The 112,863-nt window shown below is 72.1% G+C and carries 111 protein-coding genes (2 of these 111 cut by a window edge); 75 read left to right on the top strand and 36 right to left on the bottom strand.

Annotated elements, in window-relative coordinates:
* From BM339_RS50765 to BM339_RS23105, 3 genes are all read left to right on the top strand, one after another.
* Positions 1-1,779, top strand: partial view of a serine/threonine-protein kinase gene (locus tag BM339_RS50765; RefSeq protein WP_075022173.1) — the 3' portion only. 30 nt of this gene lie to the left of the window's left edge; 1,779 of the gene's 1,809 nt are visible here — the last part of the coding sequence; its start codon lies beyond the left edge, outside the window; its stop codon occupies positions 1,777-1,779.
* A gap of 74 nt (positions 1,780-1,853) precedes the next feature.
* A complete protein-coding gene (locus BM339_RS23110; protein ID WP_021598736.1) occupies positions 1,854-2,342 on the top strand; it encodes an MSMEG_6728 family protein in 489 nt (162 codons plus the stop codon).
* Positions 2,343-2,393: 51 nt separating this feature from the next.
* Positions 2,394-3,608, top strand: coding sequence for a PP2C family protein-serine/threonine phosphatase (locus BM339_RS23105; RefSeq protein ID WP_075022266.1), 1,215 nt, complete (start codon positions 2,394-2,396; stop codon positions 3,606-3,608).
* On the opposite strand, the gene BM339_RS23100 is transcribed toward BM339_RS23105, so the two are convergent.
* The 4 genes from BM339_RS23100 to BM339_RS23085 all read right to left on the bottom strand — a co-directional run bounded on the left by BM339_RS23100 (position 3,609) and on the right by BM339_RS23085 (position 6,670).
* Positions 3,609-4,583, bottom strand: a complete 975-nt coding sequence (locus BM339_RS23100) for an alpha/beta hydrolase (RefSeq protein WP_244938696.1) — start codon at positions 4,581-4,583, stop codon at positions 3,609-3,611.
* Between the two features lie 182 nt (positions 4,584-4,765).
* Positions 4,766-6,115, bottom strand: coding sequence for a hypothetical protein (locus BM339_RS23095; protein WP_075022172.1), 1,350 nt, complete (start codon positions 6,113-6,115; stop codon positions 4,766-4,768).
* Positions 6,112-6,351, bottom strand: a complete 240-nt coding sequence (locus tag BM339_RS23090) for a hypothetical protein (RefSeq protein WP_021598732.1) — start codon at positions 6,349-6,351, stop codon at positions 6,112-6,114. Before BM339_RS23090 ends, BM339_RS23095 begins: the two co-directional genes overlap by 4 nt.
* A 97-nt stretch (positions 6,352-6,448) precedes the next feature.
* Complete coding sequence (locus BM339_RS23085) at positions 6,449-6,670, bottom strand: hypothetical protein (RefSeq protein WP_021598731.1); 222 nt, start codon at positions 6,668-6,670, stop codon at positions 6,449-6,451.
* A 217-nt stretch (positions 6,671-6,887) separates the two neighbouring features.
* Between BM339_RS23085 and BM339_RS23080 the strand changes: the two genes are divergently transcribed.
* From BM339_RS23080 to BM339_RS23065, 4 genes are all read left to right on the top strand, one after another.
* Positions 6,888-7,424 carry a ferritin-like domain-containing protein gene (locus BM339_RS23080; RefSeq protein ID WP_075022171.1) on the top strand — a complete coding sequence of 179 codons (537 nt, stop codon included), beginning with the start codon at positions 6,888-6,890 and terminating at the stop codon, positions 7,422-7,424.
* Between the two features lies 1 nt (position 7,425).
* Positions 7,426-8,394: a TIGR03557 family F420-dependent LLM class oxidoreductase gene (locus BM339_RS23075; protein ID WP_075022170.1), complete on the top strand. Its 969-nt coding sequence runs from the start codon at positions 7,426-7,428 to the stop codon at positions 8,392-8,394.
* Positions 8,395-8,482: 88 nt separating this feature from the next.
* The gene (locus tag BM339_RS23070; RefSeq protein ID WP_075022169.1) at positions 8,483-10,159 is read left to right on the top strand and encodes a serine/threonine-protein kinase; all 1,677 of its coding nucleotides are present in this window, start codon (positions 8,483-8,485) and stop codon (positions 10,157-10,159) included.
* 345 nt (positions 10,160-10,504) lie between these two features.
* Positions 10,505-10,987 (top strand): hypothetical protein, encoded by a 483-nt coding sequence (locus tag BM339_RS23065; protein ID WP_021595052.1) that lies wholly within the window; start codon positions 10,505-10,507, stop codon positions 10,985-10,987.
* 89 nt (positions 10,988-11,076) lie between these two features.
* Here BM339_RS23065 and BM339_RS23060 read toward each other — a convergent pair whose 3' ends face one another.
* A complete protein-coding gene (locus BM339_RS23060; protein WP_075022168.1) occupies positions 11,077-13,362 on the bottom strand; it encodes a PA domain-containing protein in 2,286 nt (761 codons plus the stop codon).
* Positions 13,363-13,491: 129 nt separating this feature from the next.
* Between BM339_RS23060 and BM339_RS23055 the strand changes: the two genes are divergently transcribed.
* A complete protein-coding gene (locus BM339_RS23055) occupies positions 13,492-14,430 on the top strand; it encodes a helix-turn-helix domain-containing protein (protein ID WP_177287758.1) in 939 nt (312 codons plus the stop codon).
* 6 nt (positions 14,431-14,436) lie between these two features.
* Here BM339_RS23055 and BM339_RS23050 read toward each other — a convergent pair whose 3' ends face one another.
* The 4 genes from BM339_RS23050 to BM339_RS23035 all read right to left on the bottom strand — a co-directional run bounded on the left by BM339_RS23050 (position 14,437) and on the right by BM339_RS23035 (position 18,216).
* Positions 14,437-15,015: a DEAD/DEAH box helicase gene (locus tag BM339_RS23050; protein WP_337959926.1), complete on the bottom strand. Its 579-nt coding sequence runs from the start codon at positions 15,013-15,015 to the stop codon at positions 14,437-14,439.
* A 24-nt stretch (positions 15,016-15,039) separates the two neighbouring features.
* Positions 15,040-17,436 carry an NB-ARC domain-containing protein gene (locus BM339_RS23045; protein WP_075022166.1) on the bottom strand — a complete coding sequence of 799 codons (2,397 nt, stop codon included), beginning with the start codon at positions 17,434-17,436 and terminating at the stop codon, positions 15,040-15,042.
* On the bottom strand, positions 17,433-17,846 hold the full coding sequence (locus BM339_RS23040) for a hypothetical protein (protein ID WP_083597840.1): 414 nt from the start codon (positions 17,844-17,846) through the stop codon (positions 17,433-17,435). Before BM339_RS23040 ends, BM339_RS23045 begins: the two co-directional genes overlap by 4 nt.
* A 118-nt stretch (positions 17,847-17,964) precedes the next feature.
* Positions 17,965-18,216: a DUF397 domain-containing protein gene (locus BM339_RS23035; protein ID WP_075022264.1), complete on the bottom strand. Its 252-nt coding sequence runs from the start codon at positions 18,214-18,216 to the stop codon at positions 17,965-17,967.
* A gap of 252 nt (positions 18,217-18,468) precedes the next feature.
* Between BM339_RS23035 and BM339_RS23030 the strand changes: the two genes are divergently transcribed.
* Positions 18,469-19,797, top strand: coding sequence for a helix-turn-helix domain-containing protein (locus BM339_RS23030; RefSeq protein WP_218163728.1), 1,329 nt, complete (start codon positions 18,469-18,471; stop codon positions 19,795-19,797).
* 488 nt (positions 19,798-20,285) lie between these two features.
* Here the strand turns inward: BM339_RS23030 and BM339_RS23025 are convergent, their stop codons facing one another.
* On the bottom strand, positions 20,286-20,489 hold the full coding sequence (locus BM339_RS23025; RefSeq protein ID WP_021595060.1) for a DUF397 domain-containing protein: 204 nt from the start codon (positions 20,487-20,489) through the stop codon (positions 20,286-20,288).
* Positions 20,486-21,160 carry a DUF5753 domain-containing protein gene (locus tag BM339_RS23020; RefSeq protein ID WP_075022164.1) on the bottom strand — a complete coding sequence of 225 codons (675 nt, stop codon included), beginning with the start codon at positions 21,158-21,160 and terminating at the stop codon, positions 20,486-20,488. Before BM339_RS23020 ends, BM339_RS23025 begins: the two co-directional genes overlap by 4 nt.
* A gap of 328 nt (positions 21,161-21,488) precedes the next feature.
* Here BM339_RS23020 and BM339_RS23015 point away from each other — a divergent pair, with 328 nt between their 5' ends.
* Genes BM339_RS23015 through BM339_RS23005 form a run of 3 tightly spaced genes read left to right on the top strand, consistent with a single transcriptional unit; the run spans position 21,489 to position 22,197 of the window.
* Entirely contained in the window at positions 21,489-21,689 is a 201-nt protein-coding gene (locus BM339_RS23015) for a hypothetical protein (protein WP_143118561.1), read from the top strand.
* Entirely contained in the window at positions 21,686-22,000 is a 315-nt protein-coding gene (locus BM339_RS23010; protein WP_075022163.1) for a hypothetical protein, read from the top strand. The genes BM339_RS23015 and BM339_RS23010 overlap by 4 nt, the downstream gene beginning before the upstream one ends.
* On the top strand, positions 21,997-22,197 hold the full coding sequence (locus tag BM339_RS23005) for a hypothetical protein (RefSeq protein ID WP_075022162.1): 201 nt from the start codon (positions 21,997-21,999) through the stop codon (positions 22,195-22,197). The genes BM339_RS23010 and BM339_RS23005 overlap by 4 nt, the downstream gene beginning before the upstream one ends.
* 14 nt (positions 22,198-22,211) lie before the next feature.
* Here the strand turns inward: BM339_RS23005 and pglX are convergent, their stop codons facing one another.
* A complete protein-coding gene (gene pglX, locus BM339_RS23000) occupies positions 22,212-23,630 on the bottom strand; it encodes a BREX-2 system adenine-specific DNA-methyltransferase PglX (RefSeq protein ID WP_143118559.1) in 1,419 nt (472 codons plus the stop codon).
* Between the two features lie 113 nt (positions 23,631-23,743).
* Between pglX and BM339_RS22995 the strand changes: the two genes are divergently transcribed.
* From BM339_RS22995 to BM339_RS22975, 5 genes are all read left to right on the top strand, one after another.
* Positions 23,744-25,237: an SbcC/MukB-like Walker B domain-containing protein gene (locus tag BM339_RS22995; protein WP_075022160.1), complete on the top strand. Its 1,494-nt coding sequence runs from the start codon at positions 23,744-23,746 to the stop codon at positions 25,235-25,237.
* Positions 25,234-26,493 (top strand): TIGR02679 family protein, encoded by a 1,260-nt coding sequence (locus BM339_RS22990; RefSeq protein WP_256255422.1) that lies wholly within the window; start codon positions 25,234-25,236, stop codon positions 26,491-26,493. Before BM339_RS22995 ends, BM339_RS22990 begins: the two co-directional genes overlap by 4 nt.
* Positions 26,494-26,626: 133 nt before the next feature.
* Entirely contained in the window at positions 26,627-27,874 is a 1,248-nt protein-coding gene (locus BM339_RS22985) for an alpha/beta hydrolase (protein ID WP_021595071.1), read from the top strand.
* 7 nt (positions 27,875-27,881) lie between these two features.
* Complete coding sequence (locus BM339_RS22980) at positions 27,882-28,436, top strand: hypothetical protein (protein ID WP_075022159.1); 555 nt, start codon at positions 27,882-27,884, stop codon at positions 28,434-28,436.
* Between the two features lie 98 nt (positions 28,437-28,534).
* Positions 28,535-29,380: a VOC family protein gene (locus BM339_RS22975; RefSeq protein ID WP_021595073.1), complete on the top strand. Its 846-nt coding sequence runs from the start codon at positions 28,535-28,537 to the stop codon at positions 29,378-29,380.
* Here BM339_RS22975 and BM339_RS22970 read toward each other — a convergent pair.
* On the bottom strand, positions 29,307-29,990 hold the full coding sequence (locus BM339_RS22970) for a TetR/AcrR family transcriptional regulator (RefSeq protein WP_021595074.1): 684 nt from the start codon (positions 29,988-29,990) through the stop codon (positions 29,307-29,309). The two genes, BM339_RS22975 and BM339_RS22970, sit on opposite strands and share 74 nt — an antisense overlap.
* A gap of 140 nt (positions 29,991-30,130) precedes the next feature.
* Between BM339_RS22970 and BM339_RS22965 the strand changes: the two genes are divergently transcribed.
* From BM339_RS22965 to BM339_RS50760, 5 genes are all read left to right on the top strand, one after another.
* On the top strand, positions 30,131-31,339 hold the full coding sequence (locus tag BM339_RS22965) for a YncE family protein (protein WP_075022158.1): 1,209 nt from the start codon (positions 30,131-30,133) through the stop codon (positions 31,337-31,339).
* Between the two features lie 133 nt (positions 31,340-31,472).
* Entirely contained in the window at positions 31,473-32,213 is a 741-nt protein-coding gene (locus tag BM339_RS22960; protein WP_024935403.1) for a PIG-L deacetylase family protein, read from the top strand.
* Positions 32,210-32,908, top strand: coding sequence for a 4-carboxy-4-hydroxy-2-oxoadipate aldolase/oxaloacetate decarboxylase (locus tag BM339_RS22955; protein ID WP_021595077.1), 699 nt, complete (start codon positions 32,210-32,212; stop codon positions 32,906-32,908). Before BM339_RS22960 ends, BM339_RS22955 begins: the two co-directional genes overlap by 4 nt.
* Positions 32,905-33,948: a 4-oxalomesaconate tautomerase gene (locus tag BM339_RS22950; protein WP_021595078.1), complete on the top strand. Its 1,044-nt coding sequence runs from the start codon at positions 32,905-32,907 to the stop codon at positions 33,946-33,948. Before BM339_RS22955 ends, BM339_RS22950 begins: the two co-directional genes overlap by 4 nt.
* Entirely contained in the window at positions 33,945-34,151 is a 207-nt protein-coding gene (locus tag BM339_RS50760) for a hypothetical protein (RefSeq protein WP_218163737.1), read from the top strand. The genes BM339_RS22950 and BM339_RS50760 overlap by 4 nt, the downstream gene beginning before the upstream one ends.
* A 22-nt stretch (positions 34,152-34,173) precedes the next feature.
* Here the strand turns inward: BM339_RS50760 and BM339_RS22945 are convergent, their stop codons facing one another.
* Positions 34,174-34,935 carry an NAD(P)-dependent oxidoreductase gene (locus BM339_RS22945; RefSeq protein ID WP_075022157.1) on the bottom strand — a complete coding sequence of 254 codons (762 nt, stop codon included), beginning with the start codon at positions 34,933-34,935 and terminating at the stop codon, positions 34,174-34,176.
* An 81-nt stretch (positions 34,936-35,016) separates the two neighbouring features.
* On the opposite strand from BM339_RS22945, the gene BM339_RS22940 reads away from it, so the two are divergent.
* Together BM339_RS22940 and fusA are read left to right on the top strand one after the other, a co-directional pair.
* Positions 35,017-35,637 (top strand): GntR family transcriptional regulator, encoded by a 621-nt coding sequence (locus BM339_RS22940; RefSeq protein WP_021597377.1) that lies wholly within the window; start codon positions 35,017-35,019, stop codon positions 35,635-35,637.
* Positions 35,638-35,755: 118 nt separating this feature from the next.
* Entirely contained in the window at positions 35,756-37,765 is a 2,010-nt protein-coding gene (gene fusA, locus BM339_RS22935; RefSeq protein WP_075022156.1) for an elongation factor G, read from the top strand.
* Positions 37,766-37,817: 52 nt separating this feature from the next.
* On the opposite strand, the gene BM339_RS22930 is transcribed toward fusA, so the two are convergent.
* The gene (locus BM339_RS22930; protein WP_075022155.1) at positions 37,818-38,741 is read right to left on the bottom strand and encodes a LysR family transcriptional regulator; all 924 of its coding nucleotides are present in this window, start codon (positions 38,739-38,741) and stop codon (positions 37,818-37,820) included.
* 113 nt (positions 38,742-38,854) lie between these two features.
* Between BM339_RS22930 and BM339_RS22925 the strand changes: the two genes are divergently transcribed.
* From BM339_RS22925 to bsaP, 7 genes are all read left to right on the top strand, one after another.
* Positions 38,855-39,721 (top strand): FAD binding domain-containing protein, encoded by an 867-nt coding sequence (locus BM339_RS22925; RefSeq protein ID WP_021597374.1) that lies wholly within the window; start codon positions 38,855-38,857, stop codon positions 39,719-39,721.
* Complete coding sequence (locus tag BM339_RS22920; RefSeq protein WP_021597373.1) at positions 39,718-40,194, top strand: (2Fe-2S)-binding protein; 477 nt, start codon at positions 39,718-39,720, stop codon at positions 40,192-40,194. Before BM339_RS22925 ends, BM339_RS22920 begins: the two co-directional genes overlap by 4 nt.
* Entirely contained in the window at positions 40,191-42,575 is a 2,385-nt protein-coding gene (locus tag BM339_RS22915) for an aerobic carbon-monoxide dehydrogenase large subunit (RefSeq protein WP_021597372.1), read from the top strand. The genes BM339_RS22920 and BM339_RS22915 overlap by 4 nt, the downstream gene beginning before the upstream one ends.
* The gene (locus BM339_RS22910) at positions 42,575-43,360 is read left to right on the top strand and encodes an XdhC family protein (RefSeq protein WP_075022154.1); all 786 of its coding nucleotides are present in this window, start codon (positions 42,575-42,577) and stop codon (positions 43,358-43,360) included. The genes BM339_RS22915 and BM339_RS22910 overlap by 1 nt, the downstream gene beginning before the upstream one ends.
* Positions 43,361-43,449: 89 nt before the next feature.
* On the top strand, positions 43,450-44,271 hold the full coding sequence (locus BM339_RS22905) for an SCO6745 family protein (protein ID WP_024935404.1): 822 nt from the start codon (positions 43,450-43,452) through the stop codon (positions 44,269-44,271).
* 69 nt (positions 44,272-44,340) lie between these two features.
* Positions 44,341-45,705 (top strand): acetyl-CoA carboxylase biotin carboxylase subunit, encoded by a 1,365-nt coding sequence (locus BM339_RS22900; protein WP_075022153.1) that lies wholly within the window; start codon positions 44,341-44,343, stop codon positions 45,703-45,705.
* Between the two features lie 9 nt (positions 45,706-45,714).
* Entirely contained in the window at positions 45,715-45,915 is a 201-nt protein-coding gene (gene bsaP / locus BM339_RS22895) for a biotin synthase auxiliary protein BsaP (RefSeq protein ID WP_256255421.1), read from the top strand.
* A 33-nt stretch (positions 45,916-45,948) separates the two neighbouring features.
* Here the strand turns inward: bsaP and BM339_RS22890 are convergent, their stop codons facing one another.
* Both BM339_RS22890 and BM339_RS22885 read right to left on the bottom strand, forming a co-directional pair.
* Positions 45,949-47,610, bottom strand: a complete 1,662-nt coding sequence (locus tag BM339_RS22890) for an acetolactate synthase (protein WP_083597839.1) — start codon at positions 47,608-47,610, stop codon at positions 45,949-45,951.
* A 52-nt stretch (positions 47,611-47,662) separates the two neighbouring features.
* The gene (locus tag BM339_RS22885; protein WP_024935406.1) at positions 47,663-48,442 is read right to left on the bottom strand and encodes a hypothetical protein; all 780 of its coding nucleotides are present in this window, start codon (positions 48,440-48,442) and stop codon (positions 47,663-47,665) included.
* A 102-nt stretch (positions 48,443-48,544) separates the two neighbouring features.
* On the opposite strand from BM339_RS22885, the gene bioD reads away from it, so the two are divergent.
* Both bioD and bioB read left to right on the top strand, forming a co-directional pair.
* Entirely contained in the window at positions 48,545-49,276 is a 732-nt protein-coding gene (gene bioD / locus BM339_RS22880) for a dethiobiotin synthase (RefSeq protein WP_024935407.1), read from the top strand.
* Positions 49,273-50,268: a biotin synthase BioB gene (gene bioB, locus BM339_RS22875; protein WP_075022150.1), complete on the top strand. Its 996-nt coding sequence runs from the start codon at positions 49,273-49,275 to the stop codon at positions 50,266-50,268. Before bioD ends, bioB begins: the two co-directional genes overlap by 4 nt.
* 228 nt (positions 50,269-50,496) lie before the next feature.
* Here the strand turns inward: bioB and BM339_RS22870 are convergent, their stop codons facing one another.
* Both BM339_RS22870 and BM339_RS22865 read right to left on the bottom strand, forming a co-directional pair.
* Entirely contained in the window at positions 50,497-51,300 is an 804-nt protein-coding gene (locus BM339_RS22870; protein WP_021600120.1) for a GntR family transcriptional regulator, read from the bottom strand.
* A gap of 36 nt (positions 51,301-51,336) precedes the next feature.
* On the bottom strand, positions 51,337-52,512 hold the full coding sequence (locus BM339_RS22865) for an 8-amino-7-oxononanoate synthase (RefSeq protein WP_075022149.1): 1,176 nt from the start codon (positions 52,510-52,512) through the stop codon (positions 51,337-51,339).
* A 75-nt stretch (positions 52,513-52,587) separates the two neighbouring features.
* Between BM339_RS22865 and BM339_RS22860 the strand changes: the two genes are divergently transcribed.
* Positions 52,588-54,273: a sensor histidine kinase gene (locus BM339_RS22860; RefSeq protein WP_024935409.1), complete on the top strand. Its 1,686-nt coding sequence runs from the start codon at positions 52,588-52,590 to the stop codon at positions 54,271-54,273.
* A gap of 60 nt (positions 54,274-54,333) precedes the next feature.
* Here BM339_RS22860 and BM339_RS22855 read toward each other — a convergent pair whose 3' ends face one another.
* Together BM339_RS22855 and BM339_RS22850 are read right to left on the bottom strand one after the other, a co-directional pair.
* A complete protein-coding gene (locus BM339_RS22855) occupies positions 54,334-54,588 on the bottom strand; it encodes a WhiB family transcriptional regulator (RefSeq protein ID WP_021598588.1) in 255 nt (84 codons plus the stop codon).
* A gap of 292 nt (positions 54,589-54,880) precedes the next feature.
* Complete coding sequence (locus BM339_RS22850) at positions 54,881-55,822, bottom strand: diacylglycerol/lipid kinase family protein (RefSeq protein ID WP_024935410.1); 942 nt, start codon at positions 55,820-55,822, stop codon at positions 54,881-54,883.
* A gap of 89 nt (positions 55,823-55,911) precedes the next feature.
* Between BM339_RS22850 and BM339_RS22845 the strand changes: the two genes are divergently transcribed.
* Entirely contained in the window at positions 55,912-56,460 is a 549-nt protein-coding gene (locus BM339_RS22845; protein WP_177287756.1) for a hypothetical protein, read from the top strand.
* A gap of 62 nt (positions 56,461-56,522) precedes the next feature.
* On the opposite strand, the gene BM339_RS22840 is transcribed toward BM339_RS22845, so the two are convergent.
* The 3 genes from BM339_RS22840 to BM339_RS22830 form a co-directional block, all read right to left on the bottom strand.
* Positions 56,523-57,281, bottom strand: coding sequence for an RNA polymerase sigma factor SigF (locus BM339_RS22840; protein WP_024935411.1), 759 nt, complete (start codon positions 57,279-57,281; stop codon positions 56,523-56,525).
* Positions 57,282-57,346: 65 nt separating this feature from the next.
* Positions 57,347-57,775, bottom strand: a complete 429-nt coding sequence (locus tag BM339_RS22835; RefSeq protein ID WP_024935412.1) for an ATP-binding protein — start codon at positions 57,773-57,775, stop codon at positions 57,347-57,349.
* Between the two features lie 350 nt (positions 57,776-58,125).
* Positions 58,126-59,064, bottom strand: coding sequence for a sugar kinase (locus BM339_RS22830; RefSeq protein ID WP_218163727.1), 939 nt, complete (start codon positions 59,062-59,064; stop codon positions 58,126-58,128).
* A gap of 92 nt (positions 59,065-59,156) precedes the next feature.
* On the opposite strand from BM339_RS22830, the gene BM339_RS22825 reads away from it, so the two are divergent.
* From BM339_RS22825 to BM339_RS22765, 12 genes are all read left to right on the top strand, one after another.
* Positions 59,157-59,930: a phytanoyl-CoA dioxygenase family protein gene (locus tag BM339_RS22825; protein ID WP_075022147.1), complete on the top strand. Its 774-nt coding sequence runs from the start codon at positions 59,157-59,159 to the stop codon at positions 59,928-59,930.
* Positions 59,930-60,976 (top strand): DUF4432 family protein, encoded by a 1,047-nt coding sequence (locus BM339_RS22820; RefSeq protein WP_075022146.1) that lies wholly within the window; start codon positions 59,930-59,932, stop codon positions 60,974-60,976. Before BM339_RS22825 ends, BM339_RS22820 begins: the two co-directional genes overlap by 1 nt.
* Entirely contained in the window at positions 60,973-61,764 is a 792-nt protein-coding gene (locus BM339_RS22815; RefSeq protein ID WP_075022145.1) for an SDR family NAD(P)-dependent oxidoreductase, read from the top strand. The genes BM339_RS22820 and BM339_RS22815 overlap by 4 nt, the downstream gene beginning before the upstream one ends.
* Positions 61,765-61,879: 115 nt before the next feature.
* Positions 61,880-63,193, top strand: coding sequence for a DUF5005 domain-containing protein (locus BM339_RS22810; protein WP_083597838.1), 1,314 nt, complete (start codon positions 61,880-61,882; stop codon positions 63,191-63,193).
* A gap of 134 nt (positions 63,194-63,327) precedes the next feature.
* Positions 63,328-64,281 (top strand): alpha/beta hydrolase, encoded by a 954-nt coding sequence (locus BM339_RS22805; protein ID WP_075022144.1) that lies wholly within the window; start codon positions 63,328-63,330, stop codon positions 64,279-64,281.
* A 32-nt stretch (positions 64,282-64,313) separates the two neighbouring features.
* Entirely contained in the window at positions 64,314-65,030 is a 717-nt protein-coding gene (locus tag BM339_RS22800; protein ID WP_021596973.1) for a FadR/GntR family transcriptional regulator, read from the top strand.
* Between the two features lie 143 nt (positions 65,031-65,173).
* The gene (locus tag BM339_RS22795; RefSeq protein WP_075022260.1) at positions 65,174-66,445 is read left to right on the top strand and encodes an ABC transporter substrate-binding protein; all 1,272 of its coding nucleotides are present in this window, start codon (positions 65,174-65,176) and stop codon (positions 66,443-66,445) included.
* Positions 66,446-66,494: 49 nt separating this feature from the next.
* Positions 66,495-67,418 carry a carbohydrate ABC transporter permease gene (locus BM339_RS22790; protein WP_244938694.1) on the top strand — a complete coding sequence of 308 codons (924 nt, stop codon included), beginning with the start codon at positions 66,495-66,497 and terminating at the stop codon, positions 67,416-67,418.
* Entirely contained in the window at positions 67,415-68,242 is an 828-nt protein-coding gene (locus tag BM339_RS22785; RefSeq protein WP_021596970.1) for a carbohydrate ABC transporter permease, read from the top strand. The genes BM339_RS22790 and BM339_RS22785 overlap by 4 nt, the downstream gene beginning before the upstream one ends.
* Positions 68,243-68,272: 30 nt before the next feature.
* Positions 68,273-71,539, top strand: a complete 3,267-nt coding sequence (locus tag BM339_RS51575; protein ID WP_256255419.1) for a glycoside hydrolase family 38 N-terminal domain-containing protein — start codon at positions 68,273-68,275, stop codon at positions 71,537-71,539.
* Positions 71,540-71,556: 17 nt separating this feature from the next.
* The gene (locus BM339_RS22770; protein ID WP_021596967.1) at positions 71,557-72,792 is read left to right on the top strand and encodes an enolase C-terminal domain-like protein; all 1,236 of its coding nucleotides are present in this window, start codon (positions 71,557-71,559) and stop codon (positions 72,790-72,792) included.
* Between the two features lie 10 nt (positions 72,793-72,802).
* A complete protein-coding gene (locus BM339_RS22765) occupies positions 72,803-73,273 on the top strand; it encodes a GNAT family N-acetyltransferase (RefSeq protein ID WP_075022143.1) in 471 nt (156 codons plus the stop codon).
* Between the two features lie 53 nt (positions 73,274-73,326).
* Here BM339_RS22765 and sodN read toward each other — a convergent pair whose 3' ends face one another.
* The gene (gene sodN, locus BM339_RS22760; protein WP_024935419.1) at positions 73,327-73,728 is read right to left on the bottom strand and encodes a superoxide dismutase, Ni; all 402 of its coding nucleotides are present in this window, start codon (positions 73,726-73,728) and stop codon (positions 73,327-73,329) included.
* A gap of 185 nt (positions 73,729-73,913) precedes the next feature.
* Between sodN and sodX the strand changes: the two genes are divergently transcribed.
* Positions 73,914-74,300, top strand: coding sequence for a nickel-type superoxide dismutase maturation protease (gene sodX / locus BM339_RS22755; protein WP_021596964.1), 387 nt, complete (start codon positions 73,914-73,916; stop codon positions 74,298-74,300).
* On the opposite strand, the gene BM339_RS22750 is transcribed toward sodX, so the two are convergent.
* Both BM339_RS22750 and BM339_RS22745 read right to left on the bottom strand, forming a co-directional pair.
* Positions 74,297-74,416 carry a DUF397 domain-containing protein gene (locus tag BM339_RS22750; RefSeq protein WP_021596963.1) on the bottom strand — a complete coding sequence of 40 codons (120 nt, stop codon included), beginning with the start codon at positions 74,414-74,416 and terminating at the stop codon, positions 74,297-74,299. The genes sodX and BM339_RS22750 overlap by 4 nt on opposite strands.
* A gap of 4 nt (positions 74,417-74,420) precedes the next feature.
* Entirely contained in the window at positions 74,421-75,278 is an 858-nt protein-coding gene (locus BM339_RS22745) for a helix-turn-helix domain-containing protein (RefSeq protein ID WP_075022141.1), read from the bottom strand.
* Between the two features lie 120 nt (positions 75,279-75,398).
* On the opposite strand from BM339_RS22745, the gene BM339_RS22740 reads away from it, so the two are divergent.
* From BM339_RS22740 to BM339_RS22715, 6 genes are all read left to right on the top strand, one after another.
* Entirely contained in the window at positions 75,399-75,788 is a 390-nt protein-coding gene (locus tag BM339_RS22740; RefSeq protein WP_177287755.1) for an ATP-binding protein, read from the top strand.
* A gap of 96 nt (positions 75,789-75,884) precedes the next feature.
* Positions 75,885-76,775 (top strand): ABC transporter ATP-binding protein, encoded by an 891-nt coding sequence (locus BM339_RS22735; protein WP_024935420.1) that lies wholly within the window; start codon positions 75,885-75,887, stop codon positions 76,773-76,775.
* Positions 76,772-77,791: an ABC transporter permease subunit gene (locus BM339_RS22730; RefSeq protein ID WP_075022139.1), complete on the top strand. Its 1,020-nt coding sequence runs from the start codon at positions 76,772-76,774 to the stop codon at positions 77,789-77,791. Before BM339_RS22735 ends, BM339_RS22730 begins: the two co-directional genes overlap by 4 nt.
* A gap of 78 nt (positions 77,792-77,869) precedes the next feature.
* A complete protein-coding gene (locus tag BM339_RS22725; protein ID WP_218163726.1) occupies positions 77,870-78,388 on the top strand; it encodes a hypothetical protein in 519 nt (172 codons plus the stop codon).
* An 80-nt stretch (positions 78,389-78,468) separates the two neighbouring features.
* Complete coding sequence (locus BM339_RS22720) at positions 78,469-79,614, top strand: sensor histidine kinase (RefSeq protein WP_244938693.1); 1,146 nt, start codon at positions 78,469-78,471, stop codon at positions 79,612-79,614.
* Positions 79,611-80,267 carry a response regulator transcription factor gene (locus BM339_RS22715; protein WP_075022136.1) on the top strand — a complete coding sequence of 219 codons (657 nt, stop codon included), beginning with the start codon at positions 79,611-79,613 and terminating at the stop codon, positions 80,265-80,267. The genes BM339_RS22720 and BM339_RS22715 overlap by 4 nt, the downstream gene beginning before the upstream one ends.
* Before the next feature lie 53 nt (positions 80,268-80,320).
* Here BM339_RS22715 and BM339_RS22710 read toward each other — a convergent pair whose 3' ends face one another.
* Positions 80,321-81,511 (bottom strand): NAD(P)-dependent malic enzyme, encoded by a 1,191-nt coding sequence (locus BM339_RS22710; protein ID WP_021596834.1) that lies wholly within the window; start codon positions 81,509-81,511, stop codon positions 80,321-80,323.
* Positions 81,512-81,869: 358 nt separating this feature from the next.
* Between BM339_RS22710 and BM339_RS22705 the strand changes: the two genes are divergently transcribed.
* The 4 genes from BM339_RS22705 (at position 81,870) to BM339_RS22690 (ending at position 85,561) form a co-directional block, all read left to right on the top strand.
* Positions 81,870-82,778 (top strand): ABC transporter substrate-binding protein, encoded by a 909-nt coding sequence (locus BM339_RS22705; RefSeq protein WP_021596833.1) that lies wholly within the window; start codon positions 81,870-81,872, stop codon positions 82,776-82,778.
* A gap of 4 nt (positions 82,779-82,782) precedes the next feature.
* Complete coding sequence (locus BM339_RS22700) at positions 82,783-83,694, top strand: amino acid ABC transporter permease (RefSeq protein WP_021596832.1); 912 nt, start codon at positions 82,783-82,785, stop codon at positions 83,692-83,694.
* Between the two features lie 80 nt (positions 83,695-83,774).
* Positions 83,775-84,527, top strand: coding sequence for an amino acid ABC transporter ATP-binding protein (locus BM339_RS22695; protein WP_033331957.1), 753 nt, complete (start codon positions 83,775-83,777; stop codon positions 84,525-84,527).
* Positions 84,528-84,592: 65 nt separating this feature from the next.
* The gene (locus BM339_RS22690; protein WP_021596830.1) at positions 84,593-85,561 is read left to right on the top strand and encodes a zinc-binding dehydrogenase; all 969 of its coding nucleotides are present in this window, start codon (positions 84,593-84,595) and stop codon (positions 85,559-85,561) included.
* Positions 85,562-85,595: 34 nt separating this feature from the next.
* Here the strand turns inward: BM339_RS22690 and BM339_RS22685 are convergent, their stop codons facing one another.
* A complete protein-coding gene (locus BM339_RS22685; RefSeq protein ID WP_021596829.1) occupies positions 85,596-86,315 on the bottom strand; it encodes a PadR family transcriptional regulator in 720 nt (239 codons plus the stop codon).
* A 95-nt stretch (positions 86,316-86,410) separates the two neighbouring features.
* Here BM339_RS22685 and BM339_RS22680 point away from each other — a divergent pair, with 95 nt between their 5' ends.
* Entirely contained in the window at positions 86,411-87,607 is a 1,197-nt protein-coding gene (locus tag BM339_RS22680; protein ID WP_177287754.1) for an RNA-guided endonuclease InsQ/TnpB family protein, read from the top strand.
* Between the two features lie 39 nt (positions 87,608-87,646).
* Here the strand turns inward: BM339_RS22680 and BM339_RS22675 are convergent, their stop codons facing one another.
* From BM339_RS22675 to BM339_RS22660, 5 genes are all read right to left on the bottom strand, one after another.
* Positions 87,647-88,501 (bottom strand): DUF4097 family beta strand repeat-containing protein, encoded by an 855-nt coding sequence (locus tag BM339_RS22675; RefSeq protein WP_256255418.1) that lies wholly within the window; start codon positions 88,499-88,501, stop codon positions 87,647-87,649.
* A 59-nt stretch (positions 88,502-88,560) separates the two neighbouring features.
* Entirely contained in the window at positions 88,561-88,737 is a 177-nt protein-coding gene (locus BM339_RS49990; RefSeq protein ID WP_021596826.1) for a DUF6104 family protein, read from the bottom strand.
* Positions 88,738-88,804: 67 nt separating this feature from the next.
* Positions 88,805-92,530: a multifunctional oxoglutarate decarboxylase/oxoglutarate dehydrogenase thiamine pyrophosphate-binding subunit/dihydrolipoyllysine-residue succinyltransferase subunit gene (locus tag BM339_RS22670; RefSeq protein WP_024935426.1), complete on the bottom strand. Its 3,726-nt coding sequence runs from the start codon at positions 92,528-92,530 to the stop codon at positions 88,805-88,807.
* A 185-nt stretch (positions 92,531-92,715) separates the two neighbouring features.
* Positions 92,716-93,387, bottom strand: a complete 672-nt coding sequence (locus tag BM339_RS22665; RefSeq protein WP_021598472.1) for an AIM24 family protein — start codon at positions 93,385-93,387, stop codon at positions 92,716-92,718.
* A 61-nt stretch (positions 93,388-93,448) separates the two neighbouring features.
* Positions 93,449-94,357, bottom strand: coding sequence for a glutathione S-transferase family protein (locus tag BM339_RS22660; RefSeq protein WP_075022135.1), 909 nt, complete (start codon positions 94,355-94,357; stop codon positions 93,449-93,451).
* A 73-nt stretch (positions 94,358-94,430) separates the two neighbouring features.
* Between BM339_RS22660 and BM339_RS22655 the strand changes: the two genes are divergently transcribed.
* A complete protein-coding gene (locus BM339_RS22655; protein WP_075022134.1) occupies positions 94,431-95,114 on the top strand; it encodes a DedA family protein in 684 nt (227 codons plus the stop codon).
* A gap of 14 nt (positions 95,115-95,128) precedes the next feature.
* Here the strand turns inward: BM339_RS22655 and BM339_RS22650 are convergent, their stop codons facing one another.
* A complete protein-coding gene (locus BM339_RS22650) occupies positions 95,129-96,196 on the bottom strand; it encodes an NAD(P)H-dependent amine dehydrogenase family protein (protein ID WP_021598469.1) in 1,068 nt (355 codons plus the stop codon).
* A 247-nt stretch (positions 96,197-96,443) separates the two neighbouring features.
* Between BM339_RS22650 and BM339_RS22645 the strand changes: the two genes are divergently transcribed.
* Positions 96,444-97,346, top strand: coding sequence for an SDR family oxidoreductase (locus tag BM339_RS22645; RefSeq protein ID WP_021598468.1), 903 nt, complete (start codon positions 96,444-96,446; stop codon positions 97,344-97,346).
* Positions 97,347-97,350: 4 nt separating this feature from the next.
* Positions 97,351-98,148 carry an enoyl-CoA hydratase/isomerase family protein gene (locus tag BM339_RS22640; protein ID WP_021598467.1) on the top strand — a complete coding sequence of 266 codons (798 nt, stop codon included), beginning with the start codon at positions 97,351-97,353 and terminating at the stop codon, positions 98,146-98,148.
* A 55-nt stretch (positions 98,149-98,203) separates the two neighbouring features.
* Here BM339_RS22640 and BM339_RS22635 read toward each other — a convergent pair whose 3' ends face one another.
* A complete protein-coding gene (locus tag BM339_RS22635) occupies positions 98,204-99,046 on the bottom strand; it encodes a sirohydrochlorin chelatase (RefSeq protein WP_083597849.1) in 843 nt (280 codons plus the stop codon).
* Between the two features lie 349 nt (positions 99,047-99,395).
* On the opposite strand from BM339_RS22635, the gene BM339_RS22630 reads away from it, so the two are divergent.
* From BM339_RS22630 to BM339_RS22570, 13 genes are all read left to right on the top strand, one after another.
* The gene (locus tag BM339_RS22630; RefSeq protein ID WP_075022132.1) at positions 99,396-101,915 is read left to right on the top strand and encodes a sensor histidine kinase; all 2,520 of its coding nucleotides are present in this window, start codon (positions 99,396-99,398) and stop codon (positions 101,913-101,915) included.
* Positions 101,912-102,358, top strand: coding sequence for a roadblock/LC7 domain-containing protein (locus tag BM339_RS22625; protein ID WP_021600264.1), 447 nt, complete (start codon positions 101,912-101,914; stop codon positions 102,356-102,358). The genes BM339_RS22630 and BM339_RS22625 overlap by 4 nt, the downstream gene beginning before the upstream one ends.
* Positions 102,359-102,361: 3 nt before the next feature.
* On the top strand, positions 102,362-102,745 hold the full coding sequence (locus BM339_RS22620) for a DUF742 domain-containing protein (protein WP_021600263.1): 384 nt from the start codon (positions 102,362-102,364) through the stop codon (positions 102,743-102,745).
* The gene (locus BM339_RS22615) at positions 102,726-103,400 is read left to right on the top strand and encodes a GTP-binding protein (RefSeq protein WP_021600262.1); all 675 of its coding nucleotides are present in this window, start codon (positions 102,726-102,728) and stop codon (positions 103,398-103,400) included. Before BM339_RS22620 ends, BM339_RS22615 begins: the two co-directional genes overlap by 20 nt.
* 117 nt (positions 103,401-103,517) lie before the next feature.
* Complete coding sequence (locus BM339_RS22610; RefSeq protein ID WP_075022131.1) at positions 103,518-106,103, top strand: nitrate- and nitrite sensing domain-containing protein; 2,586 nt, start codon at positions 103,518-103,520, stop codon at positions 106,101-106,103.
* Positions 106,100-106,543, top strand: coding sequence for a roadblock/LC7 domain-containing protein (locus tag BM339_RS22605; RefSeq protein WP_021597609.1), 444 nt, complete (start codon positions 106,100-106,102; stop codon positions 106,541-106,543). Before BM339_RS22610 ends, BM339_RS22605 begins: the two co-directional genes overlap by 4 nt.
* Position 106,544: 1 nt before the next feature.
* Positions 106,545-106,940, top strand: a complete 396-nt coding sequence (locus BM339_RS22600) for a DUF742 domain-containing protein (protein ID WP_033333650.1) — start codon at positions 106,545-106,547, stop codon at positions 106,938-106,940.
* Positions 106,921-107,529: a GTP-binding protein gene (locus BM339_RS22595; protein WP_024936315.1), complete on the top strand. Its 609-nt coding sequence runs from the start codon at positions 106,921-106,923 to the stop codon at positions 107,527-107,529. The genes BM339_RS22600 and BM339_RS22595 overlap by 20 nt, the downstream gene beginning before the upstream one ends.
* A gap of 207 nt (positions 107,530-107,736) precedes the next feature.
* The gene (locus BM339_RS22590) at positions 107,737-108,924 is read left to right on the top strand and encodes an ROK family transcriptional regulator (protein ID WP_021597612.1); all 1,188 of its coding nucleotides are present in this window, start codon (positions 107,737-107,739) and stop codon (positions 108,922-108,924) included.
* Between the two features lie 18 nt (positions 108,925-108,942).
* Positions 108,943-110,460: a sugar ABC transporter ATP-binding protein gene (locus tag BM339_RS22585; protein ID WP_021597613.1), complete on the top strand. Its 1,518-nt coding sequence runs from the start codon at positions 108,943-108,945 to the stop codon at positions 110,458-110,460.
* On the top strand, positions 110,457-111,503 hold the full coding sequence (locus tag BM339_RS22580) for an ABC transporter permease (protein WP_021597614.1): 1,047 nt from the start codon (positions 110,457-110,459) through the stop codon (positions 111,501-111,503). The genes BM339_RS22585 and BM339_RS22580 overlap by 4 nt, the downstream gene beginning before the upstream one ends.
* 83 nt (positions 111,504-111,586) lie before the next feature.
* Positions 111,587-112,654: an ABC transporter substrate-binding protein gene (locus tag BM339_RS22575; protein ID WP_075022130.1), complete on the top strand. Its 1,068-nt coding sequence runs from the start codon at positions 111,587-111,589 to the stop codon at positions 112,652-112,654.
* 81 nt (positions 112,655-112,735) lie between these two features.
* Positions 112,736-112,863 carry the 5' end (the start) of a Gfo/Idh/MocA family protein gene (locus BM339_RS22570; protein WP_021597616.1) on the top strand. 1,012 nt of this gene lie beyond the right edge of the window, so the window shows 128 of its 1,140 coding nt (coding positions 1-128); its start codon is at positions 112,736-112,738; its stop codon lies beyond the right edge, outside the window.

The following is a 112,863-nucleotide window of genomic DNA, read 5'->3' as shown; positions in this document are numbered from 1 at the left end:
GACCGTGAACTGGGACGCGGGGCGCAGGGACGGGTCGTCCTCGCCCGGCACGCGGAGTCCGGGACGCCGGTCGCCATCAAGTACCTCGCTGAGGGGGACGCCGCGGCGATCACCGCGCTGCGAGCCGAGGCGCAGATGCTCGGCCGGCTGACCAGCCCGTACGTGGCGCGCCTCTTCCAGTTCGTGGAGAGCGACCAGGGCGCGGCGATCGTGATGGAGGCGGTCGACGGCGTGTCCCTCAAGGAGGTGCTGCGCGAGCACGGGACCCTGGCCCCGGAGGCGGCGCTGCTGGTCCTGAAGGGCTCGCTGCTGGGGCTCGCGGCCGCCCACGCCGTCGGGGTCGTCCACCGCGACTACAAGCCGGCCAACGTCGTCGTCCGGTCCGACGGCCTGAGCAAGCTGGTCGACTTCGGCGTCGCCGTCCTCGCCGGGGAGGGCTCGCGCTCGGGGACGCCCGTGTACATGGCGCCCGAGCAGTGGCGCGGCGACCCCGCCACCCCCGCCACCGACGTCTACGCCGCGACGTGCGTGTTCATGGAGTGCGTTACCGGGCACCGGCCCTTCGTGGCGTCCGAGCCGGCGGCGCTGATGAACCAGCACCTCAACGTGCCGGTCGACGTGAAGGACGTCCCCGACCCGCTGCGGCCCCTCGTGCTGCAGGGGCTGGCCAAGAACCCGGGGGAGCGGCCGCCCGGCGCCGCGGCGTTCGTGACCTGGCTTGAGAACACCGCCGCCGCCGCGTACGGGAGCGACTGGGAGCAGCGCGGCGTCCGCTCCCTGGCCGCCGCCGCGGTCGCCCTGGCCGCCCTGTTCCCGCTGGGCGCGCTCGCCGTCGCCCCGGGGGCCGCCGCCACCACGGCGGGCGCGACCACGGCGGGCGCGGCGTCCGCCTCCGGAGCCGGCGGGACGGCCGGCGGCGGGACGGGCGCCGGGGCCGCCGTGAGCAAGGGGTTCCTCGCCACCGCGGCCGGCAAGGGCACCATGGCCGCCGCGGGCGTCGCCGTGGTCACCGCGACGGCGGGCGGCGCCGTGTACGCGGTGCAGGACCGCAAGGAGCCGCCGCCCCGGCCCGTCGCGGTCGTCCGGATGGCCGCCGACAACCGCACGCTCAGCAATCCGGAGATCCAGATCCAGAACGCGCAGTTCGCTACGGTCAGCGGCCTGAAGGACGCCGCGCTGCAGCGCCGGATCAACGCCGAGCTGCGCGGCCCCCTGGACCGCCTCATCGCCATGTCGCGGCGGATCTCGACCACCTTCGGCTGCAAGGGGAACCCGGTGAAGATACGGACCGAGGCCCGGCTCGGGCTGCGCGGGCCGCGGCTGGTCTCCGTACGCTACTTCCAGGTCACCGACAACTGCCTGCAGGCCGACGGGTCGCCCGGCGGCGAGGTCGTCACCGTGGACCTGCGCACCGGCCGCAGGCTCACCGCCCGGGACGTCTTCACGCCCGCGACGCTGACCGGCGCGGGCGTCGCCCGGCTCCAGTCGCTCGTGCGGCAGCGTTCGTACAAGAGGTTCGAGCGCAAGTGGTCGGACTGCTCTGCCGACGGCCGGTTCAAGCTCGCCGAGTTCTCCCCGACCGAGGGCGGTCCCGAACCCACGCCGCCCCGCCTGAGCGCGTTCTTCACACCCGCCGAGTTCCAGCTCGCCTACCTGGCCGGTGGCAGCGACGGCTGCGGCGACATGAGTTTCGGCGGCTCCTACGCGAGCGTCCGGTCCCTGCTGAAGCCCGAGATCGCCGCGATGCTGCCCAAGAACCCGTCGCCGGCGCCGTCCTGACGGTCGCCGGCCGCCGGCACGTTCCGGTGCTCACCTGCGGGTATGTAGCGGGCTGGAGCACCGAGGGGGCGGTCATGCAGACCTTCTTACCGTATGCGGACTTCACCGCCACGGCGGACGTTCTCGACCCGCGCAGGCTCGGTAAGCAGCGCGTCGAGACCATCCAGGTGCTGCGGGCGCTGACGGTGCCGGGGTACGGCTGGCGGCACCACCCGGCGGCGCGGATGTGGACGGGCTACGAGGAGGCGCTCGTCCGGTACGGCCTGGAGATCTGCGACCGCTGGTGCGGGCTCGGCCACGGCGACACCTGCGCCGGGACGCTGGTGGCGGACCTGTCCGAGAGAACGGGGGTGCGGCGCCCGCGGGACCAGGACGGGCTCGCCGTGGCGGGAGACCTGCCTCCCTGGCTCGGCGACCCGGCGTTCCACCGCAGCCACCGTTCGGCGCTCGTCCGCAAGGATCCGGTCTTCTACCGCTCCCGTTTCCCGGACGTGCCGGACGACCTGCCCTACGTCTGGCCCGCCTCGGACCGGCGGCCACATGGGAAACCCGCAGGTGGGTAGAGGGTCAGGATACGGAACCGTCCGCGAGCGAGGATGTGGGGCGGCGAGCCCATGCTGAGGGAGTTGCTGGCGGCCAGCCATCTGATGTCGATGGAGCAGCTACCGGGAGCGGTGTCCGAGCACGCCGCGAAGGTGGGCCTGCACGACGTGGAGATCTATGTCGTCGATCTCCAGCAGACGGTGCTGCGCCGGCTGCCCGGCACGCCGTCCGCCGTGGGGCCGGACGCCGGTACCGAGACCGACCTCCAGATCGACAGGACGGTGGCGGGGCGGGCGTTCCAGACGGTGCAGACGGTGGCGGGACAGGCGTTCCCGGACGGGACGGCCCGGTACTGGGCGCCGATCCTCGACGGCACCGAGCGCATCGGCGTCCTGCGGGCCACGCTGCCGCAGGACGACGAGCGGGCCCGGCAGGACGTCGAGTACCTCGCCGGCCTGGTCGCCCTGATGATCGTCAGCAAGGGGCCGTACAGCGACACCTACGCCCGGCTGGTCCGGACCCGCGAGATGACGGTGTCGGCCGAGATGCAGTGGCGGATGATGGCGCCGCTGAGCTTCGCCAACGACCAGATGGTGATCGGCGCCGCCCTGGAGCCGGCCTACAAGCTCGGCGGCGACGCCTTCGACTACGCCCTGGCCGGCGACATCGTGCACCTCAGCGTGTTCGACGCCATGGGCCACGACACCGCGTCCGGCCTGACGTCGAACCTGGCGGTGGCGGCGGGACGCAACCTCCGGCTGCAGGGCGTGCCCCTGCGGGACGTCGGGCGCGCCATCGAGGAGATCCTGCTCGAACAGGACTCCTCCGGCCGGTTCGTGACCGCGGCGCTGGCGGACCTGGACCTGCGGACGGGCATGCTCTCGTGGGTCCTGCACGGGCACCCGGCGCCCGTGATCATCCGGGGCGGCCGGTGGGTCACCTCGCTGCGCTGCGAGCCGGGCCACCCCCTCGGCACCGATCTCGGGGTGAGCGCCGAGGTCTGCGAGGAGCAGCTCGAACCGGGGGACCGCGTTCTGCTCTACACCGACGGCATCGTCGAGGCCCGCGACCCGAACAAGGACGAGTTCGGCCTCGCCCGGTTCATCGACTTCATCATCCGCCACAACGCCGGCGGGCTGGGCGTCCCCGAGACGCTCCGGCGCCTCACCCACAGCATTCTGAGGCACCATGCCGGACGCCTGGACGACGACGCGACCGTCCTCGTCCTCGAATGGCACGGCACGTCCGGGCGCGAGGACGCGGGCGCGCCCGTGGTCGCGACCTGATCAGCCGGGGAGACCGAGGGACCTCATCAGCGCCGGGTACGCCTCGTGCAGGTCGCGCTGCCAGTACGGCCAGTCGTGCTGCCCGTCGAAGAAGCGCGTGGTCACCGGGACGCCCTCGTCGCGGAGCCGCTTCACGAACGCGTGCGCGTTGGCGTGGGCGGCGGCCTCCACCGGGTCCGTGAACGGCATCCCGCCGAGGGAGCCGGCCTTCCCGTTGCCGCTGGCCACCCACAGCCGGACGCCGCGCAGCCGCCCCGCGAGGTCGGCCGGGTTGTGCGCGTGCCAGATCGCGGCCTGGTGGTCGGGGTGGCCCCACACCCGCCGCCAGTCGGTGCCGGGGCAGGAGAAGGACGGCCCCCAGCCGGTCGAACCGTCGCCGGGCTCGTGGCCGTGCAGGGTGTCGACGTACCCGCTGAACGCCGCCGCGGCCCGGAACATCCCTGGGAAGCGGGCCGCGTACAGCATGGCGCCGAGGCCGCCCATGGAATTGCCGGCGACCGCGCGTTCCCGTCCGGCGCCGTAGTCCCGTTCGAGAATGTGCCGCAGTTCGGTCATGTGGAACGTCTCCCATCGCGGGGATCCGCCGCGGCCGTAGTTCCACCAGTCGGAGTAATTGCCGCACCGGCCGCCGTTCGGCATGACGACGATCAGCTCGCTCCGGGCGGTGAGGTCGGCGACGTCGGTGTCGCGCGTCCAGGCGGTGTGGTCGTCGACGCCGCCGTGCAGCAGCCACAGGACGGGCCAGGTGCGTCCGGCGTCCCTCGACCAGCCGCGGGGCAGGAGGAGCCGGACCTTCTCGCGGCGGTCCATGGCGGGGGACCCGATGGTCAGGTCCACGGTGCGGGGCGCGACCGCCGTCTCGGCGACGACCTCGGCGCGGGGCGCGGCGGAGGCCGTGGACCGATCCACGACGGCGCCGGGAGCGAGCAGGGCGAAGGCCCCCAGCCATACGGCGGGGGTACTGCGGCGGAGCAATGCGGGGCCTTCCGGAAACACCGGCGGGGGATGGGCCGGCCTTTGCAGGAAAAAGGAGAGGCGCGGTCAGCGCTTTTCTCTTCTCACCGGAATGGATTCCCGCGGGCCGGCCGCCCCAAGCATTTCGTCAAAATTGTATAAAATGCATTTCCCGGCCGGTCGGTGCGCGCCCGGCGGTCCGCTCAGGCCCGGGAGGCGGTCTCCTGGACGGGCGCGTTGACGAAGCGGACGGCCCGCCGCACCAGCCAGCTCGCCATCATGTAGAGGATCAGCAGCACGCCCGCCAGCGGGAGCGCCAGCAGCAGGATCTGGAGCCCGGAGGTGAGCAGTTCGAGCGGGCTCGCCCCGGCGGACGCGGAGGCGGCGAGCCGGCGCATCATCCACCAGTCCTTCATCACCAGGTTCGGGATCTGCGTGACGATGAGGCCGATCTGGACGGCCAGGAGCGGGACGATGGTCAGCACCCAGGCCGTGACGAAGACCTGCGGCCAGCGCTTGAGGTCGCGGAGCCGCTCGTCGGCCGGGCGGCGCAGGAGCGTCCGGCGCAGGATGGGGCCGATGTACTTGAACAGGTCGGGGATGCCGATCAGGTCCGACATGATGTAGTACCCGTCGAACCGCAGCGTCGGCAGCAGCTGCTGGATGATCTCGATGTTGACGTAGAGCACGGCGACGAGCAGCGGCTCGTACCCCGTCGCCAGGTAGAGCAGGATCAGCCCGGCGACGAAGAGCCCGTTGAAGTAGACGCCGGCCAGGTCGGCGCGGAGCCGTCCGGCGCGGCCGAGCCGGTACGACTCGGTGATGTCGGTGTAGAACGCGGGCCACACCAGGTAGATGCCGCACCCCATGACCCCCGGGCGGACGCCGCCGTAGCGGCAGGCGGCCGCGTGCCCGACCTCGTGGAAGGCGCACGACAGCACCCCCAGCGCCATGATCAGCAGGATGCTCACCGGGGCGAGCAGGGTCTGCTGGAGCGCCTCGGCGATCGACCGCGTGGTCAGCACCCACACCTCGCCGGCGATGACGCCGGCCACCGCGACGGCCACGATCAGCGGCTTGAACAGCCAGCCGAACAGCCCGGCGACGAACCAGGTGACCGACTCCGGGAAGACGGCGACCTTGAACTTCAGCCCGAGGAACGGGTCGGCCTTGACGACGGGAGGCGGGGTGCCGTCGCTGTAGGTCGTCACGCCGAGCGGGGCGAGCTTGTGGTCGACCAGGTAGACGAGCTGCTCGGCGGTGAGCCGGGCGCCCGCCTGCTCGCTGACCGCCGCGGCCACGGTGTCGAGCGCGGCCGTCACGTCCTTCGTCCCGGCCAGCTCGCGGTGGTCGTGCAGCGCCTTGGCGACGAGGAACAGCAGCGGCGGCAGCCGGACGAGCTGGCGGTTGGGCAGGCAGACCAGCTGGGGCGGCTCGCGGTAGCCGGAGTTCTTGAACTCGCCGGCGAACTCGGCGCCGTCGGCGATCGTGGGAAGGGTGAGCGCCGCCGGAGCGCCGGCGCCGCCGGTGGCCTGGTCCGCGGGGGTGCTCATGACCCGTGGTGGACCACGACGGGGAAGCACGTCACCGTGGTGCGCTCGGCCTCCGCGAGCAGCCCGGTGTCGAGCACGCCGGACGTCCCGGCCGAGTGGGTGTACTGGCAGGCGTACACCGCGTCGAGGTCGCCCCCGTGGCCGGCGGCCGACAGCAGCAGCCGCCCGGGGAGCACCTCGCCCGACAGCCTGTCGAGGTCGGCGTAGCTGAGGGTGTGAGGGTTCGTTGTGCTCATCGGTTCGCTTTCAGATCGTCCGGAAAGAGGGGGAAGGGCTGGCGGGAATCACCAGCCCTTCCGTGCGGGCGCGAGCCCGCGATCATGCTCGGTCTAGTCAGCCGACCGTGGCGCCGCTGCAGGCGACGGTGGTGGTGTTCGGGCCCGCCAGGAGCAGCTGGCCGAGGCTGCCGCTCTGGTTGACGACGTTGGTCGCGCAGTTCGGCACGATCGAGTGGCCGCCGTTGCCACCACCGACGAGGAGGGTGGACAGGACGGCGCGCTCCGGCAGGACCTCGCCGGTCAGCTCGGCCAGCTCGGTGTAGCTGTAGGACTTCATGTGGTTCCTTTTCTTCCTTGTCACGCCCGGATTCCAAGGTGGATACCGGATGTCCTTCCCCGCCCCGATCGGAGCGGGTAGCTCTACGTATAGCAGATGTCACTGGCCGTAGCCAAGCGCCCGTTGATCAGCGGCTCCGCGAGCGGGGGGCGGAGGCATGAGCGGCTCCTGCCGGGTAGGGACGCCTACGTCCTGGCCCGATGGGAGGAGTGGGAGAATGGCCGAGAGCAGCTTCAGCATCGACGTCGCGGCGATCCGGGACCGCGCCCGCCAGAAGATGGCGGACGGCCCGGTGACCGCGGGGTACGGCAGGAGCCCCGAGGAGGTCATCGGCGTCCTCAACGACGTCCTGGCGACCGAGATCGTCTGCTGGATGCGGTACGCGCAGCACGCGATCAGCGCGACCGGGATCGACCGCGCGCAGGTGGCCGCCGAGTTCGGCGAGCACGCCGACGAGGAGCGCGACCACGCGATGCGCGCCGCGGAGCGGATCAGCCAGCTCGGCGGCGACCCCGACTTCGACCCCCGGACGATCGCCGCGCGGTCCCACACGACCTACGTGACCTTCGACGACGGCGACCTCAGGGGGATGCTCCAGGAGAACCTCGTCGCGGAGCGGATCGTCATCGAGTCCTACCAGGAGATCATCCGCTGGCTGGGCGACGGCGACGTCACCACCCGTCGGCTGATGGAGCAGATCCTCGCCGAGGAGGAAGAGCACGCCGACGACCTCATGGACCTCCTGGGGAACTGACATGGAATTCGGGTACACGCTGCTCTGCGAGCAGACACCGCCGAAGCAGCTCGTCGCCGACCTCGTCGAGGCGGAGGAGGCGGGCTTCGCCTACTCGGTCATCTCCGACCACTACTTCCCCTGGCTGGAGGACCAGGGCCACTCCGCCTACGCCTGGTCGGTGCTCGGCGCCCTCGCCCAGGCCACCCACCGCATCCCGCTGATGACGTTCGTGACCTGCCCGATCATGCGCTACCACCCCGCCGTCGTGGCCCAGAAGGCCGCCACGATGGGCGTGCTGTCGGACGGCCGGTTCACGCTCGGCCTCGGCGCGGGGGAGAACCTCAACGAGCACGTCGTCGGGCGCGGCTGGCCGTCGGTGGACGTCCGGCACGAGATGTTCGCCGAGGCCGTCGAGATCATCCGCGCGCTGTTCACCGGCGACTACGTCAACTACCGGGGCCGGCACTTCACCGTCGACTCGGCGAAGCTGTACGACCTGCCCGACGAGCCCGTCCGCATCGGCATGGCCGCCTACGGGCCCCGCGCGGGACGGCTCGCCGCGCGGCACGCCGACCTGCTGATCTCCGACCAGCCCGTGGAGGGCACCGTCGGCGTCTTCCATGCCGAGGGCGGGGCGGGAAAGCCCGTCTACGGCCAGATCCCGGTCTCCTACGGCCGCGACCGCGACGAGTGCAAGGAGCGCGCGCACCGCATCTGGAGGTTCTCCGTCCCGGCCTGGAAGGTCATGGCGGAGCTGCCGGGCCCGGTGAACTTCGAGGCGGCGGCGAAGACCGTCCGGCCCGAGGACGTCGCCGAGTCGGTGCCGTGCGGCGACGACGTGGACGACTACCTGGAGGCCGTCCGGCAGTGGGCGGACGCGGGCTTCACCCACATCTCCTTCTGCCAGTCCGGCGCCGACCACCAGAAGGACTTCCGGACGTGGGCGGAGGCCGACCTCCTCCCGGCGCTGCGCGAACGCTTCGGCTGACCGCCGGTCTCCCGGAGGGGCGGGGAGCGAGATCATTTATCCAATAAGGTTGCGTAACCCGCTCCCGCCCCTCCAGGAGTCACCCCCGATGCCGGAGACCGAACCCCTGACCCCGGACGACCCCACCGCCGTCGGCCCCTACCGGCTGTCCGGGCGGCTCGGCATGGGCGGCCAGGGCGTCGTCTACCTCGGCCACGGCGCCGACGGGGTTCCCGTCGCGGTGAAGGTGCTCCGCGCGGAGCTGGCCTCCGAGCCGCGCGTCCGGGAGCGGTTCACCAAGGAGATCGCCGCGGCCCGCCGGGTCGACCCGTTCTGCATCGCGCAGGTGCTCGACGCGTCGCTGGACGACCGCCGCCCCTACATCGTGACCGAGTACGTCGAGGGGCCGTCGCTCCAGCAGGCCCTCCAGCAGGCGGGGCCGCGGGACGGCGCCGCGCTGCGGCGGCTCGCGGTGGCGACCGCGACGGCGCTCGCCGCGATCCACGAGGCCGGGGTCGTGCACCGCGACTTCAAGCCGTCCAACGTCCTGCTCGGGCCGGACGGCCCGCGGGTCATCGACTTCGGCATCGCCCGGGACGTCGAGTCGCCGCTCACCGTGACCAGCAGCATCATCGGGACGCCCGCGTACATGGCGCCCGAGCAGTTCGCCGGCGACCCGGCGGGCCCGCCCGCCGACGTGTTCGCGTGGGGCTCGGTGATCGCCTGCGCCTCCACCGGGAGGCCGCCGTTCGGCGCCGACACCTTCCCCGCGATCATGCATCGCGTCCTGCAGGGCGAGCCGGACCTCGGCGACATGCCGGAGCCCCTGCGCGCCACGGTGACCGCGTGCCTGGCGAAGGACCCGGCCCGGCGCCCGGCGATGCAGGCGGTCCTGCTGCGCCTGCTGGGCGCCCAGACCCAGGCGACGGGCCCGGCCGACGCGCGGACGGTGGTCGACCCGCCGCGTCCCGCTCCCGCTCTTGCTCCTGCTCCTGCTCCCGCTCAGGCTTTCGCGGCGCCGGCGGCGAGGCCCGCGGCCGCCCCGATGCCCGGGGCGCCGCACACGGTCGGCGACGGCGGCCGGAAGGGACGGGCGTCCGCCGGACGCCGTCCCGTCGTCCTTCTGGGGGCGGGCGCGGCGGCCCTGGTGGTGGCGCTCCTCGCGGGTGCCGCGGTCTGGACGTTCTGGCCGGACGCGTCCGGGGCGGAGGAGCGCGACCAGGCCGGCTACACGGGCACCAACCCGCAGGGGCGCACCGGGCCCGGCGGGGTGGACGCCACCGGCGGCGGGGCGACGACCGGGCCCTCGGGCAGTCCGTCCCCGTCGGGCACCGCGTCCACGCCGGGCCGCGGGAAGGGCGGTTCGTCCGGTCCCTCGAAGCCCGGCTCGGGCTCCGGCTCGGGCAGCGGCTCGGGCGGCGGGAACTCCGGCGGCGGTTCGGACGGCGGCTCGGGCGGGAGCGGGGGCGGCGGCTCCGGCTCCGGCGGCGGCACGAGCGGCCCGACCGCCCGGATCGACTACTTCACGGTCGGCACCGGCGCCGCCTGCGAACCCAGCCCCGTCGACCTCCGGTACCGGATCACCGGCAGCCGGAACCCGACGCCGATCAAGTTCAGCATCTACTTCGACGGCCGGCTCGGCGACGGCCACCCGATCTCGTGGGCCGCGGAGCCGTCCTTCTCCAGCGGCGGCGCGCAGTCGGAGTCCAAGGGCACCCACAGCTACCGGATGGTCCTCATCAGCCCCAGCCACCAGGAGATCACCCGCACCTTCAAGGTGTGCTGAGCCCGGGAACGGCGACCGCCGCCGCTGGAAAACGGCGACCTTAATGGTAAATTACGGACAGGTTCGGGTAATTGCCGCGGCCGGTCCGCCGTCGAGGGAATGAGAGATTTTGATCAGGTATTGACCGGATGGTGGCCGTTGTCTATCTTCCAAGTAGAACGCGTTCTACTTGGAAGTCGGAACCGTGCGTCGACGCGGACACGGCGGTTCCCGGCTCCCGGCCCTCGACTCACGACCGCAGCGCCGTCCATTGGCCACGGGCGGTGCCGCGCGCGGATTCGGGGGCGTCCCACCCCATTCCTTCGGGTGCAGGCGCGACGCCCACCGTTCGAAATGAGGACTCCCTTGTCCCGCACCACGAAGACGGCCGCGCTCGGCTCGGCCTTCGCCGCGGCGGCCCTCGCCGTCGCCGTGACCGCCACCCCCGCCCTGGCCTGGACCGCCGGCGACTTCACGGCCACCCTCAACGGGACCATGACGATCGACGCGGGAATCCCCGCCTCCTGCACCGGCTCCACGCTGTCCGGCACGATCGCCGAGGACGGCGCCCTGTCCATCACCTCGGCGTCCGTCGAGGGCTGCGGCGTGACCGTCACCCCGCAGAACCTGCCGTGGAGCGGCAGCCTGAACGACGGGGTCGCCACCATCAGCGGCTTCTCCATGAGCGCCATCGGCTGCACCTACGCCGGCAGCATCACCGGCGGCTTCACCGGCACCGACCTCCCGGTCACCGCCACCTTCACCGAGCAGACCGTCAACAAGACCAGCGGGTTCTTCTGCCCGTCCTCCGCCACCATCACCGCCGCCTACGACTTCGCGCAGGCCTGATCGGGGGACCCGGCCGGCCCGACGTCAGCCGAGCCGGTCCCCGCGCCGTGACCCCGGCGGTCCCCGCCGGGGTCACGGCCCCGCGGCCCTCAGCGCAGCTCGTAGGCGCGGACGATCTCCTGGGCGACCGTGCTGCCCGCGGCGTCCTCGGCGTTGACCCGGAGCGACACCGTTCCCTTTCCGTGGAGCCGGGCGATGCCGTTCCTCAGCGGCACGGCCGTCCACGTGGCGCCGTCGTCGAACGACGTCTGAAGCGTCAGGCGCTTCAATCGCGCGGGCGAGTCGTCCTGCCGGTCGACCTTCAGCTTCAGCGTCCGAGAACGGGTTCTGTTCCGCAGGTCCAGATCGGCTTCATAACCGACCTGGAGCAGCGGCAGAACGGTCGTGTCGGTGGTGTGCGCGGAATGGAACGTCCAGGACGTGTTCGTGCGCGTGGACTGCCGCGCCCAAAGGGCGGTATTGGCGAAGTTCCATTCCACCCGGTACTCGGCGTCGTCCGGCGTCGTCGCCAGGGTGCCGGTCACGCGGTTGGGCGTCTGGGCGATCAGCGTGCCGTCCCGGTAGACGCGGAAGTCGGTGACGAAGCCGTCCGGGAACGAGCTGGAGTACGCCCCGGCGAAGTTGTCCGCGGCGTCCACCAGCCCCATGCTGAAGCGGATCCCGTCACCGTTGCGGGCGATCGGTGCCTGCGGATTGACCCCGCCTGCGAGCGGGCCCTCGAACCACGTTCGCGTACCCCGGTAGCCGGGCTTGTACGCGGACGCCGGACCTCCGCTCAGCATGACGTGCGGGATCTTCGGCGTGGGGAACGCGTGGTTGTACGGCTGTTCCGGCGTGGCGGCCATGGCGGACCACGTCGTCTTCGGGTCCGCGGAGACGTACTCCACGCGCGTCCTGGGGGCGCCGGTGAACGGCTGGGCGTAGGCGATCGAGAGCTCCTCCCAGGGACGCAGGCTGTAGCGGGCCGTGGTCATGGAGCCGGTGCCGTGGTAGGCGTTGTCGAGCCGCGCCAGGTCCCGGGTACGCGCGACGTAGTGCAGGTTCTTCGACACCCGCCCCGTCTCCGGGAACACGAGGTCGTACTGGTACGGGCTGTCCACGACGCCCGCCGCCGTCACGACGGTGTTGTTCCGGCGTAGGAGAGCACGTCCTTCTTCTTGGGAGAGACGCACGGTCGGAACCTTCAACTGCGTTCCGTAGCCGCCCGGGTCGTCGTTCACGCCCGGCTTGTCGTTGTAGACGGCCACCATGCGGGCGCCCGCCTTCGCGGCCCGGTTGGACAGCTCGGCGACGGGCACGCCGTCCCTGCGCTGGACGAGCGCGAGCCGGCCGCGGAGATCGGCGCCGGGCCGGTCCCCGTCCGCGACGCGCATGCTCGTCCTGCCGTCCAGGCGGGGGAGCTGGTCCGAGGTGTCGCTGAAGTAGCTCGCGGGGTAGTACATCGGGTCCAGCGAGCGGCCCCGGGCCCGCATCGTGATGGCGGGCGCCTCCAGCCGCCACCGGGTGTACGCCTCGAACGTCCCGGAGCGGACCTTCGCGGTCGGCTGCAGGAACACCCGCTCCTCCAGCTTGGCGTTGCTGTTCATGTAGACGCCCTCGTTCACGGCCTGGCCGCGCTCCGTGCCGCGGGTCCACATCAGGTGGCTGATCGCGCCGAGGTTGGCCTTCGTGGCGTGTCCGGGCGTCCGGACCGTCACCTCCTCCGCCTTGCGCGCGTCGAGGACGATCTCGGTGTCCCCGGTGATCTCGATCTCCGGGTAGCCGACGAGGCTGAAGTTGAGCGGCTTTTCGGAACCGGTGCTCGACGCCCACGACGGCATGGTCTTGATGACGCCGAGCACGGAGTACGTGCCGGGCCGCAGCAGGACGCAGCCGGAGTCCTCCCAGCGGGCGTCGGTGCACGGCCCGTCCGGGTTCCCGGGCAGCGGCCGGTGCGCGTTGCCGAGCGCCGCGTCCGCGACGTTCAGGAAGCCGGCCGTGCCGAGCCCCGGCCGCCCGTCGCGCGCGATGCTCTTCACGCGCACGGCGACGAGCTCACCGGACGCCCTCGGCGCCGGCGCGGCCGGGCGGCGGCGCTCGTGCAGCGCCGTCACGTTGTAGCGCTCCGGGTCGTCGGTGAGCCGGTCGTCCGGGACGACGTACAGGTCACCGCCGCCGTGCCTGACCGAGAACGCGGGATCGCGTCCCGGACCGGGCGTCACCGTCGTGCCCCTGCCCTCGACGTGGACGGTGTCCCCGGTGGGCAGCGTGACGTCATAGGCTCCGCTCTGCCCTCGCAGGGCGGAAGCCGGACCGGCGTCCGCCTCCGCGGGCGCGACCGGCACCAGGACGCCGAACCCCAGGGCTCCCAGAGCGGCTGCGGTCTTCAGCCACATGGCCATCCCTCCCCATAAAGTGGATCTTGATTGTCGTTTCGGTGATCACCGAGATCCAAGGGGCGGGGATGGCGGCTTCCGCCATGGCGGGAACCCGCCAAACGGACGGAAGACCTCTACATTTGGGACGTGTCCGATTCGCCGTTGCTGGAGGGACTCGGCGTCACCGCCGCCGAGGAGACGGCCTACCGCGGCCTGCTCCGCGAGGGCCCGTCCACCCTCGCCGGCCTCGCCGCGCGCCTCGGCACGTCGGCCGCCGCCGTGCGCCGCCTCCTGCCGCGCCTGGAGGAGCTCGGGCTCGTGACCCGCCTGGCCGGCCGCCCGCTCCGCCTCCTGGCCACCCCGCCCCACGTCGCCGTGGAGGCCCTGGTCGCGAGCCGCCAGGAGGAGATAGCCCGCACCCGCGCCGCCATCGGCCCCCTCCTCGCCGAGGCCGCCCCGCACCCGGAGGAGCTCGTCGAGGTCGTCAGCGGCCGGGCCGCCGTGGCCCGCCGCTACCTGCAGCTCCTCCAGGGCGCCCGCGAGGAGCTGATCGTCCTGGTCCACCCGCCGTTCGCCACCGACGTCACGATCTCCAGCGAGGAGCAGGAACGCACGATGCGCCGCGGCATCCGGGTGCGCGGCATCTACGGCCCCGAGGCGTTCGGCGAGCCCGGAGCGCTCGACCGCGTCCGCCGCGCCGTCGCCTCCGGCGAGCAGGCCCGCCTCGGCGCCGTCCCGATCAAGCTGGCCATCGCCGACGGCCGCACCGCGATGCTCCCGCTGACCTCCGAGCACGCCAGCTCGGTCGACAGCTCCCTCATCGTCCACCCCTCGGCCCTGCTGGACGCCCTGGTCTCCCTCTTCGAGGCCCTGTGGCGCGGCGCCCTCCCGCTCCCCGGTGAGGACGCCCCGGACGACGCCGTCCTCACCCTCCTCGCCGCGGGCCTCACCGACGACGCCATAGCGCGCCGCCTCTCCATCAGCACCCGCACCGTCCAGCGCCGCGTCCGCGACCTCTGCGACCGCCTAGGCGCCCGCACCCGCTTCCAAGCCGGCGCCCTCTACACCCACCACCTCGACCCCTGAGATTGCTCAGAGCAGGCGACAGGGCTCGCCGAGGACGATCTCGGCACCAGGCAGGTCGGCCAGCCGTGCGGAAAGCGTCGCCTCCGCGAGCCGCTTGGCGACCGATCCGACGTGGTCGAGTTGTACCTCCCCATCCGGCGCGGGCCCGGGGCCGTCCGTGAAGACCGGGTGCGGGTCCGGGCGGGCGGGCAGGTTCACGCCCGGCGCGATGACCTGGCCGGGGCGGCGGGACGAGCCTTGCAGCCAGCGCAGCAGTGCGTCCGGGTTCCCGACGGTCGCGGACAGGCCGACGCGCTGGACTGGGCGGCCGGTGAGCCGCGCCAGCCGCTCCAGGACGGCCAGCAGGTGCCAGCCCCGGTCGTCGCCGGCGAACGCGTGAACCTCGTCCACCACCACGGCCCGCAGCCCGGAGAACCAGCGGCGCTGATCGACCTTCGTGCTGACCAGCATGGATTCCAGTGATTCCGTCTCCAGTCGCGGCAAAAGGTTGTTGAGCAACGCCTTGAGCGGCGCCAGATACAGCAGGGGCGGCGCGGCCCACGACTCCGCCGCCATCCGTGTCAGCAGCGGGAGCAACCCGCTCAACCGCCCTCAACCTCGGGCGCGTGTTCAGCGGCGCCTGCGGTTCCTGGCCACCGCCGCGAGTTCGATCTTGATCAACCGGCGGCTCTCCTCGGCGTGGGCTTCGTCGCCGGTGTCGTGGAGCCCGGCGAGGGCGGTCCGCCAGATGGCGGTGGCGGCTTCGGGGTCGTCCAGGGCGAGTTTCTCCCGGGCCTGGCGGTCGAGGGCACCGGACCGGTTGAACGGCTGGTCCGCGTGGCCGAAGCATTCCGCTGCCAGCGCGAAGTACTCGTCGGCTGCGGCGTGCTCCTCCCGCCGGGAGCAGAGGTCGGCCAGCTCGTACGCGAGGCGTCCGGCCATGCCGGGGTTGAAGACGTGCTGGGTCTTCTCGAACAGGAGAAGTCCTTCCTCCCAGGCGTCCTGGGCATCGGCGTCGCGGTCGAGGGCACGGTATGCCTGGCCGAGCATCAGCAGCGTTCTGGGGGCGTGGGCGCGTACCTCGTCGTTCCGGCACAGCGTCCGGCAGCGTTCGAGCCGCTCGGCCGCGTCGGCGTGGCGGCCGGCGCCGGTCAGAGCCTTGGCGAGCAGTGTGAGCAGCGGCACCTCCTGGAGCGACGGAAGGTTCTCCCACACCGTGGTCATGGGGGAGAGCAGGTCGATCGCCTCTCTGTACCGGCCACGATCCACCAGCGCCTCAGCGTGGAACTGGTCGGCGACCTGCCCGGCGATCGGGTCGTCCATGGCGGCGCCGATGGCCTGGGCAGCCGCGATCTCCCGTTCGGCGTCGTCCGGACGGCCGCTCAGCCGGTACATCTGGGCGAGCCGGTAGTGGATGTTGCAGGCCAGGCCCGGCGCCTCGGCGGCATCCACGAGTTCCGCGGCCTGGGTGAAGGCCGCGGTCGCCGCGTCTCCGTCGGACTCCCTGAAGACGCGGTAGTCGCCGAGCCGTTCCAGCAGCAGAGCCTGGTCGTTGCGGTCGTCCAGGCGCCGGGCCGCCGCCAGGCCGAACTCGCACGCCTTCTCCCAGACGGCCCACATGGCGCGGGACTCGGCGATGACGGTGACCGCGTAGGCCATCGATACCGTGTAGGGGTCGAAACCGCGATGGTCGCTGTAGCCGAGCAGGCCGATGAGGGCGTCCTCTTCGGCGTCCAGCCAGGCCCGGGACTCCGCCGGCAGCGGCGGCGGCGAGGAGGGAGCGCCGGACATCCCGGCTACGGCGCCGGGGAACAGGCTTCGCAGCACCATGTTCATCTTGTCCCGATGCCAGGTGAACATCGCCTCCAGCGCCGGGTCGTCGTCGCCGTGCTTGGGGGCCAGTTCGATGGCCAGGAGCCGCATCAGGTCGTGCGTGCGGTAGCGGCCGGGCTCGTCGGCGGACTCGATGAGCCGGTCCAGCAGGAGCCGGCCGAGGAGATCGTCGGCGTCGGCCGCGGATATGCCCATCAGCGCGGCGGCCAGGTCCGTCCCGAACGTCGGGCCGGGAGTCGCCGCCAGCTGGCGGAACAGCCGGGCGGCGTCGGCGGGCAGGTCCCGGTAGGACAGCTCGAAGGAGGTGCGGACGTCCAGGTCGTGGATCCGCAGCCTGCTCAGCCGGCTGCGGACGTCCGAGAGCCGCTCGGCGAGGTGGCCGGGCGTCCAGTCGGTGCGGGCCCGCAGCTGCGCGGCGGCGATGCGCATCGCCAGCGGCAGCCGCCCGCACGCCTCCACGATCCGCTGGGCCGCCGCCGGATCCGCGGCCACCCGGGCGGTCCCGCCGATCGCGCCGAGCAGTTCGAGGCTCTCCTCCGGGTCGAGGAGCCCGAGGTGGCAGACGGCGGCCCCGGCCAGCGCGGGCAGCGGGTTCCGGCTGGTGACGATGACCAGGCTGGACGTTCCGCCCGGCAGCAGCGGTCGTACCTGGCTTTCGGAGGTGACGTCGTCCAGGATCACCAGGACCCGGCGACCGGCCAGGAGGGAGCGGAACGACGCCGCCTGCTCGGCCGGGTCCGCCGGGACGTCGCCCGGGGACTTGCCCAGCGCGCGCAGGAACCCGGGGAGCACCAGTTCCGACGTGAGGGCTCCGTCCTGAGCACGCATCGCGCCGTTGAGCTGCCCGTCCGGAAAACGGGCGGCGAGGTCGTGCGCGAGACGCAGCGCGAGCGCCGACTTGCCGACCCCCGCCAGCCCGGAGATCACCACGGGTGGACGGTTCGCCGTCTCGTCGGAGCACTGCGCCAGCAGGTCGCGCAGCTCGGCTCCGCGGCCGGTGAAGTCGGCGGGCGCCGGCGGGAGCTGCCGGGGGACGGCTGGTTCGGGCGCGGGCAGCTGGACGGTCACTCCGCTGTTGTCACCGGTGACCGCCACGCCGATGTCCCCGCCGGCCGCTACGGACTTGCCGCCGATGGCCTGGACTCCCGGGTCGGCGCCGGTGCCCTGCCGTCGTCGGCCGCGCCCGCGGGTCATGGCCGGGTCTCGTCGCCGGTGACGGCCTCGTGGATGTCGCCGCCCGCCGCGACGCTGCCGTCACCGCTCGCCCGGACGGGACCCGCTGGTCCTGCGGATCCCGGGCTCGCCCGCGGTGCCGGGGCGGGGCCGGTTTGGACGCGGTCACCGGTGACGGCGCGTCCGATGCCGCCGCCCGCCGCGACCGACCGTGCTCCCGACGCCTCGACGGAGGAGCCGTCCTCGGGCGTCCGGGACAGCACGTAGACGGACACGGCCGTCCCTGCCAGCCCGGCGAGCGCCCCGACGACGCTCGCGGTCTTGTCGGCGGTATCCAGGTCCACCGCGACGACCAGGACGACCAAGCCCACCGTGACCAGGCCGCATAAACCGGTGGCCAGCCCTGCAACGATCCTTGTCCGAGCCGTCATGAACCCATGGTGCCCCGAAGCTCCGCCGTCTCCGCTAATGGACAGAGCGGCATGGTCATTCCGGTCCGTCCCGATGGGGCCCGTTCCAGGCGGTGCATCACGACTGGAACGTGACCCCCTAGACGGTGAGGTCGTCGTTGCCCTGTCTGATGTAGCCGAGCAGGGCATGCCAGTGCGGAAGGGGGACGGCGATGATGGGCCCCGTGGCGTTCTTGCTGTCGCGGATCCCGATGGTGTGGCCGGCCGGGTCCAGGACGGCCACTTCGACGCAATCGTTGCCGCTCATGGACCGGCGGCTCTTACGCCAGGCCGTTAGAGGAGCAGGGCGTTCAGTTCTGCCGAGTCGGCCTGCTGGGTCCAGGGTGGACATGGGGATCAGAACCTGCCTTTCTTGTACGCGCGTGAGGAGGACCCACTGCCGCACCGTCGTCCGCGTGACCGGGTCGGTAGACCGCCGGAACGGCGGCGGAGAGTGGTTCAGGGCCATTGGATCGCCGGTCGGCACGGCTGGGCGGCCGACGTGCGCAGGCCGCGCAAGTGTGCAGATGGTGCACATTCCTCTGGGCAGCTCAAGCGTGGTCACGTACCGTGCCGAGCGAGGCGTGTCCCCGGGGAGCCTGTGATGGTGCCCGTCAAATCAGACCGGTTCTGGCGCTCGGCCATGGTGCGGGCGCTGATCGATGCCCACGATCTCGGCGCTTTGATCCGGCTGGCGCGCGAGCGTCGCGGCTGGAGCCAGCAGGAGCTGGGGAAGGCCGCCGGGTTCTCCCGGTCGACGGTGTCGCGATTGGAGACCAGCCGTACCGCCATCACCGATATGGCGAAGTTACGGCTGATCGTCGGCGCGCTGGAGATTCCACCCAGCGTGTTAGCCGAGCTTCTCGGGCTTGCAGAGGCTTCTGCGGTTACGGTGGTCACTAATGTGGCCACTGCGGCACTGGAGGACCCCATGCGCCGTCGCTCATTCGTCGCCGCCGGACTGGCCGTTCCGCTGTCGGCCTTGGTCCCGATGGACAAGGTGCTGGCGGCGGCGTCCCCGCCCGCGCTGCCGTTGAACCGGCAGCAGATCATGCGGCAACTGATGCAGGCCCGGCGGTTGTGGCACGCCGGTGAGCTGAACCGGCTGCTGTCCGAGCTGCCCGAGCTCCTCGCGACCGCAGGTCACGCCGCAGGCGAGACGCAGGACTCCGCCGGGTTCGTTCTCGCCGGCGCCTGCTACGACCTGGCGGCCGAAGCGCTCAACAAGGTCGGCGCGAACCGGCAGGCCCACACCGCGGCGGACTGGGCCGCGCTGCACGCCGACCGATCCGAGGACCCGGTCGCGATGGCCGCGGCCGCACGCACCCGGGGAATCGTGCTGCGGCACGAAGGGCAGCACCAGCTCGCCGAGCAACTCACCCTGCAGGCGGCCGCGCGGGTCGCCCGTGCCGGACTCGCCGACCCTGCGCAGGCCCGAACGTACGCGCAGATGCTGGCGACGTCCGCCTACAACGCGGCGCTCGCCGACGACCGCGACCGAGCGCTTGAGATGATCGAGGACGCCTGGCAGGCCGTGATCCGCCTCCCTGAGCAGCAGCCCCCTGGATGGGCGCTGTCGGCCCGTTTCCCCATCGACCGTGCGCAGGTCTCCCTCTACAAGGTCGGGGTGCGCTGGGCGCTCGGTGACGCGGGTGAGGCTCTTGCGGCGGGCCGGGACCTGCGCCCGGGAATGTTCCCGACCCCCGAGCGCAGAGCCCGGCTGCACACCGACATGGCCCGCGCGGAATGGCTACGCGGTCGCCCGGAACAGGCGACTCAGCGGCTGCTGGCCGCGCACGCCCAAGCACCGGCGGAAATGGCGGGACGACCCGCCATCCGCCGGATGGCGGTGCAGATGGTGCAACGGCATCCGCGGGTACACGGCGCCCGCGAACTGGCCGCGATCGTGCGGCCGGACACCAGGGCACGGTAAGGCTGTCAGCCAACCGCGTTTCCTAGCCTGCTGCCTGGCGGAGGGCCCACGTCTAACCGGCTCCCCGTTCATGGCCGGGATCCAGACCGAGGTGAGGCATCCGCTGTGTGCGATGGCGCTGACCAAGGTGCACACGTCCACGCGCTGCGGCAACTCGCTTGCCAGGACAAGCATCCGCTGGCCGAGGCGGTATGCAGGGACACGCGAACACGACCGCACCCGAGTGAATCTTGACGCTGAGGGGCAGTGGGAGTTGGACAGCCGGATGAGGCGCAGGGCGTTAACGCACACCGGGGCCGTGCCGGGCGGAACGCTCGCAGTCCCAGGTGTGGTGGGGCGGGTATGAGGCGACCATCCGTTGACGGGATGGGTGGGATTCAAACGCCGTGATTATGGGGGCAGGCCAGTCATCACCGAGCAGATCTTGAAAGCGACGAACCCCCGGCCGAGAGGTGGCCGAGGGCTCTGGGGTGTAAGCGCAGAGGGCGTCAGGCCAGGTCGTGCTGGCTGCTCTTGACGTCGCTAGTGAAGGCGGCCCAGGCTGCGCTACTGAAGGTCAGATTCGGCCCATGGGGATCCTTGGAGTCCCGTACCCCCACCACGGTAGCCAGATCCGCCACCTCGACGCATTCACCGCCCTCGTGAGCGCTACGGCTGCTCTTGCGCCACTGGACGTGTGTGATGTCACTCATAGACTCTCCATCACTGTCGATATCAAGGCTCGCGACTCCTCTATGGGCAGCGCGTAAGCCTTCAGCAACTCGTACCGTACGACATAGCTCGTCACACGCGTAGGCTTCTCGAAGAGCATGCCTTCACCTGCCGACTCGGTGTATGCGATGTTCGTGCCGTCGTTGAAACCCAGGATGGTGAAGCTTCCCGCAAGGCCAGCGTGGTAGCCAGCGCTCCATGGAACCACGTTGAGCATGACGTTGGAACGGCGGCCGCACTCCAGCAGGTAGGCGAACTGGTTTCGCGTGATGTCCCGACTCCCGATCACACGGTGTAGCACGCTCTCGTCGAGAGTGAGCCAGATTCGAGGTGCGTTCTGTCCGGTCATGATCTCACGTCGTTCCATGCGTTTCTGAATCAGTTCCTCCGCTACGGATTCCTCGACGTCGCGGAAGATCGAGCGGGCGTAGTCCTCGGTCTGGAAGAGTCCGCTGAGCAGGAGTGCGTTGTAGACGTGGATCGAATCGGCCTTTTTCTCGCGCGCGTTGTACTCGGTGAAGCCAGGGGGGAGAATGGGCTCGATCTCGATGTCACCAGCGAGCTTCCATAGGCGGTAGAAAATGCCGTCCGTTTTGAAGAAGGTGTCGAGGTCGTGAGCGCTTTGCTCGGACACCTTGCGCCCGCTCTCCATGGTGCTGATTCATTGGGGTGTGCAGCCGAGCGCATCCGCTAGTTGCTTGCCCGTGAGTTCAGCCTCTTCGCGCTTTCCGCGGAGTTCGGTGCCGAAGAAGATGCGCGCTCGATTTTCACCCATGAAAAGCCTCCGGGGGTCAACCTGGGGAGCATGGTTGAGTTGATCTTGGCTCGACTTGACCGTCGGTGTGGAACGGTCACTACCGCACTTTTACCCGGACAGGGAGGCTGTTTGCAAGCTTTTCAGCGAAACGACAGAAAGTGAGGTCCTCGGGATGTCCAAGAGGTCGGTATCGAACGATTTTGCGATGGCGCGAATTTCCTTAATGCCCGATTGGCGCGGTGCGCGATCGCGCGACGGCTTCGTGGCGCGGCGACTCGCCGAGCTGAGCCACTACCAGGTCCTCAACGGCTGCCTTCCCGAGGTGCAGGCCCGGGACGAAGGCGAGTTGTGGCTGCTCTGCGACGCCCAGACGCGCTTGTACGAGCGGATCGCCCTTGCGGAGTCCACGAGGAGGTGGCCGTGAGTGTCCCCGAGCACGAGTCCCCGGCCGTCGAGTCGTACGTCAGGCTGAAGGCCCTGGGGATGCATCTCAAGGCGCACGGTTTCACGGTCGACTACGTGGCCGGGGGGTTGGTCGTCCGCAACACGACCTCCACGGCGCGGAGTTTCTGCGGCGCTGAGGGGATCTCTGGCGACACGATCATCCGCCGCCCGCACGACAAGGACGAGGGCCGGTACTGGTTCTTCACCTCGTGGCAGCAGCCCATAGCCGAGTCCGAGCGCATCACCGACGCCTTGGTGATGATCAAGGGCTACCTGGGAGCCTCCGCGTGAAGGCCACCGACGACGGAGCATGGCGACACGACCCGGCCGCGCACCTTGCCGAACTGAGGCGAGAGTTCCCGACCTTCGGCATCATCGCCGACCCGGAACGCCCGATCTGGATGGCAGTCCGAGGCGACGACCTGTTCATCAGGGCAACAGACGCCTTCGTCCTCCGCCAGCGGCTCCAGGAGATATCGAACTGTTGAGCCTGGCCGGCCGCCTACTCATCCGCCTTCTTCTTGCCCGGACCGCGCCCCCGGCCCTTCTTCGGAGGCCGCCACTTGGCGAGTTCATCCCGAGACAGGCCGGGGTACCGCTCCACCTGCTGCTGGAGGTAGCCCTCGTAGGCGACGGCCGGGCTCAACCCGGTCTCCGGATCCACCTCGCTATACCACTGCTTAACCCAGGGCATCACTTCGTCCAGCCCAGCCAGCAACGGCATAAGCCGCTCAAGCTCCCACCCATCCCGAGTGGTCCGCTCCTCAATGAGCGTCACAAGCGCATGAGCCTGCTCCGCGTGATCCCAACCTGCCCACCCAAGAAGCAGCGTCTTGTCCCCATCCGGGCTAGCCCCCGGGTACGAGATGAACCGCTCCTTGGGAACATCGAGCTTCCCCCGATTCCGCCAGTACGAGTTCTTGACGAAGTCCGCGCTCGTGTACTTAGGCGGAACCTTGATATCGAGCCGTTCCCCGGTCTTGTCTTCCAGCCGCTGCAACCGCCACGTCTCTTCCCACTGCGTCCGCTTACGCAGCCCAGAGTCTTTGTAGCGCAGTGCCGGAATGAACGGCACATGCTCAGCATCCAGGATTTCTTCCAGGGCGTCGATCAGCTCAACTTCCTCACCCGCATACAGCCGCGCGACCGACACGAAGTCCGCGTCATCTTGAAGCCGGTCAGCCAACCGCCCTACCGTCATCATCCTCGGCCGGTCTGTGCCGCTCTCATCCGAAGAGAACCACAACCCCCGGTCCTCACTCCGGTCGAGCAACCAGTTCCGAAGAGCATCTTTCTCCTGTTTCTCCCAGGATTCGGACGCCCATCGACGTTTGTATTCCGGTCGCTCGATCAGGCCAATGCTTTGCGGGAGCTTCTCGATCGTCTCAATGCGCTTCTCGATTACACGGCGATACTCCTCTGGCCAGTGCTCCGGAACCTTCGTGGTCGGCATAGATCCATGCCGTGCAAACCATTGCGTCTCGACTTCGCCGGCAGCCATCTTCCGCGCCAAGACGATCTCGAAGGCCCGCTCACCCAACTCGATCCCAGGCACTGACTTTGGATCAGCGGCCAGTTCAGCCGCCTCCTCCTCGGTGAGGAGCCCATAGAGTCGATATACTTCCCAATCCAGTTCTTCTTGAAGGGCGACCATCTTTCGATGGAGAGATGACCACCTCTCGCGTGACCTTCTTAGTAGATCGGCGTGTAGGATCTCTTTGTTGGCAAGGTGTTCAGGTGTGCTTTTTCGACGTTCTTGTGCGAGGGAATTAAGTGCTGAACTGATTCGCTCGGCATGCCCTAGTGGGAGCGGAAAATTTGCCAGCTTTGTGCCAGTGAATTCATGAAAGCGCGGTCGCCCAGCGCGGCGACGAGCTGAAACGTGCCGAGGAGCGGCTGCGCGGACGCGAGTCGGCCGCATCCGCCGCGCTACGCGCGCTCACCGCGCTCGGCGCCGAGAACGGCCTGCCGGTCGGCGAACCGGCGCTGGACGCACTGGCCGGCGCGGTTCGCGACTTCCGGGAGAACGGGCACGTGTGGCTCCAGCACTGCGAGACGCTCCGCTCCGCCGAAGCGCGCGCCGCCGCCGCGGCGCGAACGGCCGGCGACTACGAGGCGACCGCGGCCGAATCCGCGGACCGCGCCCAGGACGCCGCCGACGAGGCCGCCGAGATGAGGGAGAAGCTCGAGGCCATCGATGACTCGATCGGCGTCGAGCATCGGCAGGTGCTGGAGAATCTGCGGAAGGCCAGGGCCGAGGCCGACGAGTGCGAGACCCGGTGCGGGACGCTCCGCAGCGCCCTGCTCGAACTCGAGAAGCGCATCGGCCGACTGGAGGAGGCCGTCGAGGTCGCGGAGAGGGCACGGGACGACGCGGTCGCCGCCCGGGACCAGGCCGCGGCCCGGTTCCGGCATCTGGTCACCGGCCACCTGGCCGACGATGCCGCGCTCGATGTGCGGCTCGACCCGGACGGGGGTGTGAAGGCCACCCTGGAGGGCGCGCGTTCGGTCGCCGCTTCGCTGCCGACCCGCACGCCGTACGAGCCGAGGAACGTCCGGGAGGCCGAGCACCATCTGTCCGAGGCGATGCACCGCGCGCGTGATGTCCTCGCCGATCAGGCGGACCTGGAACTCGCACCGGACGAGGACGTCCAGGTGCTCACGGCGACCATGAACGGGGTGCGCGTCGGCGCGGCCGAGCTGAACACCGCCCTGCGCGCGGAACGCGACCGGCGGCGCCAGGACATCACCGACAAGGAGCGCGGCCTGTTCGACCGGACGCTCGCCGGTGACACGCGCAGGCACCTCGCAGACCGCATCCGGCAGGCGACGGAGCTCGTGGACGGCATGAACCGCCGCCTGGAGCGGGTGCGGACGGCCTCGCGGGTCGCGGTGCGGCTGGTCTGGCAGGTCGATCCGCAGCAGAGCGCCGGGATACGCGCGGCGCGCGACCTGCTGCTCCGCGACCCCGCCCGGCTGGGCGGCGCAGACCGGGAGGCGCTCTACCGGTTCTTCCGGGACCGGGTGGAGGAGGCGCGGGCGGCGAACACCGCGGCGAGCTGGGAGGAGCAGCTCATGGAGGTCCTCGACTACACCGCCTGGCACCGGTTCACCGTCCGGCTCGAACGCGGGGACGGCAAGGGCTGGCAGGACCTCACCCGCAAGCTGCACGGCGCGCTGTCCGGTGGGGAGAAGGCGATCGCGCTGCACCTGCCGCTCTTCGCCGCTGTCGCCGCCCACTACCAGACCGATCCACACTGTCCGCGCTTCATCCTGCTGGACGAGGTGTTCGTCGGTGTGGACACCGCCAACCGCGGCCAGGTCTTCGACCTGCTGGTGAATCTCGAACTCGACATGGTGCTGACGTCCGACCACGAGTGGTGCGACTACCGGGAACTCGACGGCATCGCCATCCACCAACTCGTCACCGGTGCGGACGGCGATGGCGACAACGCCGTGACGACGGCGCGGTTCATCTGGGACGGCCACCGGACCGTACCCGTGGACGAGGAGGGCGTCTCCTGGTGAACATTCCGGAACGGCTCCGCGCCGCGGATCTGAAGCCTTTGTGGGCAACCCTGCACAAGCGCTTCTCCACAGGAACCGCGGTCAGCCGTATCACGGTCCAAGGGCTGGACCGCGACCAGCGGGCGGCCGTGGCCGACCTGCTCGGGATGGACCGCTATCCGCCGTCCACGGTGACGCTCTCCCTGACCCGCTTGGACACCGTCCTGCATGAACTCACCGGGTCCGATGCGCGGGCCCTCACGGAGGCGATCTGCGGACCGATCGGTGACCGGGCGCGTGACAGGCGGGAACGGGAACGCGAACGCGGCGCCCTGTGGGACTGGTTCGCAGGGCATCCGGTGGTCACCGGAGAGCCGGCATTGTCCGGATGGGTCGAGGAGGTGCGACGTCAGGGCCTCGTCGGCGGGTCTGTGGCGTCCACGCGCGACCTTCTCGAACGTGCGCTCAAGGTGCTGGCCGCCCTGCCGTCGGACGGCACGCCGCTCCAGGTCTTCGCGACCGGCTTGTTCGGTGACTCGCATGCGCTGGACGACGGCAAGCGCCTCTCCAGACTCGTTCAGCGCGCTCAATCATTCCGCTTTGGCGTCGAGCCGCCGCGCGACGCCCAGGAACGCAGGGCCCTGTGGGAACGCTCGGGGGTGGAGTGCGACGCCCTTTCCACGACCGTCCTCGTCGCAGGGCTCCGGCCGGCGGGCGACGGTGTCCTCGCGCGGACGCTGCGGATGTGGGCGGATGCGGGGCACGCCTCCGTCGTGACGCTCCAGCAATTGCGCGACTCGCAGGATCCCCGTGTGGAGGCTCCCGATGTGTGGGTGACCGAGAATCCCACGGTCGTCGCCCTGGCGGTGCGGCGGTTCGGTGACCGCTGCCCACCGCTGGTGTGCTCGTCGGGCTGGCCGAACAGCGCCGCCATGCGGCTGCTGCGCGCGCTCGGTGGCGCGGGTGCGACCTTGCACCACCACGGTGACTTCGACGGTGAGGGCCTCCGTATCGCCGCTTACGTCATGGCCAGGACCGGGGCACGACCCTGGCGCATGTCGTCGCGCGACTATCTCGCTGCTCTGGACGAGGTCGACGGCGCTCTCCCGGACTCTGGGCGGATCAGCGATGCCCCGTGGGATGCCCGGCTGGCCCGCGAGCTGAGAGACCGAGGCGCCGCGGTCTTGGAGGAGATGGTGGCCGAGACGCTGCTGGACGACCTCTCCGGAGCAATTCGTGGAGCCGCGCATTCTGCGGGTGATATCCCGCCAGGGTGAAGTGGCGCTGTGGGCGGTATATCTCGCGTTTATTGCATTTGGTGTTAATACTTGCGGGTGTGGCGGCGGGGACAGTAGTTTCGTCGGGCGAGCGGAGCGGCGGGCCTGGGGCGGCCCGGACAGCTGGGGAGCCATGAAGAAGCGTACCGACAGGAAGATCGCCATCGCGGGCACCGCGGCGGCGGCCGTGCTGCTGCCGACCATCATGGTCGGGCTCGCGCAGGCCGGGGTCGGCGTGCCGAAGGGCAGGTCGGAGGCTTCCGGGAACGCCAAGCCCATCCCGTCGTTCGGGCCCGCCACGCAGCCGTCCGCGCCCGGCCCGGCGTCGCCGACGACGTCGCCGAAGGCCCCGAAGCTGCCGAACGTCCCGCTGAACGGCAACCCGTTCGGCACCGGCGGCGGGTCGCCTAGCCCCACCGACCCCGACTCGAACACGGGCAGCCACGGCAAGAAGCCGCACATGCCGCCCGGCGCCGGGTCGGGCAAGTACGCCAAGGCGCCCGACGGCGCCACCATCACCGGCGTCAAGAAGGTCGCCTCGCGGATCTTCGACGTGACGATCGCCTCGCCCGCGCTGGGCGCGCAGGTCAAGACCCGCGTGATGGTGCCGAAGAGCTGGAAGTCCAGCACCACCAAGACGTGGCCGGTCGTGTACGCGTACCACGGCGGCAACAACAACTACACGTCGTGGACGAAGGACTCCAACATCGAGCAGGTCGTCGGGCCGTACAACGCGATGGTCGTGATGCCCGAGGGCGGCTGGAACGGCTCCTATACCAACTGGTACAACGGCGGCAAGGGCGGCATCCCCGAGTGGGAGACCTTCCACATCCGCGAGGTCATCCCGCTGATGGAGCGCAACTTCCACGCCGGGTCGGTGCGCGCCGCGATCGGCCTGTCGTCCGGCGGGCAGGGCGCGATCACCTACGCCGAGCGGCACCGCATCTTCAAGTACGCCGCGTCCTACAGCGGCGCCCTGAACATCACCGCCCCCGGCATGCCGCTCATCCTGACGTCGATGAACCGCGAGGCGGGCACCGCCATCTGGGGCGACCCGATCACCGCGCGGGCGAACTGGCGGGCGCACGACGCGACCGTGAACGTGGCCAGGCTGAAGGGCGTCGGCGTCTACGTCTCGTCCGGCAACGGCCAGCCCGGCCCCTACGACAAGCCCGACACGCCGCCGCACGACGCGGGGCGGATCGGCGAGCAGCTCGCCGGCACCATGAACGAGAACTTCGTCGCCGCCGCCAAGCGGGCGGGCGTCCCCGTCACTTCGCACCTGTACGGGCCGGGGATGCACAACTGGAAGTACTGGCGCGTCGAGCTGCGGCGCAGCTGGCCCGCCATCGCCAAGACCATCGGCGCCGGCAGGTCCTGACCCCGCGGTGAAGGGCTTCGCGCGGCGGGAGTTCCAGCTCGTGCTGCTCCGCCGGATGGCCGACTACCAGCCGGAGCTCGTCGAGGACGCGATGCGCTCGCTCGGCGCCGACCGCACCGAGATGCGCGAGATCAACGCGCGCTGGCAGCGCATCGTCCGGTCCCGGACGTTCCCCCGCGGGCGCCGCCGCTACGAGGCGGTCCTCGGGCCCGCGACCGTCGCGGAGCGCCGGATCGGGGACGTCGTCTGCGACGTGGCGCGGTGGCCGCCGTTTCCGCTCTGGCCGGGCCTGCGCTTCGAGATTCTCATGGCCCCGGACGGGACGGTCGTGCACGAATGGCTCGTCCGGGACGAGGGCGCCCCGGTGCCGCGGCTGGAGACCGTCGACGACCTCGTCCCGTGGTCCTGCGTGGTCGGTGACGTCGACGAGCGGTTCGGTGCGGTGGCGCACCAGGACGGCGACGCGCCGAGCCGCTGGCACGCGACCCTCACCGCACCGGACGGGACCACCTACGTCGCCCATTTCGTCTGGGGCCTCCTCCAGACGGTGGTGAGTGTCTGACCTGTCCGAAATGTTGGGGCGATCTTGGCCATTCCGGAAACCGTCGATGGCGCGGGCGTCCCTAGCGTGGACGTCATGCGAGCTATGCGGGACCGGCGATGCCCGAGGTGACCGCCATCCCTCCCGGCTTCCCGGCGTGGACCGATCTGGGCACCCCGGACCTGGAGGCGTCCAGGCGGTTCTACTGCGGGCTGTTCGGCTGGTACGTCTACGAGCTGGCCATCCCGGGGCGGAACGACTACCTCATGTTCACCCTCGCCGACATCGGCGGGCCGGAGGTCGCCGGGATGCAGGAGCTCGCCGACGACACCCAGCCCCCGTCCTGGACCTGCTTCTTCCGCAGCGACGACATCGACGCCAGCCTCGCCGTGGTGGAGGCCGAGGGCGGGCGGGTGCTGGTGGAGCCCTCGGACGTCGCGCATCTGGGCCGCTTCGCGGTGTGCATGGACTCCCAGGGCGCCGAGTTCGCGCTGTGGCTGCCGTTCGACCGGTCGGTGGGCGCGGGCGTGGCCGACGAGCCGTCCGCCCGGTGCTGGGTGGAGCTGGCCTGCGAGGACATCGAGGAGGCGCGGCACTTCTACGGCAAGGTCTTCGGATGGGACGCGGTCGAGCGCCAGTACCTGGCCGGCGGCGCCCCCTACACCAACTGGAGGGTCGGCGACTGGTCCCTGGGCGGCATGGTCAAGCTCGACGACCGCTTCCCGCCGGACTTCACCGCCCACTGGATCCCCTACTTCTGGGTGACCGACCCCGTCGCCGCCACGGAGAAGGCCGTCGATCTCGGCGCCCGGGTCCTCCTCCCGCCGACCGAGGTCGGTCCGGGCCGCTTCTCCGTCCTCATCGACCCGACCGGCGCCCGCCTGGGGCTCTTCACCCCGGCGCCCGGCCGCCGTCCGTCGATCCCGCCGGACGATCCGGGGCGCGGAGGCGGCCGAGGAGCATGAGGACGAGTTCGTCGATGACCTCGTCGAGGGTGGCGTCGACCCAGCCGGCGCTCCAGTCGTGCAGGAGGCCGTTGATGCTGCCGATGAAGGCGGTGGCGGCGATCCGGTAGTCGCGGTCGGCGATCTCGCCGCGGCCGGCGGCGGCTGCCGCCTCGGCGCAGATGAAGTCGACCCAGCGGGCGCGCCGGGTGAGGCGCTGGCGGTCCATCCGGGGGCTGACGCCGACGATCTCGACGAAGGCGATGCGGATCCGGGCGCGGTCGGCGGTGATGCCGGCGGCGTAGGCGCGGAAGAGGCGGGCGGTGCGCTCGGCCAGTGCGAGGCCCTCGACGGACGGGAGCGCGGCGACGACGTCGCGCTCGGCGGCGTCGTTCACTTCGAGGTGCAGGTCGGCGAGGAGGTCCTCCAGGGTGCGGAACTCCTCGTAGAACTGGCGGGTGGACAGCCCGGCCGCCTCGCTGAGCGCCGCGACCGTGGTGCCCCGGTAGCCGGGGCCGCGGCCGAACATCTCCAGGCCGGCGTCCAGGAACCGGCGGCGGCGCTCGGCGCGGCGCTCGGCGGCGGACCGGCCGCCGTACCTGCCGGTCGGTGTCGCGCGCCTGCCCGCCACGTCGCTCCCTCCGCTTGCTGGACGGCATTTTCCCGCAAATGGGGTCTTGTGCGGCACATCACCCTGCCTTACTGTCCAGTAACCAGGGTTCGAACACGACCATTTTCACACCGGAGACCCACCCCCTCCTGGAGGACACGATGCCTTCCCGAAGTCTCCGACGTGGTACCGCGCTGCTGGCCGCCGCCGTCCTCGCGATGACGGCGATCACCGGTGCCATCCCCGCGCGGGCGGCCGGCCCGCTCCGGGACGTGATGGCCGTCGGCAACGGCCAGGGCGGCACCGTCAGCTTCATCGACACCGCTACCTACGCCAACCTCGGCTCCATCAACGTCGTCCCCGACCTCCAGGAACGCCTGGACGCCATGACGCCGGTGGAGCGCATCGGGTACGAGACCGTCAACGCCGCGCAGGGCTACCGCAAGCTCGTCGACGACATGGCCGTCTCCCCGGACGGCAGCACCATCTACGTCTCCCGGGGCGCCCTGTCGGACGCCGTCGCGTTCGACATCGCCTCGAAGCGGATGCTGTGGCGGCGCAAGACCGAGGGCTTCAAGGCCGACCACGCCGCGCTGTCGCCGGACGGGACGCGGTTCATCGTCTCCGCCACCACGGCGAGCAAGGCCGAGGTCATCGACACCGCCACCGGCGAGCTGGAGACGACCTTCGCCACCGGCACCTACCCGCACGCCAACGACTACTCGCCGGACGGGAGGATCGTCTACAACTCCAGCATCGGCGTCACGTCGCTGCCGAAGTTCCTCAACGGGCTGAAGGGGTCGAAGGCCGTCACCGCGGTCGACGCGTCGACGTTCCGGCCGCTGCGCACCTACACCTTCGAGTACGGGATCCGCCCGGCCGCGTTCACCCGCGACAACCGGACGATGTACGCGCAGCTGTCCTACCTCAACGGGTTCGTCGAGTACGACCTGACCGCCGGCCGGATCACCCGGACGGTGCGGATGCCGTTCAGTGACAAGGCCGCCCAGATGAAGCCGGACGACTATCCGCAGAACTCCGCGCACCACGGCATGGCCATGAACCCCGACGAGTCCAAGCTGTGCGTGGCGGGGACCATCGACGACTACGTCTCGATCGTCTCCCGTCCGGGCCTGACGACGGACGGGACCGTCCACTACCCGACGGACGCGCTGCCGTACTGGACGCAGACCAGCCCGAACGGCCGGGACTGCTTCGTCTCCCTCGCCGAGGAGGACCAGGTCTCCGTCGTCGACTACCGGACGGCCCGGGAGGTCGCCCGCATCGACGTCGGCCGGTTCCCGCAGCGGGAGCGGGCCGCGAAGCTCACCGCCGAAGCCGTCGCCTCGCTCGACCCCGCCAGGGGCTGAGCCCGGGACCAGTCACCGCGCGGCCCGCCTCCCCCGCCGGGCCGCGCGGTGACCTTTGCGTGCGCCCGCACGGGCGCCGCTAATGTACGCAGGATTGTTGACAATTTGGGTTACAAGGCTGAGGGTGGGGGGCATGAGTACTAGTGCCCCCTCCAGTCCTCTCCTCGTCGTCAGCGCCCACGCGGGCGACTTCGTGTGGCGCGCCGCCGGCGCGATCGCCCTGGCCACGGCGCGCGGCGACCGCGCGAAGGTGGTCTGCCTGAGCTACGGCGAGCGCGGCGAGTCCGCCCGCGCGTGGCGGGAGGGCAAGGGCCTGGCGGAGATCAAGGAGCTGCGGCGCGGCGAGGCGGAGGCCGCGGCGGCGGAGCTGGGCGCCGAGATCGAGTTCCTGGACGCCGGCGACTACCCCCTGCGCGAGACGCCCGAGCTGGTCGACCGCCTCGTCCGGGTATACCGCGAGTTCGAGCCGGCGGTCGTCCTGACGCACACGCTGGCCGACCCCTACAACGGCGACCATCCGGCGGCGGCGCGGATGGCGTTGCAGGCCCGGGTGCTCGCCCAGGCGATCGGTTACGAGGCGCCGGGCGAGCCGCTCGGGGCGCCGCCGGTGTTCTTCTTCGAGCCGCACCAGCCGGAGCAGTGCGACTTCAAGCCCGACGTGCTCCTGGACATCACGCCGGTGTTCGACCGCAAGCGCAAGGCGATGGAGTGCCTGCCCGCGCAGCAGCACATGTGGGACTACTACACCGACCTCGCCAAGCGGCGCGGCGTCCAGCTGAAGCGCAACGCGGGGCCGAACCTCGGGCTGCCGCACGACACGCGCGCCGAGGCGTACGTCCGGGTGTACCCGCAGACGACGGGGGAGCTGGCGTGAGGACGGTCGTCGTCACGAACCCCCCGCGCGCCGAGGCCGCGTCCGTGGACGCGCTGGCCGGGTACGGCGTGGCGACCGTCCACGAGGCGACCGGGCGGACGGGCTACCTCGGCCCGTCGATCCGCCCGGTCCACCTCGGCTCGCGGATCGCCGGGACGGCTGTGACGGTGCTGTCGTGGCCGGGCGACAACCTGATGATCCATGTCGCGGTCGAGCAGTGCCGCCCCGGGGACGTGCTGGTGGTGACGACCACGTCGCCGTCCACCGACGGGATGTTCGGCGAGCTGTTCGCGACCGCGCTGCAGTACCGGGGCGTGCGGGGGCTGGTCATCGACGCGGGCGTGCGGGACGTCGCGGAGCTGCACGCGATGGGCTTCCCCGTGTGGTCGGCGGCCGTCAGCGCGCAGGGGACGGTGAAGGCCACGCCGGGGGCGGTCAACGTCCCGGTGACGATCGGCGGGCAGGTGATCCGGCCGGGCGACGCGGTCCTCGCCGACGACGACGGGGTGATGTGCGTCCCGCGCGAGTCCGTCGCGGACGCGGTGACCGCCGCGCGGGCGCGCGAGGAGAAGGAGGCCGCGACCAGGGCGGCGTTCCAGAAGGGCGAGCTGGGGATCGACCGGTACGGGCTCCGCGACCGGCTCGCCGGGATGGGCATCGAGTACGTCGAGTACGGCGAGCACGGCACCTCATGAGCGGTGTCCGCTGCATGCTGATGCGGGGCGGCACGTCCAAGGGGGCCTACTTCCTGGCCGCCGACCTGCCGCCCGGCGCCGCCGAGCGCGACGACCTGCTGCTGCGGATCATGGGCAGCCCGGACGCCCGGCAGATCGACGGGATCGGCGGGGCGCACCCGCTGACCAGCAAGGTCGCGATCGTGTCCCCGTCCGCCGCCGCGGACGCCGACGTCGACTACCTGTTCCTGCAGCTCGGCGTGGCGGAGGCGACCGTCTCCGACCGGCAGAACTGCGGGAACCTGCTCGCGGGCGTGGGGCCGTTCGCCGTCGAGCGCGGCCTGGTCGCGGCGGGCCCGGACCGGACGGGCGTCCGCATCCGGATGCTCAACTCCGGCAGCGTGGCGACCGCGACGTTCCCCACCCCCGGCGGCACCGTGGACTACGACGGGGACACCGCGATCTCCGGCGTGCCCGGCACCGCCGCGCGGATCGATCTGGACTTCGCGGGGACGGAAGGATCGTCCTGCGGGGCGCTGCTTCCCACCGGCCGTCCCCGCGATGTGATCGACGGTATCGAGGTCACCTGCGTCGACAACGGGATGCCGGTGGTGGTCGCCGCCGCGTCCTCGTTCGGCGCCACCGGGTACGAGAGCGACCTGTCGCACCTGCGCGACCGGGTGCGGTCGCTCCGGCTCAAGGCCGGCGAGCGGATGGGGCTCGGCGACGTCGGCCGGTCCTCGGTGCCGAAGACGACGCTCGTCGCGCCGCCCCGCGACGGCGGGCTGATCAGCACCCGCACGTTCATCCCGCTGGAGATGCACACCTCGATCGGCGTGCTCGGCGCCGTCACCGTCGCCACCGCGGTGCTGATCGACGGCGCGGTGGGCCACGACCTCGCCGAGCCGCCGCCGAACGGGGCGCCTCTCGGCATCGAGCACCCCACCGGGCGGCTGGACGTGACGGTCGAGCTCGACGGCACCGCCGTCCGCCGGGCCGGGATCGTCCGGACGGCCCGCAGGCTCTTCGACGGAACCGTCTTCCCCCGGAGGTCCCGGTGACCATCAAGCACGAGATCGCGCAGCTGAGCCATGTCGAGCCGCTGCGACCCGGACGGCCACGAGCTGGAGCTCTACCGGGAGTCGGAGTGGTACGAGGCGCCGGCCTGAGCTGGCAGGCCGAGCGCGCCGAGGGCCAGGCGTGGGGGCTGAAGACCAGCGAGTCCTTCCACACCCATGGAACTCCGCCGGTCGAGTATCCGTAGCGGGGTGAAGGGAAGCGGCCGGTCAGCCGGACAAGCGCCTCAGCAGGTCGCGGCTGGCCGCGGCCATGGTGGGCGGGACGTCGAGCTCGTCCAGCATGGTCGCCGCGGCCTCCATCTCGGCGGCGCGGCGGACGGCGTGCTTGTACGTCCCGTCCACGAGCCGGTCCACGGTGTGCTCGCCGGCCGCGGACAGCTCCTCGACGATGTTGCCGCGCAGCCAGTCCTCGCAGCCGGCCGCCCGCGCCGCCTCCAGCGCCTCGACGACCGACCCGGCGAGCCCCTTGAAGAACACGCTGCGGAGCAGCTTGCGGCCCGCGGCCGCGCCGGCCTCGGCGTCCATGACCTCGACGCGGGCGCCGAGCGGGCCGAGCAGGGCGGCGGCGCGGGCGGCGCCGTCCCCGGCGGCCAGCATCGGCGTGCGCAGCCCGCGGCCGGGCACCGGCGCCATGATCGCGACGTCGGCGAACGGGACGCCGCCCTGCCGGGCGATGCCGTCCAGCTCCCGCTTCAGGCCCGGCGACCCGGTGTTCAGGTCCGCCCAGACCGCGCCGTCCCCGACCCCGCCGATCCCGGCCTTGAAGGCCGCGACCGCGTCGTGCGCGCTGTTGACGCTCAGCACGAGGTCGGAGCCGGACGCGGCCTCCCCCTCGCTTCCGGCCTGGACGATCCCGCCGGACGCCGCGACGAGCGGGTCGTAGCCGCGCACGACCGCCCCCGCCGCCACGAGGTCGCGCGCGATCGCGCCGCCCGCCTCACCGAGCCCCAGTACGGCGATGACCGTCATGCGTCCCTCCCTCGCGTCCGGCATCCGCGTCACCGGCTACCCTAGATCAGCGACAAAATTGGCGACAATCTGGGGGACCCCGTGAGCGACGTGGTGGCCGGGATCCGCGAGGCGATCCTGAGCGGCGAGTTCGTCCCGAACCAGCGGCTGATCGAGGCCGACCTGTCCGAGCGGTTCGCCGCGAGCCGCGCCGGCGTGCGGGCGGCGCTCGTCGAGCTCGCCAACGAGGGCCTGATCGAGCGCGTCCAGAACCGCGGCGCCCGCGTCCGCGCCGTGTCCCTGGAGGAGGCCGTGGAGATCTCCGAGGTGCGGATGGTGATCGAGGGGCTGTGCGCCGCCAAGGCCGCCGAGCGCGCCACCCCGGCCGACGTCGCCGCCCTCCAGGAGATCGGCGAGGCGATGCGGACCGCGGTCGCGTCCGGCGACGTGCTCGGCTACTCCCGGCTCAACGAGCGCCTGCACAGCCGCGTCCGCGAGGTCAGCGGCCAGGCCACGGCGTCGGAGGTGCTGGAGCGGCTGCGCGCCCAGAACGTCCGGCACCAGTTCCGGCTGGCCATGCACCCCGGCCGGCCCCAGGTCTCCCTCCCGCAGCACCTGGACATCATCGACGCCATCGCCGCCCGCGACCCCGCCGCCGCCGAGGAGGCGGCCCGCGCCCACCTCCGCAGCGTCATCGAGACGCTCCGCGAGATAGCGCCGTAGCGGCGCCGTAGCGGAAAACCCTTCGCGGTCCTCCTCTCCCGGCCGTTACGGTCACGGTGCCGCACAGGGCGATCTTGCCCGGCGGCGGTCGTCATCAGAGAGAAGAGGAGGATCCCCGATGACAACCACGACCCTTGCTCTGACCAAGGTCCGCAACATCGGGATCATGGCGCACATCGACGCCGGGAAGACGACGACCGCCGAGCGCATCCTCTTCTTCACCGGCGTGTCGCACCGCATCGGCGAGGTCCACCACGGCAACACGGCGCTGGACTTCATGAAGCAGGAGCGCGACCACGGCATCACCATCACGTCCGCGGCCACGACCTGCCACTGGGACGGGTACACGATCAACCTGATCGACACGCCGGGCCACGTCGACTTCACCATCGAGGTCGAACGCTGCCTGCGCGTGCTCGACGGCGCCGTGGCCGTGTTCGACGGCGTCGCGGGCGTCGAACCGCAGTCGGAGACGGTGTGGCGCCAGGCCGACCGGTACGGCGTGCCGCGGATCTGCTTCGTCAACAAGCTCGACCGGGCGGGCGCGGACTTCGCGCGCTGCGTCGGCATGATCAGGGAGCGGCTCGGGGCCGTCCCGCTGGTCATGCAGCTGCCGATCGGCGCCGAGGCCGGGTTCGCCGGGGTCGTCGACCTCGTCTCCGAGCGCGCCCGCGTCTGGTCGGACGGGGAGTACGCGGTCACCGGCGTCCCGCCGGGCATGGCCGAGGACGTCCGCGCGTGGCGGGCCGCGCTCATCGAGACGGTCGCCGAGCGCGACGAGGAGGCCATGGAGCTGTACCTGGCCGGCACGGAGCCGTCCGAGGAGCAGCTGCACGCGGCCGTCCGGCGGCTCACGGTCGCGTCCGCCGTCACCCCGGTGCTGTGCGGGAGCGCGTTCAAGAACAAGGGCGTCCAGCCCCTGCTCGACGCGGTCGTGCGGTACCTGCCGTCACCGCTGGACGTGCAGGACGTCTCCGACGACCGGCCGCTGGCCGCGCTCGCCTTCAAGATCATGGCCGACCGGCACCTGGGCCGGCTCACGTTCGTCCGGATCTACTCCGGGCGTCTCGTGGCGGGCGCGCAGGTGCTGAACAGCGTGAAGGAGCGCAAGGAGCGGATCGGCAAGATCTACCGCATGCACGCGGACGCGCGGGAGGAGATCGCCTCGGCCGGGGCGGGCGACATCGTCGCCGTCATGGGCCTGAAGCAGACCACCACCGGCGAGACGCTGTGCGACGCCGCCCATCCGGTGGTCCTGGAGTCCATGGACTTCCCGGCCCCGGTGATCGAGGTCGCGATCGAGCCGAGGTCCAAGGCCGACGTGGAACGGCTGGGCGCCGCCGTCCAGCGGCTCTCGGAGGAGGACCCGTCGTTCCAGGTCCACGACGAGGACGGGCAGACCGTCATCGGCGGCATGGGCGAGCTCCACCTGGAGATCCTCATCGACCGCATGAAGGAGGAGTACGGCGTCGAGGCCAATGTCGGCCGTCCGCGGGTCGCCTACCGCGAGACCGTCCGCCGGGCGGTGGAGCGGGTCGACCTGACGCACCGCAAGCAGTCGGGAGGCAAGGGCCAGTACGCGAAGGTGCAGATCTCCGTCGAGCCCATCGAGGACGGGTACGAGTTCGTCAACCGGGTCACCGGCGGGCGGATCCCGAAGGAGTTCATCCCGTCCGTGGACGCGGGCTGCCAGGAGGCGATGCAGACCGGCGTGCTCGCCGGGCACGAGATGACCGGCGTGCGCGTCACCCTCCTGGACGGCGACTTCCACCCGGTCGACTCGTCCGAGCTCGCCTTCAAGATCGCCGGTTCGCTGGCGTTCCGGGAGGCGGTCCGGCGCGCGTCCCCGGCGCTGCTCGAACCGGTGATGGCCGTCGAGGTCATCACCCCCGAGGAGTACCTGGGCGCGGTGATCGGCGATCTCAACTCCCGCCGGGGCCGGATCGAGGGGACCGGCGAGCGCGCGGGCGCGTGGACCGTCCAGGCCCTCGTCCCGCTGGCGGAGATGTTCGGCTACGTCGGGCACCTGCGCGGGACGACGTCGGGCCGCGGCGTGTTCACCATGCGGTTCGCCGCCTACGCCGAGGTCCCGCCGGCGGTCGCCGAGACCGTCATCGCGGCCGGCTGAGGCCCGACCGGGGCTGAGGCGCGACCGGGGCCGTACCGAGGTGCGGCCCCGGTCAGCTCCAGATGGTCACGTAGACCGGCGGGCGGAAGCGGGACGGCGGCACGCCCGAGCCCGGGGAGCGCATGATGTGCAGCGCCTCGGCGGTCGCCAGGAACCGGCGGAACACCCCGGCCAGCGGCGGCCGGCGGTCCGGCGCCAGCGTCGTGGCGTGCCAGCGGATCTCCAGCGGGGTCGCGGGGGTCGCGATGACGTGCAGCTCGCCGCGCTGGACGCGCGGCGCGACCAGATGGGCGAGGGCGATCGCGAGGCCGTCGCCGTCCGCTGCGGCGGCCCAGGCCGCGGTCTGGTTGGGGTAGACCCGGATCCTGTCCTCGGGCACCTTCAGCCGGCGCAGCAGCCGCGCGGTCTCGCTGCCCGGGTCGGTGCCGGACGGGTCGACCAGCCACAGCGGGCGCGGGGCGGGGACCGTGCCCACGGCGACCAGGGCGGCGCGGTAGACGGGCTCGCTGACGAGGCCCGGGTCGTCGGCGAGGCGGGGCCCGAGGGCGACGTCGGCGAGGCGGTTGTGCAGCAGGACGGGCATCTCGCGCCCGGCGACGACGCCCGCGCTGCCCTCGACGGGACGGGACGAGCGGGCGGCGAACGCGTCCAGCAGCGAGGTCGCGACGAACTCGGCGATGGCGGGGACGGCGACGACCCGCAGCGCCTCGGGCGCGCCCCGGGCCGCGCGGACCGCGCCCTCCGCCTCCGCGCCGAGCACCACCATCTGCGACGCGATCGGCAGCAGGCGCGCGCCGCCCTCGGTCAGCGTCATCCCGCCGGGCCCGCGGACCAGCAGCGGGTCGCCGAGGTGCTGGCGCAGCGCGGCGAGCGCCTGCGACACGGCGGGCTCGCTCACGTTCAGCGCCCGCGCGGCCTCCTTAACCGAGCCGAGCCGGGCGACGAGGACGAAAGCGCCGAGCTGCGTCAGCGTCATACCGCCAGTCTGGACCTCCGGGCGGCCCGCGTTAACCCTTCGCTTATCCGGCTGTTGTCCCTGGATGCGGGCGGAGTGAGAATCTCGTCACATCCCACTCCGAGGGGGACGCCGTGCAGGTTCCCGCGAACTTCGAGTACGCGAAGGCGACGACCGTCGAGGAGGCGCTGGCGCTGCTGGCGCGCCACGGCGACGAGGCGAGGGTCCTGGCGGGCGGCCACAGCCTGCTCCCGATGATGAAGCTGCGCCTGGCGCAGCCCGAGGCCCTGGTCGACATCAACGACGTGGCGGAGCTGGCCCGCATCCGGATCGAGGGCGACGCCCTGTGCGTGGGCGCGCTCGTCCGGCACGCCGAGCTGCTGGGCTCCGCCGTCGCGGGGGAGCACTTCCCGATCCTGCACGACGCGGAACGGGTGATCGCCGACCCGGTGGTGCGCAACCGGGGGACGGTCGGCGGCTCGCTCTGCCAGGCCGACCCGTCCGAGGACCTGGCGGCGGCGTTCGCCGCGCTGCGGGCGTCGGCGGTGATCAGGGGACCGGACGGGGAGCGGGTGGTGCCGGTCCGGGAGTTCCACACCGGCCCGTACGAGACGGTCGTGGAGCCCGGCGAGCTGCTGACCGAGCTCCGGGTGCCGATCCGCCCCGGAGGTTCGAGCGCCTACGTCAAGGTCGAGCGGCGGGTGGGGGACTGGCCGCTCGCCGCCGCGGGCGCCGTGCTGAGGCTGGCGGACGGGCGGATCGCCGAGGCCGGGATCGGCCTGACGGCCGTGCGGGCGGAGCACTTCACCGCCGCGGAGGCGGAGGACGTGCTGCGCGGCGCCGTCCCGTCCGAGGAGGTCTTCGCCGAGGCGGGGCGGGTGGCCGCCGAGCACTGCGACCCCGGGTCCGACCAGCGGGGCCCCGCCGACTACAAGCGCCACCTGGCCGGGGAGCTGACCACCCGCGCGCTGCGCCGCGCCTACGAGAGGTGCCTGCCGTGAACATCACCGTGACGGTCAACGGGCAGCCGTACACCCACGACGTCGAGCCGCGGCTGCTGCTCGTCCACTTCCTGCGGGACGAACTGGACCTCACCGGGACGCACTGGGGGTGCGACACGTCCAACTGCGGCGCCTGCGTCGTGTGGCTGGACGGGGTGCCGGTGAAGTCGTGCACGGTCCTGGCGGTGATGGCGTCCGGCAAGGAGGTCCGCACCGTGGAGGGCCTGGAGCGGGACGGGGAACTGGACCCCGTCCAGAAGGGCTTCAGCGAGTGCCACGGCCTCCAGTGCGGGTTCTGCACGCCGGGGATGCTGATGACGTCGCGGTGGCTCCTCGACCACAGCCCCGACCCGTCCGAGGCGGAGATCCGCGAGGCGGTGTCGGGCCAGATCTGCCGGTGCACCGGCTACGAGAACATCGTCCGGTCCGTCCGGTGGGCCGCCGAGCACTCCTCCCGGGAAGTGACGTCATGAGCGAGGTCGTGAGCGAGAACGGGCACCGCGGGTTCGGCAGGGTGCCGCGCAAGGAGGACGCCCGGTTCATCCGGGGCAAGGGCACCTACGTCGACGACATCAAGCTGCCGGGGATGCTGTACGGGGCGGTGCTGCGCAGCCCTCACGCGCACGCCCGGCTCGTCTCCGTCGACACCACGGCGGCTGAGGCGCACCCGCAGGTCAGGGCGGTGATCACCGGCGAGACGCTGGCCGGGCTGAACCTCGCGTGGATGCCGACGCTGTCCGGCGACGTGCAGGCGGTCCTCGCGACCGACAAGGTGCGGTTCCAGGGCCAGGAGGTCGCGTTCGTCGTCGCCGAGTCGCACTACGCGGCGCGGGACGCGCTGGAGCTCATCGACGTCGACTACGAGGCGCTGCCCCCGGTGATCGACGCCCGCGAGGCGCTGGACGACGGCGCCCCGCTCATCCGCGACGACGTGGAGGGCCGCGCCGACAACCGCATCTTCGACTGGGAGGCGGGCGACGCGGACGAGACCGCCCGCGTCTTCGACGAGGCCGAGGTGGTCGTCGCCCAGGACGTCCTGTACCCGCGGGTCCATCCGGCGCCGCTGGAGACGTGCGGGATCGTCGCGGACATGGACAAGGTGACCGGCAAGCTCACCGTCCACACCACGACCCAGGCCCCGCACGCGCACCGCACCGTCTACGCGCTCGTCGCCGGGCTGCCCGAGCACAAGATCCGGGTCGTCTCGCCCGACATCGGCGGCGGCTTCGGCAACAAGGTCGGCATCTACCCGGGCTACGTATGCGCCATCGTCGGGTCGATCGTCACCGGCCGCCCGGTCAAATGGATGGAGGACCGGTCGGAGAACCTGATGACGACCTCCTTCGCCCGCGACTACCACATGCGGGGCGAGATCGCCGCGACGCGGGACGGGCGCATCCGCGGCCTGCGCGTGAAGGTGCTCGCCGACCACGGCGCCTTCAACGGCACCGCGCAGCCGACCAAGTTCCCGGCCGGGTTCTTCCACGTGTTCACCGGTTCCTACGACATCGAGGCCGCGCACTGCGCCGTCACCGGCGTCTACACCAACAAGGCGCCCGGCGGCGTCGCCTACGCGTGCTCGTTCCGCATCACCGAGGCCGCCTACCTGGTCGAGCGGATGATCGACGTGCTGGCGGCCGAGCTGGACACCGACCCGGCGGAGCTGCGGCTGCGCAACCTGCTGCGCGCCGACCAGTTCCCGTATTCCACGGCCACCGGCTGGGAGTACGACTCCGGCGACTACCCGCGCACCCTGCGCAAAGCCCTCGACATCGCGGGCTATGACAAGCTGCGCGCGGAGCAGGCCGACCGGCGCGAGAGGGGCGACGGGCCGCTGATGGGCATCGGCATCAGCTTCTTCACCGAGGCCGTCGGCGCCGGGCCGCGCAAGCACATGGACATCCTCGGGCTCGGCATGGCCGACGGCGCCGAGCTGCGCGTCCACCCGACCGGGAAGGCGGTGCTGCGCATCTCCGTCCAGACGCAGGGCCAGGGGCACGAGACGACGTTCGCGCAGATCGTGGCGGAGGAGCTGGGAATGCCGGTGGACGACGTCGAGGTCGTCCACGGCGACACCGACCAGACGCCGTTCGGCCTCGGCACCTACGGGTCGCGGTCGACGCCGGTGTCCGGCGCGGCGACGGCGGTCGTCGCGCGGAAGGTGCGCGAGCGGGCCCGGATCGTCGCGGGCGCGATGCTGGAGGCCGCCCCGGAGGACCTGGAGTGGACGCCGGGACGCTGGATCGTGCGCGGCGACCCGTCGTCCGGGGCCACCATCCAGGAGATCGCGATGGCCGCGCACGGCAGCCTCGAACTCCCGGAGGGGGTCGAGGGGCATCTCGACGCGACGACCGTCTACAACCCGCCCAACCTCACCTACCCGTTCGGCGCCTACATCGCCGTCGTGGACGTCGACCCGGGAACGGGCAAGGTCACCGTCCGCCGGTTCGTCGCGGTCGACGACTGCGGCGTCCGGATCAACCCGATGATCGTCGAGGGGCAGGTGCACGGCGGGCTCGCCGACGGCGTCGGGATGGCGCTCATGCAGGTCATGGCGTTCGACGAGGACGGCAACCACCTCGGCGCCTCGTTCATGGACTACCTGCTGCCCACCTCGATGGAGTGCCCGTCGTGGGAGCTCGGCGAGACCGTCACGCCCTCGCCGCACCACCCGCTCGGCGCGAAGGGCGTCGGCGAGTCCGCGACCGTCGGCTCGCCCGCCGCGATCGTCAACGCGGTCGTGGACGCGCTCGCGCCCTACGGCGTCCGGCACGCCGACATGCCGCTCACCCCGGCGAACGTCTGGCGCGTCATCCAGGGGCGCCCGTTCCGCACTGACCTGGCGATCCCATGATGAACGAGAACGCGGAACTGGCGGAGCGGCTGCGCGGCGAGCGGACGCCGTACGTCCTCGCCACGGTCGTGCGGGCGGAGCGCCCGACGAGCGCGAAGACCGGCGACCGGGCGCTCGTCCTGCCGGACGGGACGATGGAGGGGTTCGTCGGAGGCCACTGCGCCGAGTCGGCCGTGCGCGACCAGGCGCTCCAGCTGCTCCGGTCGGGCCGGTCGACCCTGCTGCGCATCACGCCCGCCGCGGACACCTCGCCTCTGGAGGGGATGGTGACGGTGAGCAACCCGTGCCTGTCCGGCGGGACGGTCGACGTGTTCCTCGAAGCGGTGATCCCGCCCGCGCTGATCAACGTCTACGGCGACGGGCCGGTCGCGCGTGCGCTGACCGAGGTGGGGCGGGCGGCCGGGTTCGACGCCCGCCCGGCGGGGACGGCCGACCCGCCGTCGCCGGACGCGGCGGCGGTCGTGGTCGCCACCCACGGGCGCGACGAGGAGGCCGTCCTGCGGGCCGCGCTGGACGCCGCCGTCCCCTACGTCGGCCTGATCGCCAGCCGGAAGCGGGGCGCCGCGGTGACCGCGGACCTGGAGGGCGGCGAGCGGGTCCACACCCCGGCGGGGCTGGACATCGGCGCCCGCACCGCACCCGAGATCGCGCTGTCGGTGCTCGCGGAGATCCTCTCGCTGCGTCCCCGCGCGGAGCGCCCCGCGCAGCGGGTGTCCCCGGTGGAGGTGTCCCCGGTGGAGGTGTCGTCGGCCGAGACGGGGGAGTGCTGCCACCACGGAGGTTGACGGCCGCGCACGCCTAGAATTAGGTTCGCATTCCGACCGGTCGGTACATTCCTGCCGCCCGGGCTCCCGGTGAGAGACGGAGGCGGCGGATGCGAGCGGCACGGCAGGCATGGCGGCGGCTGGAACCGGTCCACTCGATGATCTACTTCGTTCCGGAGGCGCCGGAGCGGTACGGCGCCCTCGGCCTGGACGCCCGGACCGCCTACTTCGCGTCCCGCGCGGCGGCCTTCGGGCGCGCCTCCGCCGAGGTCGTCATCGCGACGTTCTACAACTTCAACCCCGACGTCGTCCGCGCGGCCATCCCCGCCGCCTGGGAGAAGGCGTCCCCCGAGCAGGTGCTCGACGCCCGGGCGGACGCGGCCGCCGCCGCCCTCCGCCGCGGCGGCGTCGACCGGCTCCCCGGCCTGGAGGAGACCGTCTCCCTGGCCCGCCGCGCGGCCGAGGCCGCCGGCGACCACGCCCAGGGCAGGCCCCTCTACGCGGCGCACGCGGCACTGCCCTGGCCGGACGAGCCGATCCTGCAGCTCTGGTGGGCGCAGACCCTCCTGCGCGAGTTCCGCGGGGACGGGCACATCGCCGTCCTCACCACGGAGGGCGTCACCCCGGTCGAGGCCCTCGTCCTGCACGTGGCCACCGGCACCATGCCCAAGAAGTTCCTGACGGCGACCCGCGCGTGGCCCGCCGAGGAATGGGAGGCGACCGCCGAGAGCCTCCGCGGGCGCGGCCTGCTCGACGGCGAGTCCCTCAGCCCCGAGGGCGAGGCCTTCCGCCAGCGCATCGAGGACCGCACCGACGCGCTCGCGCTCCCCGCCTACGCCGCCCTGGGCGAGGACGGCTGCGAGCGCCTCGCCGAACTGGCCCGCCCCTTCGGCAGGGCCGTCGTGGACGGCGGCCTCTTCAGCCTCTCCTAGCGCGCCGCCGGAGGGTCTCCGCTAGGCTCGCGCCGATCGGGTCGTCTGGCGCGCTAGGGGTGTCCGCAAGTGTTCGAGTCCGTGCTCGTGGCGAACCGCGGGGAGATCGCCGGACGGATCGTGCGGACCGCCCGCGCGATGGGGCTCAAGGCCATCGCGGTGCACTCCGACGCCGACGAGGGGCTGCCGTTCGTCGCGGAGGCCGACGAGGCCGTCCTGATCGGGCCCGCCGACCCGGCCCGCAGCTACCTCAACGCCGCCGCGATCCTGGAGGCCGCGCGCCGGACGAACGCGCAGGCGATCCATCCCGGCGACGGCGTCCTCGCCGAGAGCGCCGCGTTCGCCCGGCAGGTCACGGACGCCGGCCTGGTCTGGGCCGGCCCGCCGCCGCTCGCCATCGCCCGGATGAGCGACAAGATCAACTCCCGGAACCTGATGCGGGAGGCGGGCGTCCCCGTCGGGCCCGCCGGCTGGGAACCGGTCCCGGACGCCGGCACCGCGGCCGAGGAGGCCGAGCGGATCGGCTACCCCGTCATGGTGAAGCCCGCCGCGGGCGACGGCGGCCTCGGCCTGGCCGTCGCGCACGACGCCGCGGGCCTGCGCCCCGCCTACGAGACGGCCCGCGCCGCCGCCGACCGCGTCTTCGGCCACGGCGCGGTGCTCCTGGAGCGGTACGTCCCGGGCGCCCTGCACATCGAGGTGCAGATCCTCGGCCTCGCGGACGGCGCGGTCCTCGCGCTCGGCGAGCGCGACTGCTCCGTCCAGCGCCGGTACCAGAAGATCGTCGAGGAGACGCCGTCGCCGGGCGTCACCCCCGCCCTCCGCGACCGCCTGCTGGCCGCCGCCGCCCGCGCGGGCGAGGCCGTCGGCTACCGGGGCGCGGGCAGCGTCGAGTTCCTCGTCGACCCCGCCGCGCAGGACTTCGCGTTCCTGGAGATGAGCACCCGGCTGCCGTCCGGGCACGTCGTCACCGAGATGGTCACCGGCATCGACCTCGTCGAGCAGCAGTTCCGCATCGCCGCCGGGGAGCCCGTCTCGTTCACGGACGCGACGCCGCGCGGCCACGCCGTAGCGTTCCGCGTCCACGCCGAGGACCCGCGGGAGTTCCGCCCCGGCTCCGGCGAGATCAAGGTGTGGGAGGAGCCCGCCGGCGACGGCATCCGCATCGACACCGGATACGCCGAGGGCAACACCGTCACGCCGTACTACCACCCCCTGCTCGCCAAGCTGACCGTCCACGGCGACGACCGCGGCCACGCGCTCGCCCGCGCCAGGGCCGCCCTCGACGCGTTCCGCATCGAGGGCCCGCCGACGAACCTGCCCTTCCTGCGCGAGTTGCTCGGCGTCCCCGGGTTCGCGGACGGGACCTACGACACCGGGATCGTCGGCCGCATGCGCCCGACCCGCCCGTCGGAGAGCGCCGGCTCGTCGTAGAGTGGCGCCGTGCCCCGAGACGAGCCCGTGTACTGCGACCGCTGCGGCGAGCCCGCCGCCGAGGGCGCCCACGCGTCCTGCCGCGCCGCCCGCGAGATGGAGCCGCCCCGCTACTGCGTGCACTGCCGCCGCCGCATGATCGTCCAGGTCACGCCGCTCGGCTGGACGGCCCGCTGCTCGTGGCACGGCGCGCTGCAGGACGCGTCCTAGGACGCCGGCGCCGCCGCGAGCGCGGCGCCCCGGTCAGACACCGGTGGTCTTGCGGGGGTAGGAGACCTCGGGATCGGTCGCGACGTTCACCAGGTACGGAACGCCGGAGTCGAACGCGCGCCGCAGCGCCGGGCCGACCTCGTCCGGGCGGGTGACCAGCTCGCCGGCGCCGCCGAGCGCGCGGACCACCTCGTCGTAGCGGCAGTGCGGCTGGAGGTCGGCGGCCACGTCGTAGCCGTAGAGCATCCGCATCGGGTGCTTCTCCAGCCCCCAGGAGCCGTTGTTGCCCACGATCATCACGACCGGCAGGCCGTGCCGGACCAGGCTGTCGGCGTCCATCAGCGACAGCCCCGCGGCGCCGTCGCCGAGCAGCAGCACGACCTGGGCGGACGGCCGGGCGAGGCGGGCCGCGATCGCGTAGCCGAGGCCGGTGCCGAGGCACCCGTACGGGCCCGGGTCGAGCCAGCCGCCGGGCCGCCGCGGCTCGACGTACCTGCCCGCGTAGGAGACGAAGTCGCCGCCGTCCCCGATCACCACGGCGTCGTCGTCGAGGATCTTCGACAGCTCCCCGTAGACGCGCAGGGGGTGGATCGGGTCGGCGTCGGAGGTGAGCAGGTCGACGTCCTCGGCGATGGCGGCGCAGGTCGCGTCGCGCAGGCCGTCCCGCCAGGGCGCGTATCCGGCGGGGGAGACGCCCGCCTGCGCGCAGGCCGCGGCCAGGCTCCCGAAGACGAGCGACAGGTCGCCCGCGGCGGACGCGGCCGGCCGGACGTGGGCGGCGAGGGCCGACGGCGCGTCCGCGAGATGGACGACCTTGGCGGTCCCGTCGCCGAACGAGCCGTAGCCGAGGCGGAAGTCCAGCGGCGTCCCCGCGACGATGACGAGGTCGGCGTCGCCGAACGCGGTGCCCCGGGCGCGGGTGACGAGCAGCTCGTGCCCGGCCGGCAGGACGCCGCGGCCCTGCCCGTTGGCGACCACCGGCAGCCGCAGCTCCTCGGCGAACGCGCGGGCGGCCTCGTCGGCGCCGTCCATCCACACGTCCGAGCCGAGGACGAGGACGGGCCGCCGCGCCGCCTTGAGCAGTCCGGCGACGCGGGCGAGCGCGTCGGGGTCGGCGGGCCGCTCCGGCGGCTCGGCCGGCCGCCGCGCGGCGTCCCGCCCGGCAGGGCCGAAGAGGTGGTCCATGTGGACGTCGAGGAAGACCGGGCCGCGGTGCGGCGCGGCGGCCGTCGTGAAGGCGCGGGCCACGTCGGCGGCGAGCGTGTCCGGCCCGCGGGCGGTCATCGCGAGCTTGGTGACCGGGGCGAGGATCGGCGGCTGGTCGAGCTCCTGGAGCGCGCCCGACCCCCACCGCCCGAGCGGCGCCCGGCCGCCGAGGACGACGACGGGGGACCCGTTGAACCAGGCCGTGGTGATCCCGCTGACGCCGTTGGTGACGCCCGGCCCGGCCGTCAGGACGGCGAGCCCGGTGCGGCGGGTGAGCCGGGCCGTCGCCTCCGCCGCGAACACGGCCGTCTGCTCGTGCCGGACGTCCACGATCCGCGGGACGGCGGCCGCGGCGGTTCCGGCGCCGTTCTCGCCGACGGCGCCGTCGTAGAGCGGGAACACGTGCCCGCCCGAGAGGGTGAACATCGTGTCGACGCCGTGCCCGCGGATCTCCGCGATGGCCGTGTCACCGCCGTGCCGAGCGCTCATGCACGCACGGTAACAAGCGGTCGTTTGGCTGCCCAGAGGGCGGCGGTTCCGATCAGGCGAGGTCCCGGCAGGACGACTCGCCCGGGAGCAGGGGACGGAGGCGGACCGAGTAGGTCTCGCCCTCGCTGCGCCAGGCGATGTCGGGCCCGGTGGCGGGGATCCTCTTCGGCGGGGCCAGCGTGCAGATGGCGCCCGCCACCTGGGCGCCCTTGCCGAGCGGGTCCAGCGGCCACGTCTTGACGGTGCCGCCGCCCGTCGTCGGGCCGGCGAGGACGGCCGTCCTCTCCGGCGCGTACGGCCGCGGCTCGGCGGCCTGGTCGGCCGCGGGCCAGCCGGCCGGGTCGAGCCTCTTGAGGAACCGCGCCTCCGGCCCGGCCTGCGACTCGGGCTGGATGATCCGGGTCGTCGCGCCGCCCATCCCGACCACGGTGATGATCGCGTCGGCGATCCGGTCGGAGCCGACCGTGTGCGAGCGGCCGAGCCCGGCGGCGCGGGCCTCGTCCAGCAGCCGCCTCAGCGCGTCCGGCTTCAGGCGGTACTCGGTCAGCCGGCCCTGGGAGGAGACGACGGCGCGTCCGGTGGAGTAGAGGGAGAACTCGGGGACGCTTCCCGGGCCGCCGAGGCCCGCGATGCCCCCGGTCTGCCGCCGCCGCAGGACGAGCCGCTCACCGGCGGGGGAGTCCTTGGCGGGGGACGAGGCGCCGGGCGACGAGGGCGAGGGCCCGGCGGTGCCGGAGCCGTCGTCCCCGCACGCGGTGAGCGCCGCGCAGGCCGCGAGGGCCGCGCAGGCGAGTGCCGGCGTCCGGTGGGAGCGTGTGTGCGGACCGGCCATGACGGTTGGACGCCCCGCCGCCGCCCCGGGTTCCGCCCGTGCCGGAGAAGTGAGGGGTCCGGCGGCGGGCCGGTCCGGGGCCCCGCGCTAGGGTGCCGCGTTGTGAGCGTTCTCGTTGTCTCCGGGACCTGCACGGGCGTGGGGAAGACCGTCGTGACCGCGGCCCTGGCCACGGTCGCCGCCGCGCGCGGCGCGTCGGTCGCCGTCGTCAAGCCCGGCCAGACGGGCGCCGGCGACGCCGATCCCGGCGACCTGGACGAGGTGCGGCGCCTCGCCGGCCTGGACGACGTGCACGAGTTCGCCCGGTTCCCCGATCCGCTGTCCCCGGCCGCCGCCGCGCGCCGGGCCGGGGTCCCGCCCGTCCGGCTGCCGGACGTGGCCGAGCGCGTCCGGGACCTCGCGGCGAGCCGCCGGCTGGTGCTGGTGGAGGGCGCGGGCGGGCTGCTCGTCCGCTACGACGACGAGGGGACGACGATCGCGGACCTGGCGCGCTGGCTCGGCGCCGCCGTGGTCGTCGTGGCCCGCCCCGACCTCGGCACCCTCAACCACACCGCGCTCACCCTGGAGGCGATGGCGCACCGCGGCGTGCAGCTCGCCGGGGTGGTGATCGGCGCCTGGCCGGACGACCCGGACCTCGCCATGCGCAGCAACATCCGCGACCTGGAGACCATCGCGGCCCGCCCGCTGGCGGGCGCGCTGCCCGCGGGCGCGGGCGCGCTGGACCCGGCGGAGTTCCTGCCGGTCGCGCACCGCGGCCTGGCCCCCTCGTTCGGCGGCGGTTTCGACGCCGCCGCGTTCCGCGACGGCTTCGGCCCCGACAAGGAGAACACGTGACCGACATCCTCGACATCGCCCGCCGCCAGGTGCTGGAGGAAGGCCGGGGCCTGTCCCGGGAGCAGGTCCTGGAGGCGCTGGCCCTGCCGGACGACCGGCTGCAGGACCTGCTCGCGCTCGCCCACGACGTCCGGATGCGCTGGTGCGGCCCGGAGGTCGAGGTCGAGGGCATCGTGTCGCTGAAGACGGGCGGCTGCCCGGAGGACTGCCACTTCTGCTCGCAGTCCGGCACGTTCGAGTCGCCCGTCCGGTCGGTGTGGCTGAACATCCCGGACCTCGTCGAGGCGGCGCGGGAGACGGCGAAGACCGGCGCGACCGAGTTCTGCATCGTCGCCGCCGTCCGCGGCCCGGACGAGCGGCTCATGGCGCAGGTCCGCGAGGGCGTCAAGGCGATCAACGACGCCGTCGAGATCAACATCGCGTGCTCGCTCGGCATGCTCACGCAGGAGCAGGTGGACGAGCTGGCCGCGATGGGCGTCCACCGCTACAACCACAACCTGGAGACGGCCCGCTCCCACTTCCCCAGCGTGGTCACCACCCACACGTGGGAGGAGCGCTGGGACACCCTCCGCATGGTCAAGGACGCCGGCATGGAGGTGTGCTGCGGCGGCATCGTCGGCATGGGCGAGTCCGTCGAGCAGCGCGCCGAGTTCGCCGCGCAGCTCGCCGAGCTGGAACCCGACGAGGTCCCGCTGAACTTCCTCGCGCCCCGGCCCGGCACCCCGTTCGCCGACCGCCCGCTGGTCGAGGGCACGGAGGCGCTGAAGACGATCGCCGCGTTCCGGCTCGCCCTGCCCCGCACGATCCTCCGCTACGCCGGAGGCCGCGAGCTCACCCTCGGCGACCTCGGCACCCGCGACGGCATGCTCGGCGGCATCAACGCCATCATCGTCGGCAACTACCTCACCACCCTAGGCCGCCCCGCCCAGAAGGACCTGGACCTCCTGACCGACCTCCAGATGCCCATCAAGGCCCTCAGCCAGACCCTCTAGGACATAGCCGGTCACGCTTTCCACGGCCTCCAGCGACCGGTCGATCTCGATGCCGAACGGCTCGGGCAGGTGGATCGGCTCTCCGAAATCCCATTCTTCGTCTGTCAGGACTTTCACGCCGCGTGACTCCTCCCTCACGATCTGCTCGCGGTCGTCGTAGAGAAGGGGTGCACCCAGCGTAGCCGGATCCTTCGAAACTGTGGTCGAAAGCTCCGGCTCGCGCGGAGGTCAGCGGCTGAGGCGGGTGATGAACTTGTAGCGGTCGCCCCGGTAGAGGGACTGGGCCCACTCGACCGGCTGGCCCGTGGTGTCGAAGGCGTGGCGGGAAAGGAGGAGCATCGGCAGGCCGACGTCCACGCCCAGGAGCTGGGCGTCGTGCGGGGTGGCGAGGACGGTCTCGATCGTCTCCTCCGCCTCGGTGAGGTGGACGTCGTAGGCGGTGGCGAGCGTCTCGTACAGGGAGTGGTGGCGGGGGAGCTCGCGGCGCAGGCCGGGGAAGCGGCGGGCCGGGAGGTGGGACGTGTCGATCGACATGGGCTCGCCGTCGGCGAGGCGGAGCCGGTGGACGCGCAGGACGCGCCCGCCCGGACGGATGCAGAGGAGGGTGGCCAGCCGCTCGTCGGCGCTGACGTAGCCGGCCTCCAGGATGCGGGTCTCGGGGCGCAGGCCGTGGTGCCGCATGTCCTCGGTGTAGCTGACGAGCTGGAGCTCCTGCGCGACCTTCGGCTTGGCGACGAAGGTGCCCTTGCCCTGGATGCGCTGGAGGCGTCCTTCGACGACGAGTTCGGCGAGGGCCTGGCGCACGGTGGTGCGGGACGTCTCGTACCTCTCGGCGAGCGTCCGCTCGGGCGGCAGCGGGCTGCCGGCCGGCAGCGACTGGATGAGCTCGACCAGCAGCTCTTTGAGCTTGTAGTACTTGGGGATCCGGGGTGCCTGGTTCGGGTGGCGCTTACCGAGGTCGCCGAGCGACGTCCGGTCGTACCCGTGCTCGAATCCGCCCCCGTGCCGGGGCCCGCCCCTGACCTCCGTCACGGCATCTCCTCACGTTCATCACGGGTTCTCCCGATGTTATGTGTGAAGACTACGGGCGGTAGAACACGCCACTTCGGCCAGGGCCGCCCGGAGGCGTGTGAGGTCGGCCTCGCCGAGGGTGGCGCGGGCGGTGAGGCGGAGGCACGCGCGGCCCTTCGGGACGGACGGCGGACGGAAGCATCCGACGCGGAGACCGTGCTCAGCGCAGATCGCGGCGGCCCGGACGGCGGCCTGCGGCTCGCCCAGGAACACCGGGACCACGGCCGCGGCCGGGTCGGTGGTCTCCAGGCCGGAACCGGCCGCGAGCTCCGCCAGCCGGACCGCGCGGTCGCGCGCGCGGCCCGGCAGCCCCGGCTCGGATTCGAGGACGTCCAGCGCGGCGAGCGCGGCGCCGGCGGCCGGGGGGTTCAGCCCGGTGTCGAAGATGAACGACCGCCCGGTGTCGACGAGCGTGTCGATCACCTCCGGGGCGCCGAGCACCGCGCCGCCCTGGGAGCCGAGCGACTTGGACAGGGTGAGGGTGAGGACCACGTCGGGTTCGCCGGCGAGCCCGGCCGCGTGCGCGGCGCCCCGGCCGCCGTCGCCGACGACGCCGAGCGCGTGCGCCTCGTCGATCACGAGCAGCGCGCCGTGCGCCCGGACGGCCGCGTGCAGGGCGGCCAGCGGGGCCAGGTCGCCGTCCACGGAGAACACCGCGTCGGTGACCACGAGGGCGTCGTCCTCCTCGCGCTCGGCGAGGGCCTGCTCGACGGCGGCGGTGTCCCGGTGCGGGACGATCACGACGCGGGCCCGCGACAGCCGGCACGCGTCCACGATCGAGGCGTGGTTGACCTGGTCGGACAGCACGAGCGTGCCGGGGCCGGCGAGGGCGGTGACGGCGCCGAGGTTGGCCAGGAAGCCGGAGGAGAACACCAGGCCGGCGGCGCTCCCGGTGAACGCGGCGAGCCGGCGGTCCAGCTCGGCGTGCAGCTCGGTCGTCCCGGTGACCAGGCGCGATCCGGTGGAGCCGGTGCCCCACGCGCGGGCGGCGGCCGCCGCGCCCTCGGCCAGCCGGGGGTCGCCGGCGAGGCCCAGGTAGTCGTTGGACGCCAGGTCGGTGAGCCCGTCGGGGCGGGGGCGGGGGCGGGGGCGCAGCGTGCGGCGCAGCCCGGCTTCGGCGCGCCGCGCGGCCGCGTCCCGGAGCCGCGCCAGGGGGTCTGCTCCTGCGGTCATGCGTGGATCCTGCCAGGTCGCGCGGGGCGCGGGGCACCCGCCCCCGCACCAGGAACGATGGGCGATGATGGTCGCGTGCCTACCTTGACCGATCTGGTCCGCGATCACACCGATCTGACCGACACCGATCTGGAGTGGCTGCACGCGCTGGTCTCGGACTGGCAGCTGCTGGCCGACCTGTCGTTCGCGGACCTGCTGCTGTGGGTGCCGCTGCGGTCGGCGGACGCGCTGCCCGCCGACGGGACGTCGCGTCCCGGCCGCGGCAAGCGGCCCGCCCTCGACACCGGGGAGGTCGTCCCCGGCTGGGTGGCGATCGCGCAGATGCGCCCGACGACCGGCCCGACCGCCTACCCGGAGGACCTCGTCGGCAAGGTCGTCCGGACGGAGCGGCGCAAGCTGATCGACGTCGCGTGGCGGGAGCGCCGGATCGTGCGGGAGGGCGACCCGGAGTGGGGCAGCGGCATCCCGGTCCGGGAGGAGTCGATCCCGGTCCGGCGCGGCGCCAAGGTGCTCGGGGTGATCCAGCGCAGCACGAACCTCAGCTCGGCGCGCACGCCGTCCCGGCTGGAGCTGACCTACCTGCAGAGCGCCAGCGACCTCGCCACGATGATCTCCGAGGGGCGGTTCCCGGTGCCGGGCGAGGAGCCGAACCTGGTCCGCTCGCCGCGCGTCGGCGACGGGCTGATGCGGCTGGACCGGGCCGGAAAGGTCACCTACGCGAGCCCGAACGCGCAGTCGGCGTACCGGCGGCTCGGCTTCCCCGCGGACCTGGTCGGCGAGGCGCTCGGGCAGGTCACCGCCGACCTGTGCGACACCGGCGAGCCGATGGAGGAGGCGCTCAGCGTCGTGCTGTCCGGCCGGGCGCCGCGCGAGGTGGAGGTCGAGTCGCGCGGGTCGGTCATGCAGCTGCGGACGATCCCGCTGGTCGTCGGCGGGACGCGGATCGGCGCGGTGGTGCTGTGCCGGGACGTCACCGAGCTGCGGTGGCGGGACCGGGAGCTGATGACCAAGGACGCCACCATCCGGGAGATCCACCACCGGGTGAAGAACAACCTGCAGACGGTCGCCGCGCTGCTGCGGCTGCAGGCCCGCCGGCTGCGCATCCCGGAGGGGCGGGCCGCGCTGGACGAGGCCGTCCGGCGCGTGGGGTCCATCGCGATCGTGCACGAGACGCTGTCGCACACCCCCGACGAGCTGATCGACTTCGACGACATCGCCGACCGGGTGATCACGATGGCGGGGGAGGTGTCCACGCCGGAGACGAAGGTGGCGCCGAAGCGCACCGGCAGCTTCGGCGTCCTGCCCGCCGAGGTCGCGACCCCGCTGGCGATGGCGCTCACCGAGCTGCTGCAGAACGCCCTCGAACACGGGCTCACCCACCGGTTCGGGACGCTGGAGGTCGTCGCGCACCGCTACGGCGAGGGCGAGACGCCCCGCGACCCGGGCGGCGTCCCGGTCTGGGGCGAGTGGCCCGCGCCCGGCGCGGACGAGCCCCGGACCACCGGCGGCGACGGGCCCCGGGCGTCCGGCGACGCGCCCCCGGTGGGGCGGCGCCTCGTGACGATCGTCGCCGACGACGGCGTGGGGCTGCCGGAGGACTTCGACGTGGAGAGCAGCAACAGCCTGGGCCTGCAGATCGTCCGGACGCTGATCGTCGGGGAGCTCGGCGGCCGTCTCGACTTCCGCCCGCGCCCCGGCGGCGGCACCGAGGTCGTCGTCGACATCCCCCTGGACCATCACCACGGCCCCGGCCGGAACTGAGGGGCCGGGGCCGATGTCGTCAGTACGGCGCGAGCCGTTACTGCGCTTGGAACAGGAAGTTCAGATGCGGGCGCGGGTGCGCGCGCGGGACGCCCGGCGCTTCAGGGCGCGGCGCTCGTCCTCGCCCATGCCGCCCCAGACGCCCGAGTCCTGGCCGGACTCCAGCGCCCAGCGGAGGCAGGCGTCGCTGACGTCGCAACGCCGGCACACCTGCTTGGCCTCCTCGATCTGCAGGATCGCGGGCCCGGTGTTGCCGATGGGGAAGAACAGCTCGGGGTCCACGTCACGGCAGGCTGCGCGGTGGCGCCAGTCCATGCGGTCCACTCCTTCGTCAGGTGGTGGAGACACACCACACTTGTGAACGGTTTCACATGTCGCGAACGCCCGGGGTGGCGGTGGCCAGGTCCAGGGGTGGTTGTTCGGCGGCGCTGCGAGCAGGGGACCTACGGCGTTGGGGCCCTCTGTCGATCGGCGCACTTCGAGCGTGTCAGGGGGTACCGGACGGCGCAAGACCTTTGAGAAAGGATTCTCAAAGTATGGGTGTCGCATGTGTCACATACGCGGGACGACCGTGTTACTTGGCTCTCACCTTGCTACGCCGCCGTCCTCAAATGACGATGCGGATCGCCTTCGGGACCGATCGGAACGTCACGCTCCTGTGCTCGCCGAGGTAGTCGCCGTCGAGTTGGAAGGCCACCGGGCGGTCGGCGCACAGGGTGACCTCCGCCGCGTCGTGCACGTTCACCACCTGCCTACCCTGCACGGGGCGGTGCCGCGCGGTCAGCATCTGGGCCAGCGCCCCGACCGTCGGGCCCACCTCCAGGGAACGCATCCCGAACACGTCCAGGCCTCGAGAGAAGTTCGCCTTCGGACTCGGATTCACCGGCAGCCGGCCCATGAAAGTCCACGGCGACGTATTGGAGATGAACGCCAGGAACAGCCCCGATTTCGGCGGGCGGCCCGGCTGCTCCAAAGTCAGCGCGGGACGCCGCCGGTCGGTGCCGGAGAAGAAATGGCGGACGGCCGTGCGCACGTACAGCGACGGGTCGGCCCGGACCCCGGCCGCGCGCCGCCGCTCCACCTCCCGGACGACCTCCGCGTCGAGCCCCACCCCCGCGCAGAACGTGAAGTACCGCTCGGTGCCGCCCGGGTGGCGGGCCGTGCCGAGCCCGACCGTCCGGTGCCGCCCGGCCCGCAGCGCCTCCAGCACCGCCTTCGTCGAGCCGATCGGGTCGTCGGGCAGGCCGAGCGCGCGGGCGAACACGTTCGCGCTCCCGGACGGCAGCACCGCCAGCGCCGGCAGGTCCGGGGACGGCCCCTCGGCGAGCAGCCCGTTCACCGCCTCGTTGACCGTCCCGTCGCCGCCGAGCGCGATCACGACGTCGTAGCCGTCCACCGCGGCCTGCCGGGCCAGTTCGGTCGCGTGGCCGCGGTGGCCGGTCTCGGCGAGGACGAGGTCGAGGTCGCCGGTGAAGGCCCGCATCAGGATGTCGCGGGCCCGCCGGGAGGTGGAGGTCGCCTTGGGGTTGGCGATGAGCACAGCGCGCACGGCGCCAGGGTATCGATCGTTCCGGACGCGTTCGGCGGCCCTTTCCCTCCGGGACGGGCCGCGGCCGGGTGCGAGTAGGGTTTCGGGGTGTGACCAAGCGTCCCTTCACCGTGCGGGCCGCCGCCGCCCTCGAGGCCGCGGAGGGGCTCGCCGCCGCCGGCTTCGGGGTCTTCACCGGCGTCGAGACCGCCGTCGGAGCCGCCGTCGACCCGGCCAGCGCGATCGGGGTCACCGTCCTCGCGCTCGCCGGCGGGCTCGGCATGCTGGCGTGCGCCCGCGGCCTGCTGCGCGCCGACCAGTGGAGCCGCGCCCCCACGGTGCTGACCCAGCTGTTCGCGCTGCCGATCGCCTGGTCGCTGTGGCAGAGCGACCGTCCCGCGATCGCGCTCCCGATGGCGGTCGTCGCCGTCCTCGCGCTGATCGCCGTCCTCAGCCCGCCGAGCACCGCCTGGCTCGTCTACGACCATGACGAGGACGGGGACGAGGAGAAGGACGGAGAGGGCGGTGAGCCCGCCGTCCCGGCCACCGCGTCGAAGGCGGGGAAGGCGCCCGCCGCGGACGAGACGGACGCGAAGGAGCCGCGCTCCCTCGGGCAGCGCCTCAAGGACCGCCTGAAAGAGCAGCCCACCAAGGACTGACCGGAAACGGCCGAGGGCCCCGGAGAACGCTCCGGGGCCCTCGTGACGTTTCTCGCCCGCCCTCACTCGTCGGCGGTCAGGCCCTCCCGGAGCTGCGCCAGCGTGCGGGCGAGCAGCCGGGACACGTGCATCTGGGAGATGCCGAGCTCGGCGGCGATCTGCGACTGCGTCATGTTGCCGAAGAACCGCAGCAGCAGGATCTTCTTCTCGCGCGCCGGAAGCTTCTCCAGCAGTGGCTTGAGGGACTCGCGGTACTCCACGCCCTCCAGCGACTCGTCCACCATGCCGAGCGAGTCGGCCACCGCGGGGGCGTCCTCGTCGCCGGAGTCGGGGGCGTCGAGGGACACCGTGGAGTAGGCGTTCGCCGACTCCAGGCCCTCCAGCACCTCCTCCTCGCTCATCTGCAGGTGCGCGGCCAGCTCGCTGACCGTCGGCGCGCGGCCCTCGCGCTGGGCGAGATCGCTGATCGCCTTCGTCAGCGACAGCTTCAGCTCCTGGAGCCGGCGCGGGACCCGCACCGCCCAGCCCTTGTCGCGGAAGTGCCGCTTGATCTCACCGACGATCGTGGGCGTGGCGTAGGTGGAGAACTCCACACCGCGCTCCAGGTCGAACCGGTCGATCGACTTGATCAGGCCGATGGTGGCGACCTGGATCAGGTCGTCCAGCCATTCGCCCCTGTTGCGGAACCGGCGGGCGAGGTACTCCACCAGCGGCAGGTGCAGCTCCACGAGCTGGTCGCGGATGCGCTGGCGCTCCGGGTCGCCCTCCGGGAGCTCGGTGAGCCGCTCGAACAGGGCGCGCGCCCGCGCCCGGTCGGGCACGGCGCTCTCCGACCGCTCGGTACTCGCGCCGGAGACGGTCGTCTGCTCCGTGGTCGTCTTCTCCGTCACGGGGCCCCCGCCGCACCGCGCCGCTTCTGCAGTGTCACCGTGACCCGGTCGTCGGCGCCCACCCGGGCGTCGACCTCACCGGCGAGCGACGACAGGACGGTCCAGGCGAACGTGTCGCGGCTGGGCTCCTCGCCGTCCACCGTGAGGACCGACACGGAGATCCGCATCGCGTCACCGGTCAACTCGAACTCGCAGGTCAGATCCGTACCTGGCACCGCCTGCGCGAGCAGCATCGCGCACGCCTCGTCGACGGCGATGCGCAGGTCCTCTATCTCGTCCAGCGTGAAGTCCAGCCTGGCCGCCAGCCCCGCGGTAGCGGTCCGCAGCACGGACAGGTAGGCGCTCGCGGCGGGCAGCCTCACCGTCACCACGTCGCGGACGGACAGCTTCGTACTTGCCGGCATTGCAGCGGTTTCCTCGGTCACGTCACTCCCTCGCAGGATGGTCCCGCTGCCTTCGAAACTACCGCCTAGACGACGTGCTACGAGACTCCGGCGCGGTGTTTGCTGGCATTTCTCTCCTCCTTCGGGCGCTGGGCGCCCTGCTGTGTTTATTGCAGTGCCCTCCTCCTTCGGGCCTGGCGGCCCTCCATCGTCGGGCTCTGCGGGCGATCGCTGCATCGCTCCGGCTCGCCTTGCGGCTCGCTGCGCGATCAGGGTCTTGCTTCGCTCGACCCTGCCTTCGGACGCGATCGCAACCATTGGGGTTGTTGCGGGGTTGCGGTGGTGGTTGGGGTTCGTGCGGAACGGGGGTGCTGGTGGTGCGTCCGTTCCGGTCAGGTGGTCGGGAGTAGGGCTCCTCGGTGGGTTATTACCTTGGCGGCCAGGGTGGTTGCTTCTTCGGCGGCTTTGCGGCGGGACGTTCCTGACAGGCGGGAGGCCAGGTAGGCGCCGTTGTAGGCGTCGCCGGCGGCGGTGGTGTCGATCACCTTTACGGCGGGGAGGGCGGGGACGTGTTCCTCGGTGGTGGGGTCGGCGATCACGCTGCCCTGGGCGCCCAGCTTGACGGCGATCTCGGTTACGCCGGCTTCGCGGAGGCGTTTGATGGCGTCGGTGGGGGTCTCGTCGCCGAAGACGGCGCGGTCGTCGGTGAGGGTGGGCAGGGCCACGTCGGTGCGGGCCAGGACGGCCCGCATGGCGGACGCGGCGGCTTCGGGGGACGGCCAGCCCGCCGGGCGGTAGTTGCCGTCGAAGGCGACCAGGCCGCCGCGCCGGCGGGTCTCGTCCAGGACGGTCAGCAGGCGCTCGCGGGCTTCGGGGGGCAGGATCGAGAGGGTGATGCCGGAGAGGTAGACGAGGTCGTGGGCCGCGATGGCTTCGTCGAGTTCCAGGGGGTGGGCGGGGCCGAAGAGCCCTCGGGCCGCTGATTGGGAGCGGTAGTAGTGGAACGTCCGCTCGCCGTCTGCGTCGGTGCGGATGAGGTAGAGGCCTGCCCGGCCGCCGGGGACGGCGCGGGTGTGGTCGGAGCCGACTCCGTGGGCCGCCCACGCGGCCCTCATCTGGGTGCTGTACGGGTCGTCGCCGACGAGCGTGACGAACTGGACGTCGGCGGTGCCGGGGGACGCGCTCCTGGCCAGGTACGCGGCGGTGTTGAAGACGTCACCGGCGTAGCCGAGCGCGAGCCGGTCCGCGGTGACGTGGCTGAGCTCGACCATGCACTCGCCGATCAGGGCGATGCGGGCGGGACGGGGACGCGGACTGTCCAGGGTGCGCACGGCGATTCCTCTCTGTCCCGGGCGACGATACATCTAGACAGCAAGTCATCTGATGACTAAGACTTCGGAATGTCGCGCTTCACGGAGAAGGGATGCCCATGCACGAGGACCCGATGCGAGGCTATGACGAGGACGGGTACGCGATCTTCAAGAACGTGCTGGACCCCGCGCTGATCGCCGAGGCGGACCAGCACGTCCGGTGGTTGCAGCGGCGGTATCCCGAGCGGAGCGGCGAGGATCTGTCCACGGAGCTGGTCGCCAAGGACCCGTTCTGGGTCCGGCTCGTGTCCGATGATCGGCTGCTCGACGTGGCCGAGCGGTTCATCGGCCCCGACATCGCGCTGTTCGCGTCCGCCTACATCTCCAAGCCGCCCTACACGGGCAAGGCCGTTCTCTGGCACCAGGACGGCGCGTTCTGGCCGCTCGATCCGATGCGCGTGGTGACGCTGTGGCTGGCCGTCGACCGCTCGACGCCGGAGAACGGCTGTCTGCGCGTCATCCCCGGCAGTCACAAGGAGGACCTGCACGAGGTCCGCGAGCGCGATGACGCCGGGGCCGTCTTCGGCGTGGAGAGCGCGGCCGGCGTCGACGAGTCGCGGGCCGTGGACCTGGTCCTCGAACCCGGCGACGTCGAGGTCCACCACCCGAACATCATGCACGGCAGCAACGCCAACGACTCGCCCTACCGGCGCTGCGGGCTGACCATCCGGTACATCCCGACCTCGACCAGGATCACCGAGGAGCCGTCGCCGTGGCCGTCCGCGCTGCTGCTGCGCGGCGAGCCGGGTGTGAACGAGTACCAGCCGCGGCCCGACTACGTCCCCGGGGAGCACTTCGCCTTCAGCGGCGCGGAGAACTGGAGCTGATGGGCGCCCGCAGGCACCGGCCGTCCCGGAACTGGGGCGCTCGCGTCCACGAGACCGCCTGGGCCGGCATCGACGCGGTGGTGCTGGAGAACGAGCTGCTGCGGGTGACCGTCCTCGCGGGCAAGGGCGGCGACGTCGCGGAGTTCTGCTACAAGCCGCGCGACATGGACTTCGTGTGGCTGTCGCCGGACGGGCCGCGCGACCCGCGCGACGTGGCCGGGGGAGCGGCCGACGACACCGCCCTGTTCCTCGACTCCTACGAGGGCGGCTGGCAGGAGGTGCTGCCGAACGGCGGCGCGCCCAGCACCTACCGGGGCGCCGCGTTCGCGCAGCACGGCGAGGTGGCGGGGCTGCCGTGGGACGTCGCCGTCGTGGCCGACGACGCCGGGGAGGTGGCGGCCCGGCTGACCGTGCGGGCGCGGCGGATGCCGCTGCGGGTGGCCAAGACGTTCCGGCTGCGGTCCGGCGAGGCGGAGTTGGTCGTCGAGGAGGAGCTGGTCAACGAGTCGGGGGTGCCGCTGGACGCGATGTGGGGGCACCACATCGTGTTCGGTGCGCCCTTCCTGCGTCCTGGGCACCGGATCAGGCTGCCGGACGGCGCCCGGGTCGTCCCGCACGAGACGGCGATCGCGCCGGGCGGGCGGCGGGTCCGGGCCGGCGGGCCGTACGCGTGGCCGCACGTGCCGGCGGACGGGGGCGGGACCGTCGACCTCGGTGTCGTCCCGGACCGTGGTGCGCCGAGCGACATCGTCTACGTCACCGGCCTGGAGGAGGGGCGCTACGAGGTCGTCGACCCGGACGGCCTCGGCATGCGGGTGCGCTGGGACGTGGCCGTCCTGCCGCACCTGTGGCTGTGGCAGGAGCTCGGCGCGACCAGCGGGCATCCGTGGTGGGGCCGCGCCTACGTGGTGGGCCTGGAGCCGTTCGCCGGGTATCCGACGGACGGGCTGGCCGCCGCGGCGGCCAACGGGAGCGCGCTCAGGCTCGGACCGCATGCCCGGCGGAGCCTGTGGCTGCGCGCGGGGGTCATCGGAGGGGAGCTATGACGGAGTTCGAAGGCAAGGTCGCGGTGGTGACCGGCGGGTCCCTCGGGATCGGCCGGGCCGTGGTGGAACGGCTCGCACGCGATGGGGCCTCGGTCGTGTTCTGCGGGCTTGGTGACGTTGGGCGGGCGGAGCGTGAACTGCGCGCGGACGGTCTGGAGGTCGCCGGGACCGTCGCCGACGTGACGGCCGCGGCGGCGATGGACGGGCTGGTCGCGGACGCCGTGTCCCGGTACGGGGGCCTCGACGTGCTGGTGACGTGCGCGGGCGTGCAGCGGTACGGGACGGTCGAGGAGACGTCCGAGGAGCTGTGGGACGAGGTGCTCGGCGTCAACGTGAAGGGCGTCTTCCTCGCCTGCCGCGCGGCGGTGCCCGAGCTGCGCCGGAGGGGCGGCGGGACGATCGTCACGATGTCGTCGGTGCAGGCGTTCGTGTCCCAGGACCGGGTCGCCGCCTACAGCGCGAGCAAGGCCGCGATCAACGCGCTGACGCGGGCGATGGCGCTCGACCACGCCGCCGACGGCATCCGCGCGAACGTGGTCTGCCCGGGGTCGGTGGACACGCCGATGCTGCGCTGGGCCGCCGACCTGTTCCGCGGGGAGAAGGGGCAGGACGCGCAGGTCGAGGAATGGGGGCGGGCCCATCCGCTGGGGCGCGTCGCGACGGCGGACGAGGTCGCGGAGGTGGTGGCGTTCCTCGCCGGGCCGCGGTCGTCCTTCGTGACCGGCGCCGAGCACCGCGTGGACGGGGGCCTGCTGGCGCGGAACCCGGCCGCACTTCCCGAGACCTAGACCAGAAAAGATCTAGACAACAAGTCATTTGATGACTCATGATGTGGGACGCACGAGCCCCGTGCGAACCGCCCACCCCATCCGTCAGGTTCGCCGCGTGCTCGCGGAGGTTTCCATGCAGGAGTCCCGTCCCTCGTCAACCGAACGGCCCTCTCGCCTTCACGCCCGGAGGTGGTCGCGCGCCGCCGCCCTCGCTTCCGCGCTGCTCCTCGCCGCACCCGCCGTCCCGGCGGCGGCCGACACCCACGGGCACGGCCCCAGCTATGGCGCCGGCCATGACAAGGCCCGGGGCAAGGGCCACGCGGCCGAGGCGGACGCGCCCACCTGTTCCGGGCACGCCCCGCCGACGTTCGGCACCGCCACGCAGAACGCCGCGCTCAACGGCAAGTTCACGTCCTACGGCAACAGCAACGCCCTCCTCGACGACTGGACCGGCGCCGACACCACGTACTCGCTGAAGCTGTCGGACGGGCGCATCGTCTACGCCTACTCCGACACCTTCCTCGGCCGGGTCAACGCCGACGGCTCCCGCCCGGTCGTGATCGAGGAGGGCGGGACGACCCCGTTCCTCAACAACTCGTTCGTCGTCCAGGGGACGGGCGGCGCGCTCACCACCGTGCACGGCGGGACGGCAGCCGCCCCGAAGGCGGTCATGCCGCCCGCGCAGGCGGCCCACTGGTACTGGGCGGGCGACCTCACCCAGAGCGGCTCGGAGGTGCAGCAGCTCTACCGCGAGTACTACGACCCGGACCCGAACAACGGCACCGGGTGGGACATGAAGTTCAAGGACAACGTCCTCGCCCGCTTCTCCGCCGGAAACCTGTCCGCGCCGACCCAGGTGAAGGCGATGCCGTCGGCGTCCGGCGTCCAGTGGGGGTCGGCGCTGCTCCGGGACGGCGGCCACACCTACATCTACGGCACCGAGGACTACACCGACCCCGACACGCAGGTGAACACCAAGTACCTGCACATCGCCCGCGTGGACGGCACCGACCTGCGCGGGGCGTGGGAGTACCGGACGGCCGGCGGCTGGTCCACCTCGGAGACGGCCTCGGCGCGGCTGATGAGCGGCGTGTCGAACGAGTTCAGCGTCGCCAGGCGCGGCTCGCACTACGTGATGGTCAACCAGGACGCGAGCATCGCGTTCGGCGCCGAGATCGACGTCCTGCTGTCGTGCTCGGCGGACGGCCCGTTCACCGGTGAGCAGACCGTCTACCGGACGCCCGAGACCGGGCCGTTCGGCTCCTACGGCGACCCGGACGTCTTCACCTACAACGCGCACCAGCACGCGTCGCTGTCGTCCGGCGGCAACCTGGTGATCTCGTACAACGTCAACAGCCTGGACGCCACCAAGGGCCCGGCGAACGACAACTACCGCGACGTGACCATCTACCGGGCGCGTTACATCAACCTCCCGGTCTCCGGCTGACGGGGAGGCCCTGAAGCAGCGGAATCGCCGTTCCGTCCACGGCGGTACCGCTTCCCACGCGCCCCCGGGACCTCCCGCCCGGGGGCGCGTCCCCGTCCACGACACAGCGTCCACGACAGCAGGAGGTCCGGACCATGACCCTGGACGCCGAACTGGCCGCCGCGGTCGCCGGCATGCCCTACGTCGGCCTGGAGGATCCGCTCAAGGCGCGCGCCGCCATGCGCGACCTGGTCTCCGCCCTGTCCCGTCCGGCCGACGACGAGGGCGTGCACATCCAGGACAGGACGATCCCGGGGCCGCCCGGTGCGCCGCCGGTCCCGGTACGCGTGTACCGGCCGCGTGAGGCGTCCGGTCCCGTGCCCGTGCTCGTCTACTTCCACGGCGGCGGGTTCGTCACCGGGTCCCTCGACAACGAGCACGAGCGGTGCGTGACGTTCGCCGCAGAGGACGGCATCGCGGTCGTGTCCGCCGGCTACCGGCTCGCGCCCGAGCATCCGTTCCCGGCGGGGTTCGACGACTGCTACGCGGCCACGGTGTGGGCGCACGAGCACGCGGGCGAGTTCGGCGGCGACCCGGAGCGCGTCGCGGTGGGCGGCGGCAGCGCGGGCGGCGCGCTGGCCGCGGCCGTGGCGCTGCGGGCGCGGGACGAGGGCGGTCCCCCGCTCGTCTTCCAGATGCTGCTCTACCCCGTCCTGGACGACCGGATGGACACCCCGTCGATGCGGACGTTCACCCGGCCGCCGCTGTTCAACCGCACCGACGTCGAGCACATGTGGCGCCACTACCTGGGCGGCCGGACGGCCGTCCCGGCCTACGCGGCGCCCGCGCGGGCCGAGGACCTGTCGGGCCTGCCGCGGGCCTACGTGCTGGTGCCCGAGTACGACCCGCTGCGGGACGAGGGGCTCACCCACGCGCACCGCCTGATCGGCGCGGGCGTCCCCACCGAGCTTCACCATGTGCCGGGCGCCTGCCACGGTTTCGACGGCATCATGTCGGCGCGGCTGGGACGGCTCGCGTTCGAGGAGGAGCGCGCCGTCCTGCGGAGATGTCTCACCGGAGGCTGGACAGCCCAGTCGCTAAGTGATTAGATGACTTTACTTCTTGGCGGAACGAGGTGTCGATGTCCCAGGATGTGGCCCGGCCGAGCCTGGCGGACGCGCTCACGGAGCGGATGCTGGAGCTGATCAGGTCGGACGGCCTGCGCCCCGGCGACCGGCTGCCGTCGGCGCGCGAGCTGTCGCAGCGCTTCGCGGTGACCACCCCGACGCTGCGCGAGGCCCTGCGCCGGCTGGAGGCGACCGGGGCGATCCAGCTCCGGCACGGCTCCGGGATCTACGTGGGCGCCGACCTCGAACGGGTGGTGATCCCCAACCCCAACGTCGGGGAGCTGGAGGCCGACCGGCTGCTCCAGCTGCTGGACGCCCGGCTGCTCATCGAGCCGCCGCTGGCCGGCCGCGCCGCCCGGCTGTCCGGCCCCGCCGACGTCGACCTGCTCCGCGCCATCCTCGACCGGGCGGGCGCGGACCTCGGCGACGCGCAGGGGGCGCAGGCGCGCGACGCCGAGGCGCGCCTGCACAAGACCAACATGACCTTCCACCGGGAGGTCGCCGGGGTCGCGGGCAACTCCGTCCTCTGCGAGGTCATCGACTCGCTGCTGACCGTGCACGCGTCCGAGCAGCGCGAGATACAGCGGATCTTCGACGACCGCGTCCGCGACTTCGAGGAGCACACCGCGATCCTCGCCGCCATCGAGGCGGGCGCCGAGGAGGAGGCCGAGTCCCTCATGCGGTCGCACCTCGCCGACATCAAACACGTGATCGAGCAGCGGCTCACCTGAGCCGAGCCGCCCCCCGCCGCCCGGCCACAGGCCGCGCGGCCGGTTCACCCTTTTCCCCGACCCAGCCGATTCCTGATCCTCGACATCCTTCGACATCCTTCGACACCCCGATCGGGCGACGACGCCCGATGAAGGAGGCCACCATGGTGCCGTCCACGCGACTGCGGGCGACCGCGCTCACCGTGAGCGCGCTGCTGCTCGCCGCCGGCTGCGGGTCCGGCGACTCCGGCGGGAGCAAGTCCGAGCTCAAGCTGTACAACGACAAGGGCGCCTGGAAGCCCTTCTTCGAGCAGATGGCCGCCCTCGGCAAGCAGCAGACCGGGCTCGGCATGACGCCCGTCGGCTACACCGACGAGCCGACCTACACGGCGTTCATCAAGACCTCGTTCCGCACCAAGGTCAAGCCCGACCTGTTCACCTGGACGACCGGCGGGCGCCTTGAGGAGATCGTCAAGCAGAACCAGGTCGCCGAGACCACCGCGATCTGGCGGGACGCCATCAAGAGCGGCGACCTCACCGAGGACCTGAAGACCTACTACACGGTCGGCGGCAAGCAGTACTGCGTCCCGCTGAACACCGCGTACTGGGGGATGTTCTACAACAAGAAGATCTTCGCCGAGTACGACCTGAAGCCGCCGACGACGTGGGCGGAGCTGGAGAAGACCGCGCAGACGCTGAAGTCGAAGGGCCAGGTGCCCTTCCATCAGACGACGCCGACGTCGCTGTTCTCCTTCGCCTGGTTCGAGCAGATCCTCGCCGGCACCGACCCCGACCTGTACGAGCGGCTGTCGAAGGGCCAGGCGTCCTACACCGACCCCGGCGTCGTGAAGGTCATGGAGCGCTGGAAGTCGATGATCGACGCCGGCTACTTCACCGAGCCGGGCGACAAGGCCGACCCCGCCGACCACTTCAAGTCGGGCAAGGCCGCCATGGTCATCAACGGCACGTGGTTCAACACGAGCATGACCCAGCGCGGCCTCAAGCAGGGCGAGGACTACGGGTTCTTCTTCATCCCCAACGTGAACCCGGCACTGCCGAAGCGGTCGCTGGTGTTCGAGAGCGGCCCGCTGTGCTCGCTGCGCAAGGCGCCCGACCCGGACGCCAGCACCAAGTACCTGAAGTGGTGGATCACGCCCGCCGCGCAGGAGAAGTGGGCGAACGCCCGCGGCGACGTGTCCGGCAACCCGAAGGTGAAGGTCGCCGACCCCGAGCTGGACAAGGTCACCAAGGAGGCCGCGTCGACCGGGAACCGGCTCGTCCTGCGCTACTTCGAGGCCGCGCCCGCGCCCGTCCTCACCGAGGCGCTCAGCGGGTTCGACAAGTTCCTCAACAAGCCGGAGACCTACATGGACGTCCTCAAGACCATCCAGAAGGCGAACGAGGACTACTGGAAGAACCACAAGGCCGGAAGCTGACCCTTTCATGTCGCACAAGGCCACTGCCGAACGTCCGAGGCTCACGGTGGTGAAGGCCTCGGGCACCGGTCGCCGCGGCGGGCGCGGCGACCGGCCCGGGAAGGCGTTCGCCCTGCACGGCCGGTTCCGGCACGTCTACGTCTCGCCGGCGGTGCTGTTCGTCGCCGTCCTGCTCTACCTGCCGTTCCTGTGGACGGCGTACCTGAGCTTCACCAGCTACGACGGGCTCGCGTCCCCCGAGTTCACGGGGCTGGACAACTACCGGCGCCTCATCGAGGACGACGCGCTCGTCACGTCGATCCGCAACACATTGCTGTGGGTCGTCGGCACCGTCGTGCTGCCGGTGGGGCTCGGGCTGCTCGTCGCCGTCCTGTCCTACGACCTCAAGGGCGGTGCCTGGTTCCGGCTGCCGTTCCTGCTGCCGTACGCGATGTCGGGCGCCGGCCTCGGCGTGATCTGGGGCTTCATCCTGCAGCCGGACGGGATGGCGAACCAGATCCTCACGTTCCTCGGGATGCCCGGCGGCGACACCGCGTTCCTCCAGGACGGCCCGCGCAACACCATCGCCATGATCGTCGTGTGGGCGTGGCAGCAGCTCGGCGTCAACATGCTGCTGTTCGTCGTCGGCCTGCAGTCGATCCCGAGGGGCCCGATCGAGGCCGCCCGCATCGACGGCGCGTCCGGATGGGCGATGTTCCGGCACGTCATCTGGCCGCTGATGCGCCCGATCACCACGGTCGTGCTCGGCCTCGCGCTCGTCGCCGGGCTGAAGAACTTCGACATCGTGTGGGTGATGACGCAGGGCGGGCCCGGCCGGTCGTCCGAGACCCTCGCCGTGACCATGTACCGGGACGTCTTCGTCGCCAACGAGTACGGCTACGGCTCGGCGGTCGCGGTGCTGCTCACCACCATCACCGGCCTGGCGTCGTACGTGTACCTGCGGCGGCAAGTCGGCAGGGAGGAGGCCCGGTGAACCGGCTGACGCTCAACGCCAGACGGCTCGTGCTGGCGGTGCTGGGGGTCGTGTGGCTGTTCCCCACGTACCTGATCGTCGCGAACGCGCTGCGCCCGGCCGGCGACTACGACCCGTCGGACGCCGTGAAGCCGCCGTCCTCGATCGGCCTGTTCGGCAACATCGCCGAGGCGTGGGACCGGACGGCCGTCGGCGACACGCTGCTCAGCACCCTGCTCTACAGCGTCGTCTCGCCCGCGCTCGCCGTCCTCATGGGCGCGCTCGCCGGATACGCGATCGTGGTGCTGCGGCTCAGGCACGGCTTCGCCTGGTTCATCGTGATCTTCGCCGGGACCGTCGTGCCGTTCCAGATGCTGCTCGTCCCGCTGTTCGTCGGCTACAGCAAGGTGTCGCTCTACGACAACCAGCTCGGGCTGATCGTCGTCTACTCGGCGATCAACGTGCCGCTGGCGGCGCTGGTGATGCGCAACTTCTTCGGCAACGTCGCCGTGTCGATCTTCGAGGCGGCGCGGCTGGACGGCGCGTCCACGTTCCGGATCTTCTGGCGGATCTACCTGCCGCTGTCGGCGGCGGCCCTCGCCGCCGTGTTCATCCTGGAGTTCACCTTCGTCTGGAACGACCTGCTGTTCGGCCTGACGCTCTCCCAGTCGGAGACCGTCCGGCCGGTGTGGGCCGAGCTGTCCGCGCTGACCACCGACGTCTACGCCGGAACCCCCGTCCCGATCGCCCTGGCGGCCGGCCTGGTCGTCTCGCTCCCGACCGTCGTCCTGTTCCTCGCCACCCAACGCCTGTTCACCCGCGGCCTCACCCTCGCCCAGTTCTGACGCTCCCCACAGAAAGAGCACCCATTAGAAATGACGAGTCGTCTGCTTCAGGCGAGCCTCGGTTCGCCCGACTATGACGGGATCCGCGCCGCGCTGCGCGAGGACACGTCCGCCGAGGTGCTCGCCGTGCGCGGGCTGTCCGTCCGCGCCGCCGTGCTGCCGCTGTTCAAGCGGGACGGGGACGGCGCGCTGCGGCAGGCCGTCCGGCTGACCCTGTCCGGCGGCGGGCGGGTCGACGTCGCCCTCAAGGACGGCGACGCCGTGCTGGCGTCCGCGACGGGGGAGGGCGAGACGCTGACGCTGCTCGTCCCCGAGGTGGACGGGACGCGCCGCGTCACCCTGGAGGTCCGGGACGCGGACGGCCTCGTCGGCGCCGCCCCCCTCGACATCACCCCGCAGCGCAAGTGGAACGTCTTCGTCGTCCACCACTCGCACCTCGACATCGGCTACACCGACACGCAGGGCACCGTCCTGCGCCACCACCTCGACTACCTGGACGCGGCGCTGCGGCTGGCGCGGGAGACCGACGGGCGGCCGGACGACGCACGGTTCCGCTGGTCGGTCGAGTCGTCGATGCCGGCGCTGCGCTGGCTCGCGACCCGTTCCGACGACCAGGTCGCCGAGTTCACCGAGCGGGTCCGGGCGGGGAACATCGAGGTCACCGCGTTCCCGATGCAGCTGCACACGGAGGCGTGCTCGACGGAGGAGCTGTACCGGCAGCTCCGCTTCGTCGAGGACCTGCGGCACAAGTACGGCATCGAGGTCCGGTCCGCCATGCACACCGACATCCCCGGCGCGGTCGCCGGGACGGTCGACGCCCTCAACGCGGCAGGCGTCCGGTACCTCGCCGCCGCGCACAACTGGGCGGGGCGGTCCGTCCCGTACATCACGGGTGGCGACCGGCTCGCCCGGCCCTTCCGCTGGCGGTCCCCGGGCGGCGGCGAGCTGCTGGTCTGGTTCACCGACACCCCCCACGGCATGGCCTACATGGAGGGCAACACCGTCGGCCTCGTCGACGGCTACGACCTCGCCGAGGACCTGCTGCCCCGCTACCTCGGCTCCCTCGCCGACCGCCCCTACCCCTACGGGCCCGGCACCTTCGGCTGGTACGCCGCGCCCGGCCAGGTCGGCGCCGCCAAGGACCCCGACTTCCTGGACGCCGTCCACCTGCGCGTCCAGGGCGCCCACGCCGACAACGCCGGGCCGTCCATCGTCCCCGCCGACATCGCGCACCGGTGGAACGCGGCATGGGCCTACCCGCGGCTGCGGATGGCCACCAACGCCGACTTCTTCGACTACGTCGAGGAGCACCACGGCGACCGGCTCCAGGTCCACGAGGGCGACTGGACCGACTGGTGGGCCGACGGCCTCGGCTCCGGCGCCCGCCCGCTCGGCTACGTCCGGCGGGCGCAGAACATCCTGCGGTCCGCCGAGACCCTGCACGCCCTCGCCGACGAGCGCAGCGGTCTCCTGTGGGGGGACGACCCCCCACACCCCCCGGAAGGGCCGGCCACTGCGGCTCCCTCCGCTCCGCTGGCGCTCCGCTCCAGGAGCCGCAGTGGTCTCTTGTGGGGGGACGACCCCCCACACCCCCCGGAAGGGCCGGCCACTGCGGCTCCCTCCGCTCCGCTGGCGCTCCGCTCCAGGAGCCGCAGTGGCGACCGGACGGGTGCCTCCGAGGCCGTCGACGCGGCCTACGACCTGGCCGCCCTGTTCGACGAGCACACCTGGGGCGCCGCCAACCCGTGGGAGGACGCCGAGGAGGGCACCGACTCGGGCGGCCTCCAGTGGACCCGCAAGTCCCAGGTCGGCTACCAGGCCCACGACGACGCGCTCGACCTGCTCCAGGCCGGCGCGCGGCGGCTCGGCGACACCTTCGGAGCGGCACCGGACGCGCTCGCCTCCTTCCTCGTCGTCAACCCGGGCACGGCCGCCCGCACCGACGTCGCCCGCGCGTTCCTGCCCCGCGACGTCGTCGCCGTGGACGTCCCGATCACGCTCGTGGACGCCCGCACCGGCGAGCCCGTCCCGCACCGCGAGGAGGAGGTCGACCCCGACGAGTGGCCGACCCGCCCCATCGGCCGCCACCTGGAGGCGGTGCTGCCGGACGTCCCCGGCCACGGGCACGTCCGCGTCGACGTCGTCCGATCGGCGGAGCGGGCGCCCGAGCCCGTCGACCTCGGCACCGAGGGGACGATCGAGAACGAGTTCTACCGCGTGACCTACGACCTCAAGGAAGGCCACATCGGCTCGGTCTTCGACAAGACCGCCGGGCGCGAGCTCGTGAACGCCGACGCCGCCGCCGGGTTCGGCCAGTACGTCTACGACCGGTACGCGACCGCGCCGCACTTCAACCACATGTCCGGGCACATGCTCGTCCACGACAAGACGATGCTCGGCGACCGGGCCATCGCCACCCACGCGACGGTCACCAGGTGCGAGCGCACCCCGGCCGGTGAACGCCTCGTCGTCGAACTGCACGGCAAGGGCGTCGACTGGCTGCGCACCACGATCGACCTGTACGCGGGCGTGCCGCGTGTGGACGTCCGCTACCAGCTCGGCAAGCAGCCGACCGCGGCCAAGGAGGCGGTGTTCTTCGCGTTCCCGTTCGCCGTGGACGGGCCGCCCGCAGCCTGGGAGCTCACCGGCGGCGTCGGCGGCACCGCCGTCCCGAGCGTGCCGGGATCGGCCGAGCACATGCGGCCCATCCGGCACTGGGTCGCGTTCGAGGACCCCGACATCACCGTCGCGTGGGCGACGCTGGAGGCGCCGCTCGTCCAGTTCGGCTCCATCCACATGCCCTACGCGCCGTTCCCGCCGACCCTCGACAACGAGGACGGCACCGTCTACTCCTGGGCCCTGAACAACATCTGGGACACCAACTTCCCGTCCCAGCAGCAGGGCGAGACCACCTTCCGGTACGCGTTCGCGTCGGCGGCCGCCGGGTCCGGCCGCCGGCTCGGCGCCCGCACCGCCGCCGGCCTCACCGACCCGTTCGTCGCCACCCTCGCCACCGGCACCGCGTCCCCGGCCGCGTCCGGGACGTTCCTGCGCGTCGACGACCCGGACGTCCTCGTCACCTCCGTCGGGCGCGCCCGCGACGGCGACGGCCTGGCCGTCCGGCTCCAGTCGCTCGCGTCCGGCGCGGTCGAGACGGACCTGCACATGCCCGGCGTGACCAGCGCGCGGCTGAGCGGCGGCCTGGAGCGCGACCCGGCGGACCTGCCCGTCCGGGACGGCACGATGACGGTACGGCTGCCCGCGTGCGGCGTCGCCACCGTCACGGTTCGGCGTTGACCACGGATCGGGGACACATGAAGATCACAGGCATCCGCGCCACCACGGTCACCGTGCCGCTGGAGGCGCCGCTCCTGCACAGCAACGGCGCCCACTGGGGCCGCTTCGTCCGGACGATCGTGGAGGTCGAGGCCGACAACGGCCTCGTCGGGCTCGGCGAGATGGGCGGCGGCGGGCAGAGCGCCGAGGCCGCGTTCGAGGCCCTCGCCCCGCACCTGGAGGGGCACGACCCGTTCGCGCTGGAGACGCTCCGCTTCAAGATCGCCAACCCGACGGCGAGCCTCTACAACAACCGCACCCAGATGCTCGCCGCCATCGAGTTCGCCTGCCTCGACCTCGTCGGGCAGCACCTCGGCGTCCCGGTGCACGACCTGCTCGGCGGCCGCATCCGCGACTCGGTCCCGTTCGCGTCCTACCTCTTCTACCGCTACCCGGGCGCCGGCGGTTCCACCGAGGTCCGCACCCCCGAGCAGCTCGTCGAGCACGCCCGCGCGCTCAAGGACGCGCACGGCTTCTCCGTCCACAAGCTGAAAGGCGGCGTCTTCCCGCCCGGCCACGAGCTGGAGTGCTACAAGGCCCTCGCCGCGGCGTTCCCCGACGACCGGTTCCGCTACGACCCGAACTCCGTGCTGTCACTGGAGGAGGGCCTCCGCTTCGGGAAGGCGATCGAGGACCTCCCCAACGACTATCTCGAAGACCCCGTCCTCGGCCTGGAGGGGCTCCGGCTCGTCCGCGAACGCGTGAACATCCCCCTCGCCACCAACACCGTCGTCGTCAACTTCGAGCAGCTCGCCGCCAACGTCCTGCGCCGCAGCGCGGACGTCGTCCTGCTCGACACCACGTTCTGGGGCGGCATCCGGCCGTGCGTGAAGGCCGCCGGCGTGTGCGAGACGTTCCAGATCGGCGTCGCCGTCCACTCGTCCGGCGAACTCGGCATCCAGCTCGCCACCATGCTGCACCTCGGCGCCGTCCTGCCCAACCTCACCTACGCCGCCGACGCGCACTACCACCACCTCGCCGACGACGTGATCGAGGGCGGCCTGATGCGGTACGCGGACGGCAGGATCGCGGTGCCGTCCGGCCCCGGCCTCGGCGTCCGGTTGGATCGTGACAAGCTCGCCGAGTACGCCGAGCTGTACAAGGAGCTGGGCGGCTACGCCTACGACCGCGACCCGGGCCGGCCGGGCTGGTACCCGCTCGTCCCCAACGACCGGTGGGCCGACCCGGACGCGGCACTGGCGCCGCTCGATTAGCCTGCCTGCTGTGATCCGCTACGCGACCCCTGACGACGTCCCGGCCATCCTGCGGCTGATCCGGGAGCTGGCCGACTACGAGCGCGCCCTGCACGAGGTGAAGGTCACCGAGGACCAGCTGCGCGAGCGCCTCTTCGGCGACGACCCCAAGGTCTTCGCCCACGTCGCCGAACACGACGGACGGGTCGTCGGGTTCGCCGTGTGGTTCCTCACGTTCTCCACCTGGAACGGCACCCACGGCATCTACCTGGAAGACCTCTTCGTCGACCCCGAGTGCCGCGGCGGCGGCCACGGCAAGGCCCTCCTCACCGAGCTGACCCGCATCGCCGACGACCGAGGCTACGAACGCGTCGAATGGGCCGTCCTCAACTGGAACACGCCCGCGATCGGCTTCTACGAAGCCCTCGGCGCCCGCCCCCAGGACGAGTGGACGGTCTACCGCCTGACCGGCGACGCCCTCACCAAGGCCGCCCGCTCCTGACATGCCGCGAGGGCCGCCCGGAACCGGACGGCCCTCGCGGTCACCAGTGCAGGTCAGCCCTGCTTGGTCTCCCAGAAGATCTTGTCGATTTCGCTGATCTTGGCGAGCAGCTCCTCGGCCACCTTGACGTCCATGCTGCCCTTGGTGCCGCCGGCCCCGGCCAGCTTGGTCGCCTCGTTGAACAGCTGGTGGAGCTGGGGGTACTTCTCGAAGTGCGGCGGCTTGAAGTAGTCGGTCCACAGCACCCACAGGTGGTGCTTGACCAGCTCCGAGCGCTGCTCCTTGATCAGAATCGCCCGGGCGCGGAACTCGGGGTCCTCGTTCGCCGCGTACTTCTCGGCGATCGCCTTGACCGACTCGGCCTCGATCCGGGCCTGCGCCGGGTCGTAGACACCACACGGCAGGTCGCAGTGCGCGGAGACCGTCGTCCTCGGGCGCAGAAGCTTGAGCAACACCTGCGAATCCCTTCCCTCGTTGCGGATCATGCTCAGGTCACCGACATTACTCTTGTGCCCCTGGGCCCGTCCGGCCAGGGCACTCGGTATTTCGGCCTAAGACCCGGACCGGCAGCGGTCCGGAACCCTTCCAGCAGTGGTTGTGACCGCCGCCCGCCGAAGTATGCGGGCCAGCAAGGAGGATCATGCGGATCCGGACCCCCCGCCACCCCGTGCTCTGGGTCCTCGCCGGCGCGGCCGTGTGCGCGCTGGCCGCGGCCCGGAGGCTGCGGACCGTGGAGGTCACCGGAGACTCGATGCTCCCGGGCCTGCGCCCGGGGGACTGGCTCATCGTCCACACCGGCGCCCGCCCCGCCCCCGGCGCCGTCGTGGTCGCCGAGCACCCGGAGCGCCGCGACCTGCTGATCGTCAAACGCGTCACGCACCGCTCCGGCGACGGCTGGTGGCTGGAAAGCGACAACCAGCGCGCCCGAGGCCGCCGCGACAGCTGGGACTTCGGCCCCGTCCCCGACGCCCTCATCAAGGGCAGGGTGATCGCGCGCTACTGGCCTCGCCCCCGGGTGGGCCGCTAGCGCTTCAGTTCCGCGACCAGCGCCGCGAAGGCACCACGGCTGACGGCGAGCTTGGGCCCGTCGGGGTCCTTGGAGTCCCGGAAGGCGATCGCCTGGGGAAGGCGGCCGACCTCCACGCAATCACTTCCGCCCTGCGTGCCGCTGTGACTGCTCTTGCGCCACGTCGTCGCCACTGAACGCCTCCATCGCTTGCTCGACCAGCTCTTTGGTCCGATGCTCCGGAAGAGCCTTCGCGCTGATCCGCGCGAACAGGATCGCGTACTCCGCGACCTCTGTCGGTGACGATACAAGCCGCCCGCCTCCACTCGATTCGGTATAGGCCACTTCTCCGAAGGTGTCACCTGTGACGAGTTTCAGACCGCCGTCCAGGCCCGGGTAGGCGCCCGTCTCGAAGGTCCGCGGGATCACTCGGAGGACGACGTTCGGGCGCTTCGCTATTTCGAGGACATGTGCGAGCTGCTCCCGCATGATCTGGGGGTTGCCCACCGGCCACCGCAGTGCGGCCTCACTGAGCAGGACCATGACGAAGGCCCGGTCGAGGACGTCCTGCCGTTCCATCCGCTCCTTGACGAACGGCTCGGGGTCGGGCATGCCGCCGCCGGTGAACAGGGCTCGGGCGTACTCCTCGGTCTGGAGGAGACCGGAGAACAGGAGGGGTTCGAAGACCCGGATGATTCGGGCTCGCTGTTCGAAGGTCCTGAGCTCCGCGAGCCATTGCGGGTCGTGGCCGATGCTGGCGTACCAGACCAGGAGGGTGAAGAGGCCGCCGGTCTCCCAGGCCCTGTCCAGGAGGGCGGCGCGGCTTCCGTCCAGGCGGTCCACGCCGTTCTCGATGCGTGAAACGGTCGCTTTGCTGGCGTTGATGAGGCGTCCCACGGCCTCGCCCGACAGGCCACGTTGATTGCGGCAGAAGCGCAGGTAGTAGGCGGTGAAGGCCCAGAGTCCGGTCTTGGGATCCGGCGAGGCGTTCGTGGTCATGGGGGGTGACCTCGCGTTCCGTGTTGTCGCGGATGCGTTCTGTACATGCCCAAATCTAGCGTCGTGGTGTGACTCTGTGTCGTGGTTCACACACAGCTCGCGATGCCGAAGGTCTTGCCGATGCCTACTGCCATGGCCCCCGAGGTCCCCACACTCGTCCTCGATCCGACTGATCGTGCGCCTTGGCTGGCGCGGCGGTTTCTCGCCGAGCGGTTCGCCGAGTGGGGGATCGATGACGACTACGTCGCGCGGCTCGTGGTGTGCGAGCTGGTCACAAACAGCTTCAAGCACGGGGAGGGGCCGATCATCGTGCGGCTGTTCCGCGACGAGCGCGACGGGCATCCGATCGTGGAGGTGTGGGACGCCGGGGACGGGCGCCCGATGATCCCGCCGGAGAACCACGCGGCGACGACCGGCCGCGGCCTGATGCTCATGGCCGAGCTGGTCAGAGCGTGGGGCGTCCGCCCCCTGAACGAGGGCGGCAAGGTCACCTGGGCGAAACTCCTCTGACGGCCGGGCGAAACCGGCCGAAAGTACGACGGCCGTCGGAGCGAACCGTGCTTTGGGCCGGTGATCTGGGGCGGCGCCGGTACCGACGATGTCGTCATGTCACATGAAGATCCGGTCCCCGTGCTGCAGGCAGAGGGATTGACGAAAAGGTACGGTCGCCGGCGGGCGCTGAGCGGAGTCGATCTGCGCATTCCAGCCGGTCGCGTCGTGGGGCTGGTGGGGCCGAACGGGGCCGGCAAGTCGACACTGCTGAATCTGGCCTGCGGGCTTCTGGAGCCGACGTCGGGCTCGCTGCGCGTTCTGGGCTCCAGGCCGGCGGCGAGCGCCGCGCACCTGGCCAGGGTCGGCTTCGTGGCGCAGAACACTCCGGTGTACCCCTCGTTCAGCGTGTCCGACCATCTGCGCCTGGGCGCGCACTTGAACCCGTCATGGGACCAGGGGCTGGCCGAGCGGCGCATCGCGCAGGTCGGGCTGAGCCCGGGCCAGAAGGCCGGACGGCTGTCCGGCGGGCAGCGCGCGCAGCTGGCGCTGACGATCGCCGCCGCCAAGCGCCCCGAACTGCTGATCTTCGACGAGCCGGCCGCCGCGCTGGACCCGCTGGCGCGCCAGGGGTTCCTGGCGAACCTGATGGAGTTCGTCGCGGAACTCGGCGCCAGCGCCGTGCTGTCCTCGCACCTGCTCGGTGACATCGAGCAGGTCTGCGACTACCTCATCGTGCTGTGCGGCGCGCGGATCCAGGTCGCCGGTGACGTCCGCGAACTGCTGGCCCGCCATCACCGGCTGGTCGCGCCGCACGGCGATCCCGGCCGGCCGCCCGCGGGTGTCGAGGTCGTCCGGGCGGAGCACGGCGGCGCGATGGTGCGCACCGGTCTCCCGCCCTCGGAGCTCCCGTACCGAACCCGGCCGGTCACGCTCGAAGAGCTGGTGCTCGCGTACATGTCCCGGGCGAACGCGCCCGTCGCCATGGCAGGCGAGGAAGCACGATGATCTGGTTGAACTGGCGGCAGTTCCGCTTCCAGGCGCTCGCCGGTGCCGCCGGACTCGTGTTGATCGCCGGCTACCTGCTGTATCTCGGCATGGACATCCGGGACGCTCACGACGCCTACCGGTCCCGGTGCGGCGACGCCGCCGCCTGCGCCCAAGCCGAGAGCCAGTTCCAGGGCACCTACCGGAACACGCTGCTGTTCCTGGCCGCCGGACTCGGGCTGATCCCGGTGGTGATCGGCGCGTTCTGGGGGGCGCCGCTGATCGCCCGGGAACTGGAGCTCGGCACCCACCGGCTGGTGTGGAACCAGAGCGTGACCCGCCGCCGCTGGCTGATCGGCAGGATGGCGTTCGTCGGCCTTGCCGCGATGGTCGTGGCGGGCGCGGCGGGCCTCCTGCTCACCTGGGCGGCCTCCCCGTACGACCAGGTCGCCTCCGACCGGTTCGGGACGGTGGAGTTCGGGGCGCGCAACATCGCACCGATCGGCTACGCCTTCCTTGCCTTCGCCCTCGGCACCACCGTCGGCCTGTTCGTGCGCCGGACGCTGCCCGCGATGGCCGTCACGGGCGCCGTCTTCCTCGTCGTCCAGTTCACGGTGCCGAACCTGGTCCGGCCGCACCTCATGCCGCCGGAGAAGACGACCCTGCCGATGACCGCGCAGGCCATCAACCAGGCCAGGAGCCTGGGCAGCATCACCGGGGCCCCCGTCGTCGGCGGCCTGCAGGTGCCCGGAGCCCCCGACGCGTGGATCAGCGAGACCAGCCCGCTGCGCACCCGGGACGGGCGGACGCTCAGCGAGAAGGCGTTCAACGAGTGTCTCGACACCCCGCCGAAGACCGGCGCGGGCGGCACGTTCGGTGACGCCGCGGTGTGCCTGTCCGCGCTCGATCTGCACGTTGACGTCGAGTACCAGCCCGGCGGCCGCTACTGGTCGTTCCAGCTTGCCGAGACGGGGCTCTATCTGCTGACCGGCGCGTTCCTCAGCGTCATCGCCCTGCGCCGCGTCAGGCGTGCCTGACACGGCCACCACTCCCGATACCGAGGTCCCTCAATGTCGCTTGCCAACGGCCATCAGAATGATGCCAGTGGGTCTCCAGTGAGGCCGGACCTGCTGGTCAATGCGGGGTTGGGCGTGGTGTTCGCCCTGGGCATCGCCTTCACGGCGTACATGCTCCTCGTCAGCTGGGGCGGTGCCTACTGGATCTGCACCACCGCCGTCTCGGCGGTGATGTGCGGGCTGGCGCTGCTGCGCGGGCGGCGGGGGGCGTGGCCCGCGGTCGCGGGCCTGGCCGTGACGGCCGGTGCCGTGGGAGTGTTCCACGCGGCCGACCTGCCGCAGGAGCCGTCGCCCATGACGGCGCTGGCCCTGGCCGTGCTCGTCGGCTCCGCGCTCAGATCGCTGCCGGTGCCGTCGGCGGTCGCCGTCGCCGCGGGCGGCGTCGCGGTGACCGCGCTCGGCTGGTTCGCCGGGCTCAGCGGCCTGATGACCCTGGCCACGCTGCTGGTGGCCGGGGGGTTCGTCGCGGGGGCGCTGCTGCGCGCGGCCGACCTCGTCCGGCGGCGGTCCAGCACCCCGGGCGCCGGGGCGTCGCCGACCGGGCGGCCACCGTGGTAGGGGCGGGACGCGCCCAAGACGCGCCGGGCGAGGATCCGTCCGCGTGTGACTCCGGACAGAGCATCGATAGCCTGACCGGCGTGACCGTTCCGGGTGGATGGGTCCGGGGCGTCTCCATGGCCGGGCTCGGCGCCGTGTTCCTCGCGGCGATCGCCGTGCAGGCCGCCGCCATCGCGCAGACCTGGGGTGCCTGGTACTGGGTGCCGGGCAGTGTCTCCGCGGCGGCGGTGTGCCTCCCGGCGCTGCTGGGGCTGCGCAGGCCGCTCCGGGCGGCGGTCGCGGGGCTCGGTCTTGCGGCGGCGGCCATCGTGGCCACCGGCCTGGCCGGCTTCGATCTCCCCGCCGAGCCCAGCCCGGCCATGACGCTGGGGCTGGCCGTGCTGACCGGTTCCGCGCTCCGGACCCTCGCGCCGGTCCGGGCCGCCGCGGTCGCGGGCGCCGGGCCGGCACTGATCATCGCCGGTCAGGTCGCCGCCGGGCCGCCGTCCGGCGGCCTCGCGGCGGTGACGGCGCTGGACGGCCTGGTCTGGCTGGTCGCCGTCGGCGCCGGGCTGTCGCTGCGGGTCCTGGACGCCCGGGCGCGCGCGTCCGCCGAGGAGGTACGGAGGGCGGAGCGGCTGGAGCTGGCCCGGGAACTGCACGACGTGGTGGCCCACCACATCACGGGCCTGCTGCTTCAGGCGCAGGGCGCCCAGGTGGTCGCGCGGCGTGACCCGGAGCAGGTGAGCGGGTACCTCGGCGAGATGGAGGCCGCGGGGACCGACGCCCTGGCCGCGATGCGACGGGTCGTTGGGCTGCTGCGCGACACCGGCGACGCGGCGCCGGCGTCCCCCGGGCCGGAGGGCCTGGACGCTCTGGTGGAGCGTTTCCGCGGGCGGGGCCGGGAGGTGCGGCTGAGCATTCCGGACGGTGACGAGTGGCCGCCTGAGGTGACCAACACCGTGTACCGCGTCGCCCAGGAGGCCCTGACGAACGTCCTGCGGCACGCCCCCACGGCCCGGTCCGTCACGGTCACCGTCGGGCAGGGGGCGCAGTGCGTCACCGTCGAGATCGCCGACGACGCACCGGCGACCCAGGCCCGGCATCCCCAGCGCGGCGGGTACGGCCTGATCGGCATGCGCGAACGCGTCGAGGCGCTCGGCGGCACGCTGCGGGCCGGGCCGAGGCCCGGCGCCGGCTGGTCCGTGCTGGCGACCCTGCCCGTCCCCACCGGGGAGCCCCGATGACCATCTCGGTCCTGCTCGCCGACGACCAGGCGATGGTGCGCCGCGGGCTGCGGCTGATCCTGGAGGACCAGCCCGACATCAGCGTCGTCGGCGAGGCGTCCGACGGGGCCGATGCGGTCGCCCTGGCGCGACGGCTGCGCCCGGACGTGTGCCTGGTGGACATCAGGATGCCCCGGCTCGACGGCATCGACGTGACCCGCGCGCTGGCCGGACCGCGGGTGCCCGACCCGATGCGGGTCGTCGTGGTCACCACCTTCGACCTGGACGAGTACGTGTACGGCGCGCTGCGCGGCGGGGCCGTCGGCTTCGTCCTCAAGGACGCCGGGCCCGCCCTGCTCGTCGAGGCGGTCCGTGCCGCCCACAACGGTGAGGCGCTGGTCTCGCCTTCCGTCACCGTCCGGCTGCTGCGCCACGTGACGGCCGCCTCGGCACCGCCGCGCGCCGAGCGGCCCCCGCCCCTGTCGGACCGCGAACTCCAGGTCGTCCGGGCCCTGGCGCGCGGCCGCACCAATCAGGAGATCGCCGCGGAGTTGTTCATCTCCCTCAGCACCGTCAAGAGCCATCTGTCGGGCATCCAGGCCAAACTAGAGGTCCGCAACCGCGTCGGAATCGTCACCTGGGCGTGGGAGAACCACCTCGTCGACCCGTCATGACGCCGCACGGCCCGCGGCCCGTGTTCCTGGGCGGGAACACGGGCCGGTGGCGGTCAGATGCGGGCGACGCCTTCCTTGCGGGCCTGGTCTGCCACGGCGGTGGAGACGGCCGGGGCGACGCGGTCGTCGAAGGGGCCGGGGATGACGTAGTCGGCGGTCAGGTCGTCGCCGACGATGCCGGCGAGGGCGTTGGCCGCCGCCAGCTTCATGCCCTCGGTGATGGAGTGGGCCCGGACGTCCAGCGCGCCGCGGAAGATGCCGGGGAACGCCAGCACGTTGTTGATCTGGTTCGGGAAGTCGCTGCGGCCGGTCGCGACGACCTTGGCGTGCCGGCGCGCGATCTCCGGGTGGACCTCGGGGGTCGGGTTGGAGAGGGCGAAGACGATCGCGTTCTCCGACATCGTGGCGACGCACGACTCGTGGACGGTGCTGCCGGACAGGCCGATGAAGACGTCGGCGCCGCGCAGCGCCTCCTCGGTGGAGCCCTTGAGATGCGACCGGTTGGTGATCGAGGCGATGCGCTCCTTGATCGGGTTCAGGCCGTCGCGTCCCTCGTAGATCAGGCCCTTGCTGTCGGACAGGGCGATGTCGCCGATGCCGCCCTCGATCAGCATCTGCGAGACGGCGATGCCGGACGCGCCCGCGCCCGCCACGACCGCGCGCAGCTCCGACAGCGGCCTGCCGACGTGCCGGGCGGCGTTGGTGAGCGCGGCGAGCACGACGATCGCGGTGCCGTGCTGGTCGTCGTGGAAGACCGGGATGTCGAGCGCGGCCCGCAGCCGGTCCTCGATCTCGAAGCAGCGGGGGGCGCTGATGTCCTCCAGGTTGATGCCGCCGAAGCTCGGCGCCATCCGGCTGACCGTGTCGACGATCTCGTCCACGTCCGTGCAGTTCAGCGCGATCGGCACGGAGTCGACGTCGGCGAACTCCTTGAAGAGCAGGGACTTGCCCTCCATGACCGGCATGGACGCGGCGGGGCCGATGTCGCCGAGGCCGAGCACGGCGGTGCCGTCGGTGACGACGGCGACGACCTTGGACGTCCAGGTGTAGTCGTAGGCCAGGTCGGGGTTCTCGGCGATCGCGGTGCACACGCGGGCGACGCCCGGGGTGTAGGCCAGCGAAAGGTCGTCCTTGTTGCGGACGGGAATGGTCGACCGCATCTCAAGCTTGCCGCCGCGGTGCAGCGGAAAGGCCGGATCCTCGTCCAGTGAGGGCGGTTCGGTTTGAATGGGCTCAGCAGCCACAGCGACCCCTGTCAGTGAAAGTTGGCTTTCTTGCGATGCCGCCGCGGTGGTGGTGGTGTGGTGGCCGTCACCTGGTGGTCATCTCGCGACGCACGGGGGTCACCCGTTGTCCGATTGTGCCACACGGTGTCCGGCCGCCCCTGGGGCCGGGGTGGTGGTGACCATCACGTGACCGTGCCCACACGTGGCCGACCGATTGCTCCGTGTTGGGGCTGGACGCCAGGTCCGTACCGATCCGGAGCTTCCTCGTTGCGTGATTGTTTCGGACCCTTTATCCAGATCAGGGACCTTGTGCGCCAAAATGTGCACCTGACCTTCGGATCTCCACGGATCCGACGCAACCATCGAAGGGGGACCCGTGATCACCGGTTCTCTGCGCCGTCACGCCGTTGCGGCGGGCGCGCTCGTGCTGACGGGCGCCCTCGCCCTCTCGGCCTGTGGCGACGACTCGGGCGACTCCAACGACTCCGGGGCCTCGAACACCAGTGTGGACAGCAAGCTCGCGGCCATGGTCCCGGCCGCGATCAAAAGCGATGGCAAGATCACGATCGGCACGGACGCGTCCTACCCGCCCAACGAGTCGGTCGACCCCGCCTCCCAGAAGATCGTCGGCTGGGACGTCGAGTTGTTCGACGCCGTCGCGGCCAAGCTCGGCCTGAAGACCCAGTACAGCAACGCGGGCTTCGACACGATCATCCCGGGCGTCCAGTCCGGCAAGTACGAGGCCGGTGTCTCCTCCTTCACCGACACCAAGGAGCGCGAGGGCGCCGTCGACTTCGTCACCTACTACTCCGCCGGGACGTCCTGGGCGGCGCTCAAGGGCAACCCGAAGGGCGTCAACCCCGACGACGCGTGCGGGAAGAGCATCGGCGTCCAGCAGGGCACCGTGCAGGTCGACGACCTCAAGGCGCGCAGCAAGAAGTGCACCGACGCGGGCAAGCCGGCCATCAAGGCCGTCGTCCGCAAGCAGCAGACCGAGGTCAACAACGACCTCGTCGCGGGCAAGGTGGACGGCATGGCCGCCGACTCCCCGATCGTCGGCGACGCGGTGAAGAAGACCGGCGGGAAGCTGCAGATCCTCGGCCAGGTGTACGACACCGCGCCGTACGGCTACGCGATCGGCAAGAACTCCGGGCAGTTCAAGGAGGCCCTGCAGGGCGCGCTGAAGGCCCTCATCGCCGACGGCACCTACAAGAAGATCCTCACCGACGCCGGGGTGGAGAGCGGCGCGATCACCGAGCCGGCGATCAACGCCGCGCAGAGCTGATCGCATGACGGTCGACAACGACGCCGGTAAGGGACGGCCTGAAGCGATCAAGGCCGTCCCCGTCCGGCATCCGGGCCGCTGGCTGGGCGCGGCCGTCATCCTGGTGCTGGTCGCGATGTTCATCAACTTCCTGCTGACCAGCAACGCGCTCGAATGGTCGGAGCAGTGGAAGTACCTGTACTCCGACCCGGTCCTCAAGGGCGTCCGCAACACCGTCTGGCTCACCCTGGCCGCGATGGTCGGCGGCATCGTGCTCGGCATCGTGCTGGCGCTGATGCGGCTGTCGGCCAACCCGCTGCTCAGCGGGGCGGCCTGGGTGTACCTGTGGTTCTTCCGCGGCACCCCGCTGTACACCCAGCTGCTCATCTGGGGCGCGATCGGCACCCTGTTCCCGACCGTCGGGATCGGCATCCCGTTCGGGCCCGAGTTCGAGACGTGGAAGACGCAGGAGCTGGTCAACGCCGCCATCGCGGCCTCGCTGGGCCTGATCCTGAACGAGGCCGCCTACATGGCGGAGATCGTCCGGGCCGGGATCCTTTCGGTGGACGAGGGGCAGCAGGAGGCCGCGAGCGCCCTCGGCATGTCCAGGATGCAGACCATGCGGCGGATCGTGCTGCCGCAGGCGATGCGCGTGATCGTCCCGCCGACCGGCAACGAGTCGATCTCGATGCTGAAGAACACCTCGCTGGTCGCGGCCGTGCCGTACTCCGAGCTGACCTTCACCGCCCAGACCATCTACGCCACCACCTACAAGATCATTCCGATGCTGGTGATGGCCTGCCTGTGGTACCTGCTCATCTCCTCGGTGATGATGATCGGGCAGTACTACCTGGAGCGGCACTACAGCAAGGGCACCAGCAAGGGGGCCGAGGCCAGGCAGCGGCTCCGCTTCCGCGCCGGAGGCGGTGCCCCGTGAGCGGAGGTGAGGACATCGTGAGCGACTCCCTCTCCAAGGACCCCGGGGCGCCCCCGCCCGCGTCCGAGAGCGGCGGCCTGATGGTGAAGGCCGAGGAGGTGCACAAGTCGTTCGGGCGCCTGGAGGTGCTGAAGGGCATCAACCTGGAGGTCAAGCCGGGCGAGGTGATGTGCGTCGTCGGGCCGTCCGGGTCCGGGAAGTCGACGTTCCTGCGGTGCATCAACCACCTGGAGAAGATCAACGCGGGCCGGCTGTGGGTGAACGGCCACCTGGTCGGCTACCGGGAGTCGGGCGGCAAGCTGTACGAGCTGCGCGACCGGGAGGTCGCCGCGCAGCGCCGCGAGATCGGCATGGTGTTCCAGCGGTTCAACCTGTTCCCGCACATGACGGCGCTGGAGAACGTCATGGAGGCGCCCTGCCGGGTCAAGAAGCAGCCGAAGGCGGAGGTCCGGGAGCGGGCCGTGGCGCTGCTGACCCGGGTCGGCCTCGGCGACAAGGTGCGGAGCTACCCGGCGCAGCTGTCCGGCGGGCAGCAGCAGCGGGTGGCGATCGCGCGGGCGCTCGCCATGGAACCCGCGCTGATGCTGTTCGACGAGCCGACGTCCGCGCTCGACCCCGAGCTCGTCGGCGAGGTCCTGGAGGTCATGAAGCAGCTCGCCCTCGACGGCATGACCATGGTCGTGGTCACCCACGAGATGGGGTTCGCCCGCGAGGTCGGCGACTCGCTGGTCTTCATGGACGGCGGTGTCGTCGTCGAGGAGGGCACGCCGCGGGAGGTGCTGACCAACCCGCGGCACCGGCGTACGCAGGACTTCCTGTCCAAGGTCCTGTGACGCGGCCCGCCCCTTCGCCTGGGGGCGGGCCGTTTGCGCGCCGTCCGGACGGCTAGTGTGCGTTCATGTTCGCTGTCACGGCCACGCAGATCGACACAGACAATCCGCTGGACGGGCTCACGCTGGGGGAGATGCCCGACCCCGAGGTACCGGACGGCTGGACGACCGTCACGGTGAAGGCGACCGCGCTCAACCACCATGACCTGTGGTCCCTGAAGGGCGTCGGCATGCCCGCGGACCGGCTCCCGATGATCCTCGGCTGCGACGCGGCCGGGGTGGACGAGGACGGCAACGAGGTCATCGTCCACGCGGTCATCGGCGACCCGGCCCGCGGCGGCGGCGACGAGACCCTCGACCCGAAGCGGTCGCTGCTGTCGGAGGTCCACCCGGGCACGATGGCGGAGAAGGTCGCGGTGCCGCGCCGCAACCTCGTCCCGAAGCCGGCCGAGCTGTCCTTCGCGGAGGCGGCCTGCCTGCCGACCGCGTGGCTCACCGCCTACCGGATGCTGTTCGACAAGGCGGGGCTGGAGCCCGGCGCGTCCGTCCTCGTGCAGGGCGCGGGCGGCGGGGTCGCGACCGCCGCGATCTCGCTGGCGTCCGCCGCCGGCTTCCGCGTCTACGCGACCAGCCGCAGCGAGGCCAAGCGCAAGCGCGCGCAGGAACTCGGCGCGGACGCCGTGTTCGAGCCGGGCGCGCGGCTGCCCGAGCGGGTGGACGCCGTGATCGAGACCGTCGGGCAGGCGACCTGGTCGCACTCGATGAGGTCGGTGCGGCCCGGCGGGCGGGTCGTGGTGTCCGGCGCCACCAGCGGCCAGATGCCGCCGGCGCAGCTGAACCGGCTGTTCTTCCTGCAGGTGCAGGCGATCGGGTCCACCATGGGGACCCGCGACCAGCTGGAGCGGCTCGCGCGGTTCCTGGTCAAGACGGGCACCCGGCCGCTGATCGACCGGACGCTCCCGCTGGACCGGGCCCGGGAGGGCTTCGCCGCGATGGCGGAAGGCGACCTCTTCGGCAAAATCATCTTCACCCCGTGACGCCGCGGGGCCGTGGCCTCCGCTCCGGCGCGGGTCACGGCTCCCGGCGGAAGATCACGCTCAGCCGTTCGCACGCCTCGTCCAGGACGTCCTGCGCGGCGGCGAGGTCGTCGTCGTCCAGATCCGACTTCTTGGCGTTCTTGCGGACGTCCTCGACGAACCGGCGCAGCAGGCGCTCCAGCTTGAGGCGGGCGACGTCCTCGCGGGTGCCGGTCGCCGTCTTCCAGGCGTCGTCCCAGTTCTGCCGCCACTCCTCCTTCCACGCCTGTTTCTGCTCGCGCCAGTACTCCTTCTGCCGGCGCCACTCGTCCTTCTGCCGATGGGTTGTCTCCTTCCACGCCTCCTTGGACGTGGCCTTTCCCTGGTCGCGCATCGTCCGCGCGGCCTGCGTCAGCTCCTCGCGCAGCGACCGGACGGTCTGCCGGACGTCCTCCTGCACGCCGCGGGCGAACTCCTGGGCCGACGCGGCGATCTCCTCCTCCAGGTCGGCCAGCTCGTCCATCCGGCGCTCCAGCTCCTCGCGGCCCTTGTCGGTCAGCGAGTACACCTTCTTGCCCTTGATCACCTCGTGCGTGACCAGCCCCTCGGCCTCCAGCCGGGCCAGCCGCGGGTAGATGGTGCCGGGGGAGGGCGAGTAGACGCCGAGGAACCGGTCCTGCAGGAGCCGGATCACCTCGTACCCGTGCCGCGGGCTCTCCTCCAGCAGCTTCAGCAGGTAGAGCCGCAGGCGACCGTGGCCGAAGACGGGGCTCACCGATCTTCTGGGGCCGGAGCCCCGTCCTTCAGGGTAAGGAGGGAGGTCCTCCGTCTGGTCATGTTCTGTCGGTCCTCTCCGCTAGCTTCTTGTGCGTGTCCCGTTACCGTCTGCAGCTGACGTCCGCCCAGGAGGCCGGGCTGCTGGAACATTGCGGGCACGCTCGGTACGTGTGGAACCTCGCCGTCGAGCAGCACCGGCACTGGACGCCCGGCCGCAAGGGCGCGCCAGGATTCGCCGAGCAGTGCCGCCAGCTCACCGAGGCCCGGGCCGCGTTCGCGTGGCTGCGCGCCGGATCGGTGATCGTTCAGCAGCAGGCGCTCAAGGACTTCGCCCAAGCCATGGCGAACTTCTTCGCCCGCACGCATGGGCGGCCGACGTGGCGTAAAGCCGGCCTCCATGAGGGTTTCCGGATCGTCGCGGTCAAGCCCGCCGATGTGCGGCGCCTGTCCCGCAAGACGGGCGAAGTGAAGATCCCGAAGGTGGGGTGGGTGCGGTTTCGCTGGTCCCGCCCCGTCCCCGACGGGGTGAAGTCGTACCGGGTGACCCGTGATCGCGCCGGGCGCTGGCACGTGGCGTTCGCGCACGTCCCGGCCCCGATCCCGGCGCCGGGCAACGGAGCCGTGGTGGGTGTGGACCGAGGGGTGACCGTGTCGGCGGCGTTGTCGACCGGTGACCAACTGCGTGCGCCCGGCCTCACCGTCCGGGAGGCCGGGCGGCTCCGCAGGCTGCAACGGCGCTTGGCCCGCGCCCGCCGGGGGTCGACCCGCCGCGTCCCTCTCAAAGCGGCCATTGCCCGCCTCAAGGCGCGGGAGGCCGACCGGCGCCGCGACTGGGTGGAGCAGACCACCACCCGCCTCGCCGCGGGCTTCGACGTCATCGCGGTCGAGAACTTGAATGTGCGCGCCATGACCCGCTCGGCGCGCGGCACCGTCGGCGCCCCTGGCACGGGTGTTGCGCAGAAGGCCGGACTCAACCGGGCGATCCTCGCCAACGGCTGGGGACGGCTGGTGACACGGCTGCAGCACAAGGCGCCCGGACGCGTCGTCAAGGTCGATCCGCGCTACACCTCGCAGACCTGCCATGCCTGCGGGCACCGCGCCCCGGACAACCGCAAGAGCCAAGCGGTCTTCCGGTGTGTGGCCTGCGGGCATCGGGCCAACGCCGACGTCAATGCCGCATGCAACATCCGAACGACCGCCGTGGGACGCACGGTGGCAGCGCGGGGAGCCCTCCAGCCGACGGGCGGGGCTGTGAACCGCGAACCTCAACCGGACCCCCTCCCAGCGTAGGAACGGTTGAAATCCCCTGCTTCCGGGTGGGGGAGGATGTCAATTCTCCATTCGGGGTGTGGTGATCTCGGGGGCGTCGGCGCGGCCGAGCAGGGTGATGCGGCCGGAGACCGTGTTGACCGTGATGCGGCCCGAGCCGTCGCCGATCTTGCCGGAGGCGCTGCGCGAGACGGTGCGCTCCTGCCGGGACAGCTCGGGGAAGGACGAGTCGATCTGCCCGGCGGCGGAGTTCAGCGTGATCTGCGCGTTCGTGGACTCGGGGACGCGCAGCGCCACCTCGCCCGAGACCGTGTTGACGTCCACCCCGCCGTCGCCGCCGAGGCTGAGGTCGGCGGCGATGCGGCCGCTGACGGCGCGGGCCGCCAGGTGGTCCACGGACGCGCCGGCCAGCGACAGGTCGCCGGAGACCGACGTGAACGACACCCGGCCGTCCAGCCCCTGCGCCTCGATGTCGCCGGACACGGTGTTGGCGTCGACCTTGCCCGCCACCCCGTCCAGGGTCACATCGCCGGAGGCGCTCTTGATGGACGTGCGGGACGTCGTGCCGGTCACGACCGCGTCCGCCGACACCAGGTTCAGCGTGACGGGGCAGTCGTGCGGGACGGTGACCGTGATCGCCGCGCGGACCCGGTTGGTGCGCAGCCAGCTCAGCACGCCCTCCCACAGCTTCTCGTGGGTGACGGTGAGCATGCCGGCCTCGTGCGTGACGACCAGCGGCGGGCCCTCGACGTCGCCGACCATGATGGACGGCCGCTCGGCGGAGGCGAGCACCGAGACGCTGCCCGCGATCAGCGTGACCCGCAGCGCGACCACGCCGTCGAAGTCCAGGGTGGTCGGTTCGTCGATCGTCCAGCGCGACATCGCGATGTGCCCTTCGTCGGAGCGGACCCACATCCAGTAAACACGATATGTCGCGTCATCCGAAAGTCAAGATGTATCGCGTTTACCGGGGGTCAGTCCTCGTCGTCGTCGAGCCGGGCCAGCCAGGTCGCGAGGCGGTCGACCGGCGTCTCGAACTCGGGGTTCAGGTCGACGAACTCCCGCAGCCGGTCCGCCAGCCACGCCAGGCTGACCTCCTCCGGACCGCGCCGGTCCGTCAGCTCCTCGATGCCCCGATCCGTGAAGTACATGGCGTTCTCTCTCCATGGACGCCGAAGGCCCCGGCGCGGCGCACCGGAGCCCTCGGATCGTCGCGTCCTATTTCTGTTCGCCGAACAGCCGGGCCAGCAGTGCCTCCTGCTCCGCCTGGTGCAGCTTCGCCGAGCCCACCGCCGGGGACGAGGACGCCGGGCGCGAGACCCGCGACATCCGCAGCCCCTCGATGTGGTGCGGCAGCTTCAGCGCCATGAACGGCCAGGCGCCCATGTTCGCCGGTTCGTCCTGCACGAAGACGACCTCGGCGTCCGCCGGGTACTTGGCCAGCTCCGCCTTGATCTCGTCCACGGGCGGCGGGTACAGCCGCTCGATCCGGACCACGGCGGTGTCGTTCGCGCCCGCGGCCTCCCGGGCCTTCACCACGTCGTAGTAGATCTTGCCGGTGGTGAGCAGCACCCGCCGCACGCCCGCCGGGTCGATCGCCGGGTCGCTCTCCGGGATGACCGGCTGGAACGCGCCGGCGGTGACCTGCGCGACCGGGGACGTCGCCGCCTTCAGCCGCAGCAGCGACTTCGGCGTGAACACGACCAGCGGCTTGTGTCGGTTGGACAGCACCTGCCAGCGCAGCAGGTGGAAGTAGTTCGCCGGGGTGGTCGGGTACACCACCGTCATGTTGTCCTGCGCGCACAGCTGCAGGTACCGCTCGATCCGCGCGGACGAGTGGTCGGGCCCCTGGCCCTCGTAGCCGTGCGGCAGCAGCAGCACGACGCCGGAGTGCTGGCCCCACTTCTGCTCGCCGGAGGAGATGTACTCGTCCACCACCGACTGGGCGCCGTTGGCGAAGTCGCCGAACTGGGCCTCCCAGCAGACCAGCGCGTCCGGGCGGGTCATCGAGTAGCCGTACTCGAAGCCCATCGCCGCGTACTCGCTGAGCAGCGAGTCGTGGACGTAGAACTTCGACACGCCCTGCCCGAACTGCTTGAGCGGCGTGTACTCCTCGCCCGTCTTGCGGTCGACCAGGACCGCGTGCCGCTGGCCGAACGTGCCGCGCCGGGTGTCCTGCCCGACGAGCCGCACCGGGTGGCCGTCGATCAGCAGCGAGCCCATCGCCAGCAGCTCGCCGGTCGCCCAGTCGATCGCGTCGTCCTCGATCATCTGGGCGCGGCGCTGCAGGATCGGCTGGAGCCGCGGGTGCGGGGTGAACCCCTCCGGCAGGGCGACCTGCGACTCGATGAGCCGCTTGACGGTCTCCTGCGGGATCGCCGACCCGGCCTTGCCGTGGTCGATCGGGATGCGCTCCTCGACGTCCGGCTTCACGACCGAGCCCGGCTCCAGGGGCTTCTTCACGGCCTCGCGGGTCTCGGTGAAGGCCCGCTCCAGCTGCTCCTGGTAGTCGCGCAGCGCCTGCTCGGCCTCCTCGACCGTGATGTCGCCCCGGCCGATCAGCGCCTCGGTGTACAGCTTGCGCACCGACCGCTTCGCGTCGATCAGGTCGTACATGAGCGGCTGCGTGAACGAGGGGTTCTCGCCCTCGTTGTGGCCGCGCCGCCGGTAGCAGACCATGTCGATGACGACGTCCTTCTTGAACGTCTGCCGGTACTCGAACGCCAGCCGCGCCACCCGCGCGCACGCCTCCGGGTCGTCGCCGTTGACGTGGAAGATCGGCGCCTGGATCATCCGGGCCACGTCCGTGGAGTACACGCTGGACCGCGAGTACTCGGGGGCGGTCGTGAAGCCCACCTGGTTGTTGATGATCACGTGCACGGTGCCGCCGGTGCGGTAGCCGCGCAGCTGCGACAGGTTCAGCGTCTCGGCCACCACGCCCTGCCCGGCGAACGCGGCGTCGCCGTGGATGAGCACCGGCAGCACGCTGAACCCGGCCTCGCCGACGTCCAGCAGGTCCTGCTTGGCGCGGACGACGCCCTCCAGCACCGGGTCGACCGTCTCCAGGTGGGACGGGTTCGCCACCAGCTCGGTGTGGATCTTGGAGCCGTCGCTCGCGACGAAGTCGCCGGACGCGCCGAGGTGGTACTTCACGTCGCCGGAGCCCTGCGCGCTGCGCGGGTCGAGGTTGCCCTCGAACTCGCCGAAGATCTGCCCGTAGGACTTGCCGACGATGTTGGCGAGGACGTTCAGCCGGCCGCGGTGCGCCATGCCGATGACGACCTCGTCGAGGCTGTCCTTCGCCGCCGCCGAGATCACCGAGTCCAGCAGCGGGATGACGGACTCGCCGCCCTCCAGCGAGAACCGCTTCTGCCCGACGAACTTGGTCTGCAGGAACGTCTCGAACGCCTCGGCGCTGTTCAGGCGGCGGAGCACGTGCAGCTGCTCCTCGCGCGACGGCTTGTCGTGCGGGACCTCCACGCGCTCCTGGATCCAGGCGCGCTCCTCCGGGTCCTGGATGTGCATGTACTCGATGCCGACCGTCCGGCAGTACGCCATCCGCAGCACGCCGAGGATCTCGCGCAGCTTCATCGTCGGCTTGCCGCCGAACCCGCCGGTCGCGAACTCGCGCTCCAGGTCCCACAGGGTGAGGCCGTGCTTGAGGATGTCGAGGTCGGGGTGGCGGCGCTGCTTGTACTCCAGCGGGTCGGTGTCGGCCATCAGGTGGCCGCGGACCCGGTAGGCGTGGATCAGCTCGTGCACGCGGGCGACCTTGGCGACGTCGTCCTCGTGCGTGGCGGAGATGTCCTTGACCCAGCGCACCGGCTCGTACGGGATGCGCAGCGCCTCGAAGATCTCGTCGTAGAAGCCGTCCTCGCCGAGGAGCAGCTGGTGGATGCGGCGCAGGAAGTCGCCGGACTGCGCGCCCTGGATGATCCGGTGGTCGTAGGTGGAGGTCAGCGTCATGACCTTGCTGATCCCCATGCGCGACAGGGTCTCGCCGGACGCGCCCGCGAACTCGGCCGGGTACTCCATGGCGCCCACGCCGATGATCGTGCCCTGGCCGGGCATCAGCCGCGGAACCGAGTGGACCGTGCCGATCGTGCCCGGGTTGGTGAGGCTGATCGTGGTGCCCTGGAAGTCCTCCAGGGTGAGCTTGCCGCCGCGGGCCTTGCGGACGATCTCCTCGTAGGCGGCCCAGAACTGGCGGAAGTCCAGCGTCTCGGCGGCCTTGACGCTCGGCACCACGAGCTGCCGCGAGCCGTCGCTCTTCTGCAGGTCGATCGCCAGGCCGAAGTTCACGTGCTCGGGGCGGACCAGCACCGGCTTGCCGTCCACCTCGGTGAACGCGGCGTTCATCTCCGGCATCGAGGTGAGCGCCTTGACGATCGCGTAACCGATCAGGTGCGTGAACGAGACCTTGCCGCCGCGGCCGCGCTTGAGGTGGTTGTTGATGACGATGCGGTTGTCGATCAGCAGCTTCGCCGGGACGGCCCGCACGCTCGTCGCCGTCGGCACGCCGAGGCTGGCCTCCATGTTGGTGGCCGTCCGGGCGGCGACGCCGCGCAGCCGGACCTCCTCCGCGCCCGCGGGGACCGGCGGCGGGGCCGGCCTGTCGGCCTTCGGCGCGGGGGCCTTGGCGGCCGGGGCCTTGCCGTCGGTCGCCTTCGGCGGCGTCACCGGCCGCTGCGGTGTCGGCGGTGCGGCCGCGGTGCCGTTGCCGGCCTGCGGGGCCGCGCTGTCGGCGGGCGCCTGGGGGGACGCGGGGGTCGCGGACGTGGGCCGGCTGTCCGGCTGGTAGTCAGCGAAGAAGTTCCACCAGGCTTCGTCAACGTTGTTCGGGTCTTCGAGGTACTTCTGGTACAGCTCGTCGACCAGCCATTCGTTGGCGCCGAAATCTGTGGTCTTCGGGTCGGCACTTGTTTGCGACGACTCTGTCGACACGGCGGAGATCGCCCTCTTCCGCAGCTCGCAGGTTGGTTCTGAGACGCAGACAAGGCTACTCGCACTTGCCCCCGCGCCACGCCAGCGCGGTGGTAACCCTCTCGGGCGCGCCCGTCACCTTGGCTGAACTCGCCGAAGGCGGAGCCGCGCCTTCGGCAAGATCAACTGATCGGTCACCGGCGTGCTCAGTGCGTGTGCGGGGCGACCGTGGGGCCTTCGCTGGCCTGGATGAGGACGAAGCCCTGGCCCTGGTAGGCGAGCTGCATCGCCTCGCCGCTGCCCCGGCCGATCAGGGCCCCGGCCTTGAAGGTGCGGTTGACGCCGACCTGGAGGCTGGTGCTCCACGCGACCGCGGACTGGCCGTCGGCGAACGTGGGGGCGCGGCCGCAGTCGAGCATGACGGGGGTGCCGTGCGTGGTGAGCGCCACCCAGCCGGTGCCGGTGAGGGTGGTGTTGAACAGGCCGCCCGCGGCGATCCCGGCGCCCTGGACCCGCTGGATGTCGGACTGCAGGTGCGGGTCGTAGGCGAGGATGTTCTTGCCGTTTACGGTGATGCCCTCGTTCTCCAGGTAGAACAGGTGGATGTCATCGGCGTCGTTGGCGACGAACAGCAGGCCCTGCCCCTTGACGCGCATGGTGGGGACGCCCTCGCCGGTCAGGGCCTTCTTCATGAACTTGCCGATGCCGCCGGCGCCTTCGTAGTCGAACTCCATCTGGCCCTGGAAGGCGACCATGGAGCCTTGCCGGGCGAGCACGTCCCCGTTCAGGTGGATCCGGAGCATCTTGGAGTTCTGGAGCGCGAAGTGGCCGGGGAGCTGCTGCCCCTGATCGAGGTTGCCGAAGAACTGGCTGCGCATGGTCGGGTCGTGCCTCTCGTGGGATTACTGGAGGTTTGTCAGCATAACGAGGCGGACGCCGTCAACGTCCCCGGTCGTTCGGGCTGGTCCAGTCCACGAGCGGCCCCTTCGGGACGACACCCGACGGGTTGATGTTGCGCTGCGTCACGTAGTAGTGCCGCTTGATGTGGTCGAAGTTCGTCGTCTCGCCGAACGCGGGGACCGAGTACAGGTCACGGGCGTAGCCCCACAGGTTCGGGTAGTCGGTCAGCCGCCGCAGGTTGCACTTGAAGTGACCGTGGTAGACGGCGTCGAAGCGCGCGAGCGTCGGGTAGAGGCGGACATCGGCCTCGGTGATGGCGTCGCCGAACAGGTACCGGCGGGACGCGAGGCGCTCCTCCAGCCGGCCGAGGGTGTCGAAGAGCGCGTCGAAGGCCTCCTCGTAGGCGTCCTGCGAGGTGGCGAACCCGGCCTTGTAGACGCCGTTGTTGACCGTCGTGTACACCAGCTCGTTCAGCTCGTCGATCTCCGGGCGGAGCCCCTCGGGGTACAGGTCGGGCGCCCCGGGGCGGTGCAACGCGGTGAACTCGGTCTCGAACATCGTGGTGATGTTGGGGAAGTCGTTGGTGACCAGGCGTTCCGTCCGCGTGTCCCAGATGCACGGGACGGTGTAGCGGCCCTCGAAGGACGGGTCGGTGCCGAGGTACAGCTCCGACAGGAAGACGGCGCCGGTGACGGGGTCGCGGTCGGGGAACCGCCAGCCGCGCTCGTCCCGGATCGGGTCGACCACCGCGACGGAGATCGCGTCCTCCAGGCCGAGCAGGCGGCGGACGATCAGCGTCCGGTGCGCCCACGGGCAGGCGTAGGAGACGAACAGCCGGTACCGGCCGGGCTCGGCGGGCAGGCCGCTCGACCCGTCGGCGGTGATCCGCTCGGTGAACCGGTTGGCCTGCCGCACGAACCGGCCGCCCTCGACCTCCTGCACGCTCATGCCGTCTCCTCCGCGAGTCGCCCGCGGCTACCATAACCGTCGGCGATCGATGTCAAACGGGATGCGGGGGTCCATGCTCGAGCAGTTCAACGCCCTGGTGGACGGGCTCCCACCCGCCATGATCTATCTGATCGTCGCAGCGCTGGTGTTCGCCGAGGCGGCGCTGTTCGTCGGGTTCGTGTTCCCCGGCGAGACCGCGATCGTGGTCGGCGGCGTCCTCGCGAGCCAGCACGTGCTGTCCCTGTGGGCGCTGCTCGCCATCGCGGTGGTCGCGGCGGTCGCGGGCGACTCGGTCGGCTACGAGGTCGGGCGCCGGTACGGGCCGCGGCTGCTGGACGTCAAGGTGATGCGAAGACACCGCGCCAAGGTCGCGGGCGCGCAGGACCTGATCCGCCGGCGCGGCGCGTTCGCGGTGTTCATCGGGCGGTTCACCGCGCTGCTGCGGGCGCTCATGCCGGCGCTCGCGGGCAGCTCGCGGCTCCCGTATCCGACGTTCCTGCTGTTCAACGTCATCGGCGGCGTGACGTGGGTGGTGACGTTCACGCTCGGCGGCTTCTTCGCGGGCGCCGCGTTCGAGCACGCGGCCAAGCTCGCGGGGCGGGGCCTCGCGATCGGGCTGGCGGTGGCGGCGGTCGTCGCGCTCGCCGTGTGGAGCGTCCGCAAGCGCCGCCTGGAGGCCCGCGAGGAGGCCGCGGCGGAGGCGGCGGAGGCGGCGGCGGGCATGCCCGAAGCGGAGCCGGCGCGCACTCTTCCGTGACCCCGGTGCCGGAGCTACAGGTGCATCCGGCCGCTGATCATGGGCAGGTCCAGGTACGTCCGGATGCCGGGCTCGGCGGCGCACACGGCGGGGACGGAGTTCAGCGCGTGCGCGGTCGCCGCGGAGATCTCGTCGGAGGCCCAGTCCCGGTCGGCCGCCAGCGTGAGCGACGGGCGGCCGTCCACGCGGAGCGAGTACCCGGGCCGGCCCCACTCCCCGCACATCCGCGCGGCGTTCGCCTTGTGCACGATCTCCAGGGTGATGACGGGCCGGCCGGCGGCGATGCCGCTGAACGTCCAGCGGGCCGCGGCGACCGTGCCGCGCGGGACCGGCCCGGCGGCGGTGGCGAGGTCGGTGCGGGCGAGCCGGTGGGCGGCGTCCACGTCGATCTCGTCGAGGTCGACGCCGAGGCCCGCGGCGACCAGGTGCAGGCTCTCGGAGTACAGCGTCCGCATCGCGGCGCGCCTCGGCCGCAGGGAGCGCAGGTACGCCTCCTCGTTCTTGCCGAACCCGAGCATGCCGTGGACCATCCGCCAGGACGGGTGCCGGGCGAAGTCGGTGCACTCGCGGGCGTAGACGTGCGTGATCCGCCGGGACAGCCGCGCCAGCATCAGCGGCATCACGTCCGCCATGAAGCCGTGGCTGACGCCGCTGCCGTGCACGGACACGCCGCCCCGCTTGCAGGCCTGCTCCAGCTCGTTCACGAAGTGCGGTCCGTGCGCCCGCGGGTAGACCAGGCCGCTCAGCGAGATCAGGTTCTTGCCGGACGACAGCAGCGCGCAGAGCGTGTCCAGCTCGGCGAACCGGTCGTGCACGGGGCTCGCGGCGAAGATGACGCAGTCGGCGTCCAGGTCGAGGATGTCGTCGAGGTCGCCGGTCGCGGCGACGCCGATCGGGGCGCGCCCGGCCAGGACCCCGGCGTCGGCGCCCACCTTGGCCGGGGTGTGCACCCACGCGCCGGCGAGCTCCATGTCGTCGCGGTCCATCACGCCGCGGATCACGCTGCGGCCGATCGTGCCCGTCGCCCACTGCACGACGCGGTAGCGGCGCGGGGACGGCGTGAACGGCTCGGCGGAACTCATCGAGAGAGGACCTCCGTTGCTCCTGCGGCTCCGATGAGTGGGGAGACTACGCCGCCGCCCCGCCCGAATGCGGCATACGGCGCAACTTCCCCCCATGCCCCATCGTACGCAGGACGGCCCTCGCGTCCAGCCGGGACGCGTGACCCCGGAGGGCCGCGGCCGAGCGCGATTCGGTTTACTGGTACCACTGGGTAACCCCTTGATGATTACCTGGGGGCGTAGTCGGTGCGATGTGAGGAGACACGAGATGTCGGAACTGCGCTACGACGGCCGCGTGGCGGTCGTGACCGGGGCGGGCCACGGCCTCGGCCGGCAGCACGCGCTTGAGCTCGCCGCGCGCGGCGCCAAGGTCGTCGTGAACGACCTCGGCGGCGACCGGTCCGGGGCCGGCGCCTCCGCCGGCCCCGCGCAGGAGGTCGTCGACGAGATCACCAAGAACGGCGGCGAGGCCGTCGCGAACCCCGACAACGTCGCGACCCCCGAGGGTGCGCAGGCGATCGTGCAGACCGCCCTGGACGCGTTCGGCAAGGTCGACATCGTCATCAACAACGCGGGCATCCTGCGCGACAGGTCGTTCAAGAACATGAGCGCGGAGGAGTTCGACGCGGTGATCGCCGTGCACCTGCGCGGCTCGTTCCTGGTGTCCAGCGCCGCGTGGGCGCACCTGCGCGAGCAGGGCTACGGCCGCATCGTGAACACCTCGTCGCCGGCGGGCCTGTTCGGCAACTTCGGCCAGGCCAACTACTCCACGGCGAAGATGGGCCTGGTCGGGTTCACCAAGACCCTCGCGCACGAGGGCGCCAAGTACAACATCAAGGCCAACGCCATCGCGCCGGTCGCCTGGACGCGGATGACCGAGGACCTGCTCCCCGCCGACTTCGCCGCGAAGCTCGGCGTCGAGCAGGTCACCCCGCTCGTCGCCTACCTCGTCCACGAGTCCAACGAGGACTCCGGCGAGGTCTACACCGTCGGCGGCGGCCGGATCGCGAAGATCCTCGTGGCGGAGGGCCCCGGCTACGGCCAGAAGGAGACGCTCTCGGTCGAGGACGTCCGGGACAACTGGACCGCGATCAACGCGGGCGAGCCGCTCACCGTGTACCGCAACGTGGGCGAGCAGATGGGCCCGCTGATCCAGCAGCTCACCTCCTGAGCCGTTGGGCGGGATCAAGCTCGACCGGCGGGACGGGGTGCTCACCATCGCCCTGTCCCGCCCGGAGCGCCTGAACGCCGTCGACGGGGCGCTGACCGAGGAGATGCTCGACGTCCTCAACGAGCTGGCGCGCGACCCGGACACCCAGGTGGTCGTGCTCACCGGCGAGGGGCGCGGCTTCTGCTCGGGCATGGACATCCAGGGCGGCGACCCGGGCGGCGAGACCGCCGAGGGCCGCGCGCAGCGGCTCTACCGGGGCATCGCGCGCGGCGGCGAGGTCACCGCCCGGCTGCGGGAGATCCCGCAGCCGGTGATCGTCGCCCTGCACGGCCCGGTCGCGGGCATGGGCGTCTCCTGGGCGCTGGCCGGCGACCTGCGCGTCGCCGACCCGACCACGAGGTTCGTCGTCCCGTTCGTGAACCTCGGCCTGTCGGCCGGCGACTGCGGTCTGTCGTGGCTGCTGCCCCGGCTGGTCGGCCCGGCGAAGGCCGCGGAGATCGCCTACCGGGCCCAGCGCCTGGACGCGGACCGCGCCGACGCGCTCGGCCTCCTCACCGAGATCGCCCCCGAGGGCGGGGACCTGGCCGCCGCCCACGCCCTCGCCGACGAACTGCTCGCCAAGTCGCCCTACGGCCTGCGGCGCACCAAGGAGCTGCTCAACGCGTCCCTGGACGTCCAAGGCCTCCGGCGGCAGCTCCAGGCGGAAACGGCCGTCCAGACCCTGGCCTTCTTCACCGAAGACCTCGCAGAGGGCATGACCGCCACCCTTGAGAAGCGCACGCCCCGATTCAAGAACCGCTGACGCCGGCGCGAGCCCAGGGCCGGCCCCTGGGCTCGCGGCAGCGGCGAGCGGAGGGCTAGTCGGCCAGCGCCGTGGAGAGCGCCTCGACGTAGCGGAGGGCGGTCAGGCGGGCCAGCGCGGGGTGGGCGCCCAGGGGGGCGGAGTGGGCGGATCCCACCATCGCGGCCGCGGCCGGGACGAGGGCCGCCTCCTGCTCCGGGCCGATGAGGTGCGGGGCGACGGCGATCGACGTGGCGCCGGCCATGCGCAGCTGCTCGGCGGCGCCCTTGACGGACGACTCGTCGTTCAGCGAGGCGGTGAAGACGGGGGCCGCGAGGCGCGAGGCGAGCAGGACGCCGGTGACCTCGGCCTGCCGGACGGCGGTCGCGTCGCCGGGCGTGGCGATGATGACGCCGGACGCGGCGGTCACCATCGTCATCAGCCTGATCCGGTCGGCGCGGGCGAGGCCGGCGTCGGCGAGGCGGTCGTGCAGGGCCTCGGCGATCAGCGGGTGCGGGCCGAGCGGCTCGGCGGCGACGGCGCGCACGGGGGAGTTCGTCACGGCGGCGTGCACGGCGGCGTCCAGGGCCCGGTCGGGGCCGGTGGACAGCGGTACCACCACGGCGGCGAGCTCGTCGTCCTGCCGGCGCAGGCCGGCGAGGACGCCGTGCAGGCCGGCCTCGTCGCCCTCCAGGTGCGCGACGCGCGCGGGCTGGCCGGTGTGCTCGATCTCGACCAGCCGGGCGAGCTCGGCGGCGACCTCGGTGCCGGCGCGCCGGGCGGGACCGGGGACGGCCAGGACGAGCGTGGGGGATCCGGGGGGCAGCAGGAAGGATTCGTCGCCGCGGTGCCGGCCGCCGCGGGGTGTGCGGCGCCGTCGCGACGGCAGTGCCTCGGGTGCCTGGCTTTCGGGACTCACGGCGGGCATCGTAACGCCCTCCGGCCCGGGAACCGTCCTCCCGGTCCGGCCGTCGTCGTTGCCTGTATGAATCGCCGCTCTCCTTCCCGTGCCGGCCGCGACGCGAGCGGTGGGTGAAGAAGCAGAGTATGGCGCAATGCTCCCGAGGGACAGGGGGAAATGAAGTAAGTTGTCCGGATTTGCCGCTATCTTCCTCCCCCAGTTCCTCAAGATCGCTTGGCCCGCGGGCATTGCCGCAGGTGGCGCGGAATGGCGGCAATGCGTCCGAAAGCCGCCAAAGGGGTTGCGGGTTCGTTACGGACGGCCTTTATGATCCAGGGACCCTCCGTGCCGGAACGTTCGAGGTCACATGAAATCCCCCCGTACGCGGTCGATCCGCTCGAAGGTCGCCGCCCTGCTGCTGGTGCCGCTGCTGTCGCTCGTGGCGCTGTGGGGATACGCCGCCAACGTCACCGGGCGCGACGCGCTCGCCCAGCGCAAGTACCACACGCTCGACCGGAAGTTCGCGCCGAGCGGGCAGGGCGTCCTGGTCGAGCTGGGCCGGGAGCGCCAGGCGTCGGCCGTGTTCCTCAGCAGCCCGCGCTCCACCGAGGGCGGCACGCCCGCGGCCCTGCTGACCCAGCGCAACCGCCTGGACGAGGCCGTCGAGCACTTCCGCCGCGAGGCCACCTCGGCCGCCGCCCGCGAGGCCACCGACGCCGAGATGGAGAGCCGCGTCACCGACGTCCTGCGGGCGCTCGGCGGCCTCGGCGGGATCCGGGCCGCCGTGGACGCCCGCTCCATCGACCGGCTGACCGCGATCAACGGCTACAGCACGATGGTCGACGACCTGCACCGGCTCTACGACGCGCTCGTCGTCATCGACGACTCCGAGCTCTACAACTGGACCCTGTCGACCCGGCACGCCGGCCGCGCGATGGAACTGCTGCAGCGGGAGAACGCGCTGGTCGCGGCGGCGTTCATCACCAAGGGCCGGATGAGCCGCGCCGAGCACCGGATGTTCACCGAGATGGTCGGCGAGCAGCGCCAGCAGTGGATCAAGCAGCGCTCCCTGCTCGACCCCGTCGTCTACCGGACCGGCACCGCGCAGGTCTTCGCCGCCCCGGCGTACCAGAACTTCAGGGCCATGGAGGACCGGATCGCCGACGCCGATCCGCGCCGTCCGATCCCCGTCAGGGCCGCCGACTGGCAGCGAACGGCGGAGCCGCTCGTCCTGTCGGTCAACAAGATGGTGCTCGGCAACTCCCAGCGCGCCGGCGAGCACGCCGACGACCTCGGCCGGAAGGCCTACATCCGGCTCGGCGTCGTCGGCGGCCTCGGCCTGCTGGCGATCCTCGCCTCGGTGCTGCTGTCGCTGCGCTTCGCGCGCGGGTTCGTCCGGGAGCTGGTCGGGCTGCGCGGGTCCGCGGAGGAGGTCGCGGACAAGCGGCTCCCGGACGTCGTGCGGCGGCTGAGCCGCAACGAGACCGTCGACGTCGCCGCGGAGGCGCCGCCCCTGGAGTCCGGGCGCACCACCGAGGTCGCCCGGCTCGCCGACGCGTTCGCCAAGGTGCAGCGGACCGCGGTCGACGCGGCCGTCGGGCAGGCCGAGCTGCGCGCCGGCGTCAGCCGCATCTTCCTCAACATCGCCCGCCGCAACCAGTCGCTCCTGCACCGCCAGCTGACGATGCTGGACGGCCTGGAGAGCCGCGCCGAGGCCGACGACCTGGAGGACCTCTTCCGGATCGACCACCTCACCACCCGCATGCGGCGGCACGCGGAGAGCCTGATCATCCTGTCCGGCGCCACCCCCGGCCGCGGCTGGCGGGAGCCCGTGCGGATCGCCGACGTCCTGCGCGCCGCCGTCTCGGAGATCGAGGACTACACCCGGGCCACGGTCCTGACCGACACCGAGGACGGCCTGGTCGGCGCCGCCGTCACCGACGTCATCCACCTGCTGGCCGAGCTGATCGAGAACGCCGCGGCGTTCTCCCCGCCCAACACCGAGGTCCGGGTGATGGCCGACCGGGTCGGCACCGGGTTCGCCATCGAGATCGAGGACCGCGGCCTCGGCGTCAAGCCCGAGCTGCTCGCCGAGGCCAACCGCAGGCTCGCCGAGCCGCCGGAGTACGACCTGGTCGACACCGACCAGCTCGGCCTGTTCGTCGTCGCGCGGCTCGCCGCCCGGCACGAGATCTCGGTGACGCTGCAGCGGTCCCCGTACGGGGGCGTGACGGCGATCGTCCTGCTGCCGCACGAGCTGGTGGTGCCGGCCGAGCAGATGGTCGCCGGGACGCTGCCGCCCGCCTCCGGTCCCGGCGAGGACACCGCCCTACCCGACGGGCGGTCCCCGCTCGACAGCGTCACCGACGGCCTCGACGAGGAGGACGTGGAGGAGGCGGTGCTGGTGCCCGCGCCCCGCGCCGACGCGGTCGTCCCGCTGCGCGACGCCGCCGCACCGGGTCACCTGGAGGGCGCCGGCGGCCACCTGGAGGCGCCGCCCGCGCTGCCGGAGCTCACCGGGCCCGCGGTGCCGTGGGGCGCGCCGGACCGGCCGGCGCCCGCCTCCCCGCCGCGTCCCGCCCCGAACCCCTGGTCGGACGACGCCGTCCCTCCGCCGGACGACGAGCCGGCGGACGCGGACGGGCCCGGCGAGGAGGACGAAGACTGGCAGCCCGCGGGAACCCACGCGGGCCTGCCGCGCCGGGTCAGGCAGGAGAACCTGGCCCCGCAACTGCGCAAGAGCCCCCCGGCACCGCCCAGGATCGGCGGAGTCACGGCCGGGGGTGTCGCACGCTCGCCCGAGGAGGCACGCTCGCTGATGGCATCGATACAGCAGGGATGGCGGCGCGGACGCGCGTCCGATGTGGGGGATGAGGGAACCCGATGATGCACAACACCGTGACCGGTGAGCTGAACTGGCTGCTCAACGACTTCGCAGAGCGGGTCACGACGGTGCGGCAGGCGGTGATCCTGTCACGTGACGGGCTGGCCGTGGCCGCGTCCAACGAGCTGGCGCGCGAGGACGCCGAGCACCTGTCCGCGCTGGCGTCCGGCGTGCAGAGCCTCGCCCGCGGCGCGGGCCGGCACTTCGCGGGCGGCAACGTCCGGCAGACCATCATCGAGATGGACGCGCTGCTGCTGTTCGTGACCGCCGCGGGCGACGGCACCTGCCTCGCCGTGCTGGCGGAGGCGGAGGCCGACGCCGGCCTCGTCGCCTACGAGATGGCGGTCCTGGTCAAGCGGGTCGGCCAGCATCTGCAGGCGAGCCCGCGGTTCGCCGGCGAGCCGGGCGGCCAGGGGTTCGGAGGGCCCGGGTCGCGGGGCTTTTGACCGATGACCCCGCCGGCAGAACGGTGGCTGGACCGGGAGGCCGGTCCGGTCGTGCGACCGTACGCGATGACCCGGGGCCGGACCCGTCCCGAGGGCGCCGGCTTCGAGCTCATCGCGGTGGTGTCGGCCACCGGCGTCCCCGCCGGTGACCGGCTGCGCTACAGCCCCGACCACGCGCGGGTGCTGCGCGGGTGCGCGCGGCCCGTGCCGGTCGTCGACCTGGCCGCCGATCTCGGGCTGCCGATCGGCGTCGTCCGGGTGCTGCTCGGCGACCTGCGGGACGAGGGACTCGTCGCGGTGGTCGCCGAGGCGCAGCCGGCCACCGCGGGCCGCCGCCCCCCGAAGGGCGTGCTGAGGGAGGTGCTCAATGGCCTCCGCGCCCTCTGAGGGAACCGCGGACGCCGGCCGGACGCCCTTCGGCGCCGCGGCCCGCCCGCTCGTCACGACGAAGATCCTCATCGCCGGTGGGTTCGGCGTCGGCAAGACCACCATGGTCGGCTCGATCAGCGAGATCCGGCCGCTGCACACCGAGGAGCCGCTGACCGACCGCGGCGTCGGGGTGGACGACGTCTCCGGCGTCGGCGCGAAGGGCACCACGACGGTCGCCATGGACTTCGGCCGCATCACCCTGTCGGACCAGCTGCTGCTCTACCTGTTCGGCACCCCGGGCCAGGAGCGGTTCTGGTTCATGTGGGACGAGCTGGCGTCCGGCGCGATCGGCGCCGTCGTGCTGGCCGACACCCGCCGGCTGAAGCACTCCTTCCCGGCGATCGACTACTTCGAGCGCCGGGGCCTGCCGTTCGTGGTGGCGGTGAACTGCTTCGGCGGGCGGCGCACGCACCGGGCCGAGGACATCGCCATCGCGCTCGACCTCGACCCGGGCGTTCCGGTGGTGCTCTGCGACGTCCGCCGCCGCGAATCGTCGAAGGAAGTGCTCGTGGCTTTGATGGAGCACGTGCTGACCTGGCCGGACGAGGAATCCGATCCGGGGGAGGTGGCGGACGGTGATCGGATCCTCGATCATCGTGAACCCGCGACGTAGTAGGCTCCCGCACACCCCCGTACTCCACGCATCGGGAGGTTTCCCCCGCATGTTCCGCCCCCCAATGCCGAAGGCGACGCCGGCGCGCGCGCCGGTGAGCAGGGTCCGCCGGCCGTGATGAGACCCCGTTTCTCCTCCATCCGGGCGAGGATCAGCCTGCTGGTCGTCGTGCCGCTGCTGGCGCTCGCGTCGCTGTGGGCGTTCCTCACCGGGATCACCTACGGGGACGCGCACGTGCTCCTGCAGAGCCGTAAGTTCCAGGAGAAGACGGTGCTGCCCGCGCAGCGGCTCATCGACGCCGTGCAGAAGGAGCGGCGGCTGTCGACGGCGGAGCTCGGCGGCGCGCAGACCGTCGACCTCGGGGTGATGCGGACGCAGCGGCAGGCCACCGACAAGGCGGCCGAGGAGGTGCGCGCGGGAGGCCGGGACGAGGGGCTGCGCGACTCGATCCTGCCCGAGACCGTCCGGCGGATCGACGCGCTCGTGCAGCAGATCGGCGCCCTGGAGGGGATCCGCAGCAGCGTGGACGAGCGCGTCGCCGACCGCGCCCACGTGCTGCGGCGCTACAACGCCATCGTCGACGCGGCCTTCGCCGTCTACCTGTCGGCGACGCCCGGCGACGGGCGGATCGTCGCCGACACCCGCACGCTCATCGCGGTCGGCCGCGCCCGCGAGTTCATGAACCGCGAGGACGCCCTGCTGACCGGCGCGCTCGCCTCCGGCCGCATCACCGCCGCCGAGCGCGGCGAGTTCGCGCAGCTCGTCGGGGCGCAGCGGACGCTGTACGCCGACAACGCGCTGAACCTGCCGGAGGAGGCCCGCGCCGGCTACCAGAAGCTGGTCGCCTCGCCGCAGTTCATCCAACTCCGCCGGCTGGAGGACGAGGTGATCGGCGGCGCCGACCCGCCGGCCAGGGCCGCCGCGCGCCGGACCCGCCCGCCCGCCGGGCAGGGCGGCGCCGCCGGAGCGGGACGCGCCGCGCGCGGCTCCGGCCCCCGCACCCTGGAGCCGGCCGTGTGGCGGTTCGTCGCCGACACCGCCAACGGCCGCCTGTACAAGTTCGAGAACAGGACCCTGGACGAGGTCGTCGGCCGTGCCCAGGGCGTCGCCATCGACACGTTCGGGCGGCTCGCCGTCGCCGGCGGGCTCGGGCTGCTCGCCATCCTGCTGTCGGCCCTGATCGCGGCGCGGGTGTCGCGGCGGCTGCTGCGCGAGTGCCGCACGCTCGCGGCCGGCGTCGTGGACTTCACCAGGAAGCGGCTGCCGATGCTCGCCGAGCAGATCCGCGCCGGCGGTCCCCCCGAACCCGAGCCCGTTCCCGACGTCGAGTACCACATCACCGAGATCCGGCAGATCGCCGACTCGTTCGACCGCGCCCGCGAGGCGGTGCTGGTCGCCGCCGAGGGCGAGGTCGCGGCGCGGCGCGGGATCAGCGAGGTGTTCGTCAACCTCGCGCGCCGCAACCAGGCGCTGCTGCACCGGCAGCTCAGCCTGCTCGACAGCATGGAGCGCCGCACCGAGGACCCCTCGGAGCTGTCGGACCTGTTCCGCCTCGACCACCTCGCGACCCGCATGCGGCGGCACGCCGAGGGCCTGGTGATCCTCGCCGGCAAGAGCGCCGGGCGCGGCTGGCGCCGTCCCGTCCCGCTGGTGGACGTGGTCCGCGGCGCGGTCGCCGAGGTCGAGGACTACCCGCGCGTCCGGGTGCAGCCGCTGCCGCGCATCGCGCTGCTCGGCTCCGCCGTCGCCGACGTCATCCACCTGCTCGCCGAGGTGGTGGAGAACGCCACCACGTTCTCGCCGCCGCAGTCGCCGGTGCGGGTCAGCGGCCACCCGGTGGCCAGCGGGTTCGCGATCGAGGTGGAGGACCGCGGCCTCGGGATGACGGAGGAGGCGCTGCGCGCGGCCAACGAGCGGCTCGCCAACCCGCCCGAGTTCGACCCGTCCGACAGCGCCCAGCTCGGGCTGTTCGTCGTCGCGCGGCTGGCCCAGCGGCACGACATCACCGTCACGCTCCGCCCGTCCCCGTACGGGGGGACGACCGCGATCGCGCTGATCCCCGGGTCGCTCATCGTGGACAGCGCCGAGGCGGAATCCGCCGTGCGCCGCTCCACCGGGCCGATGGAGGTGCTGTCCGACCAGAACGCGGCGCTGTCCGCGCCGGGCCGGGCGGCGGTCGAGGCGGGCCCGGCCGAGTCCGGCGGCGTGGTCCGGCTCGTCGCCGAGGCCGAGCCCCTGCCCCCGGAGGCGGCACCGCCCGCCGCGGAGCCCCCGCCCCCGGCGCCGGAACCCGCGCGGGCAGAGGCGCCGCCCGAGCCCGCGCCGCCGCTGAAGGACGGCGACCTGCCGAAGCGCAGGCGGCAGACCCACCTGGCACCCCAGCTCAAGCAGCGGGTCGACGCCCATCTCGCCGAGCGGGGCCAGGCCCCGCCGGACGAACCGGCCGCCCCGCCGCCCGCTCCCGAGCCGGCGGTGCCGCTCGCCGCGCCCGTCCCGACGGACGCGCCGCCCCCGGAGGGCGGCGGCGCACCGGAAGGGACCGTTCCCACGGGCGAGGCACCGGAGGACCTCGCGGGCCGCTCGCCCGAGACGATGCGATCGATGATGTCCGCCATGCAGCGCGGCTGGCAGCGCGGCAGGCAGGACGCGGCCGGCACGGACCCCGCCGACACCCCACCTCACCAGGAGGACGACACCCCATGACACAGCCCCAGCACTCCGGCGCCGAGCTCCCAGGCGCGGCCGGAGGTGAGCTGAACTGGCTGCTCGACAGCCTCGTGCAGCGCGTCGCCCCGGTCCAGAACGCGGTGGTGCTGTCGAGCGACGGGCTGCGGATGGCCGCGTCGAGCGGGCTCTCCGCCGAGGAGTCCGATCACCTGTCCGCCGTGGCCGCCAGCTTCCAGAGCCTCGCGCGGGGGGCGGGCGAGTCGTTCGGCGGCGGCCCCGTCCGGCAGACGATCGTGGAGATGGAGTCCTCGTTCCTGTTCGTCACCGCCGCCGGCCGGGGCGCCTGCCTCGCCGTCCTCGCCGCCGCCGACGCCGACCTCGGCATCATCGCCTACGAGATGGCGATGCTGGTCTCCCGGGTCGGCCAGCACCTGTCGGCGAACCCGCGCGTCGGCTCCGAGACCGGTGGCCGGTGAGATGAGCGGTGCGGGATGGTACGACGACGCGGCGGGCCCCGTCGTGCGCCCGTACGCCCTCACCGGAGGCCGGACGCACTACGACGGGGTCGAGTTCGACCTCGTCGCGCTGATCGCCGTCGCGGACCCGCCGGAGCCCGCGGACGACGCCCATGCCCTTCCGGCGAACCCATGGGCGCCGGAGCCAGAACATGACATGATCCTGGAGCTTTGCCGCACCCCGTTGTCGGTCGCCGAGATAGCGTCGGATCTGGAACTTCCCCTCGGGGTCGTCCGTGTCCTGCTCGGTGACCTGCTCGACCACTCGCTGATACAGGTCCGGCGACCCGCGCCGGTGGCGCAGTTCCCCAGCGAGCGCGTACTCAAGGAAGTGATCGATGGAATCCGTGCGCTCTGAGCCGGCCGCCCATCAGGGCGACTCGGCGCTGACGGTAAAGATCCTCGTGGCCGGCGGTTTCGGTGTCGGCAAGACCACCCTGGTCAGTGCGGTGAGCGAGATCCGGCCGCTGCGCACCGAGGAGGCGCTGACCGAGAAGAGCATCGGGGTCGACGACACGACCGCCGTCGCGTCCAAGACGACCACGACCGTGGCCATGGACTTCGGGCGGATCACCCTGCCCAACGGCCTGGTGCTGTTCGTGTTCGGCACCCCGGGCCAGGACCGCTTCTGGTTCATGTGGGACGAGTTGGCCAAGGGCGCGCTCGGCGCGGTCGTCCTGGTCGACACCCGGCGCCTCGCCGACTGCTTCGCCTCGGTCGACTACTTCGAACGCCGCGGCGTCCCGTTCATCATCGGCGTGAACCGGTTCGACGGTGCGGGCCGGCACTCCGCCGACCAGGTGCGCGACGCGCTCGACCTGTCCCCCGACATCCCGGTCATCTCCTGCGACGTCCGCGACCGCGAGGACGCCAAGCGCGTCCTCATCACCCTCGTCGAACACATCATGCGCACCATGGCCGCAGGCCGCCAGACGGTCAGCTACTAACCCGAACCCCTCAACCTCTCACGGCCCCGGCCGCCGCGTTCCGCGCGGTGGCCGGGGCCGTTGCTTGTTCGTTACTTTGTCCTCTGGGTGGAGAAAGTCTGGATGATCTAGGGAAAAGGTCTTCTCAAAGCGGCGAAAGCGGGTTACGGTCTCGGCCATGAGACCGGGGTCACACGGCCCCGGGAGCGATCCCGAGAGGACGGCGTGATGCGCATGTCGGCTCGTCCGCAGAACGTGCATCAGGCACGCCTGCTGCGGCTGCTGCGCGACGAGGGCCCGCGCTCGCGCGCCGAGCTGGGCGACGTCGTCCGGCTGTCGCGCTCGAAGCTCGCCGTCGAGCTGGACCGGCTCGTCGAGCTGGGGCTCGTCGAGGGCGCGGGGCTGGCCGCCTCGCGCGGCGGGCGGCGGTCCGGGATCGTCCGGCTGGCGCCGAGCCTGCGGTTCGTCGCCTTCGACATCGGCGCCACCTCGATCGACGTCGCGGTGACCGACGGCGCGCTGGAGGTGCTCGGGCACGTCAGCGAGCAGTGCGACGTCCGGCAGGGCGCGACCGTGGTCCTCGACCGGGCGCTGGACCTGCTCGGCAAGCTCCGGGACGAGGGGCTCATCCCGCAGGTGCACGGGACGGGCATCGGGGTCCCCGGGCCGGTCAGCTTCCGCGACGGCATGCCGGTCGTCCCGCCGATCATGCCGGGCTGGGACCGGTTCCCGGTGCGGGACGCGATCGGGCAGGAGCTCGGGTGCCCGGTGCTGGTCGACAACGACGTGAACCTGATGGCGCTCGGCGAGCTGCACGCCGGGCTCGCCCGGGCGGTGGACGACTTCCTGCTCGTCAAGATCGGCACCGGCATCGGCTGCGGCATCGTGGTGGACGGCGCGATCTACCGCGGCGTGTCCGGCAGCGCCGGGGACATCGGGCACATCCGCGTCGACGACGACGGGCCGATCTGCGCCTGCGGCAACGCCGGCTGCCTGGAGGCCTACTTCGGCGGCGCCGCGCTCGCCCGGGACGCCGAGGCCGCGGCCCGGTCGGGGGAGTCCGCGCAGCTCGCCGCGCTGCTGGAGACCCACGGGGAGCTGACGGCCGAGCACGTCGGCGAGGCGGCCGCCGCGGGCGACCCGGTCGCCGTGCAGATCATCCGGGAGGGCGGCCGGCACGTCGGGCAGGTGCTCGCCGGGCTGGTCAGCTTCTTCAACCCCGGCCTCGTCATCATCGCGGGCGGCGTCGCGGGCCTCGGCCACGCGCTGCTCGCCGAGATCCGCAGCGTCGTCTACCGCCGGTCCGCGCCGCTCGCGACCGGCAACCTGCCGATCGTGCTGTCCGAGCTCGCCGGCGCGGCCGGCGTGGTCGGCGGCGCCCGCCTCATCAGCGACCACGTCTTCTCCGCGTCCTGACCCCCCCGAGGAGGCCCGATGGGTACGCCCGAACCGCTGCTGCTGATGCGCGGAATCGTCAAGCAGTTCCCCGGCGTCCGCGCGCTGGACGGCGTCGACCTCGACGTCCGCCCCGGCGAGGTGCACTGCCTGCTCGGCCAGAACGGCGCCGGGAAGTCGACGCTCATCAAGGTGCTCGCCGGCGCGCACCAGCCCGACGCGGGCGAGATCGTCTTCGCCGGGGCGCCGGTGCGGCTCGCCGGGCCGACCGCCGCGATGCGGGCCGGGATCGCGACCATCTACCAGGAGCTCGACCTGGTGGACGGCCTGTCGGTCGCCGATAACATCTTCCTCGGCCACGAGCGCGCGGCCTACGGGTTCACCCGGCGCGCCGAGACCGAGCGGGCGGCGCGCGAGCTGCTCGGGCGGCTCGGGCACGGGGAGATCCCGCCGCGGCGCGAGGTCGGGCGGCTGCCCGCCGCGGGCAAGCAGGTCGTCAGCATGGCCCGGGCCCTGTCGCACGACGCCCGCCTCATCGTGATGGACGAGCCGTCGGCCGCGCTCGCCCACGACGAGGTCGGGAACCTGTTCCGCATCATCCGGGAGCTGACCGCCGCCGGCGTCGCCGTCGTCTACATCTCGCACCGCCTGGAGGAGATCCGCGAGATCGGCGACCGGGTCACGGTGCTGAAGGACGGCAGGTCCGTCGCGGGCGGCCTGCCCGCGCGGACGACGAAGACGGACCAGATCGTGTCGCTGATGACCGGGCGCGACGTGGAGTACGTGTTCCCGGAGCGGCCCGAGCCCGCGGACGACCGGCCGGAGGTGCTCCGCGTCGAGCACCTCACGCTGCCCGGCGCCTTCGAGGACGTGTCGATCACCGTCCGCGCGGGCGAGATCGTCGGCCTCGCCGGGCTCGTCGGCTCCGGGCGCTCGGAGATCCTGGAGACCGTCTACGGCGCCCGGCGGGCCGCCCGCGGGCGGGTGCTCGTCGACGGGCGGCCCGTCCGTCCCGGCGACACCGGCGCGGCGGTCCGGCACGGCATGGGCATGGCGCCGGAGGAGCGCAAGAGCCAGGCGCTGCTGATGAACGAGACCGTCGCCGGGAACGTCAGCGTCGCCGGGCTCACCCGGTACGCCTCGTTCGGCTGGCTCAACCGCCGCCGCGAGGTCGCCGACGTGCGCCGCCAGATCGAGGCGCTCGACATCCGGCCGCCCGATCCGAGACGCCCCGTCGTGACGCTGTCGGGCGGCAACCAGCAGAAGGTCGTGCTGGCCCGGTGGCTGCTCGACCCGTCCGGGCTGCGGCTGCTGATCCTGGACGAGCCGACCCGCGGCGTGGACGTCGGGGCCCGCGCCGAGCTGTACGCGGTGATCCGGCGGCTGGCCGACAGCGGGATCGGGGTGCTGCTGGTGTCCAGCGAGGTGCCCGAGGTGCTCGGCCTCGCCGACCGCGTCCTCGTCGTGCGGGAGGGCCGCGTCGTGCACACCGGCGACGCCCGCGACCTCGACGAGGGCACCGTACTCAACATGATCATGGAGGGGAGCGCTCTATGACCGACACGGGGCTGGACGAGCGCGGCGGAGCGCTCGGCCCGCTGACGAAGATGAGGCCGGGCGGCGGTGGACCGTGGCGGCCGTTCGGGCGCAACGGCGGCGCCGCCGGCCGCGAGATCCACCATCTCGGGCTGGTCGCCGCGCTGGTGCTGCTCGCGGTCGTCGGGCTGGTGACCGAGCCGGACAACTTCGCGACGTCCGGGAACGTGGTCGGCATCCTCGCCCTCGCCGCCACCATCGGCGTGATCACCGTCGGCCAGACGTTCGTCATCATCGGCGGCGGGATCGACCTGTCCGTCGGGTCGGTGATGGCGCTGGCGTCGGTGTGGGCGACCACCGTCGCGACGCAGTCCTACGGGTCCGGGGTGATGGCGCTGTGCGCGATCCTCGTCGGGACGGGCTCGGGTGTCGTGACCGGGCTGCTGATCTCTTACGGGCGGCTGGTGCCGTTCATCGCCACCCTCGCGATGCTCGTCGCGGCGCGCGGGCTGGCGCAGCGGATGTCGGACCGCAAGACCCAGCTCGTCCGGCCGGAGAACGACGCCATCGAGGCGCTGTCCACCACCAGGCTGCTCGGGCTGCCGCTGGTCGTGTACATCTTCGCGGCGGTCGCGATCGCCGGGTGGCTGCTGCTCAACCGCACCACGTTCGGCCGCCGGACGTTCGCCGTCGGCGGCAACCCGGAGGCGGCGCGGCTCGCCGGCATCAACGTCCGCCGGCACACCCTGCTGCTGTACGCGCTGTCCGGGTTCTGCTGCGGCATCGCCGCGATCATCATCATGGCGCGGACCACCACCGGCTCCAGCACCCACGGCGACCTGTACGAGCTGGACGCGATCGCCGCCGTGATCATCGGCGGGACGCTGCTCACCGGCGGGCGCGGCACCGTCGTCGGGTCGATCCTCGGCGTGCTGGTGTTCACCGTCATCACCAACCTGTTCATCCTGAACGGCCTGCAGACCAGCGACCAGCTGATCGCCAAGGGCGTGATCATCGTGATCGCCGTGCTGCTGCAGCGCCGCGGGCTCCGCTCGCCCACCTGACCCCGCCCACCCCACGTCCGGTGCCGCGCGTGTCGGGGACCGCGCGGCGCGGGACGCCCCATCCCACCAATCAGGAGCACGTCATGCGTGATCATCAGCAGGGCCCCCGTCCCACCCGCAGAGGCGTCCTGTTCGGCGGCGCGGTCGTCGCGGCCGGCAGCCTCGCCGCGGCCTGCACGAGCAACAGCGAGGACGACCCGAGCCCCGCCACCCAGGCCGGGTCGCTCGGCGGTGACAACGACAAGCAGGGCAAGCAGGTCACCATCGGGTTCTCCGCGCCCGCCGCGGACCACGGCTGGATCGCGGCGATCGCCAAGAACGCCGAGGGCCAGGCGAAGAAGTACAAGGACGTGACGTTCAAGCCGGTCGAGCCGACCAACGACATCAACCAGCAGATCTCCGCGGTCGAGTCGCTGATCCGGGCGAAGGTCAACGTGCTGGTCATCCTGCCGAACGACGGCGAGCAGCTGAACCAGGTCGCCCGCAAGGCGATGGACGCCGGCATCCCGGTCGTCAACCTCGACCGCGTCTTCCCCGACAAGCTGTCGTACCGGTCGTGGATCGGCGGCGACAACTACGGCATGGGCGTCTCCGCCGGCCACTACATCGGCAAGAAGCTGAAGGACAAGGGCGTCTCGAACCCGGTGATCGTGGAGATCCAGGGCATCGCGACGCTGCCGCTGACGCAGGACCGCAGCAAGGGCTTCGCGGACGCGCTGAAGTCCTACGGCTTCACCGTCACCGCGAAGCAGGACGCGAAGTTCACCGTCGAGTCCGGCAACCAGGTCGCCTCCAACCTGCTGCAGGCGCACAAGAAGATCGACGCGATGTGGAACCACGACGACGACCAGGGCGTCGGCGTGCTCGCCGCGATCAAGCAGTCCGGCCGCAAGGAGTTCTTCATGGTCGGCGGCGCCGGGTCGGCCAACGCGATGCGCGAGATCAAGGCGGGCGGCGGGGTGCTGGAGGCGACCGTCACCTACCCGCCGACGATGGCCGCGTCCGCGATCAAGCTGGGCCGGCTCATCGCGCAGGGCAAGGGCATGGCCGACCTGGTCGAGCTGCAGGTGCCCCAGTCGGTCACGCTGGCGTCGGAGACGGTCACCAAGGACAACGTCGACCAGTACATGCCGCTCGGCTTCGAATCCTAGAGGCACGGGGGCGTCGGTGCGCCCGCCTCCCCTTCCCCTCCGGGGCGGGCGCACCGGCCAGGAACAGAGAGGTGAGCGAATATGACGACCGTCGGAGTCGGGATGGTCGGGCACGCGTTCATGGGGCGCGCCCACTCCCAGGCGTGGCGCAGCGTCGGGCCGTTCTTCGGGCCGCCGCTGACCCCGGTCATGGCCGTCCTGGCCGGACG

This window comes from Actinomadura madurae (assembly GCF_900115095.1).
Lineage (GTDB): Bacteria > Actinomycetota > Actinomycetes > Streptosporangiales > Streptosporangiaceae > Spirillospora > Spirillospora madurae.
This window is presented reverse-complemented; position numbering and strand designations above follow the sequence as displayed.

What these genes read in the sequence shown, in the direction of transcription:
- BM339_RS22910 (WP_075022154.1), top strand. Translation starts at nt 42,575, where the DNA reads ATGAACGAGAACGCGGAACTGGCGGAGCGGCTGCGCGGCGAGCGGACG.
- BM339_RS22665 (WP_021598472.1), bottom strand. Translation starts at nt 93,387, where the DNA reads ATGCGCAGCCAGTTCTTCGGCAACCTCGATCAGGGGCAGCAGCTCCCC.
- BM339_RS22800 (WP_021596973.1), top strand. Translation starts at nt 64,314, where the DNA reads ATGTCCCAGGATGTGGCCCGGCCGAGCCTGGCGGACGCGCTCACGGAG.
- BM339_RS22915 (WP_021597372.1), top strand. Translation starts at nt 40,191, where the DNA reads ATGAGCGAGGTCGTGAGCGAGAACGGGCACCGCGGGTTCGGCAGGGTG.
- BM339_RS23110 (WP_021598736.1), top strand. Translation starts at nt 1,854, where the DNA reads ATGCAGACCTTCTTACCGTATGCGGACTTCACCGCCACGGCGGACGTT.
- BM339_RS22965 (WP_075022158.1), top strand. Translation starts at nt 30,131, where the DNA reads ATGCCTTCCCGAAGTCTCCGACGTGGTACCGCGCTGCTGGCCGCCGCC.
- BM339_RS23025 (WP_021595060.1), bottom strand. Translation starts at nt 20,489, where the DNA reads ATGAGTGACATCACACACGTCCAGTGGCGCAAGAGCAGCCGTAGCGCT.
- BM339_RS22905 (WP_024935404.1), top strand. Translation starts at nt 43,450, where the DNA reads ATGCGAGCGGCACGGCAGGCATGGCGGCGGCTGGAACCGGTCCACTCG.
- BM339_RS23045 (WP_075022166.1), bottom strand. Translation starts at nt 17,436, where the DNA reads ATGACCCGCGGGCGCGGCCGACGACGGCAGGGCACCGGCGCCGACCCG.
- BM339_RS22610 (WP_075022131.1), top strand. Translation starts at nt 103,518, where the DNA reads ATGAGACCCCGTTTCTCCTCCATCCGGGCGAGGATCAGCCTGCTGGTC.
- BM339_RS22650 (WP_021598469.1), bottom strand. Translation starts at nt 96,196, where the DNA reads ATGAGTTCCGCCGAGCCGTTCACGCCGTCCCCGCGCCGCTACCGCGTC.
- BM339_RS22960 (WP_024935403.1), top strand. Translation starts at nt 31,473, where the DNA reads ATGAGTACTAGTGCCCCCTCCAGTCCTCTCCTCGTCGTCAGCGCCCAC.
- BM339_RS22740 (WP_177287755.1), top strand. Translation starts at nt 75,399, where the DNA reads ATGCCTACTGCCATGGCCCCCGAGGTCCCCACACTCGTCCTCGATCCG.
- BM339_RS22645 (WP_021598468.1), top strand. Translation starts at nt 96,444, where the DNA reads ATGTCGGAACTGCGCTACGACGGCCGCGTGGCGGTCGTGACCGGGGCG.
- BM339_RS22770 (WP_021596967.1), top strand. Translation starts at nt 71,557, where the DNA reads ATGAAGATCACAGGCATCCGCGCCACCACGGTCACCGTGCCGCTGGAG.
- BM339_RS23015 (WP_143118561.1), top strand. Translation starts at nt 21,489, where the DNA reads ATGCCCGATTGGCGCGGTGCGCGATCGCGCGACGGCTTCGTGGCGCGG.
- BM339_RS23090 (WP_021598732.1), bottom strand. Translation starts at nt 6,351, where the DNA reads ATGAGCACAACGAACCCTCACACCCTCAGCTACGCCGACCTCGACAGG.
- BM339_RS51575 (WP_256255419.1), top strand. Translation starts at nt 68,273, where the DNA reads ATGACGAGTCGTCTGCTTCAGGCGAGCCTCGGTTCGCCCGACTATGAC.
- BM339_RS22855 (WP_021598588.1), bottom strand. Translation starts at nt 54,588, where the DNA reads ATGGACTGGCGCCACCGCGCAGCCTGCCGTGACGTGGACCCCGAGCTG.
- BM339_RS23020 (WP_075022164.1), bottom strand. Translation starts at nt 21,160, where the DNA reads ATGGAGAGCGGGCGCAAGGTGTCCGAGCAAAGCGCTCACGACCTCGAC.
- BM339_RS22600 (WP_033333650.1), top strand. Translation starts at nt 106,545, where the DNA reads ATGAGCGGTGCGGGATGGTACGACGACGCGGCGGGCCCCGTCGTGCGC.
- BM339_RS22655 (WP_075022134.1), top strand. Translation starts at nt 94,431, where the DNA reads ATGCTCGAGCAGTTCAACGCCCTGGTGGACGGGCTCCCACCCGCCATG.
- BM339_RS22575 (WP_075022130.1), top strand. Translation starts at nt 111,587, where the DNA reads ATGCGTGATCATCAGCAGGGCCCCCGTCCCACCCGCAGAGGCGTCCTG.
- BM339_RS22735 (WP_024935420.1), top strand. Translation starts at nt 75,885, where the DNA reads ATGTCACATGAAGATCCGGTCCCCGTGCTGCAGGCAGAGGGATTGACG.
- BM339_RS22675 (WP_256255418.1), bottom strand. Translation starts at nt 88,501, where the DNA reads ATGTGGGTCCGCTCCGACGAAGGGCACATCGCGATGTCGCGCTGGACG.
- fusA (WP_075022156.1), top strand. Translation starts at nt 35,756, where the DNA reads ATGACAACCACGACCCTTGCTCTGACCAAGGTCCGCAACATCGGGATC.
- BM339_RS22890 (WP_083597839.1), bottom strand. Translation starts at nt 47,610, where the DNA reads ATGAGCGCTCGGCACGGCGGTGACACGGCCATCGCGGAGATCCGCGGG.
- BM339_RS22715 (WP_075022136.1), top strand. Translation starts at nt 79,611, where the DNA reads ATGACCATCTCGGTCCTGCTCGCCGACGACCAGGCGATGGTGCGCCGC.
- BM339_RS22590 (WP_021597612.1), top strand. Translation starts at nt 107,737, where the DNA reads ATGCGCATGTCGGCTCGTCCGCAGAACGTGCATCAGGCACGCCTGCTG.
- BM339_RS22865 (WP_075022149.1), bottom strand. Translation starts at nt 52,512, where the DNA reads ATGACCGCAGGAGCAGACCCCCTGGCGCGGCTCCGGGACGCGGCCGCG.
- BM339_RS49990 (WP_021596826.1), bottom strand. Translation starts at nt 88,737, where the DNA reads ATGTACTTCACGGATCGGGGCATCGAGGAGCTGACGGACCGGCGCGGT.
- BM339_RS23105 (WP_075022266.1), top strand. Translation starts at nt 2,394, where the DNA reads ATGCTGAGGGAGTTGCTGGCGGCCAGCCATCTGATGTCGATGGAGCAG.
- BM339_RS22810 (WP_083597838.1), top strand. Translation starts at nt 61,880, where the DNA reads ATGCAGGAGTCCCGTCCCTCGTCAACCGAACGGCCCTCTCGCCTTCAC.
- BM339_RS22605 (WP_021597609.1), top strand. Translation starts at nt 106,100, where the DNA reads ATGACACAGCCCCAGCACTCCGGCGCCGAGCTCCCAGGCGCGGCCGGA.
- BM339_RS22620 (WP_021600263.1), top strand. Translation starts at nt 102,362, where the DNA reads ATGACCCCGCCGGCAGAACGGTGGCTGGACCGGGAGGCCGGTCCGGTC.
- BM339_RS23085 (WP_021598731.1), bottom strand. Translation starts at nt 6,670, where the DNA reads ATGAAGTCCTACAGCTACACCGAGCTGGCCGAGCTGACCGGCGAGGTC.
- BM339_RS22695 (WP_033331957.1), top strand. Translation starts at nt 83,775, where the DNA reads ATGGTGAAGGCCGAGGAGGTGCACAAGTCGTTCGGGCGCCTGGAGGTG.
- BM339_RS23095 (WP_075022172.1), bottom strand. Translation starts at nt 6,115, where the DNA reads ATGAGCACCCCCGCGGACCAGGCCACCGGCGGCGCCGGCGCTCCGGCG.
- BM339_RS22795 (WP_075022260.1), top strand. Translation starts at nt 65,174, where the DNA reads ATGGTGCCGTCCACGCGACTGCGGGCGACCGCGCTCACCGTGAGCGCG.
- BM339_RS22660 (WP_075022135.1), bottom strand. Translation starts at nt 94,357, where the DNA reads ATGAGCGTGCAGGAGGTCGAGGGCGGCCGGTTCGTGCGGCAGGCCAAC.
- BM339_RS22595 (WP_024936315.1), top strand. Translation starts at nt 106,921, where the DNA reads ATGGAATCCGTGCGCTCTGAGCCGGCCGCCCATCAGGGCGACTCGGCG.
- BM339_RS22690 (WP_021596830.1), top strand. Translation starts at nt 84,593, where the DNA reads ATGTTCGCTGTCACGGCCACGCAGATCGACACAGACAATCCGCTGGAC.
- BM339_RS22700 (WP_021596832.1), top strand. Translation starts at nt 82,783, where the DNA reads ATGACGGTCGACAACGACGCCGGTAAGGGACGGCCTGAAGCGATCAAG.
- BM339_RS22745 (WP_075022141.1), bottom strand. Translation starts at nt 75,278, where the DNA reads ATGACCACGAACGCCTCGCCGGATCCCAAGACCGGACTCTGGGCCTTC.
- BM339_RS22825 (WP_075022147.1), top strand. Translation starts at nt 59,157, where the DNA reads ATGCCCATGCACGAGGACCCGATGCGAGGCTATGACGAGGACGGGTAC.
- BM339_RS23035 (WP_075022264.1), bottom strand. Translation starts at nt 18,216, where the DNA reads ATGTCCACCCTGGACCCAGCAGGCCGACTCGGCAGAACTGAACGCCCT.
- sodX (WP_021596964.1), top strand. Translation starts at nt 73,914, where the DNA reads ATGCGGATCCGGACCCCCCGCCACCCCGTGCTCTGGGTCCTCGCCGGC.
- BM339_RS22985 (WP_021595071.1), top strand. Translation starts at nt 26,627, where the DNA reads ATGAAGAAGCGTACCGACAGGAAGATCGCCATCGCGGGCACCGCGGCG.
- BM339_RS22625 (WP_021600264.1), top strand. Translation starts at nt 101,912, where the DNA reads ATGATGCACAACACCGTGACCGGTGAGCTGAACTGGCTGCTCAACGAC.
- BM339_RS22950 (WP_021595078.1), top strand. Translation starts at nt 32,905, where the DNA reads ATGAGCGGTGTCCGCTGCATGCTGATGCGGGGCGGCACGTCCAAGGGG.
- BM339_RS22805 (WP_075022144.1), top strand. Translation starts at nt 63,328, where the DNA reads ATGACCCTGGACGCCGAACTGGCCGCCGCGGTCGCCGGCATGCCCTAC.
- BM339_RS23080 (WP_075022171.1), top strand. Translation starts at nt 6,888, where the DNA reads ATGGCCGAGAGCAGCTTCAGCATCGACGTCGCGGCGATCCGGGACCGC.
- BM339_RS23040 (WP_083597840.1), bottom strand. Translation starts at nt 17,846, where the DNA reads ATGACGGCTCGGACAAGGATCGTTGCAGGGCTGGCCACCGGTTTATGC.
- BM339_RS22585 (WP_021597613.1), top strand. Translation starts at nt 108,943, where the DNA reads ATGGGTACGCCCGAACCGCTGCTGCTGATGCGCGGAATCGTCAAGCAG.
- pglX (WP_143118559.1), bottom strand. Translation starts at nt 23,630, where the DNA reads ATGCGGCCGACTCGCGTCCGCGCAGCCGCTCCTCGGCACGTTTCAGCT.
- BM339_RS22630 (WP_075022132.1), top strand. Translation starts at nt 99,396, where the DNA reads ATGAAATCCCCCCGTACGCGGTCGATCCGCTCGAAGGTCGCCGCCCTG.
- BM339_RS23070 (WP_075022169.1), top strand. Translation starts at nt 8,483, where the DNA reads ATGCCGGAGACCGAACCCCTGACCCCGGACGACCCCACCGCCGTCGGC.
- BM339_RS22945 (WP_075022157.1), bottom strand. Translation starts at nt 34,935, where the DNA reads ATGACGGTCATCGCCGTACTGGGGCTCGGTGAGGCGGGCGGCGCGATC.
- BM339_RS22615 (WP_021600262.1), top strand. Translation starts at nt 102,726, where the DNA reads ATGGCCTCCGCGCCCTCTGAGGGAACCGCGGACGCCGGCCGGACGCCC.
- BM339_RS22930 (WP_075022155.1), bottom strand. Translation starts at nt 38,741, where the DNA reads ATGACGCTGACGCAGCTCGGCGCTTTCGTCCTCGTCGCCCGGCTCGGC.
- BM339_RS22730 (WP_075022139.1), top strand. Translation starts at nt 76,772, where the DNA reads ATGATCTGGTTGAACTGGCGGCAGTTCCGCTTCCAGGCGCTCGCCGGT.
- BM339_RS23030 (WP_218163728.1), top strand. Translation starts at nt 18,469, where the DNA reads ATGGTGCCCGTCAAATCAGACCGGTTCTGGCGCTCGGCCATGGTGCGG.
- BM339_RS22885 (WP_024935406.1), bottom strand. Translation starts at nt 48,442, where the DNA reads ATGGCCGGTCCGCACACACGCTCCCACCGGACGCCGGCACTCGCCTGC.
- BM339_RS22820 (WP_075022146.1), top strand. Translation starts at nt 59,930, where the DNA reads ATGGGCGCCCGCAGGCACCGGCCGTCCCGGAACTGGGGCGCTCGCGTC.
- BM339_RS23060 (WP_075022168.1), bottom strand. Translation starts at nt 13,362, where the DNA reads ATGTGGCTGAAGACCGCAGCCGCTCTGGGAGCCCTGGGGTTCGGCGTC.
- BM339_RS22815 (WP_075022145.1), top strand. Translation starts at nt 60,973, where the DNA reads ATGACGGAGTTCGAAGGCAAGGTCGCGGTGGTGACCGGCGGGTCCCTC.
- BM339_RS22975 (WP_021595073.1), top strand. Translation starts at nt 28,535, where the DNA reads ATGCCCGAGGTGACCGCCATCCCTCCCGGCTTCCCGGCGTGGACCGAT.
- BM339_RS22580 (WP_021597614.1), top strand. Translation starts at nt 110,457, where the DNA reads ATGACCGACACGGGGCTGGACGAGCGCGGCGGAGCGCTCGGCCCGCTG.
- BM339_RS23075 (WP_075022170.1), top strand. Translation starts at nt 7,426, where the DNA reads ATGGAATTCGGGTACACGCTGCTCTGCGAGCAGACACCGCCGAAGCAG.